Here is a 115,343-nt window from a genome sequence, read left to right as displayed (position 1 = left end):
ATGTCTTATGTAGGACAGTTCAGTTACTCATATGCAAATAAATATTTGTTAGGTTTCTCTTTCCGTGAAGACGGTTCCATGAACTTTGCTCCTTCTCAACGTTGGGGGTTCTTCCCGGCAGGTTCTGCTGGCTGGGTACTGTCTGAAGAAAACTTCTTCAACAAGAAATGGATTCAGTTCATGAAGCTTCGTGGTTCTATCGGTCTGACCGGTGATGACTCTGTCGGTGGATGGCAATGGCAAGAATCTTATACGGCTGTCAAGCTCAATGATAACAATAATGTCTTACCGGCTTATTTCGGCAAGAATCCTTCTAAACATGTCGGTTTGAATTACGGTAATGTAGTCAATCCGAACCTGACATGGGAAAAGGCATTGAACTATAACGTCGGTTTGGATATGACCTTCCTGGATCATTGGAATTTGAGCGCAGATTATTGGTTCCGTAAATCATACGATATCTTGGATAATCGTCAGGCAACATTGCCTACTACTTTTAGCCGTGACATGCCTGCCGAAAACTACGGTAAGATGAACGCGCAAGGTATCGACTTGCAATTGGGGTATAAGGGAACAAGCCACGATTTCAACTACTATGGTAATTTGACTCTGTCTTATGGATGGAACGAAATCAAATATAAAGACTACGCTGAAAACGCTCAATGGATCGATATTCCTATCGGCACATCTACAAGTCGTTGGGTTGCGTATGATTTCGATCGTATTATCCGTACACAAGAAGAGTTGGACGCTTTCAATGCGGAACATCCGAATTATTCATTTAAAGGTATGAAGCCGGAATTAGGTATGCTTGTTTATAAAGACCATTCAGGTCCGGATGGCACACCCGATGGCGTTGTCGATAGCTGGGACCGTGTAGTGTTGCGTGATAAGAACTTCCCGGTACAATATGGCTTGAATTTGGGTGGTAGTTGGAAAGGACTCAGTTTGGACATGATGTTCTCCGGTGAGTTGGGCAGAGACCGTTCCTTCCGTGATTTGGCGGGCAATGTGGAATGGAACCGTGTATGGGCTGAATGGTATGACAACAGTTGGACTCCTGAAAACCCGAATGCCATGCTTCCGAAACAGATGAGTGCAAATGCTCCGGGATCATATAAGGACGATGACTGTCAGTTCTGGTTGAAGAAGACTAATTTCATGCGTTTGAAATATCTCACATTGAGCTATGACCTGCCGAAGGGACAGTTATACAATAAACTATTTGACAATGTACGGCTTTTCGTGACTGGGTCTAACCTTTTTGTATTAAGTAGCTTCAAATATTATGATCCTGAACTGGAACATGGCAATGCCTATCCGATTATGCGGTCATTCAATTTTGGTATTGATGTGAAATTTTAAATCTGAAGTAAACAATGAAACGATTCAAATTATTAGCAGGTCTGCTTTGTGCTTTTCTTATGTATGGATGCAGTCTGGATTACAAAATACAAATTCCATCACACCGGACGGAGTATGGAAAAATTCTGAAATGATCAATGCGTTCCTGTCTAACATTTATGGAAACATGATGCCCGGTTGGCCTATTGCTGCCAACAATACGGATGAGGGTATGAATGGACCGACAGAAATGAACCAGTATGTACGTGGAGAATATTCCGTAGATATTAGTGGGCAAGGTTTGGATTATCGATTTATAGAAAGGATTAATTTCTTTCTAACGAATCTGGAAACGGTTGAACTTTCTGTTTTGACTCAGGTAGAGAAAGACCGAATGCGCGGACAAGCCTTGTTTTGGCGTGCGTGGGATTATTGGGGAAAGGTGTTCACATTGGGTGGTGTCCCTTTGATCTTGGAGGGGCAGGATGTATCTGATATCAATTCATTGTTGGTGCCCCGTAATTCAACAAGTGAATGCATGGCACAGATCGTGAAAGACTTGGATGAGGCTATTTCTTTGCTTCCGGATGTATGGGGAGATAGCGATTATGCCCGGATTGATAAAGGATGTGCTATGGCTTTCAAAGGACGTGTTCTGTTGGCATACGCCAGTCCGCTATTTAATCCGAACCACGATCAGACTCGTTGGCAGCAGGCCTATGAGGCTAACAAAGCCGCAGTCGATTTCTTGCAGGGCGTAGGTAAAGGACTGTATCAAGGTAAATATGCAGATATTTGGTATGACGAACAAAACTGCGAGGTTATCATGGTGAACCAATTTTTCGGTCCGGACCATTATCTGGATCAGAAGAATATCCGACCGCTTCCTTTGACAAAGGATATGGCTGATCAGAACGAGGCTATCTTGCCATTGCTGTTGGCTTTTCCGAAAGCGGATGGAACACCGCTGGAGCTGGATGTAAACCGTTTAGCCAATGATATGGATTATAACCATGAATTCGTAAACGAGTTCTATAACAACCGTGATCCACGTTTCCATGCCACGATATTTTGTCCGGGTACGGAGTATCCCTGTAACGACGTACTTATCGGTGACAATAAATATTGGAATGGTTGGCATATCCTGAGCGATGGAGCTTATGCTCACCTTACCATGGATGAGTTCGGAAAAGCAGCCGGAGCCAGTTCGAACTTCTATCAACGCAAAGGTCTTGACTATAACATTAATGCCAGTAAAGTATATGAAGCTCAGGTTGATTGGGTTGAAATTCGTTTCACAGAGGTGTTGATGAACTATGGTGAGTGTGCAAATGAAGTTGGTAAGAGCAGTGAAGCATTGCAGGTGCTATATGATGTCAGGAAACGTGCCGGTATAGAAAACACAACAGGTAACTATGGTATTACAGCTACTTCACAGGGTGATATTCGCGAAGCATATATGACCGAACGTTACATCGAATTCGCTTACGAGGGTAAACGCTGGAACGACTTGCGTCGCTGGAAACGTTTCGACATCCTGAACGAAATCAAATACCGTTCGTCTCTTTGGTTGGTTATCAACGATTACAGTGTGGTGAAAAATGGTAATTTCGATTGGACAAAAGACATGTTCGATCCGGAAGTCAATAAACTTTTCCGTTTCGATTATATCGAATGCGTGGATGGTGACAAGGCTCTGTATCGTTTTAACCTGGATAATAACCATTGGTTCTATCCGATCAAGAAGAATGATCTGGACCGCAATTCCAAACTGGAACAAAATAACGAATGGGGCGGTACTTTCGACCCGTTGAAATAAGTTTGATTTGAATTGATTGACTAAAGCATGCAGATATTTTCTGTAAAGATTTGTCTGCATGCTTTTTCATACCTTATAAGCAAAACACTTTTAATATTTAAATTTATATACTCTCTCACACGTTTGAAACAGGCGCGCCTGATTGACTATCCGGTGACGTTGTATGTCGGTGCGCGTCCGGACAACGGGGGGAATGACAGGCCTAAGATAGAATAGGCTTGGATGTGATAAGCTCCGGTATCGTGGCGAGTTATGCTTCGGTATCGGAGCTTACTTTGTTTTTGAGGAGGATGTTAAGGTGGTTAAAAGCACTAATAATCCACTGAAAAGGCAGTTTTTTGCTATGTTTTGGCAAATAGCCAACCTGTATTTTTGTTTAATAATCTACAATTATACGATGAAAAAGAAATTATTATCATTGGCAGCGGTAACTGTTCTGTTATCCGGCTGCAGTTCGAATACGTCTCAATCCTTTCAAACCGATTATTTCGGTATCGATGTCGATTCGCACGGTTATATCACAGGCATGTATAACCTGACGCGCGAGAGTCGCAATTTCAGTCCGACCGATCAGCCGTCGCCTTTGTTGGCACTTTATGACAGCGGTTTGAAACGTTATTATTATCCGCAGAAAGCCCGTTATGCGAGAAGCAGATACAAGCTGGAATATGAAAACGGTTCGGTGGCGACTGTGCGGTTGGACGAAAAGGATAAATATTTCAAACTGACCTTGGAGGATTTAACGCCGCGCGAGGGTATCGATGGTGTGCAGTGGGGAAATTATTATACCAATATCAATAACATTTTGGGAGACATGATCGGGGTGGCGCGTGATACTTCGGCTGCTGTCTGCTATGCCATTGGTGCGTTGGCGTTGGACGACAATACGATCGGCGGGGAGTCGCGTTATACGTCAGAGACAGGCGCAGGAGGCTATATTGTCCATACGCCTGACCCGGAAAAATATCCGCTACCTTTGAATCTCCATGAGGGAGAGAGTTTTTCCGTAGGAGGCGACGGGTTCAGTGATGTGGCTTTTTATAACCGGAAAGAGCCGTTTTATCGTTCGTTGTATGGCAGCACGGCGGGGGTGGATAATAACGGGCGCATCAATATCCGTTACCATTCGCGCGATCGCCGCAGGGAAAATACGATTTACACACCGGAAGGGGTTGCGCTTGTGAGTGAAAAATTCCGTTACCACCAACAGCGGCAAGCGGTGCCCGGTGTCGATTATATCGGTTCTTCTATCGCCTTGTGGGGAAGCCCTGATAGTACGGCGTTGATGGATGTCATCCAGACGATTGTCTTGGAAGAAGGGTTGCCTTATCCCACTTTCAACGGGAAATGGGTGAAAGATCCGACCTCTTTCATGCCCGACTTGCAGACATACGGGAACCGGTACGATAGTATCGCTTCGTATGCCAAGCAAATGGGATTGAAGGTGATCAATGCTTATGACCAGGGTTTCTTGGTTCCTGACCGGGCAAATGAGGGTTATCTGGATGGAAAGGATCAGTCACGTAAGACGTATCGTTTTTCGGATGGTAATAATTTGTCGCATCGTGAGTATGCCGACCTACTGGCTAAGGATGGTTTGATTTTGGGGCGTACCAATATCACGACCTCTTTGGCTCCCGGCACGAAAGATTGCAGTCCGTTCCCGTCAGACAGCGTGTGTGTCTTGCACCGGCATTATTTGAGTGAAGATATATCGGAGAGTGATACTTTGATTTATGTGGATGCTCCGGATTACCTGAACGAGTTGATTGCTTCGGACCAGTTTTGTCCGCTTAACTTCGTAAAGATAGGGAAGGAATTGATTCATTTTACCGGTGTGTCGGCAGAAAAGCCTTATCGGTTGTTGAACGTGGCACGAGGTTATTGGGGAACGATACCGGCAGTCCATGGCAAAGGGGATGCGGTAGACAAGTTGCAGGCGACTACTTGCTGGGGATACCAGGGACTTATCCCGAATTTGGAGTTACAGGATGAATTTGCACGTTATTATGCGGATGTTGCCGGGCGGTCAGGATTGGGGCTTTATGATTTCGACGGTCAGGAGTTCCTGTTCTTTAACGGGATGGGTGGTTATTCGGTTAAAAGGTTCTACCGGACGATGTTCGACCAAGCAAAGAAGTTGAATTTGCCGGCCGATATCCGATTTACCGGAGCGGGCTTGAGCGAAGGCTCCTGGCATTATCAAAGCGTATGGAATGTAGGTGGTGGTAAGAATATCTATGATGCCGATTTACGTGTCTGGGGAAGCACGACCAGCCAGGGAAAGGATTTGCGCGATGTGACGTATGCGAACTATTTCCCGTCCAGCTTTGGTGTTAATTTCCCTATTACGGCAGCATCGACTGTTGAACAATATGAACATATAGAGGCCACAGCCATAGGACATGGAACTACCTATTTCTTGAAAATCGGCCAGGATGATGTGGAAAGTTGTCCCCAGAAATATGCCATCTTCAACGTGATCCGTACATGGGAGGAAGCCCGCCGGGCGAATGCTTTCCCGACTTATATCCGCAAGATGCTGCAAAATCCGGCATTGAGTTGGCGTTTGGAAAAGAAGGCGGATAGTAGCGGTTGGACGTTGTATCAAATGGAGAATGGCCAGAAAGGACATTCTTTCGATTTGAAGGCGGATGGAAACGTTTTTTGTTTTGTTCCTTAAAAACAGATATCAATAAATATGAGAAAGTCTTATTTAATCATAGCATGTATAAACATGTTCGGATTGTTGGCTTGGGGCCAGCGCTCCGAATTGAATTTTGATAGAGACTGGCGGTTTGCCAGGTTTGGCTTGCAGGCGGATGGTTCGCGTGTGGAGGAACCGGATTCTTTACAGTCATATTCGTATAACGATTGGGATTGGAGGAGGCTGGATGTTCCCCACGATTGGGGGATCGAGGGACCTTTCCGTATTGACTTGGATGGATATACCGGAAAATTGCCTTGGAAGGGGATCGGTTGGTATCGTAAATACTTTGAAGTATCCTCGAAGGATAAAAAGAAACGGTTTTATCTGGATTTCGATGGTGCGATGGCGAATGCCGAAGTGTGGCTTAATGGGAATAAAGTGGGCGAATGGGCTTTCGGATACAGCTCTTTTCGGGTCGATTTGACTCCGTATCTTTTGTATGATAAAAAGAATGTGGTAGCTGTCCGGCTGAATACCGAAAAGTTCGGCTCCCGTTGGTATCCCGGTGCCGGTATTTATCGGCATGTACGGTTGGTGAAAACGAATCCTGTACACGTGGGGCAGTGGGGTGTTTTTGTGACAACACCTGAAATCACAGACGAGCAGGCCAATGCCTTGGTCCATGTCGAAATACAGAATAATTTATCGGAAGCGGTAGACGGACAGTACGTGGTTGATATTTATGAACTGGATAAGGATGATGTACCGGGCGCGAAAGTCGCAGTCGTAAAGAAACAATTACTGTTGAAACCAAACCAATTGATTGGTGATACGGTCTCTTTGCTTGTGAACTCTCCTAAACGATGGAGTCTGGAGAATACTAACCGCTATTTGGCCCGTGTGTCGGTTTATAATAAAAACAAACTGGTGGATGTGTATGATGCACCATTTGGTTTCCGGACTATTCAGTTCACGCATGATAACGGCTTTCTGTTAAACGGCAAGCGCGTGCAGATAAACGGGACATGTAACCATCACGACTTGGGGGCTTTGGGGGCAGCAGTGAATAAGGTTGCCATGGAGCGACAATTGCGCATACTGAAGAGTTTTGGTTGTAATGCAATACGTACCTCTCATAATCCTCCGGCACCGGAATTGTTGGAGCTGGCAGATAAGATGGGGTTTCTGGTTATGGACGAATTGTTCGATAGTTGGACAATAGGAAAGAAAGAGTATGACTATAGTTCTTTATACGAAAAATGGCATGAAAAAGATATAGAAATGCTGATTTGCCGGGACCGGAACCATCCATCGGTTATCCTGTGGAGTACGGGAAATGAGTTACCTGAACAATATAATCCGGAACTGGGCATTGTCCGTCATTTGACAGAAGTGGTTCATCGTTTCGATACGACCCGTCCGGCTACGTTTGGAGCTTCTTATCCGAGTAAGTCTGCCGTGAATGGAACGGAATTGCAGGTGGATGTCCATGGAATGAATTATGCGGCAGGCGTATATGGAGGACCTGATTTTTATGGAGAGTTTTTGAATAAGAAAGGACATGAGCATTTGTCGGGTTATTCGAGTGAATCCAGTTCGACAATGAGTTCCAGGGGCGAATATTTTCCACGCCAACTCCATGTTTCATCTTATGATTTGACGCAACCCGGATGGGGAGGACTACCTGATTGGGAGTTTGCTGCATTGGATAAATATCCGGCCATTTGTGGTGAATTCGTATGGACCGGTTTTGATTATTTGGGCGAACCGACTCCATTTAATAGTGATGCCAGTGTCTTGTTGAATCACTCGGCTGCCATGACAGAAGAAGAACTGGCTAAGCAGCGTGAAGAATTGAATAAGATAGAACGTAACCGCCCTACGTCGCGGAGCAGTTATTTCGGTATTGTCGATTTGGCTGGTTTCCCGAAAGACCGCTATTACCTATATAAGGCGCGTTGGATGCCAGATACGCCGATGGTACATATCCTTCCACATTGGAATTTTCCCGATCGGGTAGGTAAAGTGACACCTGTTTTTGTATATAGTTCGGGGGACGAGGTGGAACTTTTCTTGAATGGCAAGTCGTTGGGAAAGAAACAAAAGCAACCGTATGAATACCGTTTCCGTTGGGATAGCGTGGTGTATCAGTCGGGAGAGTTGAAGGCTGTTGCTTATAAGCAGCATAAAAAGTGGGCGGAAACTCGTGTGCGGACTACCGGTGATCCCGTTCGTCTGAAAGCCGTACCGGATAAAACATTGATCAAAGCGGATGGCGAGGACTTAGTCTTTGTTAAAGTATCGTTGGTGGATAAAGATGGATACGATGTGCCGACAGCCGAGAACCGTATCTTCTGTAGCTTGGAAGGTGACGGGGAAATTGTTGCAACTGATAATGGTGACCCGACTTGTTTGATCACCTTTTCGGAACCGTCCCGTCCGGCATTTAACGGTTTGTTCCTGGCTATAGTCAAAGCTAAACGAGATGGAAATAAACCGCTTCGCTTGACTATCGAGGCGGATGGTTTGGAAAAGGCGACGGTTGATATTGAGATAGATCATGAATAATAAAATAAGAACATATATAGGTTTGAAATTATGTTTAGCTATCGTTTTATCAATGATGGGCTGTCATGTTGAATACGGATGTGAAGTCGGTTAAAGATAATCCGTTGGAAGAAAAGCGTACGTTTTTTTCCAACGGATACGTACGTTATAGGGTGGGGGCCATCATGCCAGCACTACTATGTCGTCTGGCTAGCATAGTAGTATCAGTACCATTTGCACTACTTGCAATAATAATCCACGGAAAAGGTAATTATTTGCTATTATATGGGAAAGCCGAAACCTGTAATTTTGTACCTCTCTGTTTCTAAAAAGGAATTTTTCAACTAGTTTATCTAAATGTTTTTGGTACAAGAAGTGTATTCTTATATAGACAGTAAATAAAACATATAAATTATATCATGAAGAAAACATTATCTTTTGTAGCTGCAACTCTGTTGTTATGTAGTTGCGAGTCGGGTACGCATCAATCGTTCAAAACAGATCGTTTCGGTATCGATATAGATAACCGGGGATATATCACCGGTATGTGGAACTTGACACGCGAAAGTCGTAATTTCAGTCCGGCGGACCAGCCGTCGCCCCTGTTGTCTCTTTATGACGAAGACCTGAAACGGTATTATTATCCGCAAAAGGCTCATTACAGCGGAGGCAAGTATCGGTTGGAATACGAGAACGGCTCTGTGGCAACGGTTGCTTTGGATGAGAAGACAAAATATTTCAAGTTGAAGTTGGAAAGTTTGGAACCTCGTAATGGAATCGATGGTATACAGTGGGGTAATTATTATACGAATATTACCAATTTATTGGGGGAAATGATCGGGGTGGCCCGTGATACCTCGGCTGCGGTAGGTTATGCTATCGGAGCTTTGGCGTTGGATGATAATACGATTGGCGGAGAATCACGTTTTACATCCGAAACAGGTCCTTCGGGTTATATTGCCCATACGCCTGATCCGGTGAATCATCCATTACCGTTAACATTGCATGAAGGGCAACAGTTTACGATGGGAGGCGACGGAATCAACGATGTGGCTTTTTATAATCGGAAAGAATCGTATTTCCGTATTCTATATGGTAATACGGCTTTTGTTGATTGTAACGGACGAATTAATATACGCTATCATTCGCGTGATCGCCGGAAAGGTAAGATGATCTATTCTCCGGAAGGTAATCCTATCTTCCAAAACAATGAACCTAACCACATGATGCGTCAGGATGTTCCGGGAGTGGATTTCATTGGTTCATCTATCGCTTTGTGGGGTAGCCCGGATAGTACGGCTTTGATGGAAGTTATTCAGGATATCGTTTTGAATGAGGGTTTGCCTTATCCTACTTTCCAGGGTAAGTGGGTAAAAGATCCTACAACTTTCATGCCGGATCTATGTACATATGGAGGACTTATGGACAGTGTGGCGTCGTATGCTAAACAGATGGGATTGAAAGTGATTCATACGTACGACCAACCTTTCTTGCATGCCGATAGGGGAAATGGCGGTTTCATTGACGGTCCGCGACATGAAAAGAAACGCTATCATTTCACAGATAAGGATTTGTCTACTCGCGAGTATGCCGACCTGTTGGCTAAAGAGGGGTTGATTTTGGGGCGTACCTCCATATCTAACTCAATGGCACCCGGAACGAAGGATTGTAGTCCGGTACCATCGGACAGTATCTGTATTTTACACCGTCGTTTTCTTACGGAAAATTTGAACGAGACGGATACGATGATTTATATCGATGATCCTACTCATTTGGAAGAAGTAGCTTGTTGGGAAGGACATAGTCCGGAATTGAATATGGTTAAGATCGGTAAGGAATTGATTCACTATTTGGGTGTTACAAAGGAAAAACCATATCGGCTCATGAAAGTGACACGTGGTTATTGGGGGACTCGACCTGCTGCTCATGTAAAGGGGGATGCTGTGGATAAACTTCAACCTGCGGTAGGCGGAGCATATGCCGGATTGATTCCTAACCTGGAATTACAAGATGAACTGGCACGCCATTATGCCGATATTTGCAAGAACAGCGGATTGGGCATGTTCGATTATGACGGACAGGAGTTTTATTTCCACACAGGTTTTGGCGGTTATGGCGTGAAACGTTTCTTCCGCAATATGTTTGAGCAAGCGAAGAAGCATGGTTTACCGGATATTCGTTTTACGGGAGCGACTTTGTCGGAAGGCTCCTGGCATTATCAGAGCACTTGGAATGTGGGAGGCGGTTTGAATATTTATGATGTGAAGAAGCGTGTATGGGGAAGTACGACCAGTCAGGGTAAAGACCTTCGTGATGTTACTTATGCCAACTTTTTCCCGTCTTCATTTGGTGGAAACTTCCCGATTACGGCTGAGTCGACGGTGGAAGATTTTGAGCATATTGAAGCTACGGCTATCGGTTATGGTTGTACGTATGCGTTCAGGATCGGTCAGAAAGATGTAGAAAGTTGTCCGCAAAAATATGCGATATTCAATGTGGTCCGTACCTGGGAAGAAGCTCGTAGGGCAGATGCTTTTCCGACGCATATTCGTAAGATGTTACAAAATCCGGCATTGAGTTGGCGATTGGAGAAAAAGGCGGATAACAGTGGTTGGACTTTGTATCAGATGGAGAACGGGCAAAAAGGACGTTCGTTTGATTTGTGTGAGAACAGTAAGCAATAATAATCCACAAAATAGGCAGCTATTTGCTATTTTAAATAGGAATAGCTGCCTTTATATTTGCGTTATCTAATTAATTGTAATATTATAATTTTTAAACCATGAAAAAAATACTATGCTTGATTTCGATGTTCTGTTTGTGTGTGAATGTGTTATCAGCCAAAGAATATCATGTATCGGTAAAAGGGAGTGATGCTAATAACGGAGATATTTCATCTCCTTTTAAAACTATAAATTGGGCTGCTCAGAAAGCGTTGCCGGGAGATACGGTTACGGTACATAACGGTGTTTATCGTGAATGGGTGAATCCGTTGAGCGGTGGGGAACGGGAAGGAAAACGTATCCTGTATCGAGTGGCCGAAGGTGAGAAAGCTGAAATAAAAGGTTCAGAGTTGGTGACTGGTTGGAAAAAGGAGAAGAAAGCAAAGGGAGTATGGAAGGTGGTATTGCCTAATTCATTCTTTGGAAATTACAATCCGTTCAACGACCGTCTGTATGGTGACTGGCTATGGTCTGAACGGGTTCATCATACGGGAGATGTATATTTGAATGATGTTTCGCTTTATGAAGAATTTAGCCTGGATAAGGTATTTGCACCGGATACGCTCCGTACAATACGTGATCCCCAAGGATGTACGAATGTATGGTTCGCAGAAGTAGATGCGGATAATACGACGATTTATGCAAATTTTGGAGATATTGATCCGAATAAGGAAACGGTTGAGGTCTCGGTTCGTCCTACTTGTTTCTATCCGACACGTGAGGGACTGAATTATATCACGATTCGTGGTTTCCATATAAGCCAGGCCGCCACGCAGTGGGCTGCTCCGACAGCCGAACAGGTGGGGATGATTGCTCCCCATTGGTGTAAGGGGTGGATTATCGAGGATAATGTTATTAAGAATTCCCGAGCCAACGGTATCACTTTGGGAAAAGAACGTGCCAGTGGACATAATCTGGAATGTAACGACAAACGTCTGGACGGTACGTTACACTATGTAGAAGTAATATTCAATACGCTACGTCGCGGATGGAGCAAAGATAACGTCGGTTCCCATATCGTTCGGAACAACGTCATTTCTGATTGTGAGCAAACCGGTATTTGTGGTAGTATGGGAGCGGCGTTCAGCGAGATTTACGGAAACCATATCTATAATATCCTGGTAAAACAACAATTTGGCGGAGCTGAAATGGCCGGTATTAAATTACATGGTGCAATAGATACCTATATTCATCATAACCGGATTCATAAGTCGGGTAATTATGGAATCTGGTTGGACTGGATGGCACAGGGAGCACGCGTATCTTCCAATTTATTGTATGACAACCTGGCACAGGACTTGTTTTTCGAAGTGTCTCACGGACCTTATGTAGTAGATAACAACATTTCCCTTTCACCTCGTACGATACAGGAGAATACCGATGGCGGAGCCTATCTGCATAATATCTTTTCCGGAGACATCAACCGTTTGGACGACCAGCGTTACACTCCGTATCACTTGAACCATTCTACCGAAGTGAAAGGCATACGGACTATCACCGAAGGCGACCATCGCTTCTTTAATAATATCTTTATTGGTGGTGACAACAGTAAGTTAAAATATGGAATGATCGTATTCGATGTATCACAACGTCCTATTTATGCAGAGAATAATCTGTTCCTGAACGGTTCTCTTCCGATGACGAACAAGACGCAGGATTGGGTGGAGAAAGCAGTCAATCCGAAATTGAAAGTAGAGGAAACCCCCGACGGCGAAGTATATCTGGTAAGTGACATTAATCTGCAAGAATTATCTTCATTTAAAGGAAAAAAGATAGATGCCGAACGTTTAGGTATCACTCAACTGACAGGATTCCCGTTTGAGAATCCAGACGGAACACCTTTCAAACTGGAAAAAGACTTTTTCGGTAATGAACGTTCTGCTACTCCGGTTCTCGGGCCGATAGAAAAATTATCTTCTACCAAACGGATAAAAGTATGGCCTAATTTAAAATAGTAATTTATGTTTTATTCATATATGAATTATTTTTTCCTGGTAAGTGGCCTGTTTATAGCAGGGGTGTTTACGGGGTGTCAGTTCGATGGAAAACGGCAATCGAACGATAAGGTTACAGTCGTTTCGACTAACAGAATGCTAAATCCTATCGCTCCTCCCGGATTGTATATTGCAGATCCTGAGGTAAGGCAGATGCCTGATGGACGTGTTTATGTCTACGGATCGCGCGACGAACCTGGTAACGCCTGGTGCTCTCGTTCTTATAACGTATTGTCTTCGTCCGATCTTGTGAACTGGAGTGTGGAGCAATTTTCTTTTGCTACTGATGGTCCGGGCAAACAAGTAGATTATACAGATAGGATTTTATATGCTCCGGATTGCATCCATCACAACGGGAAATATTACCTTTATTATTGTCTTGCCGGAGGTGGAGACGATGAAGGTGTGGCAGTTTCCTCTTCTCCTTATGGTCCGTTTAGGGATGGGAAGGTGATAGAAGGGATAAAAGGTATTGACCCGTCTGTCTTTATTGATGACGATGGGCAGGCTTATTTGTTCTGGGGGCAGGGGTATGCTAAGGGAGCAAAGCTAAGTAAGGATATGCTTTCGATAGAAGGAGCTGTTCATGATAGTTTGTTAACCTATGAAACGCATTTCTTCAATGAAGGTAGTTCCGTCCGGAAAAGGAACGGCATCTATTATTTTGTATATGGAAGCCATTCTCAACATGGAGAATCTAACTGTGCAACGTTAGATTATGCGACTGCGACATCTCCACTGGGTCCCTACACTTACAGGGGTGTTATTATTGATAACTGGGGAAGCGGAAGGAACCTGGTGAATAACCATGGTTGTATTGTCGAAATCAACGGACAATGGTATATCGCTTATCATCGTCCGACGCATGCGAGTGCGACCATGCGAAAAGCCTGTTTGGAACCAATAATATTTAATCCTGACGGTACTATTCCGCAGGTGGAAATGACCACGCAGGGAATCGGTGGCCCTATTTCGCCTCTTTATCGGATGGATGCAGCAAGAGCTTGTCTGATGTCAGGAAATGTTATGGTTGCAGTGCGTCGTCCGGATAATGATATTCCAGTAGAATACTTAGCGGACATTCGCGATGGTGATTATGCCTATTGGAAATATTATGATTTTACAGATACAAAAGTAAATCATTTTGTTTGTAAAACATGGGATAGGAACAAGGCTGCTCAGATAGAAATACGGCTGGATAGCCCTGAAGGGGAATTGATCGGGACGTGTGATATAACTCCAATGGAAGGTGAAACAGCTTATGCTATTCATGAAACAAATATTAAATCAGTTACGGGAAAACATGCATTGGTATTTGTGTTTAAGGCTGTTGATCCTGCTGTTAAAGGGCTGGATTTGATGAATCTGGAGTGGTTTGTTTTTGAGAATAGAAAAGAATAGATGTTTTTGAAAATAGTAAGATAGTGCATCTATTTCGTAAGATATGTCAAGTTCAAATGGTACTTAATACAATATCTTTGTGTTAATATTATGTTGATTTTACGAAAATAGTCTTTTGACGTATAAATGTTTGAAGTACAAGTGATACATTATGTTGATTTTATTGTCTTGATAATAAGTTTATTGGTGTTTCACTTGTGCTTGAATATAGAGTTTTGTTTACTTTATTTTAAGTTCTGTAAGAACTAAGCTTTTTTAATTAAACCAAAACATTAATAATTATACTCTCCTGTTTTTTCTCTAAAAACTTTATTCTAAGCTTGTTTTGCTAATGTCTTGATAGACAGTTGGTATCCTATGCGCTTTTGCCATAGTTCTTACAGGACTAAGGCTTTTTAATAGCGTTTAATGTGGATTATGAGTATAAACAAGTCTATCTATGTCAAATGGTGGAGCGAATATAAAAATTTGCTTTTGTCTGTTACATGCGTAATCCATATATCGCAAGAATGTATAAGTAATACAAATATAGTGTGAAATAGAATTATGTGTAACCTTAAAAAACAGATTGCGTATGGAATACTGACCTAGTAAAAAAAGAACCGGAGAAAGGCCTAATTTTCTCCGATTCGTATTTGAATTAAAATCAATTAGTTATTAACTAATAAATTCTTTACAAAAGTATGAAAAGTTTTTTTACCACATTTAAAGTCTTTGGTATATGTTTTTTGTTAAACCCAATGTCCCCTTCGTCGGTTTTTGCCGAAACGAATGATAAAAGCTCTGATTTTCCGCTGGAGAATATGGGACAAAATACGGTAGTCTCTCAAAAACGTCTCGTAACAGGAGTAGTCTTAGATTCGCAAGGAGAACCCGTTGTTGGAGCTAATGTATTTGAAAAAGGAGAAAAGACCAATGGTACTATCACTGATATAGATGGCAAATTTTCATTGAATGTTTCTGATAATGCAACCTTAGTTATCTCTTTTGTCGGTTTTAAAAACCAAGAGATAGCAGTGAAAGGAAGGGATAAAATAGATATCCGGTTGGCTGATGATTCGGAATTGCTGGATGAAGTGGTGGTAGTCGGCTATATGACACAGAAGAAAGGTCTGGTGACTGGTGCCGTATCATCTATGAAAATGGATGAAAAATTGAATACATTACCTACAACTTCGGCAGGAAATATTTTAGTCGGTAAATTGGCCGGTGTAAGTGTTAGTACTCCGAATGGTCTTCCAGGAGCAGCTCCTAGCATTTCTATTCGTACAGGCTCTTCCTGGAATGATCAGAATGTGACTTATGTCATTGACGGTGTTGTTAGAGGCGGTGGAGATTTCAATAATTTAAGTCCGAACGAAATCGAAGATATAACAGTCTTGAAAGATGCTGCGTCTGCGGCTATTTACGGTTCACGTTCTGCCGGAGGTGTAATTATCGTTACTACCAAAAAAGGTACTAGAGGAAAGCCGGTTTTCAATTATTCTTATGGGTATAGTATTGATACACGTACAAAGAATTCAGATTTAACCAGTGGCGTTGAAGCAGCTGAGTTGTATGGTCGTATCAATGGTGAAGCCGACCCTGCCGGTTGGGCTTGGTCTCAAGAAGAAATCGATCATATCAGAACGATCAATAATGGCTGGGGATATGATCAATTGGACGCAGTTTGGCGTAATCCGGTTACTCAGACTCATAATTTCAGTGTAAATGGCGGTAGTGAAAAAGTTCGTTATTTTGGTGCTGCTTCTTATGTTAAGCAGGAGGGTTTTTTAAAGCCGTATACCTATGATAAGTATAATATTCGTATGAATGTGACTGCGGATATAACAAAAGATTTGGAGGTTTTTGCCGGATTAGCTGTTTATAATACTTTCCAGGGGAATGCTGTATTTGAAAATGCTGAGGCTAATTATGGTAAATTGAGAGTTTGGCAGCCTGATCAACCGGTATATACCGATAGTGGTAAACATATTGATTTTGGATGGATTGCAAACAATGGAGCTTCAGTCGATGGTAAGGGGGGATATAATAAGTCACAAATGTTGAAACCTCAAGCTGTTATAAGTGCAACATATAAAGCTCCTTTTCTCAAAGGTCTTAGTGCTAAGATTTCATATAGCAGAAGTTGGGTACATGATCTTAATAAGATATATTATACTAATTATGATTTGTATCAAGTTAAAAAATCCGGTACCCATAATCATATATTCTCTACTAAGGATGAGGATATTATTGGAACGCGGAAGACAACCTGGGTAGGAAAAGACTATATACAGCGTAAGTCTTCTTGGAGTGGTGACAAGCAGTTTAACGTTCAATTGAGTTATGAAAATGTTTTCAATAACTTACATCGTGTATCAGGTACTTTGGTAACAGAGTGGTATGAAGGTGATGGGGCTAGTGTACATGGTGGTCGTGAGACGTTCCCTGTTTATATGACAGACCAGTTTTGGGCAGCCAGTAGTGCTCGAGCTGATACTTGGGGAGGTGGTGATACCGATTGGCAAAGCGGCCGTTTTTCTTATATAGGACAGTTCAGTTATTCTTATGCCGACAAGTATTTGCTTAGTTTTTCTTTCCGCGAAGATGGATCTATGAACTTTGCTCCCAGTCAGCGTTGGGGGTTCTTCCCTGCCGGTTCGTTGGGATGGGTTATTTCAGAAGAAAGCTTTTTTAATAAATCAGCAATTCAGTTCTTGAAATTACGTGCATCTGTCGGATTAACCGGTAACGATTCTGTCGGAGGTTGGCAGTGGCAGGAGTCCTATAAATCCGGTTCATCTGCTTATTTTGGCAGTAGTCCGTCAAAATCGGTCGGTATTACCTATGGTAGTGTTGTAAATCCGAATCTGACTTGGGAAAAAGCATTGAGCTATAATGTCGGTGCAGATGTGAATTTCTTGAACCATTGGACTGTTTCGGCCGATTACTGGTATCGTAATTCTTATGATATTTTGGGGAGTCGTCAGAATACATTGCCGAACTCGTTTAGTTTAACAATGCCGGCTGAAAATTACGGTGAAATTCATGCGCAAGGCTTTGACTTACAATTGGGGTATCATGGGAACAATAAAGATTTCTCATATTATGGAAATTTGACTATGTCGTATGGATGGAATAAGACGATTAAGCAAGATTATGCTGAAAATGCTCGATGGATTGACATCCCTGTAGGTAAATCTCGTAGTTATATCACAGGCTGGGAATTTGATAAAATTATTCGTACACAGGAAGAATTGGATGCATTTAAAGCAGAACATCCGAATTACCAGCATAACGGTTTATCACCGGAGTTAGGTATGATGGTATTTAAAGATTTGAGCGGTCCTGACGGAAAGCCTGATGGTATTATTAATGATTGGGATAAAGTTATTTTGAAAAACAGTAATAATCCTGTCATTTATGGTTTGAATTTGGGTGGTAGTTGGAAAGGCCTAAGTGTGGATATGATGTTCTCCGGACAGTTGGGCGTTGACAAATGGGCTACAGATTTGGCTGGTGGCGTTGAATGGAACCGTATGTGGAAAAAATGGTATAATGACAGTTGGACACCGGAAAATCAGAATGCAACTTTACCAAAGCGTATCAGTAGTAACAATGCAAAAACTTATGAAACAGCTTCAAGTTATTGGTTGAAAGATGCAAGTTTTATGCGTTTGAAATATCTGACGGTTAGTTACGATCTACCTAAAAATCAGTTTTACAATAAGTTGTTCGACAATGTTCGGTTCTTTGTAACCGGTACCAACTTGTTTGTATTAAGTAGTTTCAATAAAAATTATTATGATCCTGAAATTGGTAATGGTAATGCATTCCCAATATTGCGATCTGTAAACTTGGGTGTAGATGTCAAATTCTAAAAAGACGAATAAATTATGAAACGAAATATAGTAGCGTTGTTTGGCGCATGTGTGGTTTTGATGACTAGTTGTGATTTGGATTATACCAATAATGGAACAATAAATCCCGATAATGTATGGTCTGATAAAAACATGATATCTTCTTTTTTGACAGATATTTATGGGAATATGTTACCAGGTTGGCCTGTATCAGCGAATAATACCGATGAGGGGATGAACGGACCCACTAATATGAGCCAATTTGCACGGGGACAGATAACAATTGATAATTATACCACTAACTGGGGGTATGGTAATATTGACCGTATCAATTTCTTTTTGGATCAGTTAGAAGGTGTTACTGTTCTGACCGACGTAGAAAAAAGGCAGATGCGTGGTCAAGCTCTTTTTTGGAGAGCTTGGGATTATTGGGGAAAAGTTTTCTCCGTTGGAGGTGTTCCTTTGATTACCCATTTTCAAGATGTGACCAATGTGGAAAGTCTGTTTGTTCCGCGTAGCAGTACATCCGACTGTGTGGCACAGATTTTGGCTGATTTGGATGAAGCTATCGAAAGTTTGCCGGATACTTGGGCTGGAGCTGATTATGGGCGAATTGATAAAGGTTGTGCAATGGCTTTCAAAGGTCGTATGTTATTACAGTATGCCAGCCCGTTGTTTAACCCTGATAATAACAAGGCGCGTTGGGAAGCTGCTTATAAAGCAAATAAAGATGCTGTAGATTTCTTACGTGGTGTAGGGAAAGGACTGTATGAAGGTGACTTTGCGGATATTTGGTATGACGAGCAAAATAAAGAAGTAATTATGGTGAACCAATTCTATTATCCTGACCATGCGTTTGACCAGAAGAATATTCGTCCGGAAGCATTAACAAAGGATGGTGCTAATGATAACCAAGCTATTTTACCTTTGTTGTTGGCTTTTCCAAAATTGGACGGTACTAAATTGGAATTGGATATAGAGCGTTTGGCCTCCGATCCGGATTACAATAAACAGTTTATGGATGATTTTTATATGAATCGTGATCCACGTTTTCATGCTACAATATTTTGTCCGGGTACAAAATATCCAGGTGCTTCAGACCAACTGCCGGGTGATATGAAATATTGGAATGCCTGGACAAAATTAGAAGATAGTGAAGCTTCACAAGGATTTGTATATTATTCATTGATCCGTGATGAAATTGATAGAGGACAGCAGGAAGGAGCTAACTTCTACCAGAGAAAAGGGTTGGATGAACTTACGATTACAGAAGTTTATAATGCCGAAACTGATTGGATTGAAATTCGTTTTGCAGAGGTGCTGATGAATTATGGTGAATGTGCTAATGAATTAGGAAAGAGCGGTGAAGCTTTGCAGGTGTTGTATGATATTCGTAAGCGTGCCGGTATTCAGTCTTCTACTAATTATGGTATTACTGCTACTACCCAGGACCAAATTCGTGAGGCTTATATCAACGAACGTTTTATCGAATTTGCTTACGAAGGAAAACGTTTCTCCGATTTGCGTCGTTGGAAACGCTACGATATATTGAATAATTTAAAATATCGTTCTACCTTGTATCCGGTCATCAATGACTATAATCTTGTTAAAGAGGGTAAATTCGATTGGACGAAAGATATGTTTGATCCTGAAGTTCGCAAATTATTCCATTTTGAATATATAGAATGCGTAGATAAGGATAAACAGTATATGTTTAATTTAGATCTGAACCATTGGTTTACATCTGTTGCCAAAGATGTTCTCGATCGTAATTCTAAGATTGAGCAGAACAACGAATGGGGAGGTACTTTCGACCCATTAAAATAAGCAGACTTGATTGACTTCAAAGCATGCAGATTTTATCTGTAAAGATTTATCTGCATGCTTTTTTATACATTCTTATAGCATAAAAGCAATAATAATCCACTGAATAAGCATCTTTTGGCTATTGGATGAAGTTTTTGTTGTCTTTACTTTTGTCCGATCGACAGGAAACGGTTACCTCATACTTATGCTTTTTCAAAGTTTAAATATTAACGACTAATACAATGAAAATATTAAAATTGTCTGTGGCTTTCTTAAGCCTGCTTTTTCTACCTTCCGGTCAGCTGTATGCACAAGCCGACAATTACGAAAAACATAAGAACGACGATGTCTCTCAAATCTCGAATCGAGAGATGACGTTTTATCTGGTATTCAAAAGTCATTTTGATATCGGTTATTCGGCATTGGCACGTGATGTTGTACATGAATACCGTACTTCCATGATCGATAAAGCCATGGATGTGATGGATAAAAATGCGGATAAAATGAAAGATATGCAGTTTGCGTGGACCGTTCCCGGATGGCCTTTGGAACAAATGCTTTGGGATCGGCAGACTCCGGAGCGTAGGTTGCGGATAGAACGTGCTTTAAAAAACGGGAACCTGGTGACGCATGCACTTCCTTATACAACACATACGGGAACGCTTGAACTCGAAGATCTTGTGCGTGGTCTGGGCTATTCTTCTTCGTTGGCTCGTACATACGGTTTACCACTTCCGACCGACGGGAAAATGACGGATGTTCCGGGGCATACCTGGGTTTTACCGACCATTTTACACCATGCCGGAATCAAGTTCTTTCATTTCGGTTCCAATCCGACCAACCGTGTGGTGAAGGTTCCGACTTTGTTTTGGTGGGAAGGTCCAGACGGTTCAAGGGTGTTGACCATGTTTTCGGAGGGATATGGCGGAGGAATGTTTCCTCCTGAAGGATGGAAGCTGAAATCATGGCTTACATTCGTGCATGCAGGCGATAATGCCGGACCTCCAACGGCAGAAGAGGTGGAAAAGGTAATTACCCATATAAAAGAGAAATATCCCAATGCTAAAATACGCATCGGTAAAATGTCTGATTTTGCAGAGGCTGTTTTTGCTGAGAATCCCGAGTTGCCGGTGGTACGTGGAGATATGTCCGATAGTTGGGTACATGGCGTAATGTCTAATCCGCAGGCAACCCGGACTGCAAGAAGAGTACGTCCCCTGATGCCTTTGCTGGAAACTTTGCATACACAGGAAAAGGAATGGGGAATCATGCCTTACGAAATTGATGAAGATTTAGCTTATATATATGATAAAAGCCTGATGTACGGCGAACATACCTGGGGACTTGCCAACCAGCATTTTGTTCCCGGCTTAACCGGCAAAGACTGGTATAAGATGTATGTTACCGGTTTGGACCCTGCGTATGCCCGGATGAAAGAGTCATGGAAAGAACATATCGGGTATATTGAAGATGCTGAGCAGGCTTTGCGGCCGGAACTGGAGAATGAACTTGCTACGTTGGCTGAAAATGTTGCCAGGGAAGGTTTCCGTTTCGTTGTATACAATCCGCTTCCATGGGAACGTGGAGGGATGGTAAATTTTGTATTACCGTCACAAGGTTCTATCAAAGAGGCTTATGTGAAAGAAGTGGGGACCGGTCGTATCTATGACCTGAAAGTGTATGGTGCCGATTCAAAGCGCCTGGGTACTTTTTTCGCCGAAGATATACCGGCAAATGGCTATAAGACATATATCCTGACAGATGAGTCACCTGCCCAAGTCGAAAACTCATTAAAAGGTGAAGAACAGGGTAATTATATAGAGAACAAATGGTACAAAGTCTCATTTGACAAAAAGAAAGGATGCATCAGGAGTATCTGGGATAAAACAAACAAGCGGGAATTAGTGGATGACCAGTCTGAAAATGGTTTTGGCTCTTATGTGTATGAAAGGTACGACAAAGAACAATCATACCGCTATCTGAAAGAATATATATATGACAAATACAAAAATTCTCATTATCAAATAACAGGTAAAAGTACCTATTTGGATGAACGGACAAAAGGCATACATGAATCTCCCCGGAATATGGAATTTCATGTGGAGAACCATAAGTCATCCATCCGTGGCGTGTTAACTCCTTCTGCATTTGTCGGAGAGGAAAAACATACGGCTGGCCTGACCGTGACGCTTTACGAGAATATGCCTTGTATAGATGTGAAACTTTCCGTAATCAATAAGCCGGCAACGGAAGAACCTGAAGCCGGATGGATTGCATTGCCGTTTAAAACAAAATCTCCGGAATATCGGGTTGGACGTATCGGTTCGGTTATTGATCCGGCCAAAGATTTGATAGAAGGCAGCCAGTTTAATTATATCTGGTCCAATTCGGGAATAATGATAAAAGATAAGGAATATTCCGTTGGTGTTTGCCCGATAGATGCCCCTGCATTTGTTTTGGGTGATTTGGATTTTATGCATTATGCCGATACTTATGAAAATCCCCGGTCGCATGTGTACTTCAACTTGTTTAATAATCGTTGGAATACAAACTTTGCTTCTTTTTGGAATGGCAACCTGACTACGGAAGTCCGTTTATGGGTGAACCCGAAGAATGCAGATGATGAGTCCGGTTTAATAACCCCCGCATGGGAAACCCGTCTGCCTTTGCAGATCGGAATCGCCACCTGTCCTGCCGGTAAATTGCCGGTAATGAACGAAGGCGTGAAAATATCCCGTAAAGGAGTACTGTTAACGGCTTATGGCAATAATCCTGACGGTGGCGGCAAATTATTGCGTGTATGGGAACAAAGCGGAGAAAGCGGTCTCTGTGAAATCTCTTTGCCGGTAAAGAGAGATGGAGTGGCACAACCTGTGAATTTGAGAGGCGTTCCCAATGGAAATCCAGTCAAGATACAAAATGGTGTATTTAAAATAGAATTGGGCAAGTTTGAACCTGCCAGTTATTTGATCTATTAATTAAACTACCGTATCGGGAGAAAGGGGATATTTTCAAGTGTGACATCAGTAAGCAATAATAATCCACTGATTTAGCAGTTATTTGCTATTTTTTAATAGAGATAGCAACTTTTATATTTGCGTTGTTAAATCTGTACATAAAGTATATACCAATGAAAATAAAGAGAACAACATTAACAGTAGCATTAGCCGTCCTATGTTTTTTCGCAGAAGCGAAGGTCAAACCTGTCGTACATTATAATTTCGGTAAATCGGGAAATGTGACCTATGCGGTGGCTCCCGATAAATTAAAACCCATAGCCGGAACGGGAGAACTAGCGGCTATGGGCCGTCCTGTTTTCTATGCCGATGCTCCCGGTAACAAAAAAATGAAGGGAGAAGGAGGTATTTTATTCAATGGTGACGGGGATGGTTACAGATTGGCGAATCCATTTGGAACACCGGCGGAGAATCAAATGCTGGAAGTGTGGGTGAAGCCGCGTCATAATGGGCAAAGAGAGCAGAAGAAGCGTTCGTCCCAGGTTGTAGTAGCTAATGGTAACGGAAAAGAAGGATATGTAATTGTCCGAAAAGGAGATAAATGGCAATTAATCTCCGGAAGTTCCGGTATTGTGACTATCGGCGAGGTTGCCGAAGATGTATGGACCCATCTGGCAATGGTAGTGGACGGCGAGAAAGGTTCCGTATGGCTGAACGGAAAGAAGACCGGTATCTTTAATCCTACCAAGGCGATTGCTTCCAACTTCTCGATTGCTGTATCTGAAGAAGGAAAGGAGGCATTCTATGGTGAAATATATGAGGTCAGATATAGTACGTTTACCGCAGGGAAGTTTGATCCTGATTCTGATTTTTTATTGGATTACAAGAAGATAAAGGAACAAAGCAAACAGCGTCTGGCTGAGCGGCAATCCCTGGTTCGCCAACTGGAACAAGAGGGGGCGGGTAAGGAAATCGTATCGGAATTGCCGAATCTCCGCCAACAAAAAGATTGGTTGATTGAACCCGTAGAAAGCCAATGCCGTATGTACGTGCAGAAGTCGGACGATGGAGTGACTTCGATGTTTCAACTGAACAACGGACTGATTTCCCGTACTTTTTATGTCGGTGAGAACCTGGCTTGTGTGGGGTATAAGAATCATTCCAACGAAGCGGAGTATCTTCGGGCCGTAAAACCCGAAGCCCGTGTATGTATCGACAGTGTATGGTATGAAGTCGGAGGGCTGAAAGAACAGCCGGAGTTATCCTATTTACTGGATAGCTGGTATCCGCAACTGGAAGCATCCGACCTGGCATTTACATTGGAAAAGGTGGAAACAGGAATGCCTCTGGAACGTTACCCATGGACCCGGAAGTTTAATGCTGTTTCTACCGATTGGCCCGCCAAAGGGTTGCGTATGGAAATGACATTTGTCCCGACAGAGAACATGCCCGCCGTAAAGAATGTAAAAGTGAAAGTCATTTATGAGATTTACCAGGGTTTGCCGGTTATGGCGAAATGGATTGAAGTTATCAATGAAAATGATACGAATATAGTGCTGAATGATATGGAATGCGAGGTATTGGCTGTTAATCAGGACCAGGTAAAACGCATCCATGTCGAAAGCGATTTCTCTTTTGCACTGGTGAATGCCGATATAGAAGGCAGTGCACTGATGCATTATGCCGGAACTCCCAAAATCTACCATGTCGGTAGTTCTACGACCAGATGGACGGTGGATAAGGAGTATAATACCTGGGCCAGCCACAATCAGGCTGAGGATAAGTTTTTAGGATTTCCTCATCATAATCTGTTGATAAGTACACTGCCGATGGGCCCAAATACCCGGATAGGCAAGGATAGCCCGTTCAAATCTTATATCACTTTCGAGTTGTTGCAGGATAGCGACGATCGTGAAAGGCAATCGTTGGGACATCGCCGGATGTATAAGAAACTGGCTCCCCAGACAACCGAATCGTTGATTGCGGGAGGTATTACCTCTCACGATGAGGAGAAACTGAAGTCTTTCATCGACCAGATGTCGGAATTGGGACTTGAACAGCTGGATATTCAGGCGTGGCCGGGTGTCAGCCATGATAATCTGGATTCTGCTTATGTGCAATTATGGCGTAGAGTCGCTTCTTATGCCAAAGAACGGGGTATTGTGATGGGTGGTTATGAGTTGCAGGTCGCTTCCCGCGGACGAGGAAAAGAAGTGGATTGCATCCATCCGGAGACGGGAAAACCGGGTAGTCTTTTCGGACAAAGTGTTTGTATTGCCAGCCAATGGAAAGATACCTATTATCCGAAGATGTGGGAGTTCTTCGATAAGACTGGTTTTATGACTTACAATATGGATGGCCCGTATCATGGCGATCCTTGTGCTTCAATCGTCCACCCGCATCATACCGGCCTGGAGGATTCACAGTGGCAACAGTGGAAAACGCAGGTGGAAGTGATCCACGAATTACAGCGCAGAGGCATGTATATACCTATTCCCGACTGGTATTTCCTGAATGGGCAATGTTCGACAGGAATGGGATATCGCGAAGCGAGTGCTAACCTGACTCCGCAGCAGCAGTTATTATTAGGACGTCAGTATATCTATGACGGAACCTGGCATAAGATACCGCCTATGGGATGGATGACTTTGCAGTTAGTCGGTTTCTATACGAATGATCCGCGCGTCGGTCTGGAACCGTTATGCGAAAATCTGGACCGTTATGAACAACAATTGATTCAGTTTCTGGGAAGTGGTTGCCATCTGACTATCCGTGGAAATCGTTTATACGATACCCCGGAGACAAAACAGTTGGTATCTAAATGGATTAACTGGTTTAAAGAGTACCGTGATATTCTTACGTCGGATATTATTCATGTCAGCCGTCCGACCGGACGCGATTTGGATTGCATGATGCATGTAAATCCGTTTATCAAACACAAAGGGATGGTTATCGTCTTTAATCCGACCGACCGCGATATAACGAAAGAAATGCGTCTTCCGTTGTATTATACCGGATTGAAAGGAAAAGTAACGATTATAACCTCCGATGGCTCTAAAAAGAATTACCCGTTGGATCAGAACGGAAATTTACTTCTTCCGGTATCTGTAACAGCACAGGGTACTTCTTGGTTTTTAATAGAGGAGTAATGTAAATAGCCAGGAGCAAACGAAATTAGGTCGGTTTGAACCTTAAAAATATAAAAAAAGACTGTTGCATATAAATCTTACCGGAGTGGTAGGTGTATTTATTATAGAAAGGTAATCTTATTTGGAGATAATTGTTAGTCGATAAGTGGAATTTGTAAAATGCGTTTAAAGTAATAATCAGGTTTGATATGAATCTATACAAGTGTGTTTTTATATGTGCTCTCTGTCTTTTGTCGGGAGCTCATGTTGGTGTCATTGCACAACAAGCTTCATGGCTTCCGGAAGTAAAGAATGCGAATAAGCCTATTCGTTTGCTGGAGTGTACATACAATGAAGCAGAGTTAAAGCAAAGTAAGGAGATTATTACGACCACCGATTGGGATGTCCGTACGGAACAAACTACGGTGAACGGCGGTAAAACGTATACCTTCACCTTTACCGCCAAACAGGATATGAAAGATGCCGGAGTGGCCGTTGCTTTCGACCAATATGGCTGGACGAGCGATAACTACGTGATGATTCCCTCTTCCGTGTACAACGGAAACCGGCAGCGTATCGTCAACCGTGCGTATGCGACCGGACTGGATAATACCGATTACCGCCGGAAAGACCTGGCACTGACCTCTAACCCTATTCCTCAATTGTCCCCGGAATATGGTGCCGGTTCCCGTCTGGAAGTGAATATAAGCAATACGGCTACTCCGGCCATCACGATCCTGGACCGGGCAAAACAAAAGGGTATATTCCTGTTGACCGACCAGGGTATAGACTGGAATAACCAGGTGCTGGACCATGCCCTGATCGTGGAGGAAACTCCCGACAGAAGTGTGGCTTCATTTATCATCAGTGCTCCGGGGGTACGTGAACGGAAGCCTGAATTTATCGGTTTCAGCAAAAGTCCCGACCGGGGCGTACAGGTAAAGAAAGGCGATCAGATCGTTATCCGGGTAACGGAAGTGACTTTCCCTTGTAAAGATGTACCTGAACTGCTGGCCCGTTTCATGAAAGACCGTAAGTCGCATGCGGGCGGAGAAGCGCCCCGCAACCTGATGCCGATGAGTGAAGTGTTGACCCGTATGGTGAAAAATATCGATGACCGTTACTATATCGGCGACCAGTGGCAATACTATTGCCCGGAAAATGCCAATTGGATGTCGTACGGTTGGATAGGCGGCCTGATGAATACGTATCCGATGCTGGCTTTGGGTGATGCGGAACATCTGCAAAAAGTAAAGAACACATTCGATTTCGCCTTGCCGCGTGCCAAAGGGAAAAGCGGATATTATTATGATGTACTGGGAGCAGACGGAAAGCCTTTTTCCCGGGATGCCGCCGCCAATCATCCGGGAGTCGGACTGACCCGCAAGAACGGGGATATCCTGTATTGGATGGTTAAGCAGTTTATGTTGCTGAAAGAACAGGAAAAAGCCAATGCCATCGACCCTGAATGGGAAACTAATGTACGGCTCCTGGCGGATGCCTTCGTCAATACCTGGAAGAAACATGGGACATGGGGAAATTACCTGGACGTAGAATCCGGCGATATCGCCGTTTACAATACGACCAGTGGGGCCATGGCGGTGGCCGGCCTGGCATTGGCCTCCGGCTATTATAATAATCCGGATTATCTGAAGGTCGCTTGTGAAGCGGCAAAAGATTACTATGATAGTTTCGCATTGGTCGGTTTTACTTCCGGTGGTTGCGGTGATATCCTGCAAAATGCGGATTCGGAGACGGCAGTTGCTTTGCTGACTTCCTTGATGACATTGTATGAAGTAACCGGTAAGGAACAATATCTGAAACAGTCGGCCGACCTGGCAAACCTGTGTGCCACCTGGACTGTCTCTTTCCCTTACCGCTTGCCGGAGAATACTCCCCTGGCAAAGTTGGGAGCAAACCTGACCGGAGCCGTATGGGCCAGTACGCAGAATAAGCATGGTGCTCCCGGTTTCTGTACCCAGTCCGGCGATGCCTTGTTCAAATTGTATCGCTCGACCGGCGATGCCTCGTATGCCGAACTGTTGCGTGATGTCATCCATGCGCATGCCGAAGGTATCCAGCCGAATGGAAAGATTACGGAACGTCTGACCTATTGCGATGCCGACAGCCGGGGTTCACGTGGCGACGGCGGACAGACGGGTTGGAACGAGACGAACGGTGCCCTGATGGCGTTGGAAATCCCCGGTATTTATGTGCGTACCGACCTCGGTTCGTTGTACATTTTCGACCATGTGGAAGCGAAAATAGTAAAGCAAAACAACAAGCAAACGGTTCTTCAAATTACAAATCCTACTGCCTATGACGCTACCGTAACAATCTTAGCCGAGAATGCGGAACAGGCTTCCCGCCCTCTGGGTGATAACGCTTTCCTGCAATGGAAAGACAAGGTGACGGTAAAGGCCGGTAAAACGGTAAACTATAAAATGAAAACAAATTAATATGATACCTTATATGGATAATATGTGTAAGAAATGTATCTCTCTCCTGGCTGTATCCTTGACGCTTTTCGGTTGTACGACCGAAAAGACATGGGATTTTCAGACCGATTATTTCAGTATCGGCATTAACGACAAGGGGTATATCACGAGTATGAAGAATACGACTGTCTCCCCGAACCGCGAGTTCAGTCCTGCCGACAAACCCTCTCCGTTGCTGTCGCTCTATGATAGTGAAAAGAAAGTGTATTATACGCCCCAAAAGGCCGTTTATAATGCAGAGGCTGATTGCTTTACCCTCGAATACCCGAACGGTTCGGTAGCAACGATAACCCTGCAACCGGCCGATAAATATTTCAAACTGACCCTGAACAGCCTCGAACCCCGGAATGGCATCGACTGCATCCAATGGGGTTCTTATTATACCAATATCGACAACCTGTTGGGCGAAATCATCGGAGTGGCCCGCGATACCAGCGATGTAGTCAATTACAGCATCGGTATGCTTGCCCTCAACGACAATACCATTGGCGGTACCGCCGATATAGAAGGGGATGCGGCTCCGTTCCAATATATCATTCACACGCCCGACGCGAAACGTTTCCCGTTGCCGGATAGCCTGCATGAAGGACAGGTGTTTACACTGGGCGGAAACGGTATCAGCGACGTCGCTTTCTATGCCAATAAAGAACCTTATTACCGCATCATGTACGGAAATGCCGCGATGGCCGATAGTCTGGGACGTATCTTTTTGAATTATCAGTCGCGCGACCGTACGAAAAGCCGTCAGGTTCATTATTCCCTGATACCTAATATGCCGGCCAATATTCCGAACCATATCGATGTGGAACCGATTCCGGGAGTCGATTTTATCGGTTCTTCCATCGCCTTGTGGGGAAGTCCCGACAGCACGGCTTTGATGGACGTGATACAGGATATCGTCCTGTCCGAAGGATTGCCTCATCCGACTGTCAATGGGAAATGGATTAAAGACCCAGCTGCCTATTCGCCCGATGTTATGACCAGCGGAAACCAGTACGACAGCATCATTTCTTATACCGCCAAACTCGGTTTTCCGGCTATCCATGCCTACGACCAGGGTTTCTTGCGTCCCGACCGTGCCAATGAAGGTTATCTGGACGGCAGGAACCAGGAAAAGAAACCTTTCCGCTTTCACTCGGGTAACAAATCACATCGTGAATTTGCTGACATGGCGGCCGCGAAAGGCATCATGCTGGGACGTGTCAATATAACGAATTCACTGGCACCGGGCACGAAGGATGCCAGCCCTGTCCCGAGCGATAGCCTGTGTTATCAGCAGAAACGCATCTTGATGAAAGACCTTTCTCCCGAAGATACCGTTATCATAGTAGATGATCCTACCTATCTGGAAGAAATAGCCAGCTGGGAAGGACATTGTGAAAATCTGAACATGGTAAAGATCGGCAGCGAACTGATTCATTATCTGGGTGTCTCCGAAACGGCCCCTTATACCCTGAAGAATGTGACCAGAGGCTATTGGGGAACCAAGCCAACCGCACATAAAGCGAATGATACCGTCTATAAATTGCAGGTAACCATCAATTACGGTTACGAAGGTATCATCCCGAATCTGGCCCTCCAGGACAAGATCGCCGAATATTATGCCGATGTATCCCATCTGTGCGGTTTGACCCTTTACGACTTCGACGGGCAGGAATTCCTGTTCAATAACGGTCACGGTTACTATTCCGCCAAACGTTTCTTCCGGAAAATGTTCGGTCGGGCGAAAGAGTTGGGAGTCCCTTATATCCGTTTCTCCGGCGCTACCCTGTCGGAAGGTTCGTGGCATTACCAGAGTGTATGGAATGTCGGTGGTGGACGTAACCTCTATGACATCGATACCCGCGAGTGGGGTAGTGCCACCAGTCAGGGAAAAGACTTGCGCGATGTCACTTATTCCAATTATTACCCGGTCTCTTTCGGTGGAAACTTTGCCATTAAAGATACCTCTACCGTTGAGCAGTATGAGCATGTACAGGCAATCTCGGTCGGTTACGGGGCCACTTACTTCTTGGCAATCAACCAGAAAGATGTGGAAAGTTGCCCGCAGAAAGATCAGATATTCGCTGCGATCCGTACCTGGGAAGATGCCCGCCATGCCAACGCTTTCCCCCGTGCGATAAAGAAACTCCTGCGCGACCCGTCTTACGACTGGCGGCTGGAAGCAGGCGCAGACGGTAACAGTTGGACGCTTCACCGGCTTGTCGATGGAAAAAGTGTGGAAACCTTTGACCTGAAACGGGCGAAAGGTTATTAAAATAGCACAGTAGTGTCACTAAGGATAGCATTATAGTGTTACATATAGTAGCTCTATAGTGCTATGCATAGTGGCACTATTGTGTTATTTGTCGTTTGAATCTTGAATCTTTTTAAATAATAATCTATGTATATTTCTTCATCATCTTTTAGCTATCGTCTGTTAAGCGGCTTGCTTTTCTGCCTGCTGATTGCCTGCCGGAATGAGGCAGACAGTAATAATCAATATGTAAATAAATGGATTGGGACCGGTTTGGAAGGAAGGGTGGCTCCTGTGGCGTCTGTTCCGTTCGGGATGATGCAGATAGGAGCGGATACGCGTCCGTATGGTGCCGGCTATCATTATGACGATCCCTCTATCCTGGGCTTCAGCCATCTGCATAAAAGTGGCGGGGGATGTGCCGATTTTCTGGATATCTTATTTATGCCCTTACCATTGAATAGCGGTATGACGGACGAAGAACTTTATTCAAAACAGCATCAGGCGGTATTATCCCATAAAGACGAGAAGGCCGAACCCGGATATTATTCTGTCGGTTTATATGATAAACAATTGACGGTTGAACTGACGGCTTCCCGGCGCTGTGGCCTACAGCGGTATACGTATGCCTCTGAAGGTGAGATACCGGTGATTGTCGATTTAAAATATGGCTCGGAAAGTGCTTGTACCATACAAAGAGAGCATGATGTCGATACGGTGTATGCATCGGCTTTTGAATGGATTGATCCGTATACCGTTCGTGGATATCGTTGCTCGAACGGATGGACGCCGGGGCAGCAGGTTTATTTTTATTCCACCTTTTCTTCCCCTATTAAGGAGTGCGTTTTATATGTCGACGACCGGCGAATGGAAGGGATGACTTCGGCGGAAGGAACGAACATAAAGGCTTTATTGACTTTTGAAAGTAATACGGGCGAATTGGAGGTCCGGACGGCACTCTCCTCGGTGGATACACAGGGAGCTGCCAAGAATCTTTGGGCAGAGACAAAAAATAAAACATTTGATGCCATCCGCGAAGAGGCCGCCGGCAAGTGGCACGATGTGTTAGGGCAGATAGAAATCGAAACGACAGACCGTAAGAAGAAAGAGTTGTTTTATACTTCATTACACAATGTGATGCTGTATCCGTTTTTATTTTCTGATGTGGATCATTGTTTCAGGGGACCGGATTGGCAGGTCCATCAGACGGACGGGTTCGATTATTACGGGGGAGTCATCGGTTTTTGGGATACGTTCCGGGCGGCCTGTCCGCTTCTTTCAGTACTTCATCCGGAGGTGGTCGAAGACTATGTAAAAACGTTGCTGGAGCATTACAAATATGCCGGACAGTTGCCTATCTGGACGTTGTGGGGCATTGAGAATTATCAAATGACCGGAATACATTTGCTTCCCGTAATTACCAATGCTTATTTGAACGGTATTATCGGTTTCGATACGGAACTGGCTCTCAAAGCAATGATTGAATCGGCGATGAAGGATACCTGCGGGTATTCGATGGGCTATTTCGTCGGATTGGAAAATTATAGGAAATACGGTTACGTACCTTGTGATATGGAAATGGAATCGGTGGCCCGCACGCTCGAATATGCTTTCGACGATAGGGCGTTGGCACGTTTTGCCGAACAGATAGGAAGAAGCGAAGAGGCTGCTTATTTCAATGAACAGTCTTTCAATTATAAAAATGTATTTGATGCTGATATTTGCTTTGTCAGGGGAAAGACAAAAGAGGGTAAATGGCGTACACCTTTTGCTCCGTTGGCCTCTTCGCACCGTAAGGATGATTATTGCGAGGGGAATGCCTGGCAGTGGTCTTTCTTTGTTCCTCACGATGTGGAAGGGTTGGCGGCTTTGATGGGCGGAAAGGAACGGTTGGCTGCCCGCCTGGATTCGCTTTTCACGATGTCTTCTGCATTGGAGGGCGACGATGTATCTGGTGATATCTCCGGCCTGATCGGACAATATGCCCATGGCAACGAACCCGGTCATCATACGATTTATATGTATAATAAAGTGGGGCAGCCATATAAAACCCAGAAGTATGTCAATCAGGTACTGACAACCTTGTATAATAATACGCCGGATGGCATATGTGGGAATGAAGATACGGGGCAGATGAGTGCCTGGTATGTCTTTAGTGCCTTAGGTTTCTATCCGATGGACCCGGTTTCCGGCCAATATGAGTTGGGAGCTCCTTTGTTTGAATATGCAAAGATCAAATTGCCTTCGGGAGCGGATTTTATTATAAAGGCCAGGAATCTATCCGATAGCAATATCTATGTCGATAAAGTCTTTTTGAACGGGGAGGAATTGAAGCGAACCTATATTACTTTCGAAGAAGTATTACAGGGAGGAGAACTGGTATTCGAAATGAAGGGAGAAGATATGTTATAGATGTTGTTATGTATACAATAAATGTATGTGTTTTTATTGCTTATATAATTGATAGTCTGTATATTTGCAGTTGTAGGTATTTGAAAAACATAATAATAAGATGTAATTTATACAAGAAGTATGAAAAGTTTGTTGCTAACCTTTTTGATTGCACCGTTATTGATTGGTTGCCAGGATACTCATCCGATAAAGGCAAAGATTGCCCAGTCTCCGAAAACCTTTTGTAACCCGGTCAACCTTAACTACCGGTTTATGAAAATAGATGGAGGTGAGGGGATTCGCGAAGCTGCCGACCCTGTTGTGGTGTCGTTTAAAGACAAATATTACCTGTTTGCCTCAAAGTCGTCCGGCTACTGGTATTCCGAAGATTTTACAGATTGGAAACATGTCTTCATCACCGATTCCGTGTTGCCGATAGAGGATTATGCACCGGGGCTTTTTATACATAAAGACCATCTCTATTATGTCGGTTCTACACATGGAAAAGGCATGCTGTACCGTTCGGCTGCACCGGAAACGGGCGTATGGGAACCGGTGAAGGAAATCTGGTCTTACTGGGACCCTGCTTTTTATGTGGAAGGGGATAATCTCTATATGTACTACGGCTGTTCGCCCGTAGACCCTATCTATGCACAGGTTTTGGACCTGAACACCCTGGAGGCCCGGACAGAAGTGATTACCTGTTTCAACAGTAATAAAGAAGAATATGGCTGGGAACGGACAGGCGAGCACAACGAATTGCCCCGCCGCCCTTATATCGAAGGAGCCTGGATGACGGCTCATCAGGGGAAATATTATTTACAATATGCCGCTCCCGGAACCGAATGGAAATCGTATGCCGACGGAACGTATGTCAGCGACTCTCCCTCGGGTCCTTTTACCTATATGGAAAACAGTCCGGTCTCTTATAAGCCGACAGGCTTTATCGGGGGAGCCGGACATGGCTGTATGTTTACCGTAGGCAGCGAAAACTACTGGAAGGCGGCGACCAATTCCATTTCCGTCCGGCATATGTTCGAACGGCGCGTCTCTTTCTATCCTGCGGGTTTCGATAAAGACGGCTATCTCTATACGGATACTTATCTCGGCGACTATCCGATGTTTTTACCTACGGAAAAAAGACAGGCTTCCAATAGTTTCCAGCCGGGCTGGATGCTGCTTTCTTACGGCAAGACGGTTACGGCTTCCTCTACGTTGGATGGTTTTCCGGCAGAGAACATCGTGGATGAGGATTCGCGTACGGCCTGGGTTGCCGCTACCAACAACGATACGGAATGGTTGCAGGTGAATTTGCAACATCTTTCGTCTGTCAATGCCATTCAGGTCAATTTCGATGAATATGGGGCCAAACAGAAGGGCTTCGTTCCGGGTGTTTACCAGAGTTATGTGATTTATGCCTCGGTGAATGGGGAGGACTGGTATCCGGTAGTGGATTACAGCACGAAAAAGACGGATACCCCGCACGATTATATCGAGTTTGAAGAACCGTTCAAAGCGCGCTATATCAAACTACAGAATAAAGAATATACCGTATCGTCCAACCTCTCGGTCCGCGATTTGAGGATATTCGGAAACGGTTTGGGTAGCAAACCCCGTCCGGTGAATGGCTTTACGGTTAAGCGGAATGAAGAAGACCCGTGTAAAGTCAGCCTGGCCTGGAACGAAGTGCCGCATGCCCAGGGGTATATTGTCCGTTATGGCATTGCCGAAGACAAGTTGTATAGTAATTTCCAGGTGATGGGAGAGACCTCGCTGGAGATCGGTAGCCTGAATAAAGGTGTTACTTATTATTTCACGATAGATACTTATAACGAAAACGGTATTACCCGGACCGAACAGGTGGAGGTCTGCCGTTAATCCATTTAAGAAACAATAGATCAGAGAAATGAAAAGATTGATTTTTACAGTGATGTTATTACTCCCCTGCCTTTGGCTGGGTGCCCAGTCACAGCGGGAGAGAGAGTTGTTGAATCAGGATTGGCTTTTTGCTAAAGGGCATGCGGCTAATCCGGAGAAGGATTTTAATTACGGGCAGGCATTGTCGTTCTCTAAGATTGCCTTTTTGCAGGAGTCGACTATGCTGGATGCAGACCAGGAATCACGTTTGGCTATTCCTCATACGCAACGGTTTGACGACAGCAAGTGGGAGAAGATCTCTTTGCCTCATGACTGGGGGATGGCTTTGGGATATAGCCAAGAGCAATTCAAGATGAAAGGATACCGTAAGTTGGGCGGACGTGCACCCGAAAACAGTGTGGGCTGGTATCGGAAACGGTTTACTCCCGAGTTGGTAAAAGGGAATCGGTATACGCTGGAGTTTGAGGGTATCTTCCGTGATGCACAGGTATGGATGAACGGTGTCTATTTAGGACGCGGTGAGAGTGGTTATGTACCTTTGGTCTTCGATGTAACGGAATGCCTGAATTATGAAAAGGATGCGGAAAATGTGATTTCCGTCCGTGTAGATGCGACTCATTCCGAATTATGGTCGTACGAAGGTGCCGGTATCTATCGGAATGTATGGTTGACCCGCACGGCTCCCGTGCATATCCCGCAATGGGGGACGTTTGTCACCAGCGAAGTGGATCTGCAAAAGAAGGAAGCCCGTGTGAAGGCACAGATAGAAGTGACGAACCAAAGTGGTAAATCGGTCGATCTTATTGTGCAAAACAGTATAATCGACTGTCAAGGGAAAGAAGTAAACAAGTCTGGTACAACCCTTACCGTACCCTCGTTGGAAACGAAAGAGGTGGAAACATACATGGATGTACGGCAGGTTGACTTATGGTCGTTGAAGACTCCGACGCTTTATACGTTGCATACTGATATTTTGTTGGATGGGGCAGTGGTCGATAGCTACGATACCTCTTTCGGTATCCGTGACATCCGTTTCGATGCTAACGAAGGTTTCTTCCTCAATGGCGAACGAGTACAGATCCAGGGGGTATGCTGCCACCAAGACCATGCCGGTGTGGGGATTGCTGTTCCGGACCAACTGAATGCGTGGCGAATCGCCCGTCTGAAAGAGTATGGAGTAAATGCATACCGCGCCTCCCATAATCCTCCGACGGAATCTGTCTTGAATGCTTGCGACACGCTGGGTATGCTGGTCATGGATGAACTGCGTGTATTGAGCTCCAGTGATGAAGGTCTGAGCCAGCTGAAGACAATCATTCGCCGCGACAGGAATCATCCGTCTGTTATCATTTGGTGTTTGGGAAACGAAGAACCTGCCATACAGGGAACAGAGAAGGGGCGTATGATTGTTGAGCGCATGAAAGCCGTTCAGCGCAAACTGGATCCTACTCGTCCGTGCACGGCTGCCATGAACGGTAGTTGGGGGGAAGGTTTTACCTATGCCGTAGATGTACAAGGTTCTAATTATTATAAAATAGGCAATATCGACGCAGTTCATGAAAAGTTCCCGAATCTGCCTTGTATCTTCACCGAAGAGGCAAGTACGGTGATGACGCGTGGTATTTATGAGACTGATGCGAAGAAGGGTTTCCACCAGGCTTACGACCGTGATGTTCCGGGATGGGGAGCACGTGCACAGGAATGGATGCGTTATGTCGATGCACGCAAGTTTGTTGCCGGTGCTTTCGTATGGACCGGATTCGATTATGGAGGCGAGGCGCAGTTGCATTTCTGGCCGGGTGTAGTTTCTCATTTCGGCATATTAGACTATTGCGGCTTCCCGAAAGATGCATTCTGGTATTACAAGGCTTGGTGGACGGAAGAACCGGTGTTGCATGTGCTTCCTCATTGGAATGGAATCGGTACGGATTCGGTCGATGTGCATCTGTATACCAATATGGATGAGGTGGAATTGTTCCTGAATGGCAAAAGCCTGGGTAAAAAGACGGTTGAAAAGTTTGATATTCCAGCTTGGCGTGTTAAATATACCCCGGGTAAGCTGTTGGCCAAAGGGAAGAAGAACGGAAAGAAATACACCGAGTTGGTCGAAACTACCGGAAATCCGGCTTCCTTGCAACTGGTCAGTGAAAACGGTACTTCTATCCAGGGTGATGGTAACGACGTTGCTATCATTACCGTAAAAGTGTTGGATGCCAAAGGACGTGTAGTACCTACTGCTGAAAACGGAATTCATTTCGATGTCCGTAACGGCAAGATTCTGGGAGTGGGTAATGGTAATCCTTGTAGTCAGGAACCGGATGTCTTCCCTGCCGGAAGCGATGTACACCGGAATGCATTTAACGGCTATGCCCAGGTACTTGTCACCAGTGACCGTTCCGGACAACCTATCGAATTGACTGCTGTATCGGAAGGGTTGAAAGAGAGTAAGATAATTGTAGAAGTAACCAAATAAAATAGGCAATTACATGAAAAGCAAACTGAAAAGTATCGTGTTACTGGCCGCTCTCTCTTGGGGCGGCCTGACGGCACAAACGTACGACTATCCGTTTCGTAATCCGGACCTTCCGTTGGATGTCCGGGTACAGGATATCATTTCCCGTCTGACGCTGGAAGAAAAAGTCCAGTTGATGAAGCATGCCGCCCCGGCTGTTCCCCGTTTGGGTATTCCTGCTTATAACTGGTGGAACGAAGCGTTGCATGGCGTGGCCCGTACGAAGGAAAAGGTGACTGTTTTCCCGCAGGCGATCGGTATGGCTGCCACCTTCGACACGGAAGCCCTTCAAAAGATGGGAGATATGACCTCTTCGGAAGGACGCGCCCTGTTCAATGAAGACCTGAAAGCAGGCAAGACCGGCGAAATCTATCGTGGACTGACTTACTGGACTCCGAATATCAATATCTTCCGTGATCCCCGCTGGGGACGTGGACAGGAGTGTTACGGCGAAGATCCTTATCTGACGGGAAAGATGGGATCGGCCATTGTCCGTGGGCTGGAAGGTAGTGATCCTCATTATCTGAAAGCGGTAGCCTGCGCCAAGCATTATGCCGTACATAGCGGACCGGAAGGCAACCGCCATTCCTTTGATGCGCATACCTCTTTGTACGATTTATGGGATACCTATCTGCCGGCTTTCCGTGAGTTGGTGACGAAGGCAAAAGTGCATGGCGTGATGTGTGCCTACAATCGTCTGGAGGGACAGCCTTGTTGCGGACATAATGAGTTGTTGCAGGATATCTTGCGTAACCAGTGGAAGTTCGATGGCTATGTTACTTCCGATTGCTGGGCGGTAAGTGACTTTGCGAAGTATCACAAAACGCATAGCAATGATACGGAAGCGGTGGCAGATGCTGTTTTGGCTGGTACTGACCTGGAGTGTGGTAACTTGTATCAGAAGCTGCAACAGGGAGTAGAGCGAGGTATTATCTCGGAGAAAGAAATCAATGTCTCTTTGGCTCGTCTCTTCAAAATACAGTTTAAACTGGGGATGTATGATCCGGCTGATCGTGTGCCGTATGCTACAATCGGGCGTGAAGTGATCGAATGTGATGCGCATAAGGCACATGCTTACAAGATGGCGCAGGAGTCGATGGTCTTATTGAAGAACAATAAGAATATACTTCCTCTGAATGCGTCTAAAATTAAAAGGATTGCTTTAATCGGTCCGAATATGGATAACGGCAGCACGCTGTTAGCTAACTATTTCGGTGTTCCAAGCGAAATCATTACTCCGTATAAGAGTTTGAAGAAACGTTTTGGTAATACGATTCAAATCGATACGCTGACAGGTGTCGGTATTGTTCAGAAACTGGAGGGTGCTCCTTCCTTTGCTCAAGTAGCCGCTCAAGCTAAGAAAGCAGACATTATCATCTTCGTGGGTGGTATCAGTGCCGATTACGAAGGCGAAGCCGGTGATGCCGGAGCTGCCGGTTACGGCGGGTTTGCCAGCGGTGACCGTACCACAATGAAGTTACCAGCCGTGCAGACAGAATTGATGAAAGAGTTGAAGAAGACAGGCCGTCCGTTGATTCTGGTCAATATGTCCGGTTCGGTTATGAGTTTCGACTGGGAGAGTCGCAATACCGATGCGATCCTGCAAGCCTGGTATGGCGGACAAGCTGCCGGCGATGCCATCACCGATGTTCTCTTTGGCGACTATAACCCGGCCGGCCGTATGCCGTTGACTACCTATATGAATGACGAGGATCTTCCGGATTTCGAGGATTATTCGATGGCAAACCGTACGTATCGTTATTTCAAAGGCGATGTAAGATATCCGTTCGGCTATGGTCTGAGTTATACAACCTTCGGGTATGCTCCTTTGCAGAATGCCTCCACCGTCAAGACCGGAGAAAGTATTCAGGTAACCACAACCGTAACGAACACCGGAAAGCGTGCTGGCGACGAAGTGGTTCAGTTGTACGTATCCCATCCGCAGAACGGCAACACCCGTGTCCCCTTACGTGCTCTGAAAGGTTTCAAACGTATCCATCTGGATAAAGGTGAAAGCCGGCAGGTAACCTTCACCCTTTCTCCCGAAGAACTGTCTTTGGTGGATGAAAAGGGTAACCAGGTCGAGAAAGAAGGCACAGTCGAATTATATATCGGCGGCGGCCAGCCTTATAAATCGGAAGGTAGCTTCGGGGAACTGAAGATTGAAGGGGAGAAATATGTAGTTTATTAATTTCTATTGCATATCACAACTGTGCTCCTTTCATATCACAGTTGGATTCCGTTTGTTTCACAGATGGATTTCTTTTGTATCACAGCTGTGATACGCAAAAAGGATTTGAAGAAAAGAACAAGGGAAAGCAGGCAAACAGCACTGCCTCCCTTGTAATAACTAATAACCGGAAGGGAGATAGAACACTCCGGTATACGAGCTTGCAGGCGATTGATCCGTTTTCATATCTGTTGGGATCAATTACTGCAAGCTTTGTTATTTTTACTCCGATATTGATTGTATAATTATTTATTTACTTATTTTTGCGCGGGGATATAAGGAGATGAAACATCCGCTTTTTACTATTATATACAGAGAAAAAACTATATTGCTATGATTATTAACGAGAGCACATTCAAAGATGCATATAATGATTATTTTGAAATTATATGCCGCTTCCTGAATTATTATACCCGTGATTATCAGGTGATAGAAGAAGTTGTGCAGGATGTCTTTGTAAACCTTTGGGAAGATTACGAAGGAAAAGACGTTCAGTACATCAAGACCTTTCTTTATAATAGTGCCCGTAATCGTATGTTGAACTACCTGCGTGATGAAGAAAACCACAATGTCTTGTTAGAGAAATGGGCCCGCATCGAGTTGGAGAAGAACGAATCTATAGATTGTGTTGACCGGGAATTATTCTATCAACTATTGCAAGCCGCCGTTGAGTCTTTGCCGGAGAAATGCAGAGAAATATTCATCCTGAGCCGCGAAGAGCAACTAAGCTATAAAGAAATAGCACAAGTAAAAGATATATCCGTAAAGACCGTTGAAAATCAGATGGGGATCGCTCTTAAAAAGATCCGGGAGTATCTGGCCGCACACTCTGATGAAACCATTGCCCTTCTCTTCCTTTTACTAAAACTGACAGAAGAATAAAAAAATATTCATATCCTTTTGGGGGTTTTGTCCCTGCCCATGTGTCTACTGAATAAAATAGCAGAACATGGATAAAAAACAGATACCTTACGAACTATTGGCGAAATACCTCTCCCGGCAATGTACGACCGAAGAGCAGGAACAGGTTATCCGCTGGCTTGACGAAGAGCCAGGACATCACCTTTTACTGGATAAGTTAAGAAAACAGTGGGAAGCTGTCCGTTTGGACACTTCTGCTTATGTGATACCGGATAAGAAAATGGTTTGGGGAAAGATACAGGATCGTATCCGGTATAAAGTGAAACAGGTTCCGTTGTATTCACGTTCCCTGTTGATCCGCGTCTCTTCCGTAGCGGCTGTCGTGGCGTTGGTTCTGGGTTTCGCTTTGTCTTCTCTGATCAATACCCCGGAAAAATCCTGGCAGGCTGCTCAGTTTGAAAATGTGATTATAGCTCCTCCCGGACAAAAAACACAACTTGTCTTGCCTGACGGGACGCTTGTCTGGTTGAATTCCGGTTCACGTTTATCTTATAATTATCAATATAGTACATACGACCGTGTCGTCAATCTGGAAGGAGAGGCATTCTTTGATGTAAAGAAAGATACTCAATATCCATTTATTGTGAAAGCCGGGGAAGTAGATGTCAAAGTGCATGGCACAGCCTTCAATGTCAGTACCTATGCGGATGAAGAAAATATTATGGTTGCCCTGCTTCGCGGTAAAGTAAGTCTGTTATCGGCTACTGGCCAGAATTTGTTGACTTATTTATCTCCTAATCAGGAAGCTATAGTTTCTAAGAAGAACTTGTCTTGTCGGGTTGAATCCTGTGATGCGGAAATCGAAGCCAGTTGGCGGCATAACCTGTTAAAGTTTGATGGTGCTCCAGTGGAAGAAGTATGGAAGAAATTGGAGCGTTGGTATGGAGTGGATATTACCTTATCTAATGTGGATACCCTTAAGTCTTATTGGTTTACAATTAAGACGGAATCATTGACGGAATTATTAGAGATGATTAATAAGATATCTCCGATAGAGTATAAACTGAACGGAAAGGAGGTGACGATCAGATATAAATAGAGAGTCTTTTATCAGACGTGTTTTGCCTTATGCGTAAAAGGCACAGAGACCCCTAATCTCCATGCCTTTTGAAATATATATACCTGTACTTTTATCCTGCCGAAAATTAGACAGAATAACTAATTGATATATAAAGGCAAAGATATAATATATTTTATAATCTTAAAGCTATTACATAATGTTTAAATTAAGAAGGAAGTTAATTCCGTTATTACTTGCGTTATTTATATTCAATTCTACTTATGCCCAAAGTGAAAAAATTGATTTATCAATAAAGAATGAATCGCTTCGGCAGTTAATTAAACAGATAGAAACAAAAACTGATTATTCCTTTATGCTGGATCAGACAGTAGATCAGTCACAAAAGGTATCAGTGGAGGCTCGCCAGGAAAGTCTGGATGCTATTTTGAAAAAAGCCTTTGCGGGAAAACAAATCAGCTATGAAGTGGTAGGGAAACAGATTATTCTGAAAATATCGCGTAACAGTCAAAGTAGTCAATCCCGAAAAATTAGTGGTACAGTCAAGGATCAGAATGGGGAATCTGTTATCGGGGCGAATGTCTCTGTAAAAGGTACGACAATTGGAACCATCACTGATATTGATGGAAATTTTATACTGGAAGTGCCGGAGAATGTGGTAATTCAAATTTCCTATATAGGATATATTACCCAGGAGATCAGTTTGGGAAACAAAGAGCATTTGGATGTTCTGTTGAAAGAAGATTTACAATCTTTGGATGAGATTGTTGTGATCGGTTACGGAACAGCTAAAAGAAAAGATTTTACAGGTTCCGTATCTTCCGTCAAGCTGGAGAATTCTCCTATTTCTTTGGCGACAAATACAAATGCATTGGAATCCCTGAAAGGAAATGTGACCGGACTTGATATTGGTGCTACAAATACGGCGGGGGGAACTCCTTCTATGCAGATTCGCGGACAGAATTCCATATCTGGTTCAAACGATCCGTTGGTGGTAGTAGATGGAGTTATATTTATGGGAAGTGTTAATGATATTAACCCTAATGATATAGCTTCTTATGATGTCCTGAAGGATGCTACTTCAGCTGCTGCATATGGTTCCCGTTCTGCTAACGGAGTAATTATTATTACAACTAAAAAAGGTAAGCAAGGCAAGCCGGTCATCCATTTTAATGCAAAAGGAAGCATGCAGTCGTGGCATCTTAAACCGGAACTGATGAATGGCGAACAGTGGCTTGATGCAACTTCTGCGGCAAACGGATATTCTGATTATAGTTTTTTGGTTCCTCAGGAAGAACTGAATTTGAATTCAGGGAAAGAAATCAATTGGCTGGATGAAATCTCACGGACAGGATGGACCCAGGATTATCAGGCTGCCGTATCCGGAGCAGGGGATAGAATGAATTACTATTTGTCTGCTTCTTATACTGAGAGTGGTGGTGTGATAAAAGGAGATGATTATGAACGTGTTTCAGTATTAGCTAAGATAGATACCGATATTACAAGTTGGCTGCAGATCGGTCTTGATGCTGCATATACCCGAACAGATTATTCCGGCCTTGGCGCTAATATCTGGTCTGCTACAATATTATCTCCGTATGCAATGATGTACAGACCGAATGGGATGCTTGAAGCTATACCTGACGGTACACGTGGTAGAGGTAATCCTTTGTGGGGGATCGATGATGAGTCGAAGAAAGAAAATGTAGACTTTCGTGATAATCTTCGTGCGAATGCATATGCCGTAGTTAAATGCCCATGGATTTCCGGTTTAAGTTACCGTTTCAATTATGCAGGAAATCTTAATTACAGGAAATCCGGTGACTTTACGCATGAGTCATACAATGTTCCGGTCGGATCGTATGATGATGATTCGCGTTACTCTGTTGCAACTCAAAATAGTTATTTAAGTAGTGCCGGAGGTAGTATGGCAAACGAAAGAACAACCAGTTATGTGATTGATAATATTTTAAATTATAACCAGGTATTTGGAAAACATAGCATTGATCTGACAGCTGTAGCGACTCGTGACTATCAGAAGTATGAATCTCAGACTTTGTCGGGTAGTGACTTTGCATCGAACGGGAATACGGCTTTAGGGTTGAACGGCCTTCATTACGCTTCTACGCAGAAAATTTCTTTGAATAACTGGAAAAGAACGAATATCGGATATTTTGGACGAGCATCTTATTCGTTTGACGACACTTATTATATGACAGCTTCTTATAGGAGAGACGGTTCGTCTGTTTTTGGTGCAAATAACAAATGGGGTAATTTCTGGGCCATAGGAACAGCCTGGCGTATCACCAATGAACCGTTTATAAAAGGTGTGGCTTTTCTGGATGATATGAAAATAAAACTTTCATGGGGTAAAAACGGAAATCAAGGATTAACACAATATTCCACATTGTCACAGGTTGCAACCGGCCATTCCGGGGGAATATATTATCCTTTTGGTAATTCAGGAAAACCGTCATATGGTATTAACCAGAGTACTATCGGTAATTCAGACTTGGGATGGGAGACAACCGAAGCATGGAATATGGGATTTGAATCAACCTGGTTGAATAGTCGTTTATTCGTCGATGTAGATGTTTATTTCTCTAAAACATATGACCAGATCTTCTCCCGGTCGATTCCTGTTATGACGGGATTTGCAAGTATGTATTCTTCTATGGGAGAAGTCAAAAACAGAGGTGTGGAAGCTACTGTACGGACTGTCAATATTCAGAATAAGGAATTTAACTGGACTACGGGACTGACATTCTGGTTGAACCGTAATAAGTTGGTTCATCTGTATGGTGAGGATCTTGATGGTGATGGAAAGGAAGATGATGATATTGGAAATGGCCTGTTTATAGGGGAGTCGATACATTCTATTTTCGGATATGAACAGGATGGAATTGTTCAGACGGATGATACTGAATATATGAAAGCCAATGGTGTTTCTGCCGGAACTCCTAAGTATGTGGATAAAAACAACGATGGAGTGATTAATGAAAAAGATCGTTCTATCATAGGGAATAAAGCTCCTAATTTCAAACTAAACTTAAGTAACACTTTGCAATATAAAAACTGGGAATTATATGTTATGATTGCCGGTGTATTCGGAGGTAACGGTTATTATCAGGCCGGAAATACGAACGCTTATATAACAGGCGGGGATAGAAAGTGGTTTGCTTCCAACGGTCTGTACATTCCTTATTGGACAGAGGCGAATCCGAGTAACAAATATCCGTCTGCAACTTTTACAGGAGATAGCTATTTCCTGGGATTACAAAGTCGGGCTTATGTTCGTTTGCAGGATGTAACACTTTCATATACATTCAACCAACCATGGGTGAAGAATATGGGAATTAATAATTTTAAAATGTTCATTACAGGGAAAAACCTGGCAACGATTACCGGTTGGGACGGTGGTGATCCGGAAACAGGTAGCACTGCATTAAGTCAGACATATCCGATAATGACGAACGTTTCTTTGGGTTTGAATTTGAGTTTCTAAATTTTACTTTATAAAACAATGGAAAGAACATATATATATAAAACGTTATTGCTATTAATGGCAATCTTTACTGTCATGGGTTGTGACGATAATAAATTTCTGGAAGAAGATCCTGAAACATTTTACACAATCGATAATGTATTTACTACCTCCGAACAGGTAGATCAAGTACTTACTACTTGCTATATCAAAGTACATAATATATATTGTCCTTACAATAACTTTGGAGAATTGAATTTGTGGTCGTATGGAATGGGTAACGGAACAGATGTGCTGGATGTACCGACTATACGTTATTCTTACCGGTTTAATGATTACAGTATAATTAATTCAGAATATGGGGTATTCAAAGATACATATGCCGCATTTTATTATCTGATTAATGCTGCCAATACCGCCATTTATGCCACAAATTTAGAGCATATAATGTGGAATTCGGAATCCGACAAAGCTTATATCATTGCTCAGGCCCGATTCTTTAGAGCTTTTGCTTACAGAAATTTAGGAGAACTATTTGGTGGAGTTCCGTTGGTAACAGAAATAACTTCTACTCCTAAATATGATTATAAACGTTCGACACGTATGGAGACCTATCAATATGCTATCGATGAAATGGAGGATATCATAAACGATTTGCCTGTTACGACAGTGGAAGCCGGGCGTTTGGTAAGGGCGGCTGTTCAGCATAATCTTTGCCAATTGTACATTGATAAGGGAGTGTTGCTGGAAGCGGAAGGCGGTGATGCTGCCAGTGCATATAATAAGGCTATTTCGTATGCCAATGATGTTATAGATTCCGGTACTTACAGTCTTATGACAGAGCGTTTCGGTGCACGTAAAAATGAAGGTCCGGAGTTCTATTATGCAACTTCGGCTGTAGAACAGACTGCTGACCGGACTTATTCATCAGCAGGTTATCCTATAGAAGGAAATGTTTATTGGGATCTTTTCCAGGTAGGAAATCAGGATTATCAGGATGGGAACACTGAAGCTATATGGTGTGCTCAATCAGATTATGAGGTGTATAAGTCCGACGGAAGTTTGGCATGTTTGGATTATCCTGCTATTTATGGACCTGTTTTCAGAGATCAGGGAGGAGCGCATATCGGTGGTCAGATGGAAGACGTCGGGGGTTTTGGTTGTAGCCAGGTAACTCCTACTCCTTATTCTCGTGATGGTGTTTATGAAGGAAAATGGGGTGAAGATATACGTAATTCGGAGGCTGTTTTACGCCGTGTCTTTTTGGGAAATATAAAAACATCCGAATACTATGGAAAACAGATTCCATGGGATGTTCTTTATAAAAAAGATCAAAATGGTAAATATGACGATGGTGCTTACACCTTGATATATCCGATATCATGTAAAATAGGTCCTGATTTTTATACATTGGCGGCTGATGGTAGGGTATTGCGCAGCATTTTCCGTGATGATTATCTGATACGTTTACCCGAAACCATTTTATTGCGTGCCGAGGCTAAATTGAGAGTCGGAGACAAGTCTGGTGCCGCATCTGACATAAACATGTTACGTTCACGGGCAAAATGTAGTTATCTGGTGACTGCTAATGATGTTAGTCTTGATTTGATCCTTGACGAGAGAACCCGTGAGTTGATGTATGAAGAGAGTCGTTGGAATACTCTGCTTCGCATGGGAGGTACAGTTGCTGCCGATCGTATAAAAAAATATTCATATTGGGACTATCCGAGATTAACATTGACAAAACCCTTTAATCTTTGGCCTATTCCTCAAACGGTTATTGATACGAATAAAGATGTAGTTCTGGAACAAAATCCCGGTTGGTAATAATCTTGTCGTCATTTAAAGACAAGAATAAATTAGTAAAGAGGTTTCCCATGGTCAAAAGGGAAGCCTCTTTATATGACCAGATGTTTATGATTACGAATAAAATACAAAATAATAATTTATTTATGAGGAAGATAGTCGTTCTTCAAATAGTTACTTTTTACCTTTTTTCCTGTCTGGTAACTTATGCTCAGTCACAAAAATATAAGGGATATCCGAAAAAAGATACGGATATCTTTTCTGAATTTGCCAACCCTCCGAAGGGATATGGAAACGTTCCTTTTTATTGGTGGAATGGTGATAGTTTGAATAAGGAAAGAATGAAAGAACAGCTTGACATTTTATCTGCATCTGCGACAGATGGTTTTGCTGTAAGTTATATACACATGGACCCAGAAGTGGATGTCGGGGAAATGAAAGACGGATATGGGCTTTCCGGAAAAACAGAAGCAGGAAAGCCTAAGGTGTTCTCCGGAGATTGGTGGAATTTCTGGAATTGGTTTGCCAAAGAATGTTCCCGGAAAAACATCGGTTTAGGTATGGATGATTATACCATAGGATGGATTGGCAATGGATATTATACGGATGAGTTGTTGAAAGAAGAAAAATTTCAGAATTATCAAGGTGACTTGGAGATTGTGTCTGATTCTGTTCGGGGAGGGACCACTTTTATTCATGACATTCCGGAAAGATTGGTCGGTGCTGTTGCCTGGCCGGGGAAAATAGATCTGACAGAATATATATCAGGCGGAAAACTTTTGTGGAGAGCTCCGGAAGGGAAAGACTATAAAATATATATTCTTTCAACGAAAAAAAGTCATTTGTTGCATCCGGATATCGGGAAAGAATATGTGAACGTGTATTTCGATCGTTTTGAAAAGAATATGGGAGATGCAGCTTCGGGGGGCATGAACTATTTTTTTCAGGATGAATTGTCTTATCCTATTAAAATAGGGTCCTGGTCGGAGGACTTTAAGGAAGAATTTGAAAAAAGGAAAGGGTATGATATCACACTTTATCTTCCTGCTTTGAAAGAAAGTATCGGAGATATAACGCCAAAGATACGTTTGGATTATTGTGATGTATTAATGGATTTAGCGGAAGAACGCTTTTTTCAGCCCATTTATAATTGGCATGCTTCACGCGGTTTGATTTATGGAAGCGATAATTTTGGACGTGGAATGGAACCATTGGCATATATTGATTATTTCAGGGCTAATTCTTGGTACACAGCTCCGGGGAATGATGCTCCATCGACCGGCTCTAGTTTTTTGCAAACGAAAGTATCCAGTTCAATAGCTCATTTATATGAACGTCCGCGAACATGGCTTGAGGCTTTTCATAGTATGGGATGGGGAAGTACGGGCTCATGGCTGACCAAACAAATGGACCATCATTTTATGGCAGGTGGAAATTTAGTCTGTATGCATGGATTATATTATTCCACACATGGTGGTTGGTGGGAATGGGCTCCGCCTTGTTTTCATTTTAGAATGCCTTATTGGCCGCATATGAAACAATGGCTTCAATATACAGAGAGATTGAGTTTTCTGATGAGTCAAGGTACTCATGTCTGTGATATAGCCTTGATGTATCCTACGGAATCGATGCAGGCCTATCCGGATGCTAACACAAAGATTGCGTTTGAACAGGCGATGAAACTTAGTAATTCCGGTTTGGATTATGATTTTATGGATTACAGGTCCTTGCAAAAATCAAAAGTAGAGAACGGCTGTTTGAATATCTCGGGAGAAAAGTATCGTATATTGATTTTGGCAGATATGAAAGCGATGCATTATTCTTCTTTATTAAAAATACGGGACTTTTATCGTTCGGGAGGGATAATAATAGCAACAGGCGAGTTACCGAAGGCCAGTACCTGTATGGGAGAAAACGATTCGAAAGCGGATGCAATTATCCGGGAAGTATTCGGTGCGACATCCCTGGAAGTTTCTCAAGGGAAAAAAGTAAAGAAACAGGTTCATGATTCGGGGGGAATAGGATTGTATGTGTCGGAGGATAAGGTGTCGGAGCAGATAAAATCTTTGATTGTTCCGGATTTTATATCAGGAACCGGAGAAGGGAAGGTTTTACATAGATATGTGGGAGAACGTGATGTCTATATGGTTATGGACGTGCCTGAAGGTACAGAATGTTTTTTCAGAGCTACGGGTAAAGTTGAACTTTGGAATGCTTCTGACGGAACAATCTCCGATTATCCGGTTGTTCGCCAAACAAAAGAAGGAACATGGCTCCGATTGGATAAAGAGCCGGATAATTCGTATTTGTTTGTCTTTTCAAAAGGAACACCTATTGTAATGCCTGAAGGCAAAAAGGAATCGAAGTTGATATACCGATCCTTAATTACAGGTTTGTGGGAGACGGAATTATTGCCGACATTAGATAATAAATGGGGAGATTATCGTTTTCCGGCTTCGGATGTTATCGGTGCTGAGGCGCGTTCTTTTAAACATCGACCGGCTGCTCTTTCTCCTCAAAACTGGATGTCGACAGATTTCGATGATTCGGAATGGCCTGAAAGTGTGTATGGGTTTGGACCTCAATTTGTCACAGAATGTACGTCCACGGATATCCCGTTGGATAATGTGTTACAAGGAAATGAATCGTCAGGAGAGATGTTGGAGTTTTCATGGCAGTATGGTGTTTTTGACAATCCGGGATCACAAGGATGGCATGGTTTGAAAGGTAAAGTCAGCGATGGCTTTTTCATTTTGGACCAGGGAGCGCATCAAATATACAAAAGTAAAGTCTATGTCCCTGTAACAGGTTCATATAGGATCGAAATTGATGGTGTTCAACCTGATTTTCTTTTGATCGACCAGAAGCCTGCGAATGAAAATATCTGGTTGGAAGAAGGATGGCATCCATGTACTGTAGCATATGCAAATACAGAGAAAGGTAAATTCAAGTTTCAGAAAGGTACGTATCGGGATTTTAGAAAGAGAAGTTCCGTTGTATTTTTCCCTGCATCATCCGTTACCCCGGCAAAGCCGTCTTCATACGACAAAATAATTTCTACACGCTGGGCTTTAGGAGATCATTTGTTGTATGATCCTTACGGAGGAGAGAATCTTACTTGGAATTATCGTTTTAATTCTGTTCCGGGAATGCAGGAAATGGACATGATGATAGCCGGAAGCGATTTGAAAGTATGGTTTAATGGGAAAGCAATAGAAAAAGGGAATATCCGATTTCTATCCGAAGATTCATCGGGGATGAGAAAGTATCGTATTATCTTTCCTGAAACCCGGAAGAAAGTTGGCCTGGTCGCTTTTTCGATCAAACGAAAACCCGGTTATCAGGGGACTGGTGTGATTTGTGAACCCGTTAAAATAAAAACAGGGAAAGGGCTTTTGGATGCCGGTAATTGGTCGGAGACCGGAGCCTTGAAATATTATTCAGGTGGAATGTATTACAGAAAGCAGATAACAATACCAAAAGCCGAAGCATCCGGTAAAGTCATTCTGGACCTGGGCAATGTAAATGCTTCCTGTGAGGTAAAAGTTAATGGTAAAGAGGTGGGCATACTGATGAGACCGCCATACAAAGTAGAGATAGGCAAGTATGTTAAACAAGGTGATAACCAATTGGAAGTCTTGGTTTATAGTACATTGTCGAATCATTATCAGACGATTCCGACTCCGTATAGGGGAGATGGGGTTGCCGGACTTTTAGGCCCTGTCTCGTTGAGTATATGTGAATAATCAGAGAACTTGTTATTATTGTAAAAGCAATAATAATCCACACAATAAGCAGCTATTTGCTATTTTTTATAGTGATAGCTGCTTTTATATTTGTGTTTGAAATGAAGACACATAATTGAACAGTATATCCCTTAGCGGAGCACAATTTATTTACAAATGAAGAAGATTTTAATACTATCCCTGTCCGTATTGAGTACACTTTTATTTTCTGCTTGTACGGATCAAGCTAATCAGCCGGAAAGTCAGGCAGAAACTATCATAGGAAAACACACTATCCGCTTTACGGAACCTCCTAAACGTATACCCGCGCCCCATTCGGTCGATGCACCTTTGTTGGGGAATGGTTTTACCGGGGTTGCCTTGTCGGGAACACCGGAGTCGCAGGTCTTTTATGTCGCCAGGAATGATTTCTGGAGACTGAAGTCTGCTTTGGACGAATCATTTCCTCTTGTCCTGGGTAAGATAGAACTGGATATCCCTCAATTGAAAGATGCCTCCTATCTGGTGGAACAACAGCTATATGATGCCGTATCGACCGCCCGCTTTACCAAAGGGGATATTTCCGTTTCCTATAAAGCCTTTGTTCCTGCCACGGAAGATATGTTGATTGTGGATTTGAATATGGAAGGGAATGGTTCTGTGGAAGGTACTGCCGGCATATCTTTCTTGGGAAAAGAAGAACAGATTGATAATCCGCCTCGTGAGCGGATATTCCCCGATGTCAGGGAGCATGAGACGAGACCGAATGGTATCGAGTATCTGTCCCGTGCCTTCGTAGACTCTGTCGATATACCGACTAAAGGTGCTATGGCGTTACGGGTGATCGGATCAACGGATGGCAAATTCACCCTGGAACCGGGAAAAAAGGTCCGTTTGGTGTGTGCCTTCTCCAGCAATTTCAAGAGTGACGATTGTGTGGCTACCGTCATAAAAAAAGTAGAAGATTTTACTCTGGCACGACAGGCTGAGATAGAGAAAAGCCATAAAGAATGGTGGCGGAATTATTGGGAAAAATCGTATGTCAGCATACCGGACAGTGTAATTGAAAAACAATATTATCTATCTCTTTATGGTATGGGCTCCTGTAGCCGGGATATTGATTTTCCACCCTCTATTTTTGGTACTTGGATCACGAAGGAACGTCCTTACTGGAATGGGGATTATCATCTGAACTATAACCATATGGCCCCTTATTATGCGCTTTACTCGGCAAACAGGATTGAGCAGGCTGATCCCTATATTTCCTCTATGCTAGCACAGATAGAGAGAGGTAACTATTACTCGGAGAAAGTCACCGGTATTCCGGGAGGCATTTTGCTACCTGTAGGTGCGGGACCATTAGGTGTTGAGACGACCCGCAGGACTCCGTTCATGGATACCTATTATTATGACTGGATTAAAAGCGGAAATATAGAAGACGAAGGTATGTTCTGGGGACAAAAAAGCAACTCCGCCTATGCTGTCGTTAATATGTCTATGCAGTTTTATCATACCTGGGATGAAGCCTATACTCGGAAAGTGTATCCTTTTGTAAAAGGGGTTGCCACCTTTTGGGAGAATTACCTGACACGTGAAGGTGACCGCTATGTCATTTATAATGATGCGATCCATGAAGGTACGGTCGGGACGATGAATCCTATTCTTTCATTGGGACTGGTGCGGATGGTGATGCAGACCGTTTCTGACATGAGCGCTCTTTTGGGAGTCGATGAAGAAAAGAGAACGCAGTGGCAGTTTATCAAAGAACATCTTCCCGATTATCCGCTGCAGGAGCGAAACGGTAAGACAGTCTTCCGGTATACGGAAAAAGGTTGCGACTGGTGGGACGGAAACACACTGGGAATCCAGCATATTTATCCGGCAGGCCAGATCGGTCTGAACAGTGATCCCAGGTTACTGGAGGTCGCTTATAACACAGTCGATGAAATGCAACGTTGGCTGGATTCTAATGGAAGTAACAGTTTTTTCCCGGCAGCCGTGCGGATCGGTTATAAGCCGGATAGCATCCTGGCTCATTTGAACACTTATTCAAAACACACTTACCCGAATGGATTCCAAGCAGGTAACCCGCATGGCATCGAAAACTGGAGCACGGTACCTAATACGATCAACGAAATGTTCTGTATGGGACACCAGGATATTATCCGTGTCTTTCCTGTATGGCCTCGCGATAAGGATGCGTCGTTCCATCAGATCCGGGTGGATGGTGCCTTCTTGGTTTCCAGCGAACTGAAAGGCGGAGCAGTCACATCTTTGACTCTTGTCAGCGAGAAAGGTCGCGATTTAACTTTGCAGAATCCGTGGAAAGGTAAGAAAGTCGAGATTACAGACCCGGTTGCCGGTAAGAGAACCGTGGACGGTGATTTTATAAAAATGAAGACAGAGGCAGGTCAGACGTATCGGTTTGCTATGGGGAAATAAAGGTTTGCAATAATAAACCACTTAATAAGCAGCTATTTTTTATAGTAATAGCTGCTTTTATATTTGTATGGTAACGCCACCATTTTCCAGTCCGTTACCTCGCTTATGCAAAACAATGTTAAATAACTGTACTCGAATCACGGAAACTATAACGGTATAGTATCCTTAATATAGATTCGGTAATAATGCAATGTATCATTTATAGAAAAAATACCACGAATGCACAAAATTGAGCAGTTATCAGACCAACAGTTAATGAAAGAGATTATGTCTGATAACTTTAAAGCTTTTACAGAGCTTTACAATAGATATAAACATACTCTCTTTCAGTTTGTCATCCGGCTTTCGCACGGCGATTATTCGATGGCAGAGGAAGTTGTGCAGGAGACATTTATCATTATCTGGGAGAACCGGAAGAAGATTGTGGTTGAATTTTCATTTCAGGGTTATCTGAAAAAGGTATCTCGTAACCTGTTTCTGAAAGAAACGGCAAAACGTATTCAGGAACAGTTGATGATCTCACAGATTGAGAATGTCAGGGAAGCCGAGAATTGTGTGGAGGATGAAGTCGAGTTGAACCTGTTGCTGGAGGAAGTGGAGCGTATCATCTCCATGTTGCCACCCGCCAGGCAAAAAGTCTATCGCTTGAAACACATCGAGCATCTTTCGCAAAAGGAGATAGCCAGCCTGTTGGGTATTTCGGAAAACACGGTGGAGAGTCATCTGAAACAGTCGACAAAGTTCCTTTCCCAGATGTTGAGAGCGAACAGGGGTGACTTGCTGAATGGCATAGCTTTATTACTTTATCCTATTTTTTCATTCTTATTTTAAAGGAATAACTATGAGCAGACAAATTGAATTATTAGATAAATTCTACGATAATAAAGCTACTGAAAGTGAAAAACGTCAGTTAGCCGGACTGTTGAATGACCCGGACAGGTGGACGGATGATTTTGATAAAATATGGGATCATTCCTTCGGTCATATGCCTGATTCGACAGACGAGCGGATTTTTAAGGCTATCACTGCAACGGCTAACCCAACAAAGATAAATATCAGAAAGTTTTTTATGCGTATGGCTACTTGCGCGGCTGTTTTCGGTGCCGTCGCCATATCGTTATTCTATTGGAACGAAAACCGATTGTTAACCAAATATAACGATATGACCGTAGAAGTAGGTCACGGACAAAAGTCGGATATTTCCTTGCCGGACGGCACAATAGTCCATCTGAATGCCGATTCCAAACTGCGTTATGGCAGTCATTTTAACGGGAAACAGCGTCAGGTCGAACTGACCGGCGAAGCCTATTTTGATGTAGCAAAAGATGCCCAATCTCCTTTCATCGTAAAAGCCGGCGATATCCAGGTACGTGCTTTGGGGACTTCATTTAATGTCCATGCTTATCCTGATGATGAAAATATCACGACTTATCTGGCAGAAGGTTCGGTTATAGTTTCATCGCCGGAACAGTCCCTTCATTTAAGTCCGGGGGAAGTGGCTGTCTATTCGTTGGCAGATACCCGGATGACAAAGAAACAAGAGGAGGATGACCGGTTGTTTATCGCCTGGATGAATAATGAAATGGTATTCAACGATGAGCCGATCCTGAATATTATCAAACTGCTGGAGCGTAATTATAATGTGAAGTTTGAGATTAAAAGCGATAAGCTGAATAGCATTACTTTCACCGGTACACTGAAAAATGCCAGCTTGCAATCAACGTTATATGCTTTGCAATTTACCTCTTCTGTCTCTTATAAGAAAAAAGAGGACGTGATAGAACTCTATAGTGATTAACCCTTTAAATATTATCGATATGACCTAGAAAAAACACATGTACGCAAAAAGGGAAAGTGCTTGCAACACCTTCCCCTTCATTAGTCAATCAAGAGAGTTGAAAATTCGCAAGTAATCACTCTCTGGTAATTAACCATTTAATACTACACAAAAGTATGAATAAAAAATCAGAAACTATTTCTTCCTTTATTCAAAAAAGAAAGATTATGAGAAAAGTAGGGGCTATATGTTTGTCTGCCTTTCTCACAACTTCAGTATTTGCACAGGTAACTGTCAACGTAAAGCAACAAACGATCAAGCAGGCGTTACGTACTATTGAGAAAGCTACAGATTACCGATTCTTTTATAGTAATCAACTTCCAGATTTGGATAAGAAGGTAACTTTCGAGGTGAATAACCAATCAATAGAAGCAACAATGAGCAAGTTGTTGAGCGGTACAGGTTTGGTTTACGAAAAGAAAGAAGATAATCAGATTTATTTGGGGATAAAAGAAAGTAAAAGTGGGCAGAAAGAAAATAAGAAAATTACAGGAACGATTGTTGATGACAATGGTGAACCGGTAATTGGTGCAAATGTATCTATTAAAGGGTCAACGGTTGGTACGATTACTGACATTGACGGAAATTTCAGCTTGGATGCAATGTCTGGGGCGACATTGCTCATATCCTATATAGGATATGAAACTCAGGAAATCACGGTCAGTAATCAGTCTGTGTATAACATAAAATTGTCTGAAGATACACAAGCGTTGGATGAAGTTGTAGTGGTTGGTTATGGTACTCAAAAGAAGATAAACCTGACTGGTGCCGTGGCAACAGTAACTCCGGAAGACATCCAAAGTCGGCCGATAACCAATGTGACACAGGCCTTGCAAGGTGTCACTCCAGGTTTGAATATTACGTCATCATCTAAATTTGGAGGTGAAGTCGGTAGTCCCATGGATATGAATATCCGTGGTGTAGGTTCTTTGACAGAAGGGTCGGGTAAACCTTATGTATTGGTGGATGGTGTACCTATGGAACTGGATTTGGTCAATCCGAACGATATTGAAAATATCTCTATCTTGAAGGATGCTTCTTCGGCTGCAATTTATGGAGCAAGAGCTGCCTATGGTGTTATCCTGGTTACTACCAAATCTGGCTCGAAGGACGAGAAGTTCACTATCTCTTATAATGCAAACTTTGGCTGGAAGACACCTACCATGTTGCAAAAGACCGTTAATTCGTTGGATTTCGTCACGGCTATGAACGATGCTTGCGACAATGCCGGGGTGACGCACCTGTACACAGACGAAATGGTCGAACTGGTAAAGAAGAATATCGCCAGTGGTAATAGGATGGATGGTGTTATACCGGATCGTTCCAACCCTACGCAATGGGGACAGAATGGTGATACGTATGCCAATACGGATTGGACGGATGTTTATTTCAAAAATTGGGCATTTCAAAACAGCCATGACGTATCTATTACAGGTAGAACCGGTAAATCGTCTTACTATGCCGGTTTGGGTTATATGAAACAGGAGGGGCAGTTGAATTTCTTCGATGAAAACTATCGTAGATATAATGTGACGGTAAATAATAGTACTAAGCTTACTCCTTGGTTGACTTTTAAGTTGAACTCCAAGTTTGCACGAAGCGACCGTGACCTGCCTGTGGGTTATAGCGGATACGACCGTACCGTAAATTATCACATGATAGCAAGAGCTTATCCGACATTACCGGTTAGAAATCCGAATGGCGGTTTTATGGAGTCTAACAGTGTAGTTCAGATTTTGCAGGAAGGTGGTTCGGAAAAACAAGAGACTACTACAGCTTACATCACGCCCAGTTTCGAAATAAATGTGCTTGATGGATTGAAAGTGAATGGAGACTTTACCTATAATTATGTGGGATATAACCGTGATACCCATTTTGCCAAAGTGTATGTACAGGATGTAAAACCGACTGAGTCTCATTATCACCATGCGAATAACTTCAACCAAATAGAAGAGGAGCAACGGACGGATACGTACACTACCGGTAACTTGTATGCTAACTATCAAAAGGCGTTCGGCAAGCATTCTTTGGATGCTTTGGTCGGTGGACAGCTTGAATACTTCAAGCGAAAAGGTTTGAAAGGTTCTAAACGCGACCTGATTACTGATAATGTCCCGTCTATTGGTACGGCTACCGGATTGACTAATTTGAGTGACGAGATCTCTGAATGGTCTACTGTTGGTTCCTTCGTCCGCTTGAACTACTCGTTCGACGATCGTTATATGTTTTCCTTCAATGGTCGTTATGATGGCTCATCCCGTTTCCGTGAAGGCAAACGGTTTGGTTTCTTCCCCTCTTTCTCTGCTGCCTACAATATGCATCGTGAGAAATATTGGGAACCTATCGCACCGATTGTAAACACATTCAAACTTAGGGCTTCATATGGTACGCTGGGTAATCAGGAAGTACCTAACTATTTGTTCTATGAAACTATTCCTATCAAGACGAATTTAGAATATATCATCAATGGGGCTCGTCCTATCTATACGCAAACACCGGATTTGGTTAGCTGGGACTTGACTTGGGAAGAGTCTCGCACCTTGAATATTGGTGCAGATATGTCTTTCTTGGATAACCGTTTGAGCGCAACTGTTGAATGGTATTCACGTGAGACAGTCAATATGTTTGGTCCGAGTGAAGCACTTCCGGCTGTGCTGGGTAAGGAGGCTCCTAAGAAAAACAATGCTTCATTGCGAACAAATGGATTTGAACTTACCTTGAATTGGAAACACCGTGTGAACAAGGATTTCAGCTACTCTATCACCGGTACGTTGGCTGATGCCCAAACAGAGGTAACTAAGTATAACAATCCGACCGGGATTATCTCGGATAAAACCTATTTTAAAGGACAAAAACTGGGTGATATCTGGGGATATGTAACCGATGGATTCTTTACTAGTGAAGAGGATGTCAAGAAGTCACCGGATCAATCGGCTATCCACGCTAAATGGAATCCCGGAGATATGAAATACATAGATTTGAATAAGGATGGTAAGATTGACTGGGGTGACAATACGATAAATAACCCCGGCGACAAAAAAGTCTTGGGTAACAATACACCGCGTTTCTTGTATGGTTTGATGTTTGCCGGTCAATATAAAGATTTCGATTTCAGTGTATTCTTTCAAGGTGTTGGTAAGCGCGATGTGTTTATCGGTTCTACTACTTATTTCGGTTTTCAGGGTAATAAGTATTTTGATAACGTTCATGAGCATAATATGGATTATTGGCGCGAAGATAATAAAGACGCATTTTTTGCTCGTCCTTATTCAACCGGCGAAGTGAGCAAGAACCAGCAGGTACAGTCTCGTTTTATCCAAAACGGTGCTTATTTGCGTTTGAAAAACTTACAACTGGGTTATACGTTGCCAAGCGAATTGTTGCAAGGAGTAGGTATTGACAAACTTCGTTTCTACTTCTCTGGCGAGAACCTCTTGACCTTCACGAAATTGATGGATGGCGTAGATCCAGAAGGTACTTCCGGAGCATGGGGGGATGCGAAGTCTTATCCGCTCTCATTAGTATGTTCGTTTGGTGTAAATCTTACTTTTTAATTGATTAGGGATATGAAAAAGAAATTATTGATATGTGCCTCTGTTTTAGCTTCTGCATTGGTAAGTTGTGATTCATTTCTCGACAGAGAGCCTTTGGATAAAATTAGTAGCGAAGCCTATTTCAAGACAGCTAAGGATTTGGAACTTTATGTGAATCAGTTTTATACAGTTTTTCCAGCATTTGGCGGTTTCGGTATCGGTTATTTGGCTACTGACGGTAATAGTGACAATATGGTTACTGAAGATTACAATACTCAGTTGGCCGGCTATACGACGGTACCTGGAAATGCTAGTGATGCCGGATGGAATTGGGGAGAGATCCGTTCTATTAACTATATGTTGGGTAATCTGGGACACATGGAGACTGCGTTCGATCAAAACAAGCAATTTATCGGCGAAGCGTACTTCTTCCGTTCTTACTATTATTTCTCTTTATTGAAAAAGTTTGGCGATTTGCCTTGGGTCAATGAGGCATATGATACTGACTCTAAAGAGTTGTTCAACCCGCGTGTTGCTCGTAACGTTATCGTTGATTCTATGTTGGTTGATTTAGACAAGGCTATCGAGTATATTCCGGAAAAAGGCAAGGTTGATGCCGGACGTTTATCTAAAGAGGCTGCTTTGCTGTTTAAATCGCGTGTGGCGTTGTATGAGGCTTCTTGGGAAAAATATCATCAAGGTACCAAGTTTGGTGTGGAAGGATCGGACTATAACGTTTATTACCGTGTGGCTGCTGATGCGGCTAAGCAAGTGATGGATATGGGAACCTATTCTTTGTTTACGACCGGCGATCCGAATACCTCTTACTACAATTTGTTCAATAAAACGGAGTTCCAAGATAATCCGGAAGTCATACTTGCACGTACCTATTCGCTTTTACTGGGATTGACTCATAGAGCGCAGAATTATCTGATCTATAGAGGATCCCGTACTGGTTTGAGCAAGAGCTTGGTAAATGATTATCTTTGTTTGGACGGAAAGCCTGTTGCTGCACATCCGGAACATTCAGATAAGAACTTGACTGACGAAATAAAAGATCGTGATCCCCGTCTGGCACAAACTATTTGGTGTCCGGGTGACTTACGCTATGGAGTTGGTGAAGAACCTTTGTATTTCGAACTTCCTTTTTTGAATTTGACAGGCGAACAGCATTGTACGACTGGTTATCAGTTGAAGAAAGGTTCTGATCCTTATTGTGTGGATACGGAAAATGCAGAGACTGGCGTTATCGTGTTCCGTTATGCAGAGGCTTTGCTGAATTATGCAGAAGCTAAGGCTGAGTTAGGTGAAATCACGCAAGAGGATGTGGATAAAACAATCAATGTCATTCGCCAGCGTGTGGGTGTGGCTGGTCTCCAGTTGAATAATATTGCGAACGACCCGAATTGGCAGTTCCCTGCCCTTTCTCCAATTATTAACGAAGTCCGTCGTGAAAGACGTGTGGAGTTTGCTTGCGAAGGCTATCGTTTGGACGACTTGATGCGTTGGAGAGCACACGAACTGATTGTAAACAAACGTTTGAAGGGATATTATTATAATGCTTCTGATTTTCCGGAGATCGTTGTTGGAGAAGGTGTTTATTTGGATGAAAATGGGTATGTAGATCCTTATCAGGTATCTTTGCCTAACGGATTCCAGTTTAATCCGGAAAGAGATTATTTGTTACCATTGCCTACCACAGAACTGGTATTGAATGGTAAATTAGAGCAAAACCCAGGTTGGAATTAAGTTCTTAGGCTTAGATGCCCTCAGTCCCTAGACCAAGCCCCCTCAGTCTAGGGACTTACTTTGTCTCAGTTTGGCAGGGAGTAATAATCCACTGAAAAGGTATTTATTTGCTATATTATAAAGAAATGGGAGTTTGTATTTTTGTAGCTTTGATAATTATAAGAATAAGATTTTATGAAAAAGCATTGGAACATTATAGGTCTATTGATATTGTCAATATTTCTGTTCTCCTTTAAACCCAAGGAGAAAGATCCTGAAATTATTTATTTGCGGGAAAACCCTACACCGGGAATGCAGTTGGCTGCTACCGAAGTCCAAAAGTATGTTTATCAGCGGACGGGTAAATTGTTGCCGATAAAGAAATTTGGGAAAGGAAAGGCGGTATCTGCCATCATGTTGATATGTGATAGTATGAAGTTGGAACCTGAGGCGTTTAGCCTTTCTGTTGAAAATTCGTCCCTTTATTTGAAAGGTGGGTCGGATGTCGCCCTTTTGTATGCTGCTTACCAATATGCCGAATTGTTGGGCGTACGGTTTACATTACATGGAGATATCATTCCGGACACTCCCTATCAGGGTTCTTTGTTGCAATGTGGTAAAGGGGATTATAAGCCGTTATTTGCATTAAGAGGCTTATTGCCTTTCCATGACTTTCCGGAAGGACCGGATCTGTGGAACGAAGATATGTATAAGTCTTGCATGACACAGATGGTAAAAATGAAAATGAATTTCTTTTCGTTACATACTTATCCGCATGTAGAGCCGAATGTTTGGGTTGGCTTGCCGGAGGATATGGATAAAGAAGGAAATGTAACTTATTCGTATCCTACAACCTTAGCTAATACCAGCCGTCCGGGAGCTTGGGGATATTCGGCTATGGATACACGTGATTATTGCTGCGGAGCTTCTGCTCTATTTAAAGATTCTATATACGCCAGTCCGCTTGTAGAAGGACTTTTGCCATGGCCGAAAGGGCAAGATCAGATGAACGAAGTGTTTAATCGTACCGGAGCTTTATGGGATGATGCATTCTCTTTCGGTAAACAATTGGGTATTCGCTTTTGTGCAGGATTGGAATCACCTTTGTCTATTCCTAAAGAAGTGGCAGAACGTTTGAAAGAAAAGAACATAGCTCCTGGAAGTCGTGAGGCGAAAGAATTATTATATAAAGGTATTTTTTCACGTATACAGAAAAGACATCCATTGGATTATTTCTGGTTGTGGACTCCGGAAGGATGGACTTGGGGGACTCCTTCTAAGGAATCTATACAGAGTACGGTGGAAGATGTTCAGATCGCTCGTTCCGTATTGTCAGAAATGGGGGATCCTTTCGGTTTCGGATTAAGTGGTTGGGTATTAGGACCACCTAATGATACGAAGTTGTTTGACCAATATTTACCAGCCGGTGACTTTATGTCTTCATTGAGCCGTTTGGTAGGGCAGGAGCGTATTGATCTCGGATATAAAGAACTTTCAAATAGCCGTATGAAAATGCCTGTTCTTTGGCTGGAAGACGATCCCGCCTTGACTACTCCGCAATTTTGGGCAGGACGTTTGCGTAGTGATATAGCAGAAAGTTATGCGGCAGGTTGTAGCGGTATAGTAGGTAATTTTTGGCGAACTCGTTCTATCGCTCCCAATATTATAGCAATGGCTGATGCTTGTTGGGAACAGGAGGATTGGAATCCAGATTTTGGAAAGCCGTATCAGTATGTCCCTGTGCCGACGAATGATATTCGGATAGGCGGTGTCGGGACAAACTATTACAGGCATATCAAAGGGACGGAAGACCAGTATCTATATAATACCCAGCGTTACGATTTGGAAGGCTTTAAAGTGAAGGTACCCAACGGAAACTATAAAGTGACTTTCTTGTTCAGTGAAACTATGTTTAACGAACCGGAAAAGCGTGTTTTTCATCTGAAGATACAGGATTCGGAAATATTGCGGAATATAGATGTTTTTAAAGCAGCCGGACGTGATAGTGCTTATACGATTACTTCCGGTATGGTCAAGGTGGATAATTATACGTTGAATATTCAGTTTGAACCGGTGGTTGGTCCTACGTTTTTATCCGGATTTATAATTGAAGGGAAAACGGCAGATGTGAACCAAATCAAAGGTACGCCTTACAGGCGGTGTATAGATGTAGGCGGCGGTTTATATAAAGATTTTGAAGCTGATTTGAGTGAACAAGTAGGAAATAAACAGCAAAAGCCTCGTGATATGTCTGCCACTTCCCTGTATCAGGATTATGCGTGTCATGAATTCGGACCGGAAGTGGGTAATCGGGTGGCTGCCATTTTTGAATCGTTGGATGGAACAGTCGGAAATGAGGGACATTTGGGATTCCGTATGCCTCGTCCGGCAGCTTGGATTACTGGTCCGGGTGTTATTCAACCCAATGAAACGCCTTGGGAGGAAGAAGCGGTTAAATATGCATTTGTCGATTCTTTATATGCCTTACGAGGGCTGATCAAAGGGAAAGGGAATAAAGCCCGTTTTGATTATTGGTTGAATACGTTCTCTTGTTTGCGAACGATGGGTGAATTAGGGTGTATGCGCGGATTGTTGGATAAACAGATGCAAGAGTTGTCTGCCTTGTTGTCAGAGAATGAGAAACGCTCTTTTGTAGAAGATAAAATACTTCCTTTGCGAATAGACCTGTCACGTAAATGGGAACAGATGATCGGTTATTTGATGCAAACTGTATATACATCCGGAGAGTTAGGAACTCTTATCAATTTAGAATCACAAACCCGGAAGACTTACGGATTCCTGACTAAATACGATAAAGAATTGGAAACAGCCTACGGGAAGATATTACCGGCTGAAATAGGTTTGTCTAAAACCTATTCGCAGTCTCCCCGCCTGATTGTTCTCAATGAACGTACGGTTCTTGATAAGGAAGAAGACTATAAGATGGAGGTAGTTGTTTTAGGAATGACTAATTCAGATAAAGTTCCGGTCTTGATGTATCGTGAATTGGGGAAAGGAAAGTTCAAAGCTATAAAAATGGTCTGTGAGAAAGGAAATATCTTTAGTGTACAGATCCCGGATAATACAGGAAAAACGCTCGAGTATTATGTTTCGATGGAGATAGAAGGAAAAGTCTTATCTTACCCTGCATCTGCACCTGAGAAGAATTCAACTTGGGTTAGGCTGTAAGTAAGCAATAATAATCCACCAAATAAGCAGCTATTTGCTATTTTTCATAGCGGTAGCTGCTTTTATCTTTGTACCCGATAAGATATGTCGCATTGAAAATGAATATTCGTATCATGAAAAGAGTAAATCTGTTCTTCTGCCTCCTGTTGCAACCTTTGTGGCTTTGTGCGCAAACGATATTGCCATTGGTAAGTCCGGCGGAAATATTAAAAGCAGAGATCCGGGTGAGTGACAAGTTCGTGGATATCGATCTGTTTGACAAGGGAGGGAAAGTTGTCGAGGCGAAAACTTTGCAACTGGAGTTGGATAAAACCATATTAGCCGGAAACTGGCAGGTAGCCGGTCAGACGAGAACTTCGGTCGACCAGACCTGGCAACCGGTTTACGGCGAACGTTCGCTGGTAACAAACCGGTATAATGAATTGGAACTGTTGCTTCGTTCCGATGAAAACCAAAAAGAAATGACATTGCTTGTCCGTTTGTATGACGAGGGACTTGCTTTCCGTTATGCTTTCGACAAAGTGGATTTCTGGAACTGCACGTTGGTGGATGAGAAAACACAATTCCTGTTTGCGCGAGATTGTGATACTTGGGTGACAGGCGGGGCACAAGGAGCTTATTCTAAAACCAAGTTGGGAGCCTTGAAAGGTACGGCCGATCGCCCGCAGGTCGTGCAGATTTCTGATAAACAGTTTGTGGCAATCGGCGAAGCGGCTTTGGTGGACTATTCACGCATGAAACTGGGTAAGAGTGAAGAAGGAATCGGTGTACAATCGGTTTTGTCAGGTAAGGTAAATCTTGATTTGGCGGGTTACCGATCTCCTTGGCGTTATGTGATGGTGGCCGATCATCCCGGGATGTTGGTACAGAACAATTATTTTGTCTTGAATTTGAATGAACCTAACCAAATAGAGAATACGAGTTGGATCAAACCGGGGCAGGTGATTCGTGAAGTGACATTGACTACAGCCGGAGGATTGGCTTGTGTGGATTTTGCTGTAGAAAACGGGATTGAATATGTAGAGTTTGATGCCGGTTGGTATGGGGATGAGTATAATCCGGAATCGGATGCATCGACTATAACCGTCGATCCCAAACGCTCAAAAGGTCCGCTGGATCTTCATAAAGTGATAGAGTATGCTAACCAAAAAGGGATTGGCATTATTTTGTATGTCAACATGAAAGCTTTATCGAAACAATTGGATCAAATACTTCCTTTATATAAACAATGGGGAGTAAAGGGCTTGAAATATGGCTTTGTCGATGTCGGCGACCAATATTCGACAGCCTGGCTGCATCAGGCAATCCGTAAAGCGGCCAAATATGAACTCATGGTCGATGTTCATGACGAATACCGTCCGACCGGTTATTCCCGTACCTACCCGAACCTGATTACGCAGGAAGGTATCCGTGGAGATGAGGAAAGTCCGAACTTGAATCAGGCGATTTATACGTTATACAACCGTATGATTTGCGGGGCAGGCGATTACACGAACTGTTTCTTTGCCGAACGTGTGACGGAAAAGATGGGCGGACGTGCGGCTCAATTGGCTAAACGTATTGCCATTTACAGCCCGTGGCAGTTTATCTTCTGGTATGACCGTCCTTACAAGGCTCCGTCACGTGACGGAGGTGCCGGTTCAACTGAATCGGTGATTAAGACGGATGCTATAACCGACTTTTATTGTTCGATTCCTGTTGTATGGGATGATACCCGCTTTTATGAAGGCGATATGGATTCGTATGCGGTAGTTGCCCGCCGTTCGGCATCCGACTGGTATGTCAGCATCCTGAATGCCGGCGATAAACGGCAGGTCGTATTGCCGCTTGATATGTTGAAAGACCAGTCCCGGTATAAAGCGACTTTATATTATCAGGCACCGGGTAAAAAGAAAGAAGTTGTCAGCGTGAAGGAAATCAAATTGCAGGGACAGGAAAACCTGACGTTGGATGTGGAAGGTAACAGCGGTTGCGTATTGTACCTTACGCAAGATTGGCCCCAACGCTCTTACCAGGCCGGACCTGTCGACATGGAGGTTGTGCAGCGTGGAGATTCGGAGTTTCCTGTCGGTTTTTCGGCATTTTCGCTGGAAGATCATTTTGTTTGGTGCGGTTCGGCTATCCGGGCGGAAGAGGATGGAAGATACTATCTGTTTTATTCTGCCATGGAGTCGGGAACCGGACATCCGCCTTTTGTCGATGCCTGGCTGTTAGGGTCGAAGATAGGGGTCGCTGTTTCCGATTCTCCTTATGGGGGATACAAAAATATTGGTTTTGTCTATAATAAGGACGGCTATACTCCGGACCGGAGTTCGTGGGATGCCCAGACCGTTTCGAATACACATATCAAGCGCTTTAACGGGAAATATTACCTGTATTACTGCGGTTCGGTAGACCCCGGAGAGAATGCCCGTATAAAAGGAACGCTGAGTAAAAGGGACCGTATCCAGCAAAACCAGAAATTGGGAGTGCTGTGTTTTAACTCCATAAAAGACTTGCTAGAGGGTAAATATACCTGTAACGAACAACCGTTGCTTATTCCCCGTTCGCGGGTAAAACCGAATAATGTGTTGGAACCGTCGCCGGAAGGAACAGCGGTGAAACCGGATAACCTTATCATGGTGAATCCGGCTGTCGTCTATTGTCCGGCAAACCGGAAATATTTCCTTTATTTTAAAGGGAATGTCTATGACCCCGGTTGGCGTGGTGTGCATGGTGTGGCCATCTCCGACGAACCCGCCGGCCCTTTCCGGGTATTGGACGATAATGTCTTTGAATTTGAAACAGGTACGGATCAGAAATTGAATGCCGAAGACCCGTATGTCTGGTATCACCGCAAAGACCGATGCTTCTATGCTGTCTTCAAAGATTTTACCGGAGGATTTACCCAAGGTAAGCCCGGTCTGGCTATCATGTATTCAAAAGACGGCCTTCATTGGGAATTGCCCGAGCACTCTTTATTTATGAACAAGGAGATTATCCTGAAGAATGGCGAACATGTCGATGTGGACCGTCTCGAACGTCCCCAATTGTTTTTAGATGAAAACGATGACCCTATAGTCCTTTATTCCGCCTGTTCCATCACCCCGTTGAATCAGAAGAAAGATGGTAGTTCGTTTAATATACAGATTCCGATAGTGAGGCAATAATAATCCATTAAAATAGCAAGATTGTTTATGCTGTCTTTTCGCTAATTAGTTGTAATTTTGTTCTCTTGAATAGACAATAAATTTTATTGGTCGATAATATAGTAGCCATCATAAAAATGAAATTAGAGACTCTGATAGCAGAATGCACCGCATACGATTTTAAATTGATGCTTGAAGAAAGGAAGCCTAAGAGTTGGGTAAAGAGTATAAGTGCTTTTGCCAATGGTTTGGGCGGTTCCCTTTTCTTTGGTATAGACAACGATGGTGTTGTCAGAGGTCTTGATGATATGCAGCATGTTTGTGAAACCATCAGTAGCAAGATTCGCGATTACATGGATCCATTGCCTGATGTAGAGATGATTCCTTGTACACGGATTATAAAGTTGAAGACCATTCTTTCACAATATTGGCAAACACTTTTAAAACGCGTACAAGCCAAGAGTGGAATAAAAAATATCTTTTGTCATTTGGACTCGTCACGAACACAGAACGTCTCACTAATGCAGGTGCATTGTTTGCCGATGATTCTCCATTGTGGCAATCACGTCTGTATTGTACACGGTGGGACGGCAGGGTAAAGGGAGACGCTATTAATGATGCTGAGTTCACATGTGTTGATGTTGCTTCGTGAAGGGATGAACTTTGTAAAATCAAACACAAAGAGAGGTTGGGAGAAATTGCCTAATGGGCGAAAAAATAAACCAGAGTATGCGGAACGCGCAGTTCTTGAAGCGATGGTTAACCATTTTATCCACCAAGACTATACTGTTATGGGGAGTGAGGTTCATCTTGATATTTATGATGACCGCCTTACTGTAACATCACCCGGAGGTATGTATAATGGTGCATTGATTCAAGACTTGGAGATTGCAGATGTTTCTTCCGAAAGACGCAATCCGATACTCGCAAATGTGATGGCACAATTGGACTATATGGAGAAGCGGGGCAGTGGACTTACACGTATTTGTAATGAGACCCAGGCTTTGGATGGGTATAGGGATGAACTAAAACCTGTATTCAAATCTACTTCAACTCAATTTCAGACCACCATCTTTGCCTCCTCCGACATATTGAATGTCGGAGAGCATGACGGAGACGTGTCGGAGACTAAACTCACAGAGCGACAGATGAAAATGCTTAATCTTATAAAAGAGTTACCAACAATCACCGCCAAGAAAATGTCGGAGACTTTGTCGGTGAGCCAACGCACAGTAGAACGCGATCTTTCTGCATTAAAAAATAAGGGAGTCTTAATGCGTGAGGGTAAAGATAATGATGGCCTGTGGCAAATACTAATAACAATGGGATAATACACAAAATAAACTTGATAGTTATATTATATGCTTGACTAATCATTCTTTGCACATAATTTTGAGACAATCTGATACAAATAGGACTATAGTGCTGCCTTATCCGGCACTATAGTCCTATTTGTATCAGCACTACTGTGCTACAACCGATTAGACCATATTGTCGCCTCTCAAATCCGCCTTGTCGCATTTGTCAACAAATTGTCAACAAAAATCCGGACAAGTTGTGTAATTGCCTTGTACCTTTATTCGGTAAGGGCTCCGGAAGAAAAAGGCTATAATAAATTAGTCGAATGGAAAAGCAAATTACACATCTTTGTGGCGGGTACTATCGCTCGTTCAAGCAGTTTAAAATACATGTAGAAATGATGGATAATAATATGACTTTTTTGCAGGAATGCGCGCGTTTCCTGCTGGAAACGCATGAGGAAAAGAACGAGTTGAAGCAACGTTTCACGAACCTTTTCTTTGAAACCTATGGACAACAGATCGCCGGAGACTGCGGCTGTTCACACCTGGTTTTCGATCATCAACTGATCCCGGTAAGACAACCGGAATTTTTAATCGACCTGATGCACGCTACCCTGGATTTAGGGGTAATAGATTGTTCTTCAGATCATTTAGGCCGAAATCTTAATGCCATTTTCAAAACGAAATTCTCCTTGTCGACCTTCCAGAGAAAGTTGCGCGCCAATACCCTCAGGGAAAGTATGCTGTATGGAAAAATCAAATCATACAAGGACAAATAACCGGTCTGTACATAAAATAATCAACAGTAAACAGTAAGTTAAAAACGGCCGTTTTTCTTTCGGATACCTTCTTTTTTACGGTCTTAGCTGCAATATAATTATACTCTTTTGCCTTTTCCCGTTTACTACCTTTGCCTCTGTGATCTTTTAAACGATGAAAGAGGAAACCTTTATAAGAGTCTTTATATAAGATATTCTTTATATATTAATAAGAGTGTCCCGCCGACTGTCCCACGACTGTCCCAAAGGTTTCGTCTGTGTAGGGTTGAGTGTTTGAAAATGAGAGATTTATGCAACTGTGATGCTGTCCCGTCCCTGTCCAGGTGACTGTCCCAGACTGTAACATGATTGTTTAACTTAAATCGCAAGAGATGAAAGATGAAGATTATCAGAGTGTTAACTCTGGAAAAAGAAAGAAAGGTTTTTTGTGCGTCCCCAATTATTGGCTGGACGACTTTTACTCCGATGAACCGGAGCGGCGTAACAAGGCACGTATTTACCTCTGTTTGCTGAAACATGTTTATTTCGCGGATGGCGAGATCGTAGTCAACGGGCAGCGGATGCCTTGCCGTAAAGGGGAGTGGGTGACCACCTACCGGCAGCTGGAGCAGAAGACCGGGGTGGCGCGGACAACGATCAGCCGCTTGATCAAGCAGCTGGCAGAAGAGGGGAACATCCGTATACGCTACGACGGCCATTTTACCTTCGTGCAATTTCCTCCGGCAGGAGTTCCGAAAGATGTTCCCGCTTCCGACGGAAAAGAGCCGCCTCCCGCCAAGCCTGCGAAGCCTCGTACTCCGCCTGCCGGCCGACCGAATTATAACAGATTTAAAGATAAAGAATCATGAAAAACGAACAACCGAAAAACGCCGGACAGCCAAAGACTGTCAGTGTCGCAGCCGGCAATTACATGAGTACAGACAATGGGATGCCTTCGTCCGAAGAGATGGAACAGGCCGTCGTATTGGCCATCCTGACGCAGAGCACTGCCATTTGCGAAGTGGGCAACCGTCTGCGTCCGGAGATGTTTACCAATCCTGCTTATTGCCTGGTTTACCGGGCGATGCTGGCGCTTTACCAGCATGAGGCGGATATCGATATGCTGAGTGTGGAACGGGAGATGCGACGGATCGACCCGGAGCATGCCACGCAACTGAACGGGCTGGCTTTTATTGCCGATGGCATGTTGAAGGTGCGCAATGCCCGTTTCATCAAGACGTATGCCGCCTGGGTGATCCGTTGCTGGGTGTTGCGACAGGCCATTGCCGGGATGACTGCGCGTATGGTCGAAGCGCGTGAACCGGGTGTCGACGTGATGGCATGGCTCAATGCTTCGCGTAAGGACCTGGAGAAGCTGGAAGAGGAATTTGCCGTACATAGCACTACCCGCACGGCGGCCGAAGTGGGCGACCGGGTGTTGGCGGAGATTTATGACGAGCAGGAGCGGCGCCGTGCAGGCGAGCAATTGCAAATCACTACCGGTATCGATGAGTTCGATCATTATCTGGGCGGACTTTACCGCGGCGAACTGCTCGTGCTCGCCGGGCGTCCGTCAATGGGAAAGACGGCGCTGGCCCTTCACATGGCGTTGGCGGCGGCCCAACAGGGAAAGAAGGTTTGTTTCTTCAGCCTGGAGATGACCGAACGCCAGCTGATCAGCCGTCTGTTGTGTACGTTGAGCGGCGTGGAACCGGACAAGCTGCGTTTTAAACTGATGGATGCCGGTGACCAGCAGCGGCTGGATAAGGCGGCAGCCGAACTGCGCAAGCTGCCTCTTTTCCTCAATTATTGCAGCGGTTGCGGGTTGGCGGAGATACGGGCGCGATGCATGGTGCTGAACCGCAAGCACAAGCTGGATCTGATGATTGTGGATTATCTGAACCTGGTCAACGTCAGTGCCGACCGGGGAGAGGTGAAGGACACGATGGACCTGGCCCTGGGCGAGGTGGCGGGCGGATTGAAGACGTTGTCGATGGAACAGAACGTCGCCTGCCTGGTCCTGGCACAGCTGAACCGTAACTGTGAAACGCGCACCGACCATATCCCGATGATGAGCGACCTGCGCAACTCGGGTGAGATCGAACAGATCGCCGACAGTATCGCAATGGTTTACCGTCCGGAACAGTATGGCGAACTGAGTGACCCTGTTACCCGCGAATCATTTTATCATGTGGGCCGCTTTTTCGTCATCAAGAACCGTAACGGCGGCACCGGCGAAGTGCGTTTCCGTTACAACGACAGCCTGACACAGATTTATCCGTATAAAAAATAAGATCATGAATATGCAACAACTGAAAGCCGCCAATCCGATAGAACGGGTGGCGGCACGCTACGGCACCTTACTGCGTTCCGGAGCCAATTACAAGATGCTTTGTCCTTTCCACGACGACCATCATCCTTCGCTCGGCATCCATGTGGGCGGACAGTATTTCAAATGCCATGCCTGCGGGGCGGGAGGCGATGTGGTCGGGTTGGTGATGGGATTGGAGCGTTGCTCCTTTGCCGAGGCGGTGAAACGCCTGGGTGGGGATAGCCGTGGCGAAGCGGTCCCGGCAACCCGTAACGTACAGGAGCGGACGAAGCAGGTTGTGCCTGAGCCGACCCCGAAAGCGACCCCGGAAGCGACCCCTGAACAGACGCTTGCCCGGAAACAGGGGATGGAGGCGAATGTCCGTTTTTTATCCTCCCTGGTCCCCAGTGCTTCGGGCCATACGGAATTGTCGGCTACTTGGCTCGACTTCGGTGTGGCGCAGGCAACGGCGTTTGTCCCCGATGACTATCGTTACCTGCGTAGCCGTATCGTTTTTCCCATCTATAATGCGGCTGGCGGGTTGACCGGTTTCGGCGGTCGGCGTCCGATGGCGGCTTCGGAGGAGGAACCTAAATACGTGAATAGTCCGAACAGCCTTTGGTTTGACAAGAGCCGGATGTTGTACGGTATCCACCGGGCAGCGGAGGCGATCCGCCGGGAAGGGTTTGCCTACCTGACCGAAGGGTATAAGGATACGTTGGCGATGCATGCGGCAGGGTTGACGAATACGGTGGCCTTGGGTGGTACGGCTTTTACGGAAGGACAGGCGAAGGTGTTGCGTGGTTTTTGTGGACGGGCGGTCCTTTTGCTGGATAATGATCCGGCCGGGCGGTCGGCGACGGAGCGTTTGTTGGCGCAGTCTCCCGGCGGCTTATCCCTGGACAGCCTGCTGTTGCCTACGGCGAAGGATGCCGACGAGTTGTTCCGCCGGCTGGGGCGTGATGGTTTTAACCGGTACATGCGATTGCTTACGGAAGAGGTGGGGAAAGGGGAGAAACGTCTGCTGGCTTTCTGCCTGAAATATCCCGAAGTCGCCTCGCATGTGGAACGGATGCTGGAGGAGGACGATCTGCCGTTTACCTCGGAGCCGTATCGGAATTTATTGCATTTCACGGCGCAGGGTGTGGCTGTTTCCGACCTGCCTGTCCCCGAATCCCTGTTGGCGGAAATCCTTTCCGTTCTTCTTCCGGAGCTACCGCTTCCAGCCGGAGTACCGGCATCCCTGTTGAGTGAAGAGGAAGGTACGGTCTGCCATGAACTGGCCGGACATTTCCGCCTGGAATATTACGAAGAACGTATCCTGAGCGAAACCGCCTGCCTGAACGGACAGCTTCGGGCGGCAACGCCTGCCGACGGCTTCCGTCCCGCCTTGCTGGCAGACCTTTCCCGCCATATATCCCTGCTGGTCCGCCTGGGGGAAGACCTCCAGCGAACGCCGGTGGTGGAGAGGAGGTGGTTGCAATCTTTCTAAATTCGTGTCATTTTGTTGATTAGTAATATGCTTAATGGAAAACTATTTTTATCTTTGTGAGAAATAAAGGTGAATTAAAACAGTAATCATATGAAATCAACAGCCGAAATATTAGAACTACTTCGTGTGTTTAAGGCACAGTCTGCCGCAAAATACGGACTTAGGCGTATCGGCATATTTGGCTCTGTTGCTCGAGGTGAACAAACCAATCAAAGTGATGTTGATATCTGCTATGAAAGCGAACCGCCTTCACTTCTTACTTTAGAACGTATTCAGAGTGAATTAGAGGAGCTACTGGGTTGCTCTGTTGATTTGATAAGGATACGTGAGCATATGAATAGTCGGCTTAAACAGAGAATCTTAAATGAAGGAGTTTATGTTTGACAAAGACATTGCACTCGATAGCCTGTTAAATATCGAAAGTGCGTTGAAACGTCCCGCCCGTTCCTGATTAAAGGAGCCGGCGGGACGTTTCGTTTCCGGTATGTTTCAAGAGAATACCTAACAAATACCGACAAACAAGTACAACCGCCGACAGCCACCGACAATGGCGGACTGCGCCTTTCCGCCGGGGCGTATCTTTACGATGTAATATTACAAGAGAGAGTAAAACAGATTCAGTAACTTTTTAAATCGTAAAATTATGTCAGTAAAGTATCGATTGGTATTGCGGAAGGATATGACCAAAGGGGCGGCAGCCGATGCAAAGTTGTTTTATGCAGCGAGCAGTTCGAGTGGAATGTGTGACCTGGCTGGTTTGTGTGAAATCATTGCCGACCGTTCGGCGGCTACCGCCGGAGATGTGAAGCTGGTGCTCGACGGGCTTCTGTTTGTGGTAAAGCAGAAGTTACAGGACGGGCAGACGATCCAGCTGGGTGACCTGGGTTATTTCCAGGCAGTGTTGGGAAGTAAGGGGTCGCCTACGAAAAAGGAGTTTACCACAGATTTGGTGAGGCGGCCGCGTGTCGTCTTCCGTCCGGGCAAGACCCTGTTGGAGCTGGCCAAGAAGTTGAAGGTGGAGCGTATGGTGCTCGATAAGAACGAACCGGATTCGGGGAGTGGCAGCGGTGGCGGAGATCGCCCGGAAATAGAATAGGCACCGTAGCCGGGATGCGGTCTGTCAGCATCCCGGTGGTCCCAGGTGGCGGAAGATACAGGCTGCCTGTTTAGGCGTCAGTAGCTTACGCCCGGGTTTCCAGCCATTGGCAGCCAGCTGGGACAATAGTTCCTGGCTGACCCCTATCCAGCGGGCGAGTTGCCTGGAGGCACTTTCGGGTTTGACATGCGGGAAATAGAGGATAGCCAGTTCCTGGTAACCCCATGACCGTTCTTTCCCGTAATCGGATTCGGTAGTCTGTTCTTCTGTATTCATAATATACTTTTCTTGAATGATTTACTGTTTCAAATATAGTGAATTATTCTTTGAATGTCAAGCTTTGTGTGATGTTTTATCCGGCTAAATTGAGTTTTTTATGACAAAATATGAGTTTGTAAAACGTTTCCTTCCGGAAGCCGAAGCTGCGGAGAAACGGTTCCATCTGAATCCGGTCGTTATGCTGGCACAGGCTGCCATCGAGTCGGGATGGAATGAAAGTAACCTGGCGAAATTACATCGTAACCTGTTCGGTATTACCGGATATGGCCCGTCCAACGAGTTCTGGCACGGTTGCCGGGTGGAATTGGTCCCGCGCGGATTGCCTTTCCGCAAGTATTCCGATACGCAGAGTAGCTTTCTGGATTATGCCCGGCTGATCGTTACGGCTTATCCGGCCGCTGCCGCAGTCAGTTATTATCCTTCTGCTTTTGCGCATGAAATTGCGTACAGCAAATATATCAGCGAAGTAAACGGCGATAACCGGACCGCTTACTGTCATTTGCTCGACCGTCTGTCGGTTGCGATCGGCAAGCTGATCAAAGTACCGGTGTGTTGATTATCTACTACCAGTAAATTTTTATCGTATGAAAACACTTCGTATCGTTTGTAATTTCCTTTTATCCTTGGTGCAGGCCCTGTTTCCCCGTGGCCTGAAAGGGAGGCACAGCTGCCCAGGCGATCCCGTGGCTGGCGCTGATAGCACTGTTGTCGCTTCTTCTGAAGCAGACGGAGGTGGCGCTGGCAGCCATCGGCGCGATCTTGTCGATCATCCGTCCGGGGACCCATACGCCGCAGAATCCGCATTAGAGGAACCTCCTCCGGCAACCACGGCTGGTAATTTGATGGGGTGGCTGTTGATCGGGGTAGTGGCGGTGAAACTGTTCTGTTGAAAGGAATGTATATTTACAACCTGAAATTCTGCCTCCTGAACTCCATCGGCGAAAGCCCCATCACATTGGAGAATGTGCGGGAGAAATATTGAGATTCTTTAAAACCGAGCTTGTGAGCGATCTGATTCACCTTCATATCAGTCTGGATCAGTAACTTGCAGGCTTTGTTTATTTTCAGGCGTGTGAAATAATCCATAGGGGAGTGGCCTGTCTCCTTAACGAATTTGCGGTAGAAGTATGATTCCGAATATCCGCAGAAATTAGCGAAATCGGCCAGCTTGAGGTTACTCTCGATATTATCGTTCATAAAATGTACGACGCGGTTCATCACATTTTCAGAATACTCTTTGGGACGGAAGTTATTCCGGTAGACATCGATGAACAGGAAAGAACCCAGGAAATGGGCAAAACACAGATTGGCGTAATGCATATGATCCATAGAGGTACTTTCGTTCAGCGTAAAGAAAATCTCCTCAAACAGGTCGAGCCGTTCTTCAATGCGTGACTGGGCGGAAGGAGAGACCGTCGTCGGCTTATCGAAACGGCTGGAGAAAAGAGGGGCTTTGCTTCCCCGGAAATGAATCCAGTAGATCGTCCAGGGACTGGTCTCATCGGCTCCGTAAGCATGCGGAATATTCCGGGGCAGGATAATGAACTGGTTAGCCTCCAGATTTTGCCGTTTCCCGTACAACTCTATCCAGCCGCATCCTTCCTTACAATAGATGAAAAGAAACTCATCGCATCCGGTTGGCCGGTTGATATAATGATGGGAAGCCCTTGAGAAGTATCCCATCGAATAAAGATACAAGTCACTTGTCAGTGGACTATCTTCCATCAGATCGATCATCGGGATAGGAAGATAGATGAAACGTTCGCCGGAAAATCCTAGTTCTACTTTTGCCATTTTTCATGTATTTCGCTATTCACAGCATAAAATAAGCAATAATAATCCACAAATAAGACAAGATTTTGCTATTTTTTATAGGTTGGTAGGACTTTATATTTGTACCTTACTTAAAGTGTGGCTTACAATAAGGGGAAGATCGTATGATGAAAAGAAAATATTCAATATTTGCAGTGTTTATTTTATTGGTAGTTGCAGCTTGCGGAGAGAGTAAGTATGTGCTGCAATCTCCCGATGGCAGTCTGTCCGTAAAGGTCGGGCAGTCGGATAAAGGTGATCTTATCTACCGTTTGGAAAAAGTAATAAGTATGAAGCATTTCAAAATGCTTTAAAGTTGAATTATTTAAATATGATGTTATGATGATGAATATATCAAAAGGTGTGTTTACTCTTTTTACTGTAGTCGGTTTGGCAGCTTGCAGCAATGTGCAGATTGAAGGTTCCTGGATCGAGCCTGTTCCCGGTATGCCTGAGATGGTACAAGGTGTTACGTTAGAGAATGGGGGGAGGGCTACTTCCATCAATATGGCCACCCTGCACTATGAGTCTTGGGAGAAAAATGGAGATAAACTGGTGTTGTCGGGTAAAAGTATAGGTAACCACCAGACTATATCTTTTTCGGACACATTGCAGATAGAAGAGCTTACGACTGAGAATTTGGTGTTGAAAAAAGGAGATTTAGTTATAAAATATCAGAGACAAAACTAGAGTCAGAGGAAGAAACGATATAATTACAACCTGAAATTCTGTCTCATTGAAACAGACGTTAGCACCAGTAGGAGGGGCTTGTTTGATTAAAAACTGCAAGAATCAGAAGATAATGCAAATAAACCGTTAAAAAGTCTATTGATCGGGAAATAAAAGATAGGTTTATTTGTATGCTAAACTAATTGTTGGCAATGAATGTCGTTGATTTTAAATTGAATACAATGAAAAAGAAAATAGCTTATTGTTTGTTTGCATCTGTATTATCTTCTGTGATTTATGCAGATGTTGTTCCGTCTTCAGTCGATTATGTGGTGCGTCCTCTCTATGGTTACAGGGCGGACGGAACTCCCGGGCGTATTGTGACGGTTAAATTGAAAGGAAAGGAACTGAAAGGAGAGCTTTCCGTAGATGTGATAGCCAAAGGAAAAACAGAAAAGAACCATTTTGCATTGAATGCGAAAGATTCGACGGAGGTCGAAATTCTGTTACCTTCCACGGTACCTACAGGGAAGAAGTCGGAAGTCACCTTGGTTCTTCGTGGGGCGGATAAGGTGTATAAGCAAAAAGTCAGTGTTACGCCTATGCGTCATTGGAATGTTTATTTGTACAACCATGCCCACGTAGATATAGGATATACCAATACGCATAAGAACGTAGAACAGCTTCACAAGAATAATATCATTGAAGGGATAAAACTTGCAGAAGAGACGAAGAGCCATCCGGAGGGTGCCCGCTATGTGTGGAACCCCGAAATTGGATGGCCGCTCGAACGCTTATGGCAATCCAATCCGGAGATGCGGGATGGGGTCATAGATGCAATCAAGAAGGGGCAAATGTGTGTGGATGCCAGTTATCTGAACCTGAATACTAGCATTTGTACAGATGAAGAGATGTTCCACATTTTTAAATTTACGCGGGAAATGCAACGGTTAAGCGGGCAACCAGCAGACGTTTTCCAACAGTTCGATATTCCGGGCATATCGTGGGGACTTGTTCCGGTAATGGCACAGGAGGGAGTTCGGTATATCATTTCCTGGCCTAATTCCGACCGGGCGGGAAATGCCCATGCCAATATGGATGGTAAGCCTTTTTGGTGGTTGGGGCCGGATGGAAAATCGAAAGTATTGTTTTTCCAACCTGGCAGTTATGCCAATAGCGGGAGTATGGGAAAAGGCGGAGAGACGGGACGTCCGTGGTTCGGCCAACGTGATCCGGAAAAGGTTCCGAAAGTAATACGTACCGGATATGCGAATGTAGACTTTACCAGGCAGTTGGAGTCTATGGAGAAAGATAATTACCCCTACGATTTTGCCTTGTTCTCCTGGTCCTTGTGGGACAACAATCCCTTGGATGCCGATATCCCTTTTGCGGTGAAGGAGTGGAATGAAAAATATGCCTATCCGAAGATTCGTATTTGTGGTGGCCACGAAATCATGTCGATGATAGAGGATAAATATGGAGACCAGTTGCCGGTCGTATCCGGCGACTATACGGAATATTGGACGGACGGCTTAGGTACGGCAGCCGGGCTGACCGCTAAAAACCGAAATGCCAAAGAGCGGTTAACGCAAGCGGAAACAATCTGGTCCATGCTGGCAGATGGCGGGAAAGCTCCACGTGAAGATTTCGATGAGGCTTGGCGTTATATCCTTTTAGGTTCGGAACATACCTGGTGCTTCGAGAACCCGACCGAACCCTATTTCCAGGATGCCATCTGGAAAGTGAAGCAGTCTTACTTCCATGAGGCCGAAGATCGCTCGATCGATATGCTGGATGAATCGCTGGCTCCTGCCACAGATAAGTCGAATGGGGCACTGGGGCCTAAGGAAGGCCCTTCCAATGGAGGTATCGCCGTCTTTAATACGCATTCATGGCCGCAGAGCGGTGTGATCCGGTTGTCGGCAAAGGAGAGTTTGAAAGGGGATAAAGTGGTCGACCAGCATGGGAAAGAGGTACTTTCCCAACGCCTTTCTACCGGTGAGCTGTTGTTCTATGTCCCGGAAGTACCAGCATTGAGTTCCCGTCATTTTCGGGTTGTGGAAGGCAAATGTTCTTTGTCGGGCAGTTGCAAAATAGAGGGAACGACACTGGAAAACGATTGTCTGACGGTTCATGTGGACCAGGCAACCGGTAATATTGTTTCTTTATTGAAGAAAGGTGCTGAATATAACTATATCGGCGAGGGGGCCAATACATTCTCCTGGTTGCCGGCAAATGTGGATGCTCCGCAGGCGGATACGGTATTATCTGTTTCCGTAGTGGAAGAAGGTCCTTTGGCTGTAGAACTGCGCGTGGCATCGAAAGCAACCGGTTGCCGGAGCGTCTCCCGTTCTGTCCGTTTGTTGGCAGGCCAGCCGTGGGTGGAAATCTCCAATGTCGTGGATAAATTGCCTTTGGTGGAGAAAGACGGCATTCATTTTGGCTTTGCCTTTAATCTGCCAGACTCAAAGACCCGTGTCGATATTCCCTGGGGAGTGATGGAAGTGGAAAAGGACCAGTGGCCGCAGGGTAACCGTAACTGGCTTGCGATGCAACGGTGGCTGGACGTATCGAATGCGACTCATGGCGTGACTTGGTGCTCGTTGGATGCTCCTCTCTTTGAGTATGGTAACCGTACGGCAAACATCGCACTCGGTTGGGGAGACAAGGGAAATTGGCTGAAGAAGCTCGAACCGAGTTCAACCGTTTATTCCTGGGTGATGAATAACCACTGGCATACGAACTTCCCGTTGACTCAAGAGGGTCCTGTCCAATTCCGTTACCGTTTGTATCCGCATGAAGCTTACGATGTGGTGGAAGCGAACCGCTTCGGAATAGAACAATCGCAACCGCTGGTATACGTTACGGCAGATAAAGATCCGCAGGTCGAGCCATTGATAGCTGTCGACAACCGGAAAGTGTACTCGACGATTATCAAATCACAGGAAAACGATCGTGCTTTGATCGTCCGCCTTCGTTCTTTGTCCGACAAGGAGGAAAGCGTAAAACTGTCTTTTCCTAAAAAGGTCCCGGTGCGTATTTCTGTCTGTGACCGGGAAGAGATAGCCGGAGAGCAAACCGACGGCAATCTGGTGATGGCTCCGTACGGACAAATGACATTGAGATTGGAATACTAAGAAGCGTTTTTAGGGATAGTATAGTAGTGCTAGCAGGGGTAGCACAGTAGTGTTACTCTATTCAGGACAGTAGTGTGGGGAGACCTAACACTATTGTCCTGTTTTTTCCCTGAAAGTATTTATTTTATTCTCGTGCTGTATGAATCATGGAGAACAGATTTTCGGGAGGAGTTGTAGAAGGAATGGCACAACCAGCATTCAGTATAAATCGGGGATTGTTCTTGAATACTTCTATTAATTCGATTGTTTTTTCTCTGACCAATGCAGGTGTTCCAAATGCCAATACTCCGGCAGGATCAATATTGCCTGCAAAAACAGTTTTACCACGCATCTTTTCTTCAGCCCGATTGATGTTTGTTTTGTAATCCAGTTCCAATACATCTGTTCCGCATGTAATCATTTGGTCGATAATAATATCTGTATTACCACAGATGTGTAATAGATACGGAACTCCTAATTGATGAGCATAATCGCAAACTTTCTTTTCATAAGGGAGTGCAAACCTCTCATACATATCCGGTGACAACATGGATGGCCCCGCCGGACTATCTCCGTTGGATACCATATCTGCACCGGCTTCTGCCATCATTTTGATAAATTGGGAAGTGGCTTCGTAACAATAATCCAGAAATTCGAAAACCCTGTTTTCTTCTTCCAAGCATAAGTCCATCATCATGTTTTCCACACCACGGATCATTGTGGCGAGTGAGAATGGTGCTTGGTCACAATTTCCCCGGATATAAATTTCATTTTTGAAATAGGTCTTTAGTAGAGTTACAGCTTCACACCAAATATTTGCGTATTGATAGCTTTGTACATTGACCGGTTTTAACTGGTCCAGCTCAGTTAAAGAGGATAAAATACCAGTATGAGAGCGGGCCGGTTCTGTTTTCGGAAAATCGACTTTTACCCCGCATGCACCGGCAAGTGTAACTGTATCAATGTCTACAACAATGCCATCATACTGATATTTTTCTACTGCGCGTATAAAACATTCGGCTATAACCTTCGGATTGTTACGGTATTGTTCCATGGTGTATCCTGCCTCATTGACGGCCATCATGAAATTGTGCAGCATAATAGGTGTTTTATCCGGCATTTTGCCGGCAAGAGCTGCTTGTATTCTTTCGTATCCTGTCATATTGTTTTCTTTTATGAATTTTCTAATTCTATTTCTTCTAATGATTTATTAGTTGTTTCAAACAAGTATTTCTTAAAGAAAAAGTATCCTGTAAGTGTTGTGATCGCAAAAAAAGCGAAACAATATCCTCCGCCATTTGGAAGTGCCCCGGTTGCGATGGGAAACAAGAAGGAAATACTTCCGTTTACTATCCAGTTGGATAATGAGCCGATGGACATACCCTGTGAACGGATATTGTTGGGGAATATTTCTCCTAACAAAACCCATGAAACCGCTCCCATAGAAGAAGCAAAGAGAGCTACGAAGGAGACTAACGCCATTAATAAAACCCATGCCGGAAAGCCTGTACTGAAATAAGAGGCTGCCAATACAGCCAACGTTACGGACATTCCTGCCGTACCGAAAAGAAGCAACTTTCTTCTTCCGACTTTATCGATCAATGACTTTGCCAATAAAGTGAAAGCCAGGTTGGTTATCCCGATAATAACAGTTTGCCCTATGGCAGCGTTGGTAGAGAATCCTGCCGCCCTGAATATGTCTGTCGCATAATACATGACGATTGCAATTCCTGATAGTTGACTGAAAATACCGACTGCAATGCCTATTAGCATGAATCGCAAATAGGGTTTTTTGAATAAGGAAGGACAATCTTGCTTATTGTCTTGTTTATGGAGTGATGCTTGTATCTCCCGAATCGACTTTATGCTGTTTTCCGGCGAATTATATTCCTGTAGAGCTATATTTGCTTCCGATATGTGTCCTTGTTGAATGAGCCATCGTGGACTACGTTTGGCTTGCAGTAAGAATGTAAAGAAAAAGAGAGACGGAAGAGCCATTGAGAGGAACATATATCGCCAATTGTATTCGCCTGTATCGATCAGCAGGTAATCAACAAAGAAAGCGGCCAATATGCCGACCACGACTCCCAGTTGGAAATTGATGGTCGAGCTTCCCCGATGTTTAGCAGGGGTAATCTCAGAAAGGTAAATCGGCATGATGACAGAAACTGCTCCTACGGCAATACCTCCTAATATCCGGGCAATGATAAACATCGTAAAGTTATAGGCAAATCCGGTTCCCAGGGCGGATACCAGGAATAATAAAGCAGCTATTTTCATGCTATCCCGTCGTCCGAGCCTGTCTGCCGGCCAACTGGCAAATGAGGCTCCTAAGATACAACCGACAAGACCGGAACTGACTGACCAACCGACCATTGCATCCGAAAGATTGAAATAGGATGTAAAAAAGGGCATAGCCCCATTTATTACCGCTGTATCGTAGCCGAAAAGCATTCCGCCCAAGGTGGCTATCCAAAAGTATAAGATATGCGTTTTCATGGAATTATTTTTTCACAAAGATAACTCCGTTAAATAGGTTTACGTTTAAATTCGGTATTATAGCACTATTTTGAAATAATATTTATTGGGAGGTACTTTTCTTTTTGTATGAAGTGGGAGAATAACCGTTGTATTGTTTGAATACGGTGGAGAAATAGGCCGGTGAAGAAAATCCCAGATCATAGGCGATATCTTTGATAGAGAACTTGTCTTCTTTCATCATTTCTTGTGCTTTCTCCATTTTCCTGCGGATTATATATTCAGATGGTGGTATACCGGTCTCTTCTTTAAACGAATGTTTGAATCTGGATACGGAAAGGTTACATTTATCTGCAAGGGTTTCTAAGTCAAATACTTCAAAAAGGTTCTCATCTATATAATGGACAATCTTAGTTATGCGATCACTGTATGTCCTGCCGGAGTTTTTTTCACCGGCATGTATGATATGAAGTAAAAGGGACACAAGCAAATTGTTCAACTCCATTTTGGTTAGCGGCTCTTTGTTTTGAAAGTAGATAGATATGATTTTCAGGAGTAAACGTTCACATTCACTACCTCCTTTAAAGAGGCGCTTAGGTAATAGCAGTAGCCTGGAAAAAAGCTCACAGGCATCCGAATAGTTTAATCCCAGGTATTCTTTACCCTCTTGAGGCCTTTTCAGAACCATCCAGTATAAAACCCCTTTTTCTTCCGGAACCTCACCTGTACCATGTATCTCGTTAGGAAAAGTAATGAATATATCTCCACCGTATAATCTGAAAATACTGTCGTCAACAAAGTATTCCTGGCTTCCTTTCGCCAAATAACAGATTTCGATCATATCCGGATGGGTATGGGTGGGAAGTATGGTTTGCGTATTTACATAATTGTATCTGCCGAATTCATCGAAAACGTCAATGCCATGTCTTTTCATATTTAAAACGAGGCGGCTGATTTCTCTGTTTCTCATCTGTTTTTAAGGATTTAATGGGCTGTAACGGGGACAAATATAAGAATAAAGAAGAAGTAGAGTATATCTATTTTGAAAAAACATTCAAAATAGTGCTATAATATTTATTTGAATCCATAAGTTATTTAGTAACTATACTTTTGCAAAAGTTAAATCTAGTTACACCATGAAACGAAGAGAATTTTTAAAAAGTACCGGTTTGATAGCTTCTTCAACGGCTATCTTCGGACAGACAGAATTATTGAATGCCGCACAAGCCAGTTCGATAACAGACATACCGGCCGTTGCGGATGATTTGGATGCCCAATTGAATAAACCATTGACCGCTATTATTATCGGTGCCGGCGGGCGTGGGAATGTCTATGCCCAATACGCAGAAAAGTTTCCGAATTCACTTAAAATCGTAGGTGTCTCAGATATCAACGAGTTTCGCAGGAAACGAATGTCCGATCGCTTTTCTGTGAAAGAATCATGTCGCCTGGGAGATTGGAGTGAAGTCTTTAAGAAGCCGAAATTTGCGGATATTGTCTTCATAACTACTCCGGATCGTTTGCATTATGCCCCTTGTATGAAAGCTTTAGAGATGGGGTATCATGTATTATTGGAAAAACCGGCTGCTCAAACGGAAAAGGAATGTACTGACATTTTGAAACAATCACAAAAGTATAATCGTATCGTGGCAATCTGCCATGTACTGAGATATGCACCCTATTTTAAAGCACTCAAAGAAACTGTCGATTCAGGAAAAATCGGAGAGTTGGTAAGCATCCAGCACCTGGAACCGATCGAACGTATCCACTTCTCTCATTCGTATGTGCGGGGTAATTGGAATAATTCTAAAAAGAGTACTCCTGCCGTCATTTCCAAATCGTGCCATGACTTGGATATTTTACGATGGATTGTAGGGAAACCGTGTAAAGAAGTGACTGCTTTCGGTGACCTCTCTTATTTCAAGGCATCCAAGGCTCCGCAGAAGGCGGCAAAGCGTTGTTTGGATTGCCCGATAGAACGTGAATGTGCCTTTTCTGCTAAACGGATTTATTATGAAAAGCACACGTGGTTGTACGTATTCGACCTGAGCGGTGATAAACAGCAGCGCGACGAACAGATATTGTCTTACTTGCGGACTTCCGATTACGGTCGTTGTGTCTTCCATTCGGATAATGACCAGCCTGATCATTTCATTATGAATATGAAGTTTGAGGATGGCGTGACTGCCGCTTTTTCTATGGAAGCTCTGACCTCTTACGGTGGGCGACGGACACGGATTATGGGTACCAAAGGTGATGTAGTGGGTGATATGCAAACATTTACTGTGACTGACTTTTTGACCGGAAAGCAAGAAAAGTGGGGAACCGATATCAACGACGGGCATGGCGGAGGTGACCTTCGTCTGATCCGGGATTTGTTGTGGGCGGTCGATAAAAAGGATGAATCTTTGTTAACCAGTAGTATAGCTGCCTCTATCGAAAGTCATGTGATGGGATTCAGAGGCGAGCTGTCGAGATTGAAAGGGACAATAGAGAAGCTTTAGGCACTTAAAATTGTGGTTTTGTCGAAATTGTAAAGTCTTGTTTTTTATACGACAAAAGATTGATCAATCTTTTGTTACACAGATACCTGTGTAACAAAAGATTGATCAATCTTTTGTTACACAGGTATCTGTGTAACAAAAGATTGATCAATCTTTTGTTACACAGATACCTGTGTAACAAAAGGTTATTATATAAAAGTATTAATCAATTAAATCATCTGTTATGCAAAACAAATTAAAAGGATGGATCGCACCAAACAGCGTCACCAAGGATCCGAATGACAAGATTCTGATACTTGATCCTGCCGGACATGTGGGGTTGGAGGACATTTACAAAGAAATGAGGGAAGAAGATACCGGCTTGCGTCCGGAAACTTTGACTCATGTCGTAACTCTTTATGAACGGATCGTTGCCCGTTTTTTAATGAACGGATATTATGTGAATACCGGTTTGTTTTATGCAGTTCCCCGCTTCTTGGGACTTATTGAAAAGGGGCGTTGGAATCCGGAAAAGAACAGTATTTATGTCGCATTTTCACAAGACAAGGTTTTGCGTGAAGAGATTGCCAAGACCGAAATTGTCATTCAGGGTGAAAAGAACGATGTCATGTATATCTTGGAAACGGAAGACCGGAAAACGAGCTTGACCGATGGCAGGATGTCGCCGGGACGTAACCTGGTTGTCCGTGGCGCATACATCAAGGTGGTGGGTGACGATCCTTCCGTGGGTATTTCTTTCCGTAACAAGGCTGACGATACGGTTGTCAAAGTGGAGGAAGAAATGTATAGTACCAATAACCCGTCGGAGCTGATTTTTATTGTTCCTGCTGAATTGAGCGATGGCGAGTATGAATTGACGGTTACTACGCAATATACTAAAAACAAAGGTGTGTTTCTGAAATCCCCTCGTTCGGTATCTGTGCCGGTATATGTGGGAGAAAAGAAAAATGAAGATGGCGACCGTCCGGAGATAGAGTAGGACGGCCGCCCACCCGTACTTACTCCGTACTTTCCCTACCGTTGACTCCGATGGGGAGTTAACGGTAAGGAATGTGCGGAGTAAGTACTAGGGAATCGATGGAGTCTGACCATGGCTCTAACTATCAAACGACTTTTTTAACATATAAATTATATCAATTATGAGAACAAAAACACTATTAGTTTTTTGGGTTCCTCTATCACTGTTTTTTGCAGCTCCCTCTTTTGCGAGTGAAGGTGTGCCTGTGAAAGCAGAAGCAAACCTAATCAACCAAAAAAGTAAAATGGTTACAGGTACAGTCACCGATTCACAAGGTGAACCTATGATCGGAGTTACTATTTTCTTAAAAAGTGATCCGGGTAAAGGAACTATTACCGATATCGACGGAAAATATTCAATCAATGTTCCCGAGGGAGCGGAATTGGTATTCTCAAGTATCGGCTATGTCAAACAGACATTAAAAGTAAAAACAGGTACTCTCGATGTCGTAATGAAAGAAGATACGCAGGCTCTTGATGAAGTTGTAGTTGTAGGATATGGTACAACAACGAAACGTTCCATGATCGCTTCTGTTTCATCGGTAAAATCAGAAGAATTAGCAACTCTTCCGATTACAAACATGTCAAAAGGATTGGCTGGACGTGCTCCCGGTTTAATCGTGAAAACTTCCGGAGGCGGTATTAACAACAAAGCTCAAATCAGCATCCGTGGTGGTAGTACGCCTTTGGTTGTTATTGACGGTGTTATCCGTAATTACGACGATTTTGTTCAAATGCCATCAGAAGATATTGAGTCGTTAAGTTTGTTGAAAGATGCTTCGGCGACAGCCGTATATGGTTCACGTGCTGCCGATGGTATCATCCAGGTAACGACCAAAAAAGGAAAAGACGGGAAGGCGTATATTGAATATAATTTCAATATGAGTTTGGCTGAACCTGCGTATTGGAAACAGCGTTTGGATTCATGGGATCGGGCTGAATATGCCAATAAGGCAAAACAGAATGACGGGTTGCCGGATGCTTTCAGTGCCGACCGTATTCAGAAAATGCGTGATGGCAGTGATCCGTTACAAAACAACAATACGAATTATAGGGATTTGGCACTCAATCACTTTGCACCTCAAAGTACCCACAGCATTCGTATGACCGGAGGAACGGAAGTGAATAACTATTATATGTCTTTGAGCCATTTGGATCAGGAGTCGTTGTATAAGAGCAATAATCATAATATGCAGCGGACCAATTTCCGTTTGAGCCAAAGTTCGTTGATAAAAGCGATTGGTTTGAAGACTACAGCTACATTGGACGGATATCTGCAAAAACAGACGCATCCTTATTCATGGGGGGCTTCAGAACCTTATCACATATTTGGCCATATACAAAACGCCAGCCCTTTGCTTCCAGGTGTTAATAAATTGGGTTTACCTTATTATTTCCCCAATAATCCGGTTATGGAATTGGCAAAAGATAACGGTTATATACGCAAGGAGGAAAAGATGATAAATGGCAACCTTAAATTGGAATGGGCTGTACCTTGGGTTGAAGGGCTTAATTTGAGTGCGACAGGTAATTACCGTTATGGATTCAATGCGTTTAAGGAGTGGCGCAAAGATGGAGCAGGCTATGCTTGGGATTCGGAAGAACCGATGTATGCAGGGCTTCCCCGATTGTATAACAAAACGGAATATGGATATACTTGGACAACCCAATTTTTTGCAAATTATAGTAAAACATTTGGCAAGCATACAGTTAGTGCTTTAGGAGGTTATGAAGCGACTTATGGTTATTCGAATACCTATTGGTTGCAACGTGAAAATTATAAATTCCCGATAGACCAGATTAATGTGGGACCGGAAGACACACAGAAAAACGGTGGTAGCGAAGGTGAGGTAGGACGTGCCGGATGGGTTGGCCAAGTGAAGTATAATTACGACAATAAGTATTTTGTAGAGGGTAGTCTCCGTTATGATGGTTCTGATAATTTCCCGGAAGATCATCGTTGGGGTACATTTTTCTCTGCTTCTTTGGGATGGTCGGTCGCTGACGAGGCTTTTATGGAGTCTCTTGTGGAGAAAAATATCTTTAACCAGTTGAAAGTACGTGCTTCATACGGACAGGTAGGTTTGGATAACTGGGGAGACGAGAATGACCCGTTCCATATTGGCCGATTTGAATATTTGACTTCTTATTCATTGAATAATAAGGCGTATGTGCTGAATGGTGCTTATGTGCCGGGGTTCTCTGAAGGAGGTATTCCGTCATCCAACATTTCTTGGTTTACGACTGATCAGTTTGATGTCGGTTTTGACTTCTCTTCATTAAACAATCGTTTGTATGGATCGTTTGATTATTTCTTTTATAAGACACATGGTTTCTTGTATGCACCCAACCAGAAAGATGTAGGTTACACGGATCCGTTAGGTATGTCTTTGCCTCGTGTGTCGACAGATGGGGAACATCGTCGTGCCGGTTTTGACTTCTCTTTGGGTTGGCGTGACAATATTGGTGATTTCACGTATGACGTATCTGCCAATGTGACGAAGTTTGACCAGCTTTGGGCGTTCAAACCGGATGAATCTATTGAAGCAGTAATGAATCCTTATAAACGAAATTCGCAGGAAAAAGGTTTTTATGGCACTTTGTATCGGAATCAGGGCTTTTACAAGGATGCAGATGATGTGTTCAATAGCGTGAAACGGCTTGGTTCCTACGATTTGACGGCCGGTGACTTGAAGTATTACGATTTCAATGGTGATGGTAAGATCGATGGTTCCGACCAAATCCGTACGGGTAAAAGCAGTTTCCCGCGGGCTAATTATGGTATCAATATCAAATTGGGTTATAAGGGATTTTTCTTGAATATGTTGTTTCAGGGAGCCAGCCGCTTCGATATGTATATCACAGGTACGGCAGCCATGAATGGTGGCCAGACGGGTGAATTCCCGGTTATTTATGATTATCAGGAAGATTATTGGCGTCCGGATAATACGGATGCGCGTTATCCCCGTTTGATGTCGAGTGCCGGTTTGAATGGCAACAACAATTACGTGTCAAGTGATTTTTGGTTGGTCAATGGTGCTTTCTTGCGTATGAAGGACTTCTCTTTCGGTTATGATTTCAAGCGCCTGTTGAGGAATGTGAATTGGATATCGAAAGCCTCTTTGGCAATTTCCGGGCAGAACCTGTTTACTATATCGGATGCTATCAAGTATGGGCTTGATCCGGAAGAGTCTTCCACGGAACGGTATGGTTATCCGAATGAGAGAATATATGCAGTTAGCTTAAGTGTTGGATTTTAATCAGTAAGAAATTATGAATATATATAGAAAGGTAGGTCTTTCCGGACTGTTAGGATTGGGATTGATGGTTTCGTGTGATGTCATGGATACAAAACCTTTTGAAACCTATAGCGAAGAGTTGGTTTGGAGTTCGAAGGAGATGGTTGACGCATTTGTGATACAAACCTATCCGAATACCCTTGGATATTTTTCCGGAGGATCGGCCAGTTGGGAATCTTTGACTCCTAACGGGGCACAGTGTGACCAAGTGCAAAACCGCATTAATTCGTATGCAACGGAAACAGGGCTCGATGCTTACACGGATTACGGATTCGGGCGGTTCAGTGTACAGCGTCGTTGCAATATGATTCTTGAAAAGGTAGCGGAATCTACAGTGCTGACCGAATTACAAAAGAAAGAGTTGATAGGAGAAGGCTACTTTTTGCGTGGCGCTTTGTACTTTGATATGACCCGTAAGATGGGGCGTTTTGTCCCGATAGACCGTGTGTTGTCTCCGGATGATAGTGAGGCTTTTAAAACACCGCTGACAGCAAGTGTAGAGGAAAGCTATCAATTGGTTATGAGTGATTTGGACAAGGCGGTAGAAGGGCTTCCGGAAACCTCGGACGAGGGAAGGGCTAATAAATATGCAGCTTTGGCCTTGCGAAGCCGTGCGGCACTCCAAGCCTATGCTTATACAAAAGATGGAAAGTATCTGGAGGTGGCAATCAATTCAGCCAACGAAGTCATTAATTCCGGGGCCTATACGCTTACGGATAATTATGGCGGCATGTTCAGCAGTGACCAAGCACCTTCTGATAAAGAGATTATTTTAGCTCGTTATTATTTGGATAAGGATGCTTCGGTCGGTTCTTTTGAGGAGATGATTTTGGCTTTGCCTAATTTGGCTGGAGACGATGTGGCCTTGGGAAGTGCTGATGGAACTTCGGATCCGGCAATTAAAATACTTGGGGGATGGGCAGAATATTGGCCTACTCAAGATTTGGTTGATCAATATTTGGTTGTTGATGAAAAAACGGGAGATGCAAAAACTTGGTATGAAACATCCCAATATAAGGAAAATGTAGAGGCTCTTCCTGCTGAAAACCTGTCAGTCGGTTCAATTGAAAAATTTAAACGTTTTGACGGAGAAATACGCAATTTGCCGACAGCCAATGATTTGATAACCGGACGTACGGATTATCCGCTTTTCAAACAAGTCGGTAAATTGAAAAACAATTCTAACCGGACGATTACGGATATTATGTATAACAATCGTGACAAGCGTATGGATGCTACGATTATTCGTGACAAGTCTGATTTTTGGGGCATAACCATGGAATTGAATTTGGGAGGAAATGCTTCACAAGGCGTTCGTACAAAAGAAGATGGAGGATGGTACACTACAGTCTCCGGTTATTATTGGCGTAAAAATATGGTAAAGGGGGAACCTAACGTTTTTGTGGATACGAAGATTAATTTCCATTACGTAATAGCCCGTTTGGGTGAAATGTATATGAATTTGGCTGAGGCCTATTTGTTGAAAGGCGATGTGGCAAAAGCGGTGGAAATGTTAAATGTTACCCGTATGAAGCATGGTGGTCTACCTGCCTCTAAAGCTTCTACTCTGGATGATGCTTGGACGGATTATATGCGTGAACGTCGTGTAGAAATGGCTTATGAAAATGGAGACATTTATTTTAGCTATTTACGATGGGGTAAATATGGTGGGGCTTGTAATTACGGTCGTGCCTCTGGAGATGTGATAAAAGATTTGAATTCACCTGTGTATAAAATCGGTATTTCAAGTGATAGGAAATCTTTTTGTGTAGGACAGCTTACTTTGCTAAATAGTTGGAATCGAAATTTTACGACGCGTCGTTATTTGTTCCCTATACCGCAAGGTGCAATTGACAAACGTGCTGCTGATGGCATTGTTGATAAACAAAATGAAGGTTGGTAATTATTAATCGTTTAGAGTATGAAAAGAATTATTTATAGTTTATTTTTGACGATTGTGATGGTGTCATTTTCGTCTTGCCTGACAGGAGGCTTGGAAGATTTGCCTGAATATGAAGAGGCGGATATCACATCTGTAAGTGCAGTTACTTATCGCTATATCAGTGATGAGGTATCTCCGGCATCCGGCCAGAATATTGTTAAGAATGTCAATATGACCTATACGTCTGAGATAGATCCGGTAGCAGCGACTGTGAAAATATCAGTAACTACCCCAGCTAATTTCCCGGAAGATGAATTGGCAAATTTGTCTACCAAGTCCAATTTGGTGGTAGCGGTGAGCCTTTCTACGGCGGCACGCTTGTTCCCGAAAGATGGATCTGTTGAATTAGGTAAACCTGGTGATTGGAGCAAACCTAACAATTATGTGGTAGAGGCTGCAAATGGAACAAAGAAGAACTGGACAATAGAAATTGTGAGTTTGAAAAAATAAAAGGTAATTTCAATTATTATTCGGTCAAACAGGATTGATTCTTCAAAAAAAGTTTATATGGCAATGCTTTAAAACGTTTATTTGTAGAGTAATCCTGTTTGACTTGTTATTTATGTATCAATAGTTCGTTAAAACAATACCAATATACATTGAATGGAAATTATTCATAATTGTTATGATATTTATTTGAACTCATAAATGGGAAAGAATTGTTGAAATCGAATAATGATTGATGATGCTTTTATTTGGAATATTAAATCTAAGAGATATGAAGTAATGAAATTAATTTTGAAATATTATGCTTTGATTTCTGTGTTGGCACTTTCCGGGGTAGAGACGATAGAGGCGCAGAATAAAAAAGCAACTGTGCGTGAAGTAGAGAAAATGTTGTTAACTTATTCGTATTCTTCGCCGCGTGAATATGCTGATTTTGGCCGTTTATATCCTTATCATCGTTTTGACGGATATTCATCAAAAGGGGAGATGAAAGCTTGGAAGATGATAGAGTTGGAAAATGATTATATCAAACTTTGGGTAGCTCCAGATATTGGAGGAAAAATTTGGGGCGCTGTTGATAAAAAGACAGGAAAGGAGTTTTTGTATTATAATCATGTTGTCAAGTTTCGTGATGTATCTTCACGAGGACCGTGGACATCAGGAGGATTGGAAATGAATTTCGGGATTATCGGACATGCGCCTTGGTGTTCGTCAGCTGTTGATTATAAGATTAAACAAGATGATTCTGGTAATGCGTTGTGTATCATAGGTGGAACTGATGTTTCATTGGGTACTGATTGGCGCGTGCAGATTATACTTCCGGCAGAATCAGCTTATGTGGAAACTCGCGTTCTTTGGTATAACGGTACATCATCGGAAAAGCCGTTTTATCAATGGATGAATGCGGGTATTAAGACTGAGGGAGATTTGCAATATTACTTTCCAGGGAATACCTATCTGACCCATGATGGAAAAGCGAAGCCGTGGCCGATGGAACAGGGCCACCGGATTGATTGTTATGAAGAAAATAATTTCGGACATTATAAATCATATCATGTTTTGGGTAATAATGCTGACTTCTGGGGAACCTATTGGCATAGAGATGATTTTGGCTTGGCTCATTATTCTCCAAAAGAAGATAAGCTTGGTAAGAAAATATGGATTTGGGGGTTGTCTCGTTATGGTATGGTATGGGAAGATTTGCTGACTGATAAAGATGGTCAATATTCTGAAGTTCAATCTGGTAAATTGTTCAATCAAAGCATTGGGACATCTTATAAAACTCCGTTTAAGCACATGTCAATGAAGCCCGGAACTGTTTACGAATGGAGTGAATATTGGTTCCCGTACCAGCAAATAGGAGGTTTGTCGTTTGCCAATCCACAGTTGGCTTATCATATCCAGCCGGAACAACGAACCATAAAGGTATATGCAGTAAGTCCACTTGACGGCAAATTGGAAATTCGGACAGGTGAAGGAGTGTCTGTAGATTATGCCGTACATTTGAATCCTACTGAAATCAAAGAATGTAAATTGCCTGAAAAATGGAACGAATCCGACTACCGGGTTTATTGGAATGGTGGCCTGCTTTATGACACTTCGCTTCAGGAAACGCCAACCAATCGTCCAATGGAATTATCTGCGGCATTTAATCATCAGTCGGCATACGGGCTATATTTGCAGGCTCGCGAGTTTGGACGCCAGAACTTTGGAGAGAGAGCTGTCTTGTTGTATCAACAATCACTCGCTTTAGAACCCTATTTTGTACCATCCCTCAATGAACTGGCTGAAATATACATCGAAAGCAACCGACTTCAAGAAGCCGATAGTTTGTTAAGAAAAGCGTTGTCTGTTGATACATATAATGCACAAGCCAATTTTAATTTTGCACGGATAGCCGAAATAGAAATGCGTTTGGCCGATGCGATAGATGCCTATTCCGTTGCTATGCAGTCGGGCACTTATCAAGGTTTGGCTGCGAGGCATTTGGCTTTGTTGTATTATAAGAAAGGAGATAAGGCTTCGGCAACCCGTTTATTGGAAAAATGTATACAGAGTTCCTCCCTGGATTTGAAAGCTTGTATGCAATTGGCCGTGGTCAAGCAAGAGGATGCAAAAAAGAGGCTGGCATTGTTGGATTATGTTTTGGACAAGGATCCTTTGAATTATATAGCAAACTATGAGCGTGTCCGCATGAATCGGGAAGTAGCCCGGCATAATTTGCAGCAGATACGTAATGAATACAGTTATGATACGGTGTTGCGCATAGCTGATTTCTATCAGGAGTTGGGAATGAATAATGAGACCACATTTATATTAGAATCTGTGGCACATACTCATCCGCTTTTATTGTATCGTTTGGCTTGGTTATATCATATGGAAGGTGAAGAAGATAAAGCTTTGGATTATATTAAAAAGTCAGAAGATTTGCCGGCATCCTTGGTCTATCCGCATGGAGCGCAAGAAGAATGCTGTTTGCGTTGGGTTTGTTCGACCCATCTTTCTGCTTGGAAAGCGGATTATTATTTAGCATTACTATATCTGTCTATGAATCGGAATAAAGAAGCAACCTCTTATATGCAAGCTTTGGCTGGGAAACCGGATTTCTACGCTTTTTATCTGACTCGCGCCTTGCAAGTAAGTCACGAAGAAAGTGATTATTTGCGGGCTCTTCAGTTGGCTCCCGAACAGTATGTTTGCTATTTGGAGCTGGGAAAACATTATTTGCAACAAAAACGGCCGGATAAAACCGTTGCGTTATTGGAAGGATACCGGAAAAAAGATCAGGGTAATTCGTATATTAATCTGCTTTTGGCCAATGCCTATTCCATAGCTCGGCATCCGCAAGATGCAGTCCGTTTACTTGAAGGTATTGTTATCCTTCCCAATGAAGGTTCTTTGGCCGGTAGAAATATCTGGCGTGAAGCTAATTTGAACTGCGCAATCCAAATGATAAAATCAGGTCAGTATCGTGCTGCGTTGAAGCAAATCAGAATGGCGCGTTTATGGCCGGAAAACTTGGGCGTGGGAAAGCCTTATCAGGCAATGGTGGATGAACGGATGGAAGATTTGCTTGTTTGGTATATTTCTTATCTGCAGAAGAGACCGGATCAAGAGGTGTTGGAGAAAATAGCCTTTGATAATGTGTTTAGGGAAGCCAATTCGGTGATGAATGTCTATACATTGATAGCATTGAGAAACTTGGGGAAATCTACTGAAGCAACAGAGATGTGGAAACAATTGCAATCATTCTGTTCTGGCCTGTTGCCGAATCGTTGGTGTGAAGCCATTTGGAACAATCGTTATACAGATGCCGAAGCTATCATTCAAACACCATTTGTGCAACCTGATGCTTTACCTTTTGAAGTTTTGTTTGAAGATCGGGATTATATCTTGATACGGGATAATTACGATTTCTTTAAACGGATACTGAGTGTATTTATTTACTGTTGAAGCCGCTTGGGCTTGGCTAATTATTCATGCGAATCAGGAGTTGGCGACCTGATTCAAAAATTAACATAAGTAAGTAGAGCAATGGCCAACTTTCCAAAGGTGTGTACAAACAGTCCCTTGGTAGCTCTTACTTTAGACGCTCTTTGAATATCTATTTTTCATTCAACCAGTTGAAAAAGGATTCGATAGGTTGTCCTGACTTTTGAAACGGCTTGTGAGAAAAGGTCTCTGGCGGCTTTCTCCCTCTGTTTGAGTACTTCCGGTTCTCCCTTAATCTCCTTATGTGGAGTAAGCACTTTAACCGGATTGCTTTCATTAAAGAAAGAGAAGTCGCTGTAAATCTTGTCTGCAAGTACGGTCTTTCCGGACAGGTATGGCACGCATTCGTTTTTGAATACGGTTAGGTCGTTGTCTGAAGCCGATGTCAGAGTTATCATCTCCGGGAAAGGTATGTTTTTTTCCTTTACAGGTCAAAATCGGCATGGAATCTACAATGGATATGAGAGAGTCGTAATCCTTGGGCTTGAATGATTGTATCATGATTTCCACCAGTTCTTTAAATGCTTCTGAAAGCATATTTAGGCGTATACAGAACGTTTGATAAGACGGATGTTTTGGGAACCATGATAACAGATACTCCTTGGCGAAAGTATGTATTTCCTTGATGCCGAAGTATCTCTGGCAGTAGAAACGCAGAGAGGACTTATAGACATCACAGATATACATATACAAACCTATTAGTTTTAACTTTTTCTCCTAGGGAATCATAATTTAGAAAAATGAGTAATTTTATTCTTCTAATATACTGGTTTTTAAGGAGATTGTGAAATAAAGCAATGAGATAATTAACAGAATTACAAACATTTAAATCGAGAATCAGAAGTGATTTTCAACTTCAGATTCGCATTAATTATTTTTTGTATGTCATGAAACATTTATTACTGTATGCATTCGTTGCTTGTATAGGAATTGGGTGCAGCCGGAATATGCCACAGGCTCCTTATACGTATGCAGTGGCTGAGACTCCGTGGAACGAATCTTTGGGAAACCATCGTGCTGTACTGGCAGTTAACGCTCCAGCTGAAGTTGTCAAGCTATCCTTTGACTGGCGGCGCCCAGATAAGGAGGTAGAGAAACGCCGTTTTCTGATTGTCGAAGCAGAAACAGGTGATACGATTCGTAACATCCAACGACTTGAGGTCAATAATGAACGATGTGAAATTTTGTTTGGTCCCGTCAAGAAGAAGGGAACTTATTTCTTCTATTACCTGCCTTACCAAGTACAGAGAGAGCGTGGCTATTATTCTCTAGGATATGAGCCTAAAGAAGAGGATCCGGACAAGCAATGGCTGGCTGTAACATCGTCAGAGGTTTCAGGTGGGCAGCTTCCGGAAGTCACAGTTGTCCGTGTGGAATCGCGTACGCATTTTGACAGTTTCTACCCTATGGAGATTGCCGCTTCGGCTGAAGAAAAAGCCAATTACCGGCAAGCCAATCTCGGTCGTTTCTTGGTCTTCCCTGAAGATCGTTCCAATCCTGTGCGGATGAAAACGAATGTCCCTTACAAATGGTTACAAGGGCAGGAACGTTTTTCTTTCAAAGGAGTTGCTCAGCCTAATGAATATTATGCTTTCCAACTGGGGGTATGGGCTGGAGACCAAACGCTGAAAAGTGTTACTTATGAGACAACTTGTTTGAAAAGTGGTAACAATGTGATTCCGGCAGAAGCGATCACTTGTTTCAATATAAACGGAGTGAATCCGAAGGGCAAACCGTTCACCAAACAGGTAAGCGTAGCTCCGGATGCCGTCCAGCCATTGTGGTTCGGAGTGGATTTGAAAACAAACCAACCCAGCGGAACTTATAAAGGCGTGGTTACATTGAAGGATGAAACCGGATATGCCGTCCCTGTGGAAATAGAATTGGAAGTGTCTGGTAAAATGTTGGCTGACCGTGGCGATGGTGAGCCATGGCGTCACAGCCGCTTGCGTTGGCTCAATTCGACCCGTGGAATTAGTGACAAACCGACCGAAGGGTATTCTGCGATGTCTTTATCTGATAATCGGGTCTCTTGTCTGGGACGTACGGTTTCGCTTGATATGCAGACTGCTTTGCCATCATCGATTAATTCGTGGGGGCACGAATTGCTGGCTTCTCCCATACGTTTTGTCATTCGTACTTCTTCAGGAGAAAAGAATTTGGATGGGACACTCGAACTGTCTGGAGAATCCGAAGGGAAAATGTCGGGGACCTGGAAAGCGGAAGATGAAGAGATAGCGTTGGTTTGCAACGGCACGATGGAGTTTGATGGCTGGATCAACTACGTATATACCGTTACTCCTAAAAAAGATTTGTTGATTGAAGACATCAGGCTGGAAATACCGATGAAAAGTGAAGCAGCCCCCTATTTTATGGGATTGGGTTTGCCTGGGCAGGAAACACCGACCAATTATTCCGGAGGTTGGGAGACACCGGGAAAGACGGAGCATGATTATGCCGTATCCATTCCTACCTCCAAAAGCGCTTCTTGGTTGTGGCCTTTCGACAGTTTCTGGTGTGGGTCTGAAAAGGCCGGCATTCATTGCGAACTGCGCGGGGCAAGTTATACCGGCCCTTTGCTGAACTTGTACCGCCCGGCTTATCCTGTAAGTTGGTATAACGAGGGCAAAGGTGGTTTCCGTATCAACCGTAGTGGAAACCAGACAACGGCTACGGTATACAGCGGTGAGCGTTTTCTTAAAGCGGGTGAAGAACTGGTGTTTGATTTAGCCTTGCTGATCACTCCTGTAAAGAAAGCGAATAGTCACAGCCAGTTTACAGATCGGTACTACCATAGTGCCGAGTATCCGATTCCGGGTGAAGAGAACCTGAAATCTGGCGTTAAAATCATCAATGTGCATCATGCCAACTATTTGAATCCATTTATCAATTATCCGTTCATTACAGCAGACAAAATAAAAGACTTTGCAGATGAGTGGCATGGCAAGGGATGTAAGGTGAAAATTTATTATACAATCCGTGAGTTGACGAATGTTGTTCCTGAGATATGGGCATTGCGCAGTTTGGGAGACGAGATTCTGCAAGGAGGCAAGGGGGGAGGGACTCCTTGGTGTAGGGAACATTATGTGACCGATTATACGCCCCAATGGTATCAACATTTGGACGACCTGCATTTAGGTGTGGCAGCTGACGCTTCCGTTTTGACAGCCACAGGCGACTCACGTTGGTATAATTATTACGTAGAAGGATTGGCTTGGATGGTACAACATACCGGTATAGACGGGTTGTATTTGGATGATGTGGCTTTCGGGCGTGATATGTTGAAACGTATGCGCCGTGTGATGGAAGAGGTAAAGCCGGGGTGTCTCATTGACTTGCATTCAAATACCGGTTTCTCGCGTGGCCCAGCCATCCAGTATGCCGAATATTTTCCTTACGTGGATAAGCTTTGGTTTGGCGAAAGTTTCATGTATAGCGAGATGTCTCCGGTGAATTGGCTGGTGGAAGTGTCCGGTATTCCGTTCGGGTTGATGGGAGATATGTTGCATGGCGGTGGCAATAAATGGTTGGGTATGCAATATGGCATGACGGTCCGCCAGCCTTGGATGACGGATGGGGTTGTTTGTGATCCACAATATATTTGGAAATTATGGGACGAATTTGGAATTATGGATTCGAAGATAGTTGGTTTTTGGGAAAAGAATCCGGCTGTGACCACTTCGGATAAGGAGGTGAAGGTGACGGCTTATGTGAAAGACGGAAAGACGCTTTTGTCAATCGGTAATTATTCCAAAGCTAAGAAGCTGGTAAAACTGAATATCGACTGGAAACAGTTAGGTTTGAATCCATCATCTGTCCGTATGCAAGCACCGGCAGTCACCGATTTCCAGGAAGCGTGTGAGTTTAATCCAAGTGGCCTGATTCCGGTCGATCCGAAACGAGGCTGGTTGATTGTTTTGTCGGAAGGTATGTAGAAGGCCATACTGACGGTTGTAAATTTGAAATAGTGATTGACTGAGATAAAAGGAAAGGTAGTCAGTTCCCTTAATGGTGCTTGGCTACCTTTTTTGTTTTTACAACTAACTATGACATCAAAATGAAATATGTTTCAAAATAGTGCTATAATATGGTTTTGTATGTGTTTATCATTTCTTCTTTTTAAATTTGAATTGTCATAATAATTAAGGTGAATAATGGGAATTAAGCAAAAGCGGTTAGAGTCGTTGGATATTTTAAGAGGAATGGATCTTTTCATATTGGTCTGTTTTCAGCCGGTATTTATGCGTTGGGCACAAGTCATGGGAAAAGATAGCTGGGTTGGTACAATTTACCAGTCTCTTTTTACCCATGTTGAATGGGAGGGCTTTCATTTATGGGATCAGATTATGCCTTTATTCCTATTTATGGCGGGAACTTCCATTCCTTATGCTTTGGCGAAGTATAAAAGCGGCGAAGGTGAAATAGGGCAAGTGGTTAGAAGGGTATCAAAACGAGTCATTCTGCTTTGGATTTTTGGTGCAATTATGCAAGGTAATTTGCTCGATTTGAATGTGAATACTTTATATCTGTATACTGATACTTTACAGGCGATTGCGATGGGATATCTTTTTTCTGCCATATTATATCTTTTATTCTCAATGCGTACCTTGTTTGTCGTCTTTTTATTATTGCCGATTATTTATACCATGGGTATGTTATTAACGGGTGGTTACCTCCCCGGAGAAAATATAGCGGAGCAGATTGATAGAACTATTTTAGGACGTTTCTTATATGGAGCATCGGTGTCTGAAACAGGACAGATTGTCTTTGCTGATTGGTATCATATTAGTTGGATATATAGTACGCTGAACTTTACGGCTACGGTGTTGAGTGGCACATTGATAGGATGTTTGTTGAAATCAGAATTGTCCGACAAACGGAAATTGAGAATTATGGGAATTGCCGGAATGGTTAGTCTACTTGTTGCTATGGGATTATCTTTTATAGAACCTGTAATAAAAAGGTTGTGGACTAGTTCGATGATGTTTTTGTCGTCCGGTATTTCTATTCTGTTGATGCTTGTTTTTTATTATTGGGTAGATGTATGTAAAAATGGCAAATATTTGAAATGGCTAAAGATTTATGGCATGAATTCTATCTTGGCATATATGCTTTATAATACATTAGACACATCCTCATTAAGAAACTATTGGTTGCATGGATTCAATAGTTATTTAGGGGAATATTATAGTGTTTTGTATGAGTTTGGTCATGTATTGATAGTTTTTCTAATTTTGTATTATTGCTATAAGCATAAATTATTTTTTAAGGTATAATAAATGATGTGTTATGTGTTTAGTTAGATTTTTTTCTTTAATAATCTCTTTGTCCTTGGCTGTTTCAGCCTATGGAAATGATGATTTATTTATAGGGTCTAAGACGGATAAACCTGCATCTATATGGCAAGAAGGCATGTTGACCGGAAATGGTATTATGGGAGCGATTATGTTTGGTAATCCTATTTGTGAGGAAATTGTATTTACCCATAATGAACTTTATCTACCATTGGGTACAAAAGAGATAGTACCTGATCTTAGAACTTGTTTTGATGAATTAAAAAAGAAAGCTTTGGATTCAGGGAATATGGCTCCATCGGTATTTCATGCAGAAATATTGAAGAAAACAGGTAAGACAATATCATGGACAGACCCGTTTCATCCCGGTTTTTCACTTCAGATAAAAGATTCTCTGAGGGGTAGGGAATATACAGACTATGAAATGTCAGAAAATTTTAGTACGGGAGAACTTGCTGTTTCTTGGACTGATAAGTATGGGGAAAAATGGAATCGCAGACTGTTTATTTCGAGAAAAGATAGTGTCGGTGTTATGGAAATAAATGGTCCTAAAGGTAAAGTTGGGGGAACTTTCTCTTTGTCATTGGGACACGACCTGGTATCCGTTAAGAAAAGTGCCTTTAATAATGAACTGAGGGCGCATGTGGTTTATGATAAAGGTAAGGGAGGATATGAAAATGTAGTACGTATTATTCCGTTGGGTGGAAGATTGGAAGTCAAAGGAAATGATATTGAAGTTCACAATTCGGATAAGATTCTTCTTTTTATACAGATCAGACCATGGAAGTCTCCTCTTTCAAAGGAGTTGAGCGAAGCATGGGCTTATAATCCATCAAATCCTGATTTTTCATCCAATACAAATTCTGATAAGTTGACAGATATACATAATTGTATGGATAGGCTTCAAACGGATTATAAAGAATTACTTAAAGCCCATTCTTTGTTGCATTCTGAATTGTTTGGACGAGTTGAACTATCATTGGGAAATGACGATAAAGGACGATCTGAAATAAATACATTGAAATTATTGCAAATGTGTCGTAATGATAGACAAGCTTCTCCCGAATTTATTTCTTATCTTTATGACGCATGTCGTTATCTTATTGTTTGTAGTACGAATAATAAACCAGCGAATCTTCAAGGTTTATGGACTGGAACATGGAATCCTGAATGGAGTGGTGATTATACATTGGATTCTAATATTCAACTTGAAATTCAATCGTTGATGAGTTGTAATATGCCTGAACTTATGGAGGGATATTTTAAACTAATAGAATCGTGGGTTGAGGATTGTAGAACAAATGCACTTAAAATGTATAATTGTAGAGGAATTGTATCTAATCCTCGTGCTTCTAATACTCCTTTGTATTTACATTGGGGAAATTGGCCGGGTGAACTGGCAATTGGAACTATGGGATGGATGTTGCATTTTTTCTATGATTATTATTTATTTACAGGCGATAAGTCTTTTTTGAGAGATAGAGTTGTTCCTTTGTTGAAAGAAAGTGCTTTGTTTTATGAAGATCTGTTGGCTGGAACTGAAGATGAAAATGGTAAATATCGTTTTTTTATATCCTATTCTCCAGAACAGGATGATTTATTGTATATGAATTCAACATTTGACGTGGCTGTTGCAAAAAATGTTTTAACTAACCTTATAAAATCATCTCGAATATTGGGTATCGAGTCCGATAATATCCCCAAATGGGAAATGATGCTAAAAAAAATGCCCGAGTATAAAATCAATGCTTCCGGGGTTTTCAGTGAGTGGACTGTTGAAGGGGTAAGAGAAAACCCTAATCATAGGCACCATTCTCATCTTCTTCCACTTTATCAGTTTTGTGAATTTGACCGTAGTGATACTATTATGTGGAATGCTTCATGTAAAGCTTTTGAAGAAAAAGTATTGCATTGGTTAAATAATAATGATAATCCAGACAGTAATCATATTACTCATGGTCTCATGAATCAGCTCCAGTGTGCTGCCAGACTGGGAAGAGGAGATATTATTCAATATGTATTTGATCTTCTTGTATCAGGTAATTATATATATCCCAATTTTATGATTTCATATTGGCCTGGATTAAGGGGCTTTGGTTTTGATCCTGTAGGAACAATACCTGATGTTATAAATAATTCGTTGATTTTTTCTTGGAATGATAAGATTGATATATTGCCTGCTTTGCCAAAAACATGGAGAAGAGGTTCTTTGAGTAATATATTGTTGAGAGGTGTTGTCAAAGTAGATAAGTTTAGCTGGGATTTAGATAAAGGAGAAATTTTCTTAGTTTTGTATTCTGATACAGATAAGGATGTTGAATTTATATTGCCAGATAAATATTTTGTTTTTTCTGTTGATAGTAATCAATCAGGAAATAAAATAAAACTATTTAAGGGAAAAAATCAGTTTAGATTTAAACAAATTAAATCTTAGTGCAATCGATTATTAGTGATAAAATATAATACAATGAAACGAATCTTATTATTCAGTTTTTGTTTGCTATCCTTTTTCTTGCAAACTGTTTGGGGACAAAAGGGGGCATTGGCGGAGGTTCGCCAAGTGGTGGAGCGTGTGACGGGGCAATCGGATTTGCCCGTGTCTTTTGTGTTGAAGCTGGATAAAGGGGCAAACTATTTCCAGTACCGGGTGGATAACGGTGTATTGAAGATTGAAGGTAGCAATCCTGTGGCTTTATGTCGTGGCTTCTATGATTTTGTGAAGAGTAACCGCGCGGGACTTTACAGTTGGTCGGGAAGCAATATCCGTTTCCCTGAACAACTGGCAGACGGGGGGGAGAAACGGGTGGTTTCTCCGTTTGAACACCATTATCTGTTCAATGTCTGCACCTATGGCTATTCCATGCCTTACTGGGACTGGGAACGTTGGGAAAAAGAAATAGATTGGATGGCATTGCATGGTATTGACATGCCGTTGGCACTGGTGGGGTATGAGGCAATCATGGCCCGTGTATGGAAAAAGATGGGGCTGACCGATGAAGAGATTAACAACTATTTTGTAGGGCCGGCTCATTTGCCTTGGATGCGTATGGGGAATGTGAGTGGGATAGACGGACCGTTGAATCAGGATTGGCACAAGCAACAGGTTGAACTGCAACATAAAATATTGAAGCGGATGAAGAATTTGGGCATGAAGCCCATCTGTCCGGGATTCCCCGGATTTATCCCGGAGGCGTTCAAACGTATTTATCCTGATTTGCATATTATCCAGACCCATTGGGGCGGCGCGTTCTGTAATTGGATGATTTCTCCGCAGGAAGAACTCTTCACGAAGATTGGGACGGCTTTCATCCGGGAGTGGGAGAAAGAGTTTGGAAAGAGTGAGTATTACTTGGTTGACAGTTTCAACGAAATGGATATCCCTTTTCCTGCCAAAGGTTCAAAAGAACGTTATGAACTGTTGGCTTCGTATGGCGATAAGGTGTACCAGTCGATCCGGAAGGGAAATCCGAAAGCAACTTGGGTGATGCAAGGTTGGATGTTTGGTTACCAGCGGCATATTTGGGATTATGAAACGCTGGGAGCATTGGTCTCTAAAGTGCCGGATGATAAAATGCTTCTATTGGATTTGGCGGTAGATTATAACAAGCATTTCTGGAAATCGGAAGTTAATTGGGAGTTTTATAAAGGCTATTATAATAAATCGTGGGTGTACAGTGTCATTCCGAATATGGGTGGAAAAACCGGTATGACAGGTATTCTTGATTTTTATGCCAACGGCCATCTGGAGGCATTGGCTTCGCCTAACAAGGGGCGTTTGGTTGCGCACGGGATGGCTCCGGAAGGGATAGAAAACAATGAAGTTATTTATGAATTATTGTCTGATGCCGGTTGGTCGGATAAAAAGATTGATATCCATGAGTGGTTGAAAGAGTATTCTTACAATCGTTATGGAGGTTATCCGGCTGCTGTTCGTGAATGTTGGGATTTGTTGTTAGAGTCTGTCTATGGGACATTTACCGACCATCCGCGTTATAACTGGCAATTTCGCCCGGGGACAGTACGCAGTGGGTCTATCAATATAACCCCTTCTTTTTTCAAAGCAATAGAATCCTTTATGGAAGTAAGTGGCCAGCAGAAAGGCAACTTTCTTTATTTGGCAGACTTGGCAGAACTGACTGCCCTTTATTTAGGGGGAAAGGCTGAACTTTTAATCAAGGCGATCGATTGGCAATATGAGATTGGGGATACGGTACGGGCTGCTAAGTTTGAAAAAGACTTTGAACATATCATGTTGGGGATGGATGCATTGCTATCCGCTCATCCGACCTTACGTTTGGAGCGTTGGATTGATTTTGCCCATAAACAGGCGACGACTTCTGAACAATATAAGCAATATGAAAGGAATGCGAAACGTATAGTCACGATTTGGGGACCTCCGGTGGATGATTATTCTGCCCGTGTTTGGTCCGGTTTGATCCGAGACTATTATTTGCCGCGTTGGAAACATTATTTTGCAAGTAGAAAAACGGGTATTCGTTTTAACTTTGCCGAATGGGAGAAGAATTGGGTAGAGTCGGAAGGGTGTTCTCCGCAAACACCTCCTGCTGATATCGTAAATACTGCCCGTTCGCTGGTAGATTATGCAGCATTTATAACTCCGGTTTTAATCCCCGATGGTAAAAAAGGTCAGTTGGGGTCATGGACGATCGGTTCTGAAAAAGCAGAAATCATATCATTTCAGGTTTCGGCAGACAGGCTGGATAAACTATCTGCTGTTCGGATAGAAAAGAAAGCTGGGAAAAGTTCGGTCGTTTGTTCCCGTTTGAAACTGGTTGCTGACGGAAAGGTGTTGGTTGACGATGCTTCAGAAAAAATCCTGTATGGCGATAAATTGGGAACTGTTTATACGGTAACCTTACCGGATGATATTCGAGGTAACAATGGAGTAGAGTTACAGCTACAGATAAAAAATATCGGATCGGAAACTGCATCAGGACAAGTTTCTCTTATCGGAGAATAAGAGCTTGGTCATACACAAAGATAGAAATCAAAGAAAAGGAGCCTGTTATTTTGGATAGGCTTCTTTTTTACAGGCATAGACAATAATAATCCACAAAATAGGCATTTTTTTGCTATTTTATGTCGGGTAAGGGGGTTCTATATTTGCATCGTTCTAACAAGGAAGCTACAATAACAATCAAAATATCATGAAGAGAAAACAGTTGTTTATTACTTTATTCCTTGCCTGTTGTGTGGCAATACAGGCGAAAGAATACCATGTTTCTATCAAAGGGAACGATGCAAACGAAGGAACCGAAAAAGCCCCTTTCCGGACTATCGGGAAGGCAGCGGAATATGCTTTTCCGGGTGATATAATTACCGTACATGCGGGAACATACCGGGAATGGGTGAACCCACCCCGCGGAGGTGAGAGCGATGATAAACGAATTGTCTACCGGGCGGCACCCGGTGAAAAGGTAGAGATAAAAGGCTCGGAAAGGATCACTAACTGGACAAAGGAGAAAAACGGCGTTTGGAAGGTAACGATACCGAATACTTTCTTCGGGGATTATAATCCTTATATCGACTTGATCTACGGTGACTGGTTTGAAGGTATGGGACGTGAACATCATACCGGAGAGGTATTTCTGAATAACAAATCCCTGTATGAAAAGGAAACACTGGATAAGGTACTGACCCCTGTCCCAAATGAAAAAAGTAAGGACAAGGAAGGTTCCACCTACACCTGGTATTGTGAAAACGATGGTGTCAATACCACCATTTGGGCCAATTTCCATACATACGACCCGAATAAAGAACTTGTAGAAATAAGTACCCGCCCCACCTGCTTTTATCCGGAGAAACCGGGGATCGACTACTTGACTATCCAGGGCTTTCACATCAGCCAGGCCGCAACCCAGTGGGGAGCACCGACAGCCGAACAGATCGGTATGATAGCGACCCATTGGAATAAAGGATGGATTATCGAAAACAATATTATCAGCAACTCCAAATGTTCGGGTATCACCCTGGGAAAAGAACGTAAGACCGGACATAACGTCTGGCTGAACGATACAAGCCTCGACGGTTCCCTGCATTATATCGAAGTCACTTTCAATACAATCCGGAACGGATGGAACAAGGAGAATATCGGTTCGCATATCGTTCGCAATAATGAAATATCCCATTGCGAGCAGACCGGTATCTGCGGAAGTATGGGAGCCGCTTTCAGTCTGATCGAAAACAACCATATCCACGATATCTGGGTGAAACGTCAGTTTACCGGCGCGGAGATCGGAGGTATCAAATTCCATGCCGCTGTGGATACACGGATTATCCATAACCGTATCCATAACGCTGGCCGTGCCCTTTGGCTGGACTGGATGACGCAGGGAACCCGCGTATCGGGCAACTTGTTCTATGATAATGACATGGAGGACCTGTTCCTGGAAGTAAACCACGGCTCGTTCCTGGTGGACAATAATATCTTTGCGTCCCGCCGGAGCATCCTGGAACAATCCCAGGGAGGCGCCTATGTGCATAACCTGATTGCCGGAGACATTTACCGCTATGTGGAACACGGACGGTATACCCCTTATTTCCTTCCTCATTCGACAGAGGTTGCCGGCTTATCCATCATCCCGGGAGGGGACGACCGTTATATCAACAACCTCTTTGCCACGGTCCTTCCCGAAAACGAGAAAGACAGCAAACGGAAATACGGCCTGGCAGATTATAATAAGACCGTCTATCCGATGATGGTGGATGGAAATGTCTACTACAACGGTGCTTTGCCTTTCGAAGGAGAAAAGAATAAAGTCGTTCTCCCTGACTTTAAACCGGATGTGAAAGTTGAAGAAACCGCCGATGGCGTCTACCTTTCTCTTTCGGTACAAGGTCTGGACGGCTTGCAGACTTCCCGCGTAACGACCGGAAGACTCGGGAAAGCGAAACTACCCCGGCAGGCTTACGAACAACCGGACGGCAGCCCGATCGATATTGCCACCGACTATCTGGGTAATGCCCGTGGCAATCAACCCAAGCCGGGCCCTCTTGAATCGATCAAGGACGGAGCGATCAGAATCAAAGTATGGTAATCTTAAATACACATGAATATGACATCAAAACAACGTGTTCAAAACGCATTGAACCATAGCACCCCCGACCGGATACCGGTGGACTTCGGAGCCACTTCCGTTACCGGTATCCATTGCAAGGTCGTGGAGGCGCTGAGACAACATTACGGACTGGACCCTCACCCTGTCCGTGTCATCGAACCCTTTCAGATGCTGGGTGAGATAGAGGAGGATTTACAGGAAATAATGGGTATTGACTGTGTTCCCGTCTTCGGACGCAAGGACATGTTCGATATCGACGAAACCCAATTACACGAGCAGGTTACTCCTTGGGGGCAAAAAGTAATGATTGCCTCCGGTATCGACCTGACGACGGATAAGGAAGGCGACGTGTACATTTATGCCGGTGGCGACCGTTCCTATCCGCCCAGTGCCATCATGCCTTCGGGCTGCTATTTCATCAACGCGACGGAAAGGCAGGAATATGTGGACGACGAAGCCATTACTCCGGAGGATAACCTGGAAGAGTTCGGCCCTGTTTCCGACGAAGATTTGCAATACTATAAAAAGACCGTGGAGCAGGCCGCAGCAACCGGAAAGGCCGTTGTTGCGAGCTTCGGCGGGACGGCTTTGGGCGATATCGCTTTCGTGCCCGGCATGGGATTGAAGAATCCGAAAGGTATCCGCAACGTGGCCGAGTGGTATATGTCGACCGCCATGCGCCGCGACTATGTGCAGACGGTCTTTGAGAAACAGACCGATATAGCTATTGCAAACTACCAACGGTTGTGGGATACCGTCGGCGAGAAGGTAGACGTGGTCTTCACCTGCGGGACCGATTTCGGTACCCAGGACTCCCAGTTCTGTTCGCTGGATACCTTCAGGGAACTGTGGCTTCCCCATTACAAACGGATGAACGACTGGATTCATGAGCATACCACCTGGAAAGTATTCAAGCATACCTGCGGGGCTATCCTGCCGATTCTTCCCGGTCTGGTGGAGGCGGGTTTCGATATCATCAACCCGGTACAGATTAATGCGAAGGATATGGACCCTGTGGTCCTGAAAAAGGAATACGGCAGCCAGGTTACTTTCTGGGGCGGCGGTATCGATACCCAGCGTATCCTGCCGAATGCAACACCCGAAGAAGTGCGCAGCCATGTTTTGCAGGAATGCGAGATACTGGGAAAAGACGGAGGATTCATTTTCAATGCCGTTCATAATATCCAGGCCAATGCGCCCGTCGGGAATGTGGTGGCAATGATTGAAACCCTGCGTGAATTACGGAATCAATAATTTAAAAGAAATAAAGTTATGGCAGATTTAGAGAGTTTGTATGAAGCTATTTTAAAAGGGAAACTCGATGTCGCCAAGGCAGTGACAACCGAGGCGATAGCAGAGAATGTAGACCCGCAACTGATTATCAATGAGTATATGTCGCGGGCCATGGAGGATATCGGAAAACGTTTTGAGGAAGGAAAAGCCTTTGTCCCTGAACTGTTGATGGCGGCCCGTGCCATGAAAGGGGCGCTCGACCTGTTGAAGCCGCTGATGAAAGGAGCCGCTTCGCACCGGTTGGGCAAGGTGGTAATCGGTACGGTGAAAGGCGATTTGCACGACATCGGAAAGAACCTGGTCGCTTCCATGCTGGAAGGTTGCGGCTTTGAAGTGATAAATCTGGGAACGGATATCTCTTCAGAGAAATTTATCACGGCGATCAAGGAAAACCAGGCGCAGATTCTTTGTCTTTCCGCCTTGCTGACTACGACGATGAATTATATGCAGGAAGTGATCGACGCTTTGGAAAAGACCGGTATCCGCCAGGAGGTGAAGGTCATGATTGGCGGTGCCCCTGTATCCGAATCGTTTGCCCGTCAGATTGGAGCCGACGGCTACAGCGATAATGCGAATGCCGCCGTGACGCTGGCAAAATCATTGTTATCCGCTTAATTGTATGTTTGATTGTAGTTTGGATTTTAGCACGTTGTCCCTGACGGCAAACGACCTGTTTGCCGAGATGGGATACGGCAACACAGCCCCGGAAGAACCTGTGGAGGCACTGGCCCTTTCCATGCTGAAGGAGGTTTCTTCCCTGACTGTTCCCCGTTGTACTTTCGGCCTGTTCGACGGAACGGTGGATGACGGATATGTTACCCTGGATGGCGGAGAACCCTTTCTCGTAGGGGGGACAATCGCTTCCCTACTGAAAGGCTCCGAACGGTTCGCCCTGTTTGCTGCCACGGCCGGGATGGCTTTTCAGGAATACCAGGACAGCCTGAAAGCGGAGGGAGATATCCTGAAATGCTTCATTGCCGATATTATCGGGACCTGCATTGCCGAGAAAGCCGGCGACCGGATGGAACGCCTGCTTGAAAAAGAACTGGGAGGCGAACGGCATACGAACCGCCTGAGCCCCGGTTATTGCGGTTGGCACCTCACCGGACAGAAAACGTTGTTCCGGCTGATGGGAGGCGCCCCTTGCGGCATCAGCCTGTCTGATGTCTGCCTGATGACTCCTATCAAGTCGATTAGCGGAATAATCGGCATCGGTCCGGAGGTAGATGAGAAAAAATACGGTTGCCAGTATTGTGAACTGGAAACCTGTTATAAACGAAAAAGAAAGAAGAAATAATGGAAATACAAGAATGGTTGCAAGAGACAATCAGGCAAAAAGAACGTAGGGCTATCCCTATCATGACCCATCCGGGCATTGAACTCTGTGGAAAAACAGTGAGAGACGCAGTCACCAGTGGTATGGTGCATGCAGACGCTATCTGCCGGTTGAATGAGCAGTATCCTTCGGCCGCCCCGACCGTGATTATGGACCTGACGGTAGAGGCGGAGGCTTTCGGTGCAAAGGTGGTCTTCCCCGAAGACGAAGTGCCCAGCGTAACGGAACCGCTGGTATCCGATAAGGAGTCGATTGATAATTTACAGATACCGTCTCTGGATACCGCACGTGTCCCCGAGTATCTGAAAGCGAACCGTCTGACGGCGGAACGTGTAAAGGACAAGCCTGTTTTTGCCGGCTGTATCGGTCCGTTTTCACTGGCAGGACGTTTGTTCGGTTTGTCCGAACTGATGATTGCCCTGTATGTGGAGCCGGAGAACATCACTGTCCTGTTGGAGAAATGTACTCGTTTCCTGATCGATTACTGCCGTGCGATTAAGGAGACAGGCGTTCATGGCGTGATTATGGCGGAACCGGCTGCCGGGCTGATTTCAAATGAGGATTCGCTGCTTTATTCGACGACCTATGTCCGCCAGGTAGTGGAGGCCGTGCAGGACGAACATTTTATCGTAATCCTGCATAACTGCGGAAATGCAGGCCATTGTACGGAGGCTATGGTTCAGTCGGGAGCGGCTGCACTTCATTTCGGCAATAAGATCGATATGCAGGATGCCCTTGCCAACTGTCCGGAAGACCGTCTGGTGATGGGGAATCTGGACCCGGTCGGTCTTTTTAAACAGTCCTCGTCAGAAGAAGTATATACCGCGACTATGAATCTGTTACAGCAGACCAAAGCATGGAAGAATTTCGTTTTGTCGACAGGTTGTGATGTCCCGCCCCATATTCCGGCTGAGAATATTGAGGCATTTTATCAAGCACTTACTAATTTTAACAGGTCAATGTAAAAAAAGGGAGGTGTAGCAAAATAAACTTTTGATGCACCTCCTATTTTGGATTCTGTTACTTTTTACCGGATAAACAGCAGTTCGCGGTATTTCGGCAACGGCCACATCTGGTTGTCCACCATCAGTTCCAGTTCGTCGATATGTTCGCGTATTTCATCCAGGAACGGAACGACCGTGTCATGATAGGCGATCGCCTTGCTGCGGTAATCGGTGATGACGTTCGCCTTCTTGCGGGCCTCGATCATCTCGTCCGTCATGCGTGTTACGGCATTTACGTGCTTGGATATTTTGCGTACTAGGCGGCGCGGTTCGGCAGACAGTTCCTCATATTCTTCCGGGCTGAACGTTTCCTTCAGCTTGGTGATATTGCTCAACAGCAAAGACTGGTAATGCAATACGACCGGGATGATATGGTTCATGGACAAATCTCCCAGGACGCGGGCTTCGATTTGTACTTTCTTGATATAGATTTCCCATTTCACTTCGTTGCGGGCTTCCAGCTCCTTTTCGCTCAATACGCCTGTTTCCCTGAACATGCGGATTACTTCCGGCTTCAGGTAAGCGTCGTATTGCAATGGAACGCTGTTTTCGCAATCCAGGCCGCGGCGGGCAGCTTCCGCCTTCCATTCGTCGCAGTAACCGTTGCCGTCGAAACGGATGGGTTTGGATTCTTTGATATAAGCCTTCAATGTTTCGAAGATAGCCACTTCCTTGCTCTTGCCTGCTGCCTGGAGCGCTTCCACGTCCTTCTTGAACTGCTGTAACTGATAGGCTACGGCAGAATTGACAGCCAGCATGGCCGAACCGCAGTTGACGGACGAACCCGGAGCACGGAACTCGAAACGGTTGCCGGTGAAAGCGAACGGCGACGTGCGGTTGCGGTCCGTATTGTCCAGCAGCAGTTCGGGAATCTGCCCGAAGCCGAGGCTCAGGCGTTTCTTGTCGTCCACCTCGATGGCATCTTCAATCGAACTGTTTTCGAATTTATCCAGTACCTCGCTGATTTGTGTACCCAGGAAGGAAGAGATAATGGCGGGAGGCGCTTCGTTGGCCCCCAAGCGGTGGGCGTTGGTTGCCGAAGCGATACTGGCTTTCAGCAGCCCGTTGAATTTATAGACGGCCATCAGCGTATTGACCACGAACGTGATGAAACGCAGGTTGTCTTCGCGGTCCTTGCCCGGCGAGAACAGGTTGATGCCCGTATCGGTTCCCATCGACCAGTTGCAATGTTTACCCGAGCCGTTCACACCCATGAACGGTTTTTCGTGAAGCAGCACGCGGAAGTTGTGGCGGCGTGAAACACGTTTCATGACCGACATCAACAACTGGTTATGGTCGTTGGCCAGGTTGCATTCTTCGTAGATGGGCGCCAGCTCGAACTGGTTCGGGGCCACCTCGTTATGACGGGTTTTCACCGGGATGCCCAGCTTGTAACATTCCACTTCCAGGTCTTTCATGAACTCCTGTACACGTGAAGGGATGGCGCCGAAATAATGGTCGTCGAGCTGCTGGTTCTTGGCACTTTCGTGTCCCAGCAACGTGCGTTCCGTCAGTGAGAGGTCCGGACGGGCGGAGTAAAGCTCTTCGTCCACTAGGAAATATTCCTGTTCCCAACCCAGGTATGTGATTACTTTGTGAACATCTTCATTGAAATAGTTGCAAACCTCTTTCGCCGCTTTGTTGAGTGCTTCGACAGAACGTATCAGCGGTGTTTTGTAGTCGAGAGCCTCGCCGGTATAGGCGATGAAGACTGTCGGGATACAGAGGGTGTCGTCTACAATAAATGCGGGGGAGGAGGGGTCCCAGGCAGAATAACCGCGGGCTTCGAACGTGTTGCGCAGTCCGCCGTTGGGGAAGCTGGACGCATCCGGTTCCTGCTGTGCGAGCAGTTTGCCGCTAAATTCTTCAATCATACCGCCGTTACCGTCGTGTTCGACAAAAGCGTCGTGTTTTTCGGCTGTCCCGTCGGTCAGGGGCTGGAACCAGTGTGTATAATGGGTAACTCCTTTTTCCAGTGCCCACATACGCATACCGGCTGCCACATGGTTGGCTATTTCGCGGTCGATAGGTGTTCCGTTATCAATGGCGTGGGTCAGGGCTTTGTACGTTTCCTTGGAGAGATACTTTTGCATAGCCTTGCGGTTAAATACGTTCTCGCCATAGTACTCGGATACTTTCTGTTTGGGAGTGACGGCTTCTACGGCCTTACGGTTGGAAGCTTTCTCCACTGCATTAAAGCGTGAGATTGACATATGGATTATTTTAATGTTTTACCGGCTGCAAAGATACAAGCAAATCTTCATTTATGCTTTCAACGGGTAGTTAAAAACAATTTCATGGAACATTTTGGTAGCGGGCGGAGATAAATTGTCCGGCGGGTTGCATTCTTCCGGACAGGATATAGACGGGGTAAATTGCTGCAAAAAATGATGGTTTCCGGTTTTTCCCGGCTTTTTGGGGGCCAGGATAATAATAAGTTAATGTACATGCCTGTACATAATAAGGGAGAAGTTGTTGACGATTGAATGAAAAATAGGATTAAAATGTGCTCTTATGCATTGAATATAATGGAGTTTTAGGTTAAAAACGTGTGGCGAGAAAAAACGTTCCTTTTTTCTCGCCAGCAAAATTAAATATTCTATTTTAATAGACAAACGTTTTGCGCCTATATTTTGCGTTTCTATATTCTTTCTTATCAACGCAATAGCAAAGTTAGTACGAAATCTCAGCTTTTACTTATGAAGTGAATGAAGGCACAAAATAATGACTAAAAAAAAGGAACGTTTTTTCTAGTCATTCTGTTTTCTCCGGCTTGAAATAACGGGTGTAGACGGGATTTTGGTAACACTATGTATTAATATTAAATTATTGGTTATGAATAAAAGGTTTTCTGTTCTATCGAGAATACTCCTGCCGTGCGAGTGCATATCGTCCGGTACTAATTCAACAATATTCATTTCAGGCGAATCTATACTACCTGTACAGGTCTTGTATTTGTCGCCGTAAACAACCACCGAATAGGTAATTATCTATAATCAAAATATCAAAGTCTTGCCGTGCGGCGTCATCGGACTCCAATTAACCCGTGAAGGGCGAACAAGCGGTAATTATTAAATACTAAAGTAATAAAATAAAGTTCTTCTGTCCTATCTTTGTGAAAAGCGAAGGCAGACAAAACAAACCCCGGGGGATTCGTCTTTCCGGGGTTTCGTATTTAGAAATGATTGAGCTATCTGTTTATTGACTGGTTGTAACTGGCTCCCCTCTTGAGAGGGGGTAGGGGGTGAATTCTAAGTCCTCTCCAAACAATATCTATAAAATCTTACCCAAGTTTACGAACATTAACGTATCCTTGGGTAAGTTCGTATATAGACATAATTACTCTTCAGAAGTGTATAGCTACTTCCTAAATCTAAGATGTTTTCGAAATTAAGGGCCTTTTTATTATACGACTAATGTTACAAATGGAGTCTGTCTTCGTATCACAGCAAAAGACCTTGCTATGATTTTGGCTCTTACAGCATTGATTACAGATGCTTTATGTTTCCCCTCCGCTATTTTCCTTTTATAATATGCTTTCATCTGCGGATCCCAAGAGATGGCAGTAATAGCTGCCCGGGTAAGGTACACTTTTACTTCTTTGTTAGCCAATGGAGAAGTCTGCGTTTTTCCCCGTATGGAAATACCTGAAGTATGTTCAAAGGGAGCAACCCCGCAATAACAAGCAAACTTCCTTGGGTTGTCAAATCTTTGAAAATTGTTAGTAACACACAGTAATACAATGGCATTGATTATCCCTACACCTTTTATACTTCTTAATAACAAGTAGTTTGTGCAAAGAGAACAACTAGCGGCTATTAGTTGCTCCATAGCCTCTTCCACCTGCAGGATCTTTTCTTTTATCGACTTGAGCTGCTCTTCCAAAAAAGAAATGGAGTCTGTCACATCAGCCAACTTGGCCATCTGGGAGAATGTTTCCAATAACTTTATGCTTGATACTTTTTGCTTGACCAAATTGTCACGTATAATAATCCATCCCCGCAGTCTCACCAAGTCTTTGTCAGGCAATTTGTATAACTCTAGTTTTCGATAGTGTAATACCGCATAGTTCGCTATTCTTTTAGCGTCAATGCGGTCATTTTTGCCTCGTTGCAAGCCTATGGACTTCTTGATGGTCAACGGGCAAACCAAAGCTAGGGAAAAACCCATAGAGGCACTGGAAACAGATAACTCTGTGACATAACTTCCCATGTTTTCAGCACAGAACAAGAGTTTGGATAAAGAGAGATGATAACCTGCTATCCAATCTAATAAAGATTGGATCCCTTCTGAAGTGTTATCAAAAGACTTGTGAGACAACTCTTTTTCGTCCGCAGACATTAAGGATGCATCGAAAGTTTTTTTCCCTACATCAAGACCTACAAAATGAGAATAATTCATAACTTTGTATTTACAGTATTAAACATGAAGGAGAAACAGCTAATACATTTATTAGGTCGTGAGCCTACAATTCTAACTGGCTAGGTTCTCCAATTAAGAGAGTTGCAGTCTGATTCAGCCCATAGTCATTTAAGACTAGTGTCAAAGTTAGTTCAC

Annotated in this window: 65 protein-coding genes (1 of these 65 only partly in view); 57 read left to right on the top strand and 8 right to left on the bottom strand. The window is 43.8% G+C overall.

Annotated elements, in window-relative coordinates; all coding sequences use genetic code 11:
- From HMPREF1535_RS03555 to HMPREF1535_RS03370, 37 genes are all read left to right on the top strand, one after another.
- Positions 1-1,365: the end of a TonB-dependent receptor gene (locus tag HMPREF1535_RS03555; protein WP_242507916.1), read on the top strand. The gene continues 1,923 nt to the left of window position 1, outside the view; the window shows 1,365 of its 3,288 coding nt (coding positions 1,924-3,288); its start codon lies beyond the left edge, outside the window; it ends in the stop codon at positions 1,363-1,365.
- 67 nt (positions 1,366-1,432) lie between these two features.
- The gene (locus HMPREF1535_RS03550) at positions 1,433-3,163 is read left to right on the top strand and encodes a RagB/SusD family nutrient uptake outer membrane protein (RefSeq protein WP_244275569.1); all 1,731 of its coding nucleotides are present in this window, start codon (positions 1,433-1,435) and stop codon (positions 3,161-3,163) included.
- Between the two features lie 397 nt (positions 3,164-3,560).
- A complete protein-coding gene (locus HMPREF1535_RS03540; protein ID WP_046146389.1) occupies positions 3,561-5,846 on the top strand; it encodes a hypothetical protein in 2,286 nt (761 codons plus the stop codon).
- 18 nt (positions 5,847-5,864) lie between these two features.
- A complete protein-coding gene (gene galB, locus HMPREF1535_RS03535; protein ID WP_046145323.1) occupies positions 5,865-8,381 on the top strand; it encodes a beta-galactosidase GalB in 2,517 nt (838 codons plus the stop codon).
- Between the two features lie 398 nt (positions 8,382-8,779).
- On the top strand, positions 8,780-11,044 hold the full coding sequence (locus HMPREF1535_RS03530; protein WP_046145322.1) for a hypothetical protein: 2,265 nt from the start codon (positions 8,780-8,782) through the stop codon (positions 11,042-11,044).
- Between the two features lie 98 nt (positions 11,045-11,142).
- Entirely contained in the window at positions 11,143-13,038 is a 1,896-nt protein-coding gene (locus HMPREF1535_RS03525; protein ID WP_052716641.1) for a right-handed parallel beta-helix repeat-containing protein, read from the top strand.
- 6 nt (positions 13,039-13,044) lie between these two features.
- Complete coding sequence (locus HMPREF1535_RS03520; protein ID WP_235438336.1) at positions 13,045-14,478, top strand: family 43 glycosylhydrolase; 1,434 nt, start codon at positions 13,045-13,047, stop codon at positions 14,476-14,478.
- 740 nt (positions 14,479-15,218) lie between these two features.
- Positions 15,219-18,341, top strand: coding sequence for a SusC/RagA family TonB-linked outer membrane protein (locus tag HMPREF1535_RS03515; RefSeq protein WP_235438335.1), 3,123 nt, complete (start codon positions 15,219-15,221; stop codon positions 18,339-18,341).
- A gap of 15 nt (positions 18,342-18,356) precedes the next feature.
- Positions 18,357-20,147: a RagB/SusD family nutrient uptake outer membrane protein gene (locus HMPREF1535_RS03510; RefSeq protein ID WP_046145319.1), complete on the top strand. Its 1,791-nt coding sequence runs from the start codon at positions 18,357-18,359 to the stop codon at positions 20,145-20,147.
- 221 nt (positions 20,148-20,368) lie between these two features.
- On the top strand, positions 20,369-23,104 hold the full coding sequence (locus tag HMPREF1535_RS03505; protein ID WP_046145318.1) for a glycoside hydrolase family 38 N-terminal domain-containing protein: 2,736 nt from the start codon (positions 20,369-20,371) through the stop codon (positions 23,102-23,104).
- A 152-nt stretch (positions 23,105-23,256) separates the two neighbouring features.
- Positions 23,257-26,232, top strand: a complete 2,976-nt coding sequence (locus HMPREF1535_RS03500) for a LamG-like jellyroll fold domain-containing protein (protein ID WP_046145317.1) — start codon at positions 23,257-23,259, stop codon at positions 26,230-26,232.
- 188 nt (positions 26,233-26,420) lie between these two features.
- Complete coding sequence (locus HMPREF1535_RS03495; protein WP_082207493.1) at positions 26,421-28,670, top strand: hypothetical protein; 2,250 nt, start codon at positions 26,421-26,423, stop codon at positions 28,668-28,670.
- A 13-nt stretch (positions 28,671-28,683) separates the two neighbouring features.
- Entirely contained in the window at positions 28,684-30,966 is a 2,283-nt protein-coding gene (locus HMPREF1535_RS03490) for a hypothetical protein (RefSeq protein WP_244275568.1), read from the top strand.
- Between the two features lie 126 nt (positions 30,967-31,092).
- Positions 31,093-33,357 carry a GH92 family glycosyl hydrolase gene (locus HMPREF1535_RS03485; protein ID WP_046145315.1) on the top strand — a complete coding sequence of 755 codons (2,265 nt, stop codon included), beginning with the start codon at positions 31,093-31,095 and terminating at the stop codon, positions 33,355-33,357.
- A 120-nt stretch (positions 33,358-33,477) separates the two neighbouring features.
- Positions 33,478-35,214, top strand: coding sequence for a discoidin domain-containing protein (locus HMPREF1535_RS03480; RefSeq protein ID WP_046145314.1), 1,737 nt, complete (start codon positions 33,478-33,480; stop codon positions 35,212-35,214).
- A gap of 28 nt (positions 35,215-35,242) precedes the next feature.
- A complete protein-coding gene (galA, locus tag HMPREF1535_RS03475) occupies positions 35,243-37,687 on the top strand; it encodes a beta-galactosidase GalA (RefSeq protein ID WP_007654754.1) in 2,445 nt (814 codons plus the stop codon).
- A 13-nt stretch (positions 37,688-37,700) separates the two neighbouring features.
- Positions 37,701-39,917: a glycoside hydrolase family 3 C-terminal domain-containing protein gene (locus HMPREF1535_RS03470; protein WP_046145313.1), complete on the top strand. Its 2,217-nt coding sequence runs from the start codon at positions 37,701-37,703 to the stop codon at positions 39,915-39,917.
- Positions 39,918-40,289: 372 nt separating this feature from the next.
- Positions 40,290-40,838: an RNA polymerase sigma-70 factor gene (locus HMPREF1535_RS03465; RefSeq protein WP_010802056.1), complete on the top strand. Its 549-nt coding sequence runs from the start codon at positions 40,290-40,292 to the stop codon at positions 40,836-40,838.
- A 67-nt stretch (positions 40,839-40,905) separates the two neighbouring features.
- Positions 40,906-41,916: a FecR family protein gene (locus tag HMPREF1535_RS03460; protein WP_046145312.1), complete on the top strand. Its 1,011-nt coding sequence runs from the start codon at positions 40,906-40,908 to the stop codon at positions 41,914-41,916.
- 334 nt (positions 41,917-42,250) lie between these two features.
- On the top strand, positions 42,251-45,400 hold the full coding sequence (locus HMPREF1535_RS03455; protein WP_244275567.1) for a TonB-dependent receptor: 3,150 nt from the start codon (positions 42,251-42,253) through the stop codon (positions 45,398-45,400).
- Between the two features lie 18 nt (positions 45,401-45,418).
- Positions 45,419-47,206, top strand: a complete 1,788-nt coding sequence (locus tag HMPREF1535_RS03450; protein WP_244275566.1) for a RagB/SusD family nutrient uptake outer membrane protein — start codon at positions 45,419-45,421, stop codon at positions 47,204-47,206.
- A 125-nt stretch (positions 47,207-47,331) separates the two neighbouring features.
- Complete coding sequence (locus HMPREF1535_RS03445) at positions 47,332-50,931, top strand: glycosyl hydrolase (protein ID WP_046146386.1); 3,600 nt, start codon at positions 47,332-47,334, stop codon at positions 50,929-50,931.
- A gap of 156 nt (positions 50,932-51,087) precedes the next feature.
- Positions 51,088-53,352, top strand: coding sequence for a glycosyl hydrolase family 95 catalytic domain-containing protein (locus HMPREF1535_RS03440; RefSeq protein WP_046145309.1), 2,265 nt, complete (start codon positions 51,088-51,090; stop codon positions 53,350-53,352).
- A gap of 219 nt (positions 53,353-53,571) precedes the next feature.
- Complete coding sequence (locus HMPREF1535_RS03435; RefSeq protein ID WP_007654740.1) at positions 53,572-54,183, top strand: RNA polymerase sigma factor; 612 nt, start codon at positions 53,572-53,574, stop codon at positions 54,181-54,183.
- A gap of 10 nt (positions 54,184-54,193) precedes the next feature.
- A complete protein-coding gene (locus HMPREF1535_RS03430) occupies positions 54,194-55,150 on the top strand; it encodes a FecR family protein (RefSeq protein ID WP_046145308.1) in 957 nt (318 codons plus the stop codon).
- 206 nt (positions 55,151-55,356) lie between these two features.
- Positions 55,357-58,743 (top strand): SusC/RagA family TonB-linked outer membrane protein, encoded by a 3,387-nt coding sequence (locus tag HMPREF1535_RS03425; protein WP_052716640.1) that lies wholly within the window; start codon positions 55,357-55,359, stop codon positions 58,741-58,743.
- 12 nt (positions 58,744-58,755) lie between these two features.
- A complete protein-coding gene (locus HMPREF1535_RS03420; RefSeq protein WP_082207492.1) occupies positions 58,756-60,471 on the top strand; it encodes a RagB/SusD family nutrient uptake outer membrane protein in 1,716 nt (571 codons plus the stop codon).
- Between the two features lie 174 nt (positions 60,472-60,645).
- Positions 60,646-63,639, top strand: coding sequence for a malectin domain-containing carbohydrate-binding protein (locus HMPREF1535_RS03415; RefSeq protein WP_046145306.1), 2,994 nt, complete (start codon positions 60,646-60,648; stop codon positions 63,637-63,639).
- Positions 63,640-63,752: 113 nt separating this feature from the next.
- A complete protein-coding gene (locus HMPREF1535_RS26185; protein WP_082207491.1) occupies positions 63,753-66,788 on the top strand; it encodes a glycoside hydrolase family 97 N-terminal domain-containing protein in 3,036 nt (1,011 codons plus the stop codon).
- A gap of 116 nt (positions 66,789-66,904) precedes the next feature.
- Positions 66,905-67,366 carry an AlbA family DNA-binding domain-containing protein gene (locus tag HMPREF1535_RS26180; protein ID WP_244275565.1) on the top strand — a complete coding sequence of 154 codons (462 nt, stop codon included), beginning with the start codon at positions 66,905-66,907 and terminating at the stop codon, positions 67,364-67,366.
- A 15-nt stretch (positions 67,367-67,381) separates the two neighbouring features.
- Positions 67,382-68,098 carry an ATP-binding protein gene (locus HMPREF1535_RS26175; RefSeq protein ID WP_244275564.1) on the top strand — a complete coding sequence of 239 codons (717 nt, stop codon included), beginning with the start codon at positions 67,382-67,384 and terminating at the stop codon, positions 68,096-68,098.
- A gap of 293 nt (positions 68,099-68,391) precedes the next feature.
- Positions 68,392-68,847 carry a hypothetical protein gene (locus tag HMPREF1535_RS03395; protein ID WP_046145305.1) on the top strand — a complete coding sequence of 152 codons (456 nt, stop codon included), beginning with the start codon at positions 68,392-68,394 and terminating at the stop codon, positions 68,845-68,847.
- A gap of 371 nt (positions 68,848-69,218) precedes the next feature.
- A complete protein-coding gene (locus HMPREF1535_RS03390; protein WP_046145304.1) occupies positions 69,219-69,695 on the top strand; it encodes a helix-turn-helix domain-containing protein in 477 nt (158 codons plus the stop codon).
- The gene (locus HMPREF1535_RS03385) at positions 69,692-71,119 is read left to right on the top strand and encodes a replicative DNA helicase (protein ID WP_046145303.1); all 1,428 of its coding nucleotides are present in this window, start codon (positions 69,692-69,694) and stop codon (positions 71,117-71,119) included. Before HMPREF1535_RS03390 ends, HMPREF1535_RS03385 begins: the two co-directional genes overlap by 4 nt.
- Positions 71,120-71,123: 4 nt before the next feature.
- Complete coding sequence (locus HMPREF1535_RS03380; RefSeq protein WP_046145302.1) at positions 71,124-72,629, top strand: CHC2 zinc finger domain-containing protein; 1,506 nt, start codon at positions 71,124-71,126, stop codon at positions 72,627-72,629.
- A 90-nt stretch (positions 72,630-72,719) separates the two neighbouring features.
- Complete coding sequence (locus HMPREF1535_RS03375) at positions 72,720-73,013, top strand: nucleotidyltransferase family protein (protein WP_007654703.1); 294 nt, start codon at positions 72,720-72,722, stop codon at positions 73,011-73,013.
- 259 nt (positions 73,014-73,272) lie between these two features.
- Positions 73,273-73,725, top strand: a complete 453-nt coding sequence (locus HMPREF1535_RS03370) for an HU family DNA-binding protein (protein WP_046145301.1) — start codon at positions 73,273-73,275, stop codon at positions 73,723-73,725.
- 24 nt (positions 73,726-73,749) lie between these two features.
- Here the strand turns inward: HMPREF1535_RS03370 and HMPREF1535_RS03365 are convergent, their stop codons facing one another.
- The gene (locus HMPREF1535_RS03365) at positions 73,750-74,001 is read right to left on the bottom strand and encodes a DUF4248 domain-containing protein (RefSeq protein WP_010802073.1); all 252 of its coding nucleotides are present in this window, start codon (positions 73,999-74,001) and stop codon (positions 73,750-73,752) included.
- A 100-nt stretch (positions 74,002-74,101) separates the two neighbouring features.
- Between HMPREF1535_RS03365 and HMPREF1535_RS03360 the strand changes: the two genes are divergently transcribed.
- Together HMPREF1535_RS03360 and HMPREF1535_RS03355 are read left to right on the top strand one after the other, a co-directional pair.
- Positions 74,102-74,560 carry a glucosaminidase domain-containing protein gene (locus tag HMPREF1535_RS03360; RefSeq protein WP_046145300.1) on the top strand — a complete coding sequence of 153 codons (459 nt, stop codon included), beginning with the start codon at positions 74,102-74,104 and terminating at the stop codon, positions 74,558-74,560.
- A 127-nt stretch (positions 74,561-74,687) separates the two neighbouring features.
- Positions 74,688-74,894: a hypothetical protein gene (locus tag HMPREF1535_RS03355; protein WP_244275563.1), complete on the top strand. Its 207-nt coding sequence runs from the start codon at positions 74,688-74,690 to the stop codon at positions 74,892-74,894.
- 13 nt (positions 74,895-74,907) lie between these two features.
- On the opposite strand, the gene HMPREF1535_RS03350 is transcribed toward HMPREF1535_RS03355, so the two are convergent.
- On the bottom strand, positions 74,908-75,798 hold the full coding sequence (locus tag HMPREF1535_RS03350) for an AraC family transcriptional regulator (protein WP_046145298.1): 891 nt from the start codon (positions 75,796-75,798) through the stop codon (positions 74,908-74,910).
- A gap of 143 nt (positions 75,799-75,941) precedes the next feature.
- Here HMPREF1535_RS03350 and HMPREF1535_RS03345 point away from each other — a divergent pair, with 143 nt between their 5' ends.
- From HMPREF1535_RS03345 to HMPREF1535_RS03335, 3 genes are all read left to right on the top strand, one after another.
- Positions 75,942-76,130, top strand: a complete 189-nt coding sequence (locus tag HMPREF1535_RS03345; RefSeq protein ID WP_007654690.1) for a hypothetical protein — start codon at positions 75,942-75,944, stop codon at positions 76,128-76,130.
- A gap of 25 nt (positions 76,131-76,155) precedes the next feature.
- The gene (locus tag HMPREF1535_RS03340) at positions 76,156-76,506 is read left to right on the top strand and encodes a lipocalin-like domain-containing protein (RefSeq protein ID WP_244275562.1); all 351 of its coding nucleotides are present in this window, start codon (positions 76,156-76,158) and stop codon (positions 76,504-76,506) included.
- Positions 76,507-76,727: 221 nt separating this feature from the next.
- Positions 76,728-79,622 (top strand): glycoside hydrolase family 38 C-terminal domain-containing protein, encoded by a 2,895-nt coding sequence (locus tag HMPREF1535_RS03335; RefSeq protein WP_046146381.1) that lies wholly within the window; start codon positions 76,728-76,730, stop codon positions 79,620-79,622.
- Between the two features lie 124 nt (positions 79,623-79,746).
- On the opposite strand, the gene HMPREF1535_RS03330 is transcribed toward HMPREF1535_RS03335, so the two are convergent.
- The 3 genes from HMPREF1535_RS03330 to HMPREF1535_RS03320 form a co-directional block, all read right to left on the bottom strand.
- Positions 79,747-80,763 (bottom strand): uroporphyrinogen decarboxylase family protein, encoded by a 1,017-nt coding sequence (locus HMPREF1535_RS03330; RefSeq protein WP_046145297.1) that lies wholly within the window; start codon positions 80,761-80,763, stop codon positions 79,747-79,749.
- Between the two features lie 11 nt (positions 80,764-80,774).
- Positions 80,775-82,100 carry a sugar porter family MFS transporter gene (locus HMPREF1535_RS03325; RefSeq protein WP_046145296.1) on the bottom strand — a complete coding sequence of 442 codons (1,326 nt, stop codon included), beginning with the start codon at positions 82,098-82,100 and terminating at the stop codon, positions 80,775-80,777.
- 82 nt (positions 82,101-82,182) lie between these two features.
- A complete protein-coding gene (locus HMPREF1535_RS03320; RefSeq protein ID WP_082207490.1) occupies positions 82,183-83,049 on the bottom strand; it encodes an AraC family transcriptional regulator in 867 nt (288 codons plus the stop codon).
- A 166-nt stretch (positions 83,050-83,215) separates the two neighbouring features.
- On the opposite strand from HMPREF1535_RS03320, the gene HMPREF1535_RS03315 reads away from it, so the two are divergent.
- The 6 genes from HMPREF1535_RS03315 (at position 83,216) to HMPREF1535_RS03290 (ending at position 94,741) form a co-directional block, all read left to right on the top strand.
- Positions 83,216-84,583, top strand: a complete 1,368-nt coding sequence (locus tag HMPREF1535_RS03315) for a Gfo/Idh/MocA family protein (RefSeq protein WP_087880811.1) — start codon at positions 83,216-83,218, stop codon at positions 84,581-84,583.
- A gap of 223 nt (positions 84,584-84,806) precedes the next feature.
- On the top strand, positions 84,807-85,562 hold the full coding sequence (locus HMPREF1535_RS03310; protein ID WP_046145294.1) for a DNA-binding domain-containing protein: 756 nt from the start codon (positions 84,807-84,809) through the stop codon (positions 85,560-85,562).
- A 160-nt stretch (positions 85,563-85,722) separates the two neighbouring features.
- On the top strand, positions 85,723-88,860 hold the full coding sequence (locus tag HMPREF1535_RS03305) for a SusC/RagA family TonB-linked outer membrane protein (protein WP_046145293.1): 3,138 nt from the start codon (positions 85,723-85,725) through the stop codon (positions 88,858-88,860).
- 13 nt (positions 88,861-88,873) lie between these two features.
- Positions 88,874-90,802 carry a RagB/SusD family nutrient uptake outer membrane protein gene (locus HMPREF1535_RS03300; RefSeq protein WP_046145292.1) on the top strand — a complete coding sequence of 643 codons (1,929 nt, stop codon included), beginning with the start codon at positions 88,874-88,876 and terminating at the stop codon, positions 90,800-90,802.
- 18 nt (positions 90,803-90,820) lie between these two features.
- Positions 90,821-91,291: a DUF5018-related domain-containing protein gene (locus HMPREF1535_RS03295; RefSeq protein ID WP_046145291.1), complete on the top strand. Its 471-nt coding sequence runs from the start codon at positions 90,821-90,823 to the stop codon at positions 91,289-91,291.
- 276 nt (positions 91,292-91,567) lie between these two features.
- The gene (locus HMPREF1535_RS03290; protein ID WP_165364499.1) at positions 91,568-94,741 is read left to right on the top strand and encodes a DUF5107 domain-containing protein; all 3,174 of its coding nucleotides are present in this window, start codon (positions 91,568-91,570) and stop codon (positions 94,739-94,741) included.
- Positions 94,742-94,899: 158 nt separating this feature from the next.
- Here HMPREF1535_RS03290 and HMPREF1535_RS26170 read toward each other — a convergent pair whose 3' ends face one another.
- Complete coding sequence (locus HMPREF1535_RS26170; RefSeq protein WP_244275561.1) at positions 94,900-95,178, bottom strand: hypothetical protein; 279 nt, start codon at positions 95,176-95,178, stop codon at positions 94,900-94,902.
- Positions 95,179-95,667: 489 nt separating this feature from the next.
- On the opposite strand from HMPREF1535_RS26170, the gene HMPREF1535_RS03280 reads away from it, so the two are divergent.
- The 9 genes from HMPREF1535_RS03280 to HMPREF1535_RS03240 all read left to right on the top strand — a co-directional run bounded on the left by HMPREF1535_RS03280 (position 95,668) and on the right by HMPREF1535_RS03240 (position 110,747).
- The gene (locus HMPREF1535_RS03280; protein ID WP_046145289.1) at positions 95,668-98,715 is read left to right on the top strand and encodes a glycoside hydrolase domain-containing protein; all 3,048 of its coding nucleotides are present in this window, start codon (positions 95,668-95,670) and stop codon (positions 98,713-98,715) included.
- A gap of 219 nt (positions 98,716-98,934) precedes the next feature.
- Positions 98,935-100,056, top strand: coding sequence for an acyltransferase family protein (locus tag HMPREF1535_RS03275; protein ID WP_046145288.1), 1,122 nt, complete (start codon positions 98,935-98,937; stop codon positions 100,054-100,056).
- Positions 100,057-100,069: 13 nt separating this feature from the next.
- Positions 100,070-102,508 (top strand): glycosyl hydrolase family 95 catalytic domain-containing protein, encoded by a 2,439-nt coding sequence (locus HMPREF1535_RS03270; protein ID WP_082207489.1) that lies wholly within the window; start codon positions 100,070-100,072, stop codon positions 102,506-102,508.
- A gap of 33 nt (positions 102,509-102,541) precedes the next feature.
- On the top strand, positions 102,542-105,055 hold the full coding sequence (locus HMPREF1535_RS03265; RefSeq protein ID WP_046145286.1) for an alpha-N-acetylglucosaminidase: 2,514 nt from the start codon (positions 102,542-102,544) through the stop codon (positions 105,053-105,055).
- Positions 105,056-105,242: 187 nt separating this feature from the next.
- Positions 105,243-107,132: a right-handed parallel beta-helix repeat-containing protein gene (locus HMPREF1535_RS03260; protein WP_046145285.1), complete on the top strand. Its 1,890-nt coding sequence runs from the start codon at positions 105,243-105,245 to the stop codon at positions 107,130-107,132.
- Between the two features lie 18 nt (positions 107,133-107,150).
- Complete coding sequence (locus HMPREF1535_RS03255; protein WP_046146379.1) at positions 107,151-108,407, top strand: uroporphyrinogen decarboxylase family protein; 1,257 nt, start codon at positions 107,151-107,153, stop codon at positions 108,405-108,407.
- An 18-nt stretch (positions 108,408-108,425) separates the two neighbouring features.
- Positions 108,426-109,061: a corrinoid protein gene (locus HMPREF1535_RS03250; protein WP_046145284.1), complete on the top strand. Its 636-nt coding sequence runs from the start codon at positions 108,426-108,428 to the stop codon at positions 109,059-109,061.
- A gap of 4 nt (positions 109,062-109,065) precedes the next feature.
- On the top strand, positions 109,066-109,743 hold the full coding sequence (locus HMPREF1535_RS03245; protein WP_046145283.1) for a vitamin B12 dependent-methionine synthase activation domain-containing protein: 678 nt from the start codon (positions 109,066-109,068) through the stop codon (positions 109,741-109,743).
- Positions 109,743-110,747, top strand: coding sequence for a uroporphyrinogen decarboxylase family protein (locus tag HMPREF1535_RS03240; protein WP_010802083.1), 1,005 nt, complete (start codon positions 109,743-109,745; stop codon positions 110,745-110,747). Before HMPREF1535_RS03245 ends, HMPREF1535_RS03240 begins: the two co-directional genes overlap by 1 nt.
- A 62-nt stretch (positions 110,748-110,809) precedes the next feature.
- Here HMPREF1535_RS03240 and HMPREF1535_RS03235 read toward each other — a convergent pair whose 3' ends face one another.
- The gene (locus HMPREF1535_RS03235) at positions 110,810-112,999 is read right to left on the bottom strand and encodes a glutamine synthetase III family protein (RefSeq protein ID WP_046145282.1); all 2,190 of its coding nucleotides are present in this window, start codon (positions 112,997-112,999) and stop codon (positions 110,810-110,812) included.
- A gap of 1,192 nt (positions 113,000-114,191) precedes the next feature.
- The gene (locus tag HMPREF1535_RS03230) at positions 114,192-115,187 is read right to left on the bottom strand and encodes an IS110 family RNA-guided transposase (protein WP_046145281.1); all 996 of its coding nucleotides are present in this window, start codon (positions 115,185-115,187) and stop codon (positions 114,192-114,194) included.
- Between the last annotated feature and the right edge of the window lie 156 nt (positions 115,188-115,343).

This window comes from Parabacteroides goldsteinii DSM 19448 = WAL 12034, assembly GCF_000969835.1.
Lineage (GTDB): Bacteria > Bacteroidota > Bacteroidia > Bacteroidales > Tannerellaceae > Parabacteroides > Parabacteroides goldsteinii.
Note: the sequence above shows the minus strand (reverse complement) of the source record. Positions and strands in the feature narration are given on the sequence as shown.

Coding starts and splice junctions, on each gene's coding strand:
- HMPREF1535_RS03305 (WP_046145293.1), top strand. CDS start 85,723: ATGAGAACAAAAACACTATTAGTTTTTTGGGTTCCTCTATCACTGTTT.
- HMPREF1535_RS03520 (WP_235438336.1), top strand. CDS start 13,045: ATGTTTTATTCATATATGAATTATTTTTTCCTGGTAAGTGGCCTGTTT.
- HMPREF1535_RS03345 (WP_007654690.1), top strand. CDS start 75,942: ATGATGAAAAGAAAATATTCAATATTTGCAGTGTTTATTTTATTGGTA.
- HMPREF1535_RS03500 (WP_046145317.1), top strand. CDS start 23,257: ATGAAAATAAAGAGAACAACATTAACAGTAGCATTAGCCGTCCTATGT.
- HMPREF1535_RS03485 (WP_046145315.1), top strand. CDS start 31,093: ATGTATATTTCTTCATCATCTTTTAGCTATCGTCTGTTAAGCGGCTTG.
- HMPREF1535_RS03240 (WP_010802083.1), top strand. CDS start 109,743: ATGGAAATACAAGAATGGTTGCAAGAGACAATCAGGCAAAAAGAACGT.
- HMPREF1535_RS03230 (WP_046145281.1), bottom strand. CDS start 115,187: ATGAATTATTCTCATTTTGTAGGTCTTGATGTAGGGAAAAAAACTTTC.
- HMPREF1535_RS03395 (WP_046145305.1), top strand. CDS start 68,392: ATGGAAAAGCAAATTACACATCTTTGTGGCGGGTACTATCGCTCGTTC.
- HMPREF1535_RS03350 (WP_046145298.1), bottom strand. CDS start 75,798: ATGGCAAAAGTAGAACTAGGATTTTCCGGCGAACGTTTCATCTATCTT.
- HMPREF1535_RS03235 (WP_046145282.1), bottom strand. CDS start 112,999: ATGTCAATCTCACGCTTTAATGCAGTGGAGAAAGCTTCCAACCGTAAG.
- HMPREF1535_RS03335 (WP_046146381.1), top strand. CDS start 76,728: ATGAAAAAGAAAATAGCTTATTGTTTGTTTGCATCTGTATTATCTTCT.
- HMPREF1535_RS03245 (WP_046145283.1), top strand. CDS start 109,066: ATGTTTGATTGTAGTTTGGATTTTAGCACGTTGTCCCTGACGGCAAAC.
- HMPREF1535_RS03550 (WP_244275569.1), top strand. CDS start 1,433: ATGCAGTCTGGATTACAAAATACAAATTCCATCACACCGGACGGAGTA.
- HMPREF1535_RS03315 (WP_087880811.1), top strand. CDS start 83,216: ATGAAACGAAGAGAATTTTTAAAAAGTACCGGTTTGATAGCTTCTTCA.
- HMPREF1535_RS03490 (WP_244275568.1), top strand. CDS start 28,684: ATGGATAATATGTGTAAGAAATGTATCTCTCTCCTGGCTGTATCCTTG.
- HMPREF1535_RS03250 (WP_046145284.1), top strand. CDS start 108,426: ATGGCAGATTTAGAGAGTTTGTATGAAGCTATTTTAAAAGGGAAACTC.
- HMPREF1535_RS03320 (WP_082207490.1), bottom strand. CDS start 83,049: ATGAGAAACAGAGAAATCAGCCGCCTCGTTTTAAATATGAAAAGACAT.
- HMPREF1535_RS03385 (WP_046145303.1), top strand. CDS start 69,692: ATGAAAAACGAACAACCGAAAAACGCCGGACAGCCAAAGACTGTCAGT.
- HMPREF1535_RS03255 (WP_046146379.1), top strand. CDS start 107,151: ATGACATCAAAACAACGTGTTCAAAACGCATTGAACCATAGCACCCCC.
- HMPREF1535_RS03450 (WP_244275566.1), top strand. CDS start 45,419: ATGGAAAGAACATATATATATAAAACGTTATTGCTATTAATGGCAATC.
- HMPREF1535_RS03310 (WP_046145294.1), top strand. CDS start 84,807: ATGCAAAACAAATTAAAAGGATGGATCGCACCAAACAGCGTCACCAAG.
- HMPREF1535_RS03360 (WP_046145300.1), top strand. CDS start 74,102: ATGACAAAATATGAGTTTGTAAAACGTTTCCTTCCGGAAGCCGAAGCT.
- HMPREF1535_RS03460 (WP_046145312.1), top strand. CDS start 40,906: ATGGATAAAAAACAGATACCTTACGAACTATTGGCGAAATACCTCTCC.
- HMPREF1535_RS03295 (WP_046145291.1), top strand. CDS start 90,821: ATGAAAAGAATTATTTATAGTTTATTTTTGACGATTGTGATGGTGTCA.
- HMPREF1535_RS03435 (WP_007654740.1), top strand. CDS start 53,572: ATGCACAAAATTGAGCAGTTATCAGACCAACAGTTAATGAAAGAGATT.
- HMPREF1535_RS03530 (WP_046145322.1), top strand. CDS start 8,780: ATGAAGAAAACATTATCTTTTGTAGCTGCAACTCTGTTGTTATGTAGT.
- HMPREF1535_RS03440 (WP_046145309.1), top strand. CDS start 51,088: ATGAAGAAGATTTTAATACTATCCCTGTCCGTATTGAGTACACTTTTA.
- HMPREF1535_RS03265 (WP_046145286.1), top strand. CDS start 102,542: ATGAAACGAATCTTATTATTCAGTTTTTGTTTGCTATCCTTTTTCTTG.
- HMPREF1535_RS03275 (WP_046145288.1), top strand. CDS start 98,935: ATGGGAATTAAGCAAAAGCGGTTAGAGTCGTTGGATATTTTAAGAGGA.
- HMPREF1535_RS03540 (WP_046146389.1), top strand. CDS start 3,561: ATGAAAAAGAAATTATTATCATTGGCAGCGGTAACTGTTCTGTTATCC.
- HMPREF1535_RS26185 (WP_082207491.1), top strand. CDS start 63,753: ATGAAAAGAGTAAATCTGTTCTTCTGCCTCCTGTTGCAACCTTTGTGG.
- HMPREF1535_RS03505 (WP_046145318.1), top strand. CDS start 20,369: ATGAAAATATTAAAATTGTCTGTGGCTTTCTTAAGCCTGCTTTTTCTA.
- galA (WP_007654754.1), top strand. CDS start 35,243: ATGAAAAGATTGATTTTTACAGTGATGTTATTACTCCCCTGCCTTTGG.
- HMPREF1535_RS03510 (WP_046145319.1), top strand. CDS start 18,357: ATGAAACGAAATATAGTAGCGTTGTTTGGCGCATGTGTGGTTTTGATG.
- HMPREF1535_RS03365 (WP_010802073.1), bottom strand. CDS start 74,001: ATGAATACAGAAGAACAGACTACCGAATCCGATTACGGGAAAGAACGG.
- HMPREF1535_RS03325 (WP_046145296.1), bottom strand. CDS start 82,100: ATGAAAACGCATATCTTATACTTTTGGATAGCCACCTTGGGCGGAATG.
- HMPREF1535_RS03470 (WP_046145313.1), top strand. CDS start 37,701: ATGAAAAGCAAACTGAAAAGTATCGTGTTACTGGCCGCTCTCTCTTGG.
- HMPREF1535_RS03415 (WP_046145306.1), top strand. CDS start 60,646: ATGAAAAAGCATTGGAACATTATAGGTCTATTGATATTGTCAATATTT.
- HMPREF1535_RS03340 (WP_244275562.1), top strand. CDS start 76,156: ATGATGATGAATATATCAAAAGGTGTGTTTACTCTTTTTACTGTAGTC.
- HMPREF1535_RS03425 (WP_052716640.1), top strand. CDS start 55,357: ATGAGAAAAGTAGGGGCTATATGTTTGTCTGCCTTTCTCACAACTTCA.
- HMPREF1535_RS03420 (WP_082207492.1), top strand. CDS start 58,756: ATGAAAAAGAAATTATTGATATGTGCCTCTGTTTTAGCTTCTGCATTG.
- HMPREF1535_RS03260 (WP_046145285.1), top strand. CDS start 105,243: ATGAAGAGAAAACAGTTGTTTATTACTTTATTCCTTGCCTGTTGTGTG.
- HMPREF1535_RS03495 (WP_082207493.1), top strand. CDS start 26,421: ATGAATCTATACAAGTGTGTTTTTATATGTGCTCTCTGTCTTTTGTCG.
- HMPREF1535_RS03525 (WP_052716641.1), top strand. CDS start 11,143: ATGAAAAAAATACTATGCTTGATTTCGATGTTCTGTTTGTGTGTGAAT.
- HMPREF1535_RS03375 (WP_007654703.1), top strand. CDS start 72,720: ATGAAATCAACAGCCGAAATATTAGAACTACTTCGTGTGTTTAAGGCA.
- HMPREF1535_RS03480 (WP_046145314.1), top strand. CDS start 33,478: ATGAAAAGTTTGTTGCTAACCTTTTTGATTGCACCGTTATTGATTGGT.
- HMPREF1535_RS26175 (WP_244275564.1), top strand. CDS start 67,382: ATGATGCTGAGTTCACATGTGTTGATGTTGCTTCGTGAAGGGATGAAC.
- HMPREF1535_RS03515 (WP_235438335.1), top strand. CDS start 15,219: ATGTCCCCTTCGTCGGTTTTTGCCGAAACGAATGATAAAAGCTCTGAT.
- HMPREF1535_RS03330 (WP_046145297.1), bottom strand. CDS start 80,763: ATGACAGGATACGAAAGAATACAAGCAGCTCTTGCCGGCAAAATGCCG.
- HMPREF1535_RS03465 (WP_010802056.1), top strand. CDS start 40,290: ATGATTATTAACGAGAGCACATTCAAAGATGCATATAATGATTATTTT.
- galB (WP_046145323.1), top strand. CDS start 5,865: ATGAGAAAGTCTTATTTAATCATAGCATGTATAAACATGTTCGGATTG.
- HMPREF1535_RS03280 (WP_046145289.1), top strand. CDS start 95,668: ATGAAACATTTATTACTGTATGCATTCGTTGCTTGTATAGGAATTGGG.
- HMPREF1535_RS03370 (WP_046145301.1), top strand. CDS start 73,273: ATGTCAGTAAAGTATCGATTGGTATTGCGGAAGGATATGACCAAAGGG.
- HMPREF1535_RS03290 (WP_165364499.1), top strand. CDS start 91,568: ATGAAATTAATTTTGAAATATTATGCTTTGATTTCTGTGTTGGCACTT.
- HMPREF1535_RS03380 (WP_046145302.1), top strand. CDS start 71,124: ATGAATATGCAACAACTGAAAGCCGCCAATCCGATAGAACGGGTGGCG.
- HMPREF1535_RS03445 (WP_046146386.1), top strand. CDS start 47,332: ATGAGGAAGATAGTCGTTCTTCAAATAGTTACTTTTTACCTTTTTTCC.
- HMPREF1535_RS03430 (WP_046145308.1), top strand. CDS start 54,194: ATGAGCAGACAAATTGAATTATTAGATAAATTCTACGATAATAAAGCT.
- HMPREF1535_RS03455 (WP_244275567.1), top strand. CDS start 42,251: ATGCTGGATCAGACAGTAGATCAGTCACAAAAGGTATCAGTGGAGGCT.
- HMPREF1535_RS03300 (WP_046145292.1), top strand. CDS start 88,874: ATGAATATATATAGAAAGGTAGGTCTTTCCGGACTGTTAGGATTGGGA.
- HMPREF1535_RS03270 (WP_082207489.1), top strand. CDS start 100,070: ATGTGTTTAGTTAGATTTTTTTCTTTAATAATCTCTTTGTCCTTGGCT.
- HMPREF1535_RS03390 (WP_046145304.1), top strand. CDS start 69,219: ATGAAAGATGAAGATTATCAGAGTGTTAACTCTGGAAAAAGAAAGAAA.
- HMPREF1535_RS26180 (WP_244275565.1), top strand. CDS start 66,905: ATGAAATTAGAGACTCTGATAGCAGAATGCACCGCATACGATTTTAAA.
- HMPREF1535_RS26170 (WP_244275561.1), bottom strand. CDS start 95,178: ATGATAACTCTGACATCGGCTTCAGACAACGACCTAACCGTATTCAAA.